The sequence below is a fragment of the Pseudomonas sp. LBUM1663 genome (assembly GCF_059695905.1).
Window position 1 is genome coordinate 916,045 of sequence record NZ_CP166792.1, and the last position, 114,606, is coordinate 1,030,650.

Annotated in this window: 102 protein-coding genes and 1 pseudogene (1 of these 103 only partly in view); 55 read left to right on the forward strand and 48 right to left on the reverse strand. The window is 59.9% G+C overall.

What is annotated here, in order from left to right:
• Positions 1-63 precede the first annotated feature (63 nt).
• The 5 genes and pseudogenes from ampD (at position 64) to ACA075_RS04000 (ending at position 4,366) form a co-directional block, all read left to right on the forward strand.
• Positions 64-624 carry a 1,6-anhydro-N-acetylmuramyl-L-alanine amidase AmpD gene (gene ampD / locus ACA075_RS03980; RefSeq protein ID WP_497297374.1) on the forward strand — a complete coding sequence of 187 codons (561 nt, stop codon included), beginning with the start codon at positions 64-66 and terminating at the stop codon, positions 622-624.
• On the forward strand, positions 621-1,457 hold the full coding sequence (gene ampE, locus ACA075_RS03985) for a regulatory signaling modulator protein AmpE (protein ID WP_403101058.1): 837 nt from the start codon (positions 621-623) through the stop codon (positions 1,455-1,457). Before ampD ends, ampE begins: the two co-directional genes overlap by 4 nt.
• A 1,283-nt stretch (positions 1,458-2,740) precedes the next feature.
• Positions 2,741-2,944, forward strand: a pseudogene (locus ACA075_RS03990) (HAMP domain-containing protein); the annotation flags it as partial.
• A 153-nt stretch (positions 2,945-3,097) separates the two neighbouring features.
• Positions 3,098-3,802, forward strand: a complete 705-nt coding sequence (locus tag ACA075_RS03995; RefSeq protein ID WP_371928437.1) for a methyl-accepting chemotaxis protein — start codon at positions 3,098-3,100, stop codon at positions 3,800-3,802.
• A 174-nt stretch (positions 3,803-3,976) separates the two neighbouring features.
• A complete protein-coding gene (locus ACA075_RS04000; RefSeq protein ID WP_497297375.1) occupies positions 3,977-4,366 on the forward strand; it encodes a hypothetical protein in 390 nt (129 codons plus the stop codon).
• Here the strand turns inward: ACA075_RS04000 and ACA075_RS04005 are convergent, their stop codons facing one another.
• Complete coding sequence (locus ACA075_RS04005) at positions 4,367-5,143, reverse strand: TatD family hydrolase (RefSeq protein WP_497297376.1); 777 nt, start codon at positions 5,141-5,143, stop codon at positions 4,367-4,369. It lies immediately after the preceding gene.
• 3 nt (positions 5,144-5,146) lie between these two features.
• Positions 5,147-6,142: a catabolite repressor/activator gene (gene cra / locus ACA075_RS04010; protein ID WP_497297377.1), complete on the reverse strand. Its 996-nt coding sequence runs from the start codon at positions 6,140-6,142 to the stop codon at positions 5,147-5,149.
• 283 nt (positions 6,143-6,425) lie between these two features.
• Between cra and ptsP the strand changes: the two genes are divergently transcribed.
• The 4 genes from ptsP (at position 6,426) to ACA075_RS04030 (ending at position 13,704) form a co-directional block, all read left to right on the forward strand.
• Positions 6,426-9,287: a phosphoenolpyruvate--protein phosphotransferase gene (gene ptsP / locus ACA075_RS04015; protein ID WP_497297378.1), complete on the forward strand. Its 2,862-nt coding sequence runs from the start codon at positions 6,426-6,428 to the stop codon at positions 9,285-9,287.
• On the forward strand, positions 9,287-10,228 hold the full coding sequence (gene pfkB, locus ACA075_RS04020) for a 1-phosphofructokinase (RefSeq protein ID WP_497297379.1): 942 nt from the start codon (positions 9,287-9,289) through the stop codon (positions 10,226-10,228). Before ptsP ends, pfkB begins: the two co-directional genes overlap by 1 nt.
• Before the next feature lie 11 nt (positions 10,229-10,239).
• Positions 10,240-11,979 (forward strand): PTS fructose-like transporter subunit IIB, encoded by a 1,740-nt coding sequence (locus ACA075_RS04025; RefSeq protein ID WP_497297381.1) that lies wholly within the window; start codon positions 10,240-10,242, stop codon positions 11,977-11,979.
• A gap of 183 nt (positions 11,980-12,162) precedes the next feature.
• Positions 12,163-13,704 (forward strand): alkaline phosphatase D family protein, encoded by a 1,542-nt coding sequence (locus ACA075_RS04030; protein ID WP_497297382.1) that lies wholly within the window; start codon positions 12,163-12,165, stop codon positions 13,702-13,704.
• Between the two features lie 112 nt (positions 13,705-13,816).
• Here ACA075_RS04030 and ACA075_RS04035 read toward each other — a convergent pair whose 3' ends face one another.
• From ACA075_RS04035 to ACA075_RS04045, 3 genes are all read right to left on the reverse strand, one after another.
• A complete protein-coding gene (locus ACA075_RS04035) occupies positions 13,817-14,230 on the reverse strand; it encodes an endonuclease domain-containing protein (protein WP_497297383.1) in 414 nt (137 codons plus the stop codon).
• A 235-nt stretch (positions 14,231-14,465) separates the two neighbouring features.
• Positions 14,466-16,994 (reverse strand): PepSY domain-containing protein, encoded by a 2,529-nt coding sequence (locus ACA075_RS04040; RefSeq protein WP_497297384.1) that lies wholly within the window; start codon positions 16,992-16,994, stop codon positions 14,466-14,468.
• 339 nt (positions 16,995-17,333) lie between these two features.
• Positions 17,334-19,658 (reverse strand): TonB-dependent receptor, encoded by a 2,325-nt coding sequence (locus ACA075_RS04045; RefSeq protein ID WP_497297385.1) that lies wholly within the window; start codon positions 19,656-19,658, stop codon positions 17,334-17,336.
• Positions 19,659-19,864: 206 nt separating this feature from the next.
• Between ACA075_RS04045 and ACA075_RS04050 the strand changes: the two genes are divergently transcribed.
• Both ACA075_RS04050 and ACA075_RS04055 read left to right on the forward strand, forming a co-directional pair.
• Positions 19,865-20,545, forward strand: coding sequence for a Fe2+-dependent dioxygenase (locus ACA075_RS04050; protein ID WP_497297386.1), 681 nt, complete (start codon positions 19,865-19,867; stop codon positions 20,543-20,545).
• Positions 20,542-21,297, forward strand: a complete 756-nt coding sequence (locus tag ACA075_RS04055; protein ID WP_497297387.1) for a tetratricopeptide repeat protein — start codon at positions 20,542-20,544, stop codon at positions 21,295-21,297. The genes ACA075_RS04050 and ACA075_RS04055 overlap by 4 nt, the downstream gene beginning before the upstream one ends.
• A 203-nt stretch (positions 21,298-21,500) precedes the next feature.
• Here the strand turns inward: ACA075_RS04055 and ACA075_RS04060 are convergent, their stop codons facing one another.
• The 5 genes from ACA075_RS04060 to ACA075_RS04080 form a co-directional block, all read right to left on the reverse strand.
• Positions 21,501-22,664 carry a type III PLP-dependent enzyme gene (locus ACA075_RS04060; RefSeq protein ID WP_027924486.1) on the reverse strand — a complete coding sequence of 388 codons (1,164 nt, stop codon included), beginning with the start codon at positions 22,662-22,664 and terminating at the stop codon, positions 21,501-21,503.
• A 516-nt stretch (positions 22,665-23,180) separates the two neighbouring features.
• Complete coding sequence (locus tag ACA075_RS04065; protein WP_121733608.1) at positions 23,181-24,338, reverse strand: osmoprotectant ABC transporter ATP-binding protein OsmV; 1,158 nt, start codon at positions 24,336-24,338, stop codon at positions 23,181-23,183.
• Positions 24,335-24,988 carry an ABC transporter permease gene (locus tag ACA075_RS04070; RefSeq protein WP_010463438.1) on the reverse strand — a complete coding sequence of 218 codons (654 nt, stop codon included), beginning with the start codon at positions 24,986-24,988 and terminating at the stop codon, positions 24,335-24,337. The genes ACA075_RS04065 and ACA075_RS04070 overlap by 4 nt, the downstream gene beginning before the upstream one ends.
• 12 nt (positions 24,989-25,000) lie before the next feature.
• Entirely contained in the window at positions 25,001-25,909 is a 909-nt protein-coding gene (locus tag ACA075_RS04075; RefSeq protein WP_497297388.1) for a glycine betaine ABC transporter substrate-binding protein, read from the reverse strand.
• A gap of 20 nt (positions 25,910-25,929) precedes the next feature.
• The gene (locus ACA075_RS04080) at positions 25,930-26,646 is read right to left on the reverse strand and encodes an ABC transporter permease (protein ID WP_054049992.1); all 717 of its coding nucleotides are present in this window, start codon (positions 26,644-26,646) and stop codon (positions 25,930-25,932) included.
• 490 nt (positions 26,647-27,136) lie between these two features.
• Here ACA075_RS04080 and ACA075_RS04085 point away from each other — a divergent pair, with 490 nt between their 5' ends.
• The 3 genes from ACA075_RS04085 to ACA075_RS04095 all read left to right on the forward strand — a co-directional run bounded on the left by ACA075_RS04085 (position 27,137) and on the right by ACA075_RS04095 (position 30,751).
• Positions 27,137-28,720 carry a peptide chain release factor 3 gene (locus tag ACA075_RS04085; protein WP_007942808.1) on the forward strand — a complete coding sequence of 528 codons (1,584 nt, stop codon included), beginning with the start codon at positions 27,137-27,139 and terminating at the stop codon, positions 28,718-28,720.
• A 384-nt stretch (positions 28,721-29,104) separates the two neighbouring features.
• Entirely contained in the window at positions 29,105-30,340 is a 1,236-nt protein-coding gene (locus ACA075_RS04090) for an MFS transporter (RefSeq protein WP_497297390.1), read from the forward strand.
• Between the two features lie 156 nt (positions 30,341-30,496).
• Entirely contained in the window at positions 30,497-30,751 is a 255-nt protein-coding gene (locus ACA075_RS04095) for a hypothetical protein (RefSeq protein WP_497297391.1), read from the forward strand.
• Between the two features lie 177 nt (positions 30,752-30,928).
• Here the strand turns inward: ACA075_RS04095 and ACA075_RS04100 are convergent, their stop codons facing one another.
• The 8 genes from ACA075_RS04100 to ACA075_RS04135 form a co-directional block, all read right to left on the reverse strand.
• The gene (locus ACA075_RS04100) at positions 30,929-31,909 is read right to left on the reverse strand and encodes a peptide ABC transporter ATP-binding protein (protein ID WP_497297392.1); all 981 of its coding nucleotides are present in this window, start codon (positions 31,907-31,909) and stop codon (positions 30,929-30,931) included.
• Positions 31,909-32,877: an ABC transporter ATP-binding protein gene (locus ACA075_RS04105; RefSeq protein ID WP_219096534.1), complete on the reverse strand. Its 969-nt coding sequence runs from the start codon at positions 32,875-32,877 to the stop codon at positions 31,909-31,911. Before ACA075_RS04105 ends, ACA075_RS04100 begins: the two co-directional genes overlap by 1 nt.
• A 10-nt stretch (positions 32,878-32,887) precedes the next feature.
• Positions 32,888-33,817, reverse strand: a complete 930-nt coding sequence (locus ACA075_RS04110) for an ABC transporter permease subunit (RefSeq protein ID WP_497297393.1) — start codon at positions 33,815-33,817, stop codon at positions 32,888-32,890.
• A 4-nt stretch (positions 33,818-33,821) separates the two neighbouring features.
• Positions 33,822-34,832 carry an ABC transporter permease subunit gene (locus ACA075_RS04115; RefSeq protein WP_131063110.1) on the reverse strand — a complete coding sequence of 337 codons (1,011 nt, stop codon included), beginning with the start codon at positions 34,830-34,832 and terminating at the stop codon, positions 33,822-33,824.
• Between the two features lie 72 nt (positions 34,833-34,904).
• Entirely contained in the window at positions 34,905-36,500 is a 1,596-nt protein-coding gene (locus ACA075_RS04120) for an ABC transporter substrate-binding protein (RefSeq protein WP_497297395.1), read from the reverse strand.
• A gap of 78 nt (positions 36,501-36,578) precedes the next feature.
• Complete coding sequence (locus ACA075_RS04125) at positions 36,579-37,997, reverse strand: OprD family porin (RefSeq protein ID WP_497297396.1); 1,419 nt, start codon at positions 37,995-37,997, stop codon at positions 36,579-36,581.
• Between the two features lie 171 nt (positions 37,998-38,168).
• Positions 38,169-39,770 carry an ABC transporter substrate-binding protein gene (locus ACA075_RS04130; protein WP_497297397.1) on the reverse strand — a complete coding sequence of 534 codons (1,602 nt, stop codon included), beginning with the start codon at positions 39,768-39,770 and terminating at the stop codon, positions 38,169-38,171.
• 307 nt (positions 39,771-40,077) lie between these two features.
• Positions 40,078-41,703 carry an ABC transporter substrate-binding protein gene (locus ACA075_RS04135; protein WP_219095703.1) on the reverse strand — a complete coding sequence of 542 codons (1,626 nt, stop codon included), beginning with the start codon at positions 41,701-41,703 and terminating at the stop codon, positions 40,078-40,080.
• 1,352 nt (positions 41,704-43,055) lie between these two features.
• On the opposite strand from ACA075_RS04135, the gene ACA075_RS04140 reads away from it, so the two are divergent.
• Positions 43,056-43,424 (forward strand): DUF6124 family protein, encoded by a 369-nt coding sequence (locus tag ACA075_RS04140; protein WP_497297398.1) that lies wholly within the window; start codon positions 43,056-43,058, stop codon positions 43,422-43,424.
• A 216-nt stretch (positions 43,425-43,640) separates the two neighbouring features.
• Here the strand turns inward: ACA075_RS04140 and ACA075_RS04145 are convergent, their stop codons facing one another.
• Positions 43,641-44,357: an SIMPL domain-containing protein gene (locus ACA075_RS04145; RefSeq protein ID WP_219095704.1), complete on the reverse strand. Its 717-nt coding sequence runs from the start codon at positions 44,355-44,357 to the stop codon at positions 43,641-43,643.
• 359 nt (positions 44,358-44,716) lie between these two features.
• On the opposite strand from ACA075_RS04145, the gene ACA075_RS04150 reads away from it, so the two are divergent.
• The 4 genes from ACA075_RS04150 to ACA075_RS04165 all read left to right on the forward strand — a co-directional run bounded on the left by ACA075_RS04150 (position 44,717) and on the right by ACA075_RS04165 (position 49,366).
• Complete coding sequence (locus ACA075_RS04150) at positions 44,717-45,979, forward strand: ATP-binding protein (protein ID WP_010463401.1); 1,263 nt, start codon at positions 44,717-44,719, stop codon at positions 45,977-45,979.
• Positions 45,972-46,532, forward strand: a complete 561-nt coding sequence (locus ACA075_RS04155) for a response regulator transcription factor (RefSeq protein ID WP_109627955.1) — start codon at positions 45,972-45,974, stop codon at positions 46,530-46,532. Before ACA075_RS04150 ends, ACA075_RS04155 begins: the two co-directional genes overlap by 8 nt.
• 96 nt (positions 46,533-46,628) lie before the next feature.
• A complete protein-coding gene (locus ACA075_RS04160) occupies positions 46,629-48,356 on the forward strand; it encodes an ABC transporter ATP-binding protein/permease (RefSeq protein WP_497297399.1) in 1,728 nt (575 codons plus the stop codon).
• 260 nt (positions 48,357-48,616) lie between these two features.
• Positions 48,617-49,366, forward strand: a complete 750-nt coding sequence (locus ACA075_RS04165) for a FadR/GntR family transcriptional regulator (RefSeq protein ID WP_031318393.1) — start codon at positions 48,617-48,619, stop codon at positions 49,364-49,366.
• A gap of 13 nt (positions 49,367-49,379) precedes the next feature.
• On the opposite strand, the gene ACA075_RS04170 is transcribed toward ACA075_RS04165, so the two are convergent.
• From ACA075_RS04170 to ACA075_RS04180, 3 genes are all read right to left on the reverse strand, one after another.
• Complete coding sequence (locus ACA075_RS04170) at positions 49,380-49,526, reverse strand: hypothetical protein (protein ID WP_497297400.1); 147 nt, start codon at positions 49,524-49,526, stop codon at positions 49,380-49,382.
• A 314-nt stretch (positions 49,527-49,840) separates the two neighbouring features.
• The gene (locus tag ACA075_RS04175; RefSeq protein ID WP_497299198.1) at positions 49,841-50,032 is read right to left on the reverse strand and encodes a hypothetical protein; all 192 of its coding nucleotides are present in this window, start codon (positions 50,030-50,032) and stop codon (positions 49,841-49,843) included.
• Between the two features lie 14 nt (positions 50,033-50,046).
• Positions 50,047-51,348, reverse strand: coding sequence for a phospholipase (locus ACA075_RS04180; protein ID WP_497297401.1), 1,302 nt, complete (start codon positions 51,346-51,348; stop codon positions 50,047-50,049).
• A 236-nt stretch (positions 51,349-51,584) separates the two neighbouring features.
• Here ACA075_RS04180 and kdgD point away from each other — a divergent pair, with 236 nt between their 5' ends.
• From kdgD to ACA075_RS04205, 5 genes are all read left to right on the forward strand, one after another.
• On the forward strand, positions 51,585-52,496 hold the full coding sequence (kdgD, locus tag ACA075_RS04185) for a 5-dehydro-4-deoxyglucarate dehydratase (protein ID WP_219095707.1): 912 nt from the start codon (positions 51,585-51,587) through the stop codon (positions 52,494-52,496).
• Positions 52,497-52,556: 60 nt separating this feature from the next.
• Positions 52,557-54,002, forward strand: coding sequence for an aldehyde dehydrogenase family protein (locus ACA075_RS04190; protein ID WP_497297402.1), 1,446 nt, complete (start codon positions 52,557-52,559; stop codon positions 54,000-54,002).
• Positions 54,003-54,071: 69 nt separating this feature from the next.
• Complete coding sequence (locus tag ACA075_RS04195; protein ID WP_497297403.1) at positions 54,072-55,523, forward strand: MFS transporter; 1,452 nt, start codon at positions 54,072-54,074, stop codon at positions 55,521-55,523.
• 11 nt (positions 55,524-55,534) lie between these two features.
• Positions 55,535-57,088 (forward strand): galactarate dehydratase, encoded by a 1,554-nt coding sequence (gene garD / locus ACA075_RS04200; RefSeq protein WP_497297404.1) that lies wholly within the window; start codon positions 55,535-55,537, stop codon positions 57,086-57,088.
• A gap of 94 nt (positions 57,089-57,182) precedes the next feature.
• Positions 57,183-58,124 carry an AEC family transporter gene (locus ACA075_RS04205; protein ID WP_497297406.1) on the forward strand — a complete coding sequence of 314 codons (942 nt, stop codon included), beginning with the start codon at positions 57,183-57,185 and terminating at the stop codon, positions 58,122-58,124.
• Here the strand turns inward: ACA075_RS04205 and ACA075_RS04210 are convergent.
• The 6 genes from ACA075_RS04210 to gatC all read right to left on the reverse strand — a co-directional run bounded on the left by ACA075_RS04210 (position 58,121) and on the right by gatC (position 63,383).
• On the reverse strand, positions 58,121-58,456 hold the full coding sequence (locus tag ACA075_RS04210; RefSeq protein WP_497299199.1) for a carboxymuconolactone decarboxylase family protein: 336 nt from the start codon (positions 58,454-58,456) through the stop codon (positions 58,121-58,123). The genes ACA075_RS04205 and ACA075_RS04210 overlap by 4 nt on opposite strands.
• 41 nt (positions 58,457-58,497) lie before the next feature.
• The gene (locus ACA075_RS04215; protein ID WP_497297407.1) at positions 58,498-59,556 is read right to left on the reverse strand and encodes a calcium/sodium antiporter; all 1,059 of its coding nucleotides are present in this window, start codon (positions 59,554-59,556) and stop codon (positions 58,498-58,500) included.
• 50 nt (positions 59,557-59,606) lie between these two features.
• Positions 59,607-59,981 (reverse strand): septal ring lytic transglycosylase RlpA family protein, encoded by a 375-nt coding sequence (locus ACA075_RS04220; protein WP_497297408.1) that lies wholly within the window; start codon positions 59,979-59,981, stop codon positions 59,607-59,609.
• 190 nt (positions 59,982-60,171) lie between these two features.
• Positions 60,172-61,617 (reverse strand): Asp-tRNA(Asn)/Glu-tRNA(Gln) amidotransferase subunit GatB, encoded by a 1,446-nt coding sequence (gene gatB, locus ACA075_RS04225; protein WP_497297410.1) that lies wholly within the window; start codon positions 61,615-61,617, stop codon positions 60,172-60,174.
• 10 nt (positions 61,618-61,627) lie between these two features.
• Positions 61,628-63,079 (reverse strand): Asp-tRNA(Asn)/Glu-tRNA(Gln) amidotransferase subunit GatA, encoded by a 1,452-nt coding sequence (gene gatA / locus ACA075_RS04230; RefSeq protein WP_497297411.1) that lies wholly within the window; start codon positions 63,077-63,079, stop codon positions 61,628-61,630.
• Between the two features lie 16 nt (positions 63,080-63,095).
• Positions 63,096-63,383, reverse strand: a complete 288-nt coding sequence (gene gatC, locus ACA075_RS04235; RefSeq protein ID WP_007901429.1) for an Asp-tRNA(Asn)/Glu-tRNA(Gln) amidotransferase subunit GatC — start codon at positions 63,381-63,383, stop codon at positions 63,096-63,098.
• Between the two features lie 210 nt (positions 63,384-63,593).
• Between gatC and mreB the strand changes: the two genes are divergently transcribed.
• The 8 genes from mreB (at position 63,594) to tldD (ending at position 74,929) form a co-directional block, all read left to right on the forward strand.
• On the forward strand, positions 63,594-64,631 hold the full coding sequence (gene mreB / locus ACA075_RS04240) for a rod shape-determining protein MreB (RefSeq protein WP_002555108.1): 1,038 nt from the start codon (positions 63,594-63,596) through the stop codon (positions 64,629-64,631).
• A gap of 140 nt (positions 64,632-64,771) precedes the next feature.
• A complete protein-coding gene (gene mreC, locus ACA075_RS04245; RefSeq protein ID WP_497299200.1) occupies positions 64,772-65,917 on the forward strand; it encodes a rod shape-determining protein MreC in 1,146 nt (381 codons plus the stop codon).
• Positions 65,917-66,408: a rod shape-determining protein MreD gene (gene mreD / locus ACA075_RS04250; RefSeq protein ID WP_497297412.1), complete on the forward strand. Its 492-nt coding sequence runs from the start codon at positions 65,917-65,919 to the stop codon at positions 66,406-66,408. Before mreC ends, mreD begins: the two co-directional genes overlap by 1 nt.
• A gap of 44 nt (positions 66,409-66,452) precedes the next feature.
• Entirely contained in the window at positions 66,453-67,049 is a 597-nt protein-coding gene (locus tag ACA075_RS04255; RefSeq protein ID WP_497297413.1) for a Maf family protein, read from the forward strand.
• Between the two features lie 57 nt (positions 67,050-67,106).
• A complete protein-coding gene (gene rng / locus ACA075_RS04260; RefSeq protein WP_010463355.1) occupies positions 67,107-68,564 on the forward strand; it encodes a ribonuclease G in 1,458 nt (485 codons plus the stop codon).
• Between the two features lie 75 nt (positions 68,565-68,639).
• Positions 68,640-72,443 (forward strand): YhdP family protein, encoded by a 3,804-nt coding sequence (locus ACA075_RS04265; protein WP_497297414.1) that lies wholly within the window; start codon positions 68,640-68,642, stop codon positions 72,441-72,443.
• 178 nt (positions 72,444-72,621) lie between these two features.
• Positions 72,622-73,482 (forward strand): carbon-nitrogen hydrolase family protein, encoded by an 861-nt coding sequence (locus ACA075_RS04270; protein WP_497297415.1) that lies wholly within the window; start codon positions 72,622-72,624, stop codon positions 73,480-73,482.
• A gap of 4 nt (positions 73,483-73,486) precedes the next feature.
• Complete coding sequence (gene tldD, locus ACA075_RS04275; protein WP_497297416.1) at positions 73,487-74,929, forward strand: metalloprotease TldD; 1,443 nt, start codon at positions 73,487-73,489, stop codon at positions 74,927-74,929.
• A 49-nt stretch (positions 74,930-74,978) separates the two neighbouring features.
• On the opposite strand, the gene yjgA is transcribed toward tldD, so the two are convergent.
• A complete protein-coding gene (gene yjgA, locus ACA075_RS04280) occupies positions 74,979-75,503 on the reverse strand; it encodes a ribosome biogenesis factor YjgA (protein WP_054049927.1) in 525 nt (174 codons plus the stop codon).
• A 108-nt stretch (positions 75,504-75,611) separates the two neighbouring features.
• Between yjgA and pmbA the strand changes: the two genes are divergently transcribed.
• The 6 genes from pmbA to ACA075_RS04310 all read left to right on the forward strand — a co-directional run bounded on the left by pmbA (position 75,612) and on the right by ACA075_RS04310 (position 80,851).
• Positions 75,612-76,958 (forward strand): metalloprotease PmbA, encoded by a 1,347-nt coding sequence (gene pmbA, locus ACA075_RS04285; protein ID WP_010463346.1) that lies wholly within the window; start codon positions 75,612-75,614, stop codon positions 76,956-76,958.
• A gap of 135 nt (positions 76,959-77,093) precedes the next feature.
• The gene (locus ACA075_RS04290; protein WP_497297417.1) at positions 77,094-77,501 is read left to right on the forward strand and encodes a FagA protein; all 408 of its coding nucleotides are present in this window, start codon (positions 77,094-77,096) and stop codon (positions 77,499-77,501) included.
• Positions 77,482-78,858 carry a class II fumarate hydratase gene (locus ACA075_RS04295; protein WP_497297418.1) on the forward strand — a complete coding sequence of 459 codons (1,377 nt, stop codon included), beginning with the start codon at positions 77,482-77,484 and terminating at the stop codon, positions 78,856-78,858. Before ACA075_RS04290 ends, ACA075_RS04295 begins: the two co-directional genes overlap by 20 nt.
• A 27-nt stretch (positions 78,859-78,885) precedes the next feature.
• Positions 78,886-79,314, forward strand: coding sequence for a DUF2753 family protein (locus ACA075_RS04300; protein ID WP_497297419.1), 429 nt, complete (start codon positions 78,886-78,888; stop codon positions 79,312-79,314).
• Position 79,315: 1 nt separating this feature from the next.
• On the forward strand, positions 79,316-79,927 hold the full coding sequence (locus ACA075_RS04305; RefSeq protein WP_497297420.1) for a superoxide dismutase: 612 nt from the start codon (positions 79,316-79,318) through the stop codon (positions 79,925-79,927).
• A 30-nt stretch (positions 79,928-79,957) separates the two neighbouring features.
• Entirely contained in the window at positions 79,958-80,851 is an 894-nt protein-coding gene (locus ACA075_RS04310; protein WP_497297421.1) for a ZIP family metal transporter, read from the forward strand.
• Positions 80,852-80,859: 8 nt separating this feature from the next.
• Here the strand turns inward: ACA075_RS04310 and ACA075_RS04315 are convergent, their stop codons facing one another.
• From ACA075_RS04315 to ACA075_RS04360, 10 genes are all read right to left on the reverse strand, one after another.
• A complete protein-coding gene (locus tag ACA075_RS04315; protein ID WP_219095722.1) occupies positions 80,860-81,135 on the reverse strand; it encodes an HPr family phosphocarrier protein in 276 nt (91 codons plus the stop codon).
• A gap of 15 nt (positions 81,136-81,150) precedes the next feature.
• Positions 81,151-82,008 carry an RNase adapter RapZ gene (gene rapZ, locus ACA075_RS04320; RefSeq protein ID WP_497297422.1) on the reverse strand — a complete coding sequence of 286 codons (858 nt, stop codon included), beginning with the start codon at positions 82,006-82,008 and terminating at the stop codon, positions 81,151-81,153.
• Between the two features lie 2 nt (positions 82,009-82,010).
• Complete coding sequence (ptsN, locus tag ACA075_RS04325) at positions 82,011-82,475, reverse strand: PTS IIA-like nitrogen regulatory protein PtsN (RefSeq protein WP_497297424.1); 465 nt, start codon at positions 82,473-82,475, stop codon at positions 82,011-82,013.
• Positions 82,476-82,487: 12 nt separating this feature from the next.
• Complete coding sequence (hpf, locus tag ACA075_RS04330; protein WP_497297425.1) at positions 82,488-82,796, reverse strand: ribosome hibernation-promoting factor, HPF/YfiA family; 309 nt, start codon at positions 82,794-82,796, stop codon at positions 82,488-82,490.
• 74 nt (positions 82,797-82,870) lie between these two features.
• Positions 82,871-84,364, reverse strand: coding sequence for an RNA polymerase factor sigma-54 (locus ACA075_RS04335; RefSeq protein ID WP_010463324.1), 1,494 nt, complete (start codon positions 84,362-84,364; stop codon positions 82,871-82,873).
• Positions 84,365-84,548: 184 nt separating this feature from the next.
• The gene (gene lptB, locus ACA075_RS04340; RefSeq protein WP_010463322.1) at positions 84,549-85,274 is read right to left on the reverse strand and encodes an LPS export ABC transporter ATP-binding protein; all 726 of its coding nucleotides are present in this window, start codon (positions 85,272-85,274) and stop codon (positions 84,549-84,551) included.
• Positions 85,274-85,822, reverse strand: coding sequence for a lipopolysaccharide transport periplasmic protein LptA (gene lptA / locus ACA075_RS04345; RefSeq protein ID WP_497297426.1), 549 nt, complete (start codon positions 85,820-85,822; stop codon positions 85,274-85,276). The genes lptB and lptA overlap by 1 nt, the downstream gene beginning before the upstream one ends.
• Positions 85,809-86,381, reverse strand: a complete 573-nt coding sequence (gene lptC, locus ACA075_RS04350; RefSeq protein WP_497297427.1) for an LPS export ABC transporter periplasmic protein LptC — start codon at positions 86,379-86,381, stop codon at positions 85,809-85,811. The genes lptA and lptC overlap by 14 nt, the downstream gene beginning before the upstream one ends.
• A 7-nt stretch (positions 86,382-86,388) precedes the next feature.
• Positions 86,389-86,913 (reverse strand): KdsC family phosphatase, encoded by a 525-nt coding sequence (locus tag ACA075_RS04355; RefSeq protein ID WP_109627988.1) that lies wholly within the window; start codon positions 86,911-86,913, stop codon positions 86,389-86,391.
• The gene (locus ACA075_RS04360; protein WP_010463314.1) at positions 86,913-87,887 is read right to left on the reverse strand and encodes a KpsF/GutQ family sugar-phosphate isomerase; all 975 of its coding nucleotides are present in this window, start codon (positions 87,885-87,887) and stop codon (positions 86,913-86,915) included. Before ACA075_RS04360 ends, ACA075_RS04355 begins: the two co-directional genes overlap by 1 nt.
• A 277-nt stretch (positions 87,888-88,164) precedes the next feature.
• Here ACA075_RS04360 and ACA075_RS04365 point away from each other — a divergent pair, with 277 nt between their 5' ends.
• The 10 genes from ACA075_RS04365 to hisC all read left to right on the forward strand — a co-directional run bounded on the left by ACA075_RS04365 (position 88,165) and on the right by hisC (position 96,116).
• A complete protein-coding gene (locus ACA075_RS04365; RefSeq protein WP_131061203.1) occupies positions 88,165-88,974 on the forward strand; it encodes an ATP-binding cassette domain-containing protein in 810 nt (269 codons plus the stop codon).
• Positions 88,974-89,771: a lipid asymmetry maintenance ABC transporter permease subunit MlaE gene (gene mlaE / locus ACA075_RS04370; RefSeq protein WP_219095728.1), complete on the forward strand. Its 798-nt coding sequence runs from the start codon at positions 88,974-88,976 to the stop codon at positions 89,769-89,771. Before ACA075_RS04365 ends, mlaE begins: the two co-directional genes overlap by 1 nt.
• A complete protein-coding gene (gene mlaD, locus ACA075_RS04375) occupies positions 89,771-90,238 on the forward strand; it encodes an outer membrane lipid asymmetry maintenance protein MlaD (RefSeq protein ID WP_497297428.1) in 468 nt (155 codons plus the stop codon). Before mlaE ends, mlaD begins: the two co-directional genes overlap by 1 nt.
• 11 nt (positions 90,239-90,249) lie before the next feature.
• Positions 90,250-90,903 (forward strand): MlaC/ttg2D family ABC transporter substrate-binding protein, encoded by a 654-nt coding sequence (locus tag ACA075_RS04380; protein WP_497297429.1) that lies wholly within the window; start codon positions 90,250-90,252, stop codon positions 90,901-90,903.
• Complete coding sequence (locus ACA075_RS04385; protein WP_010463303.1) at positions 90,900-91,205, forward strand: STAS domain-containing protein; 306 nt, start codon at positions 90,900-90,902, stop codon at positions 91,203-91,205. The genes ACA075_RS04380 and ACA075_RS04385 overlap by 4 nt, the downstream gene beginning before the upstream one ends.
• Before the next feature lie 114 nt (positions 91,206-91,319).
• The gene (locus ACA075_RS04390) at positions 91,320-91,559 is read left to right on the forward strand and encodes a BolA family protein (RefSeq protein ID WP_007912386.1); all 240 of its coding nucleotides are present in this window, start codon (positions 91,320-91,322) and stop codon (positions 91,557-91,559) included.
• 22 nt (positions 91,560-91,581) lie between these two features.
• Entirely contained in the window at positions 91,582-92,847 is a 1,266-nt protein-coding gene (murA, locus tag ACA075_RS04395; protein WP_010463300.1) for a UDP-N-acetylglucosamine 1-carboxyvinyltransferase, read from the forward strand.
• Positions 92,848-92,973: 126 nt separating this feature from the next.
• Positions 92,974-93,609 carry an ATP phosphoribosyltransferase gene (gene hisG, locus ACA075_RS04400; RefSeq protein WP_007901570.1) on the forward strand — a complete coding sequence of 212 codons (636 nt, stop codon included), beginning with the start codon at positions 92,974-92,976 and terminating at the stop codon, positions 93,607-93,609.
• Between the two features lie 126 nt (positions 93,610-93,735).
• The gene (hisD, locus tag ACA075_RS04405) at positions 93,736-95,061 is read left to right on the forward strand and encodes a histidinol dehydrogenase (protein ID WP_497297431.1); all 1,326 of its coding nucleotides are present in this window, start codon (positions 93,736-93,738) and stop codon (positions 95,059-95,061) included.
• Between the two features lie 2 nt (positions 95,062-95,063).
• Complete coding sequence (gene hisC / locus ACA075_RS04410) at positions 95,064-96,116, forward strand: histidinol-phosphate transaminase (RefSeq protein ID WP_497297432.1); 1,053 nt, start codon at positions 95,064-95,066, stop codon at positions 96,114-96,116.
• A 132-nt stretch (positions 96,117-96,248) separates the two neighbouring features.
• Here hisC and ACA075_RS04415 read toward each other — a convergent pair whose 3' ends face one another.
• The 3 genes from ACA075_RS04415 to algW all read right to left on the reverse strand — a co-directional run bounded on the left by ACA075_RS04415 (position 96,249) and on the right by algW (position 100,342).
• Complete coding sequence (locus tag ACA075_RS04415; RefSeq protein ID WP_497297433.1) at positions 96,249-96,977, reverse strand: DUF4198 domain-containing protein; 729 nt, start codon at positions 96,975-96,977, stop codon at positions 96,249-96,251.
• Positions 96,978-96,989: 12 nt separating this feature from the next.
• On the reverse strand, positions 96,990-99,095 hold the full coding sequence (locus ACA075_RS04420) for a TonB-dependent siderophore receptor (protein WP_497297434.1): 2,106 nt from the start codon (positions 99,093-99,095) through the stop codon (positions 96,990-96,992).
• Between the two features lie 86 nt (positions 99,096-99,181).
• On the reverse strand, positions 99,182-100,342 hold the full coding sequence (gene algW / locus ACA075_RS04425) for a Do family serine endopeptidase AlgW (protein ID WP_219095734.1): 1,161 nt from the start codon (positions 100,340-100,342) through the stop codon (positions 99,182-99,184).
• A 102-nt stretch (positions 100,343-100,444) separates the two neighbouring features.
• Here algW and ACA075_RS04430 point away from each other — a divergent pair, with 102 nt between their 5' ends.
• The 3 genes from ACA075_RS04430 to cysN all read left to right on the forward strand — a co-directional run bounded on the left by ACA075_RS04430 (position 100,445) and on the right by cysN (position 104,296).
• Positions 100,445-101,203, forward strand: coding sequence for a Nif3-like dinuclear metal center hexameric protein (locus ACA075_RS04430; protein WP_109628001.1), 759 nt, complete (start codon positions 100,445-100,447; stop codon positions 101,201-101,203).
• 267 nt (positions 101,204-101,470) lie between these two features.
• Positions 101,471-102,388, forward strand: a complete 918-nt coding sequence (gene cysD, locus ACA075_RS04435) for a sulfate adenylyltransferase subunit CysD (protein WP_010463281.1) — start codon at positions 101,471-101,473, stop codon at positions 102,386-102,388.
• Between the two features lie 9 nt (positions 102,389-102,397).
• A complete protein-coding gene (cysN, locus tag ACA075_RS04440; RefSeq protein WP_219095735.1) occupies positions 102,398-104,296 on the forward strand; it encodes a sulfate adenylyltransferase subunit CysN in 1,899 nt (632 codons plus the stop codon).
• Between the two features lie 167 nt (positions 104,297-104,463).
• Here cysN and yihG read toward each other — a convergent pair whose 3' ends face one another.
• From yihG to ACA075_RS04455, 3 genes are read right to left on the reverse strand one after another with little or no spacing between them, the layout of a single operon-like run.
• A complete protein-coding gene (yihG, locus tag ACA075_RS04445; protein ID WP_497297435.1) occupies positions 104,464-105,369 on the reverse strand; it encodes a 1-acylglycerol-3-phosphate O-acyltransferase, YihG family in 906 nt (301 codons plus the stop codon).
• Complete coding sequence (pta, locus tag ACA075_RS04450) at positions 105,370-107,469, reverse strand: phosphate acetyltransferase (RefSeq protein ID WP_109628005.1); 2,100 nt, start codon at positions 107,467-107,469, stop codon at positions 105,370-105,372.
• Positions 107,470-107,529: 60 nt separating this feature from the next.
• A complete protein-coding gene (locus ACA075_RS04455) occupies positions 107,530-107,868 on the reverse strand; it encodes a DUF3565 domain-containing protein (protein ID WP_094469150.1) in 339 nt (112 codons plus the stop codon).
• On the opposite strand from ACA075_RS04455, the gene ACA075_RS04460 reads away from it, so the two are divergent.
• From ACA075_RS04460 to ACA075_RS04470, 3 genes are all read left to right on the forward strand, one after another.
• Entirely contained in the window at positions 107,837-108,322 is a 486-nt protein-coding gene (locus ACA075_RS04460) for an FKBP-type peptidyl-prolyl cis-trans isomerase (protein WP_045061434.1), read from the forward strand. The genes ACA075_RS04455 and ACA075_RS04460 overlap by 32 nt on opposite strands.
• Before the next feature lie 122 nt (positions 108,323-108,444).
• On the forward strand, positions 108,445-108,927 hold the full coding sequence (locus ACA075_RS04465; RefSeq protein WP_219095738.1) for a glutathione peroxidase: 483 nt from the start codon (positions 108,445-108,447) through the stop codon (positions 108,925-108,927).
• A gap of 197 nt (positions 108,928-109,124) precedes the next feature.
• A complete protein-coding gene (locus ACA075_RS04470) occupies positions 109,125-110,228 on the forward strand; it encodes an NADH:flavin oxidoreductase (RefSeq protein ID WP_497297436.1) in 1,104 nt (367 codons plus the stop codon).
• 110 nt (positions 110,229-110,338) lie between these two features.
• Here the strand turns inward: ACA075_RS04470 and ACA075_RS04475 are convergent, their stop codons facing one another.
• On the reverse strand, positions 110,339-111,544 hold the full coding sequence (locus ACA075_RS04475) for a glycosyltransferase family 4 protein (RefSeq protein ID WP_497297437.1): 1,206 nt from the start codon (positions 111,542-111,544) through the stop codon (positions 110,339-110,341).
• A 40-nt stretch (positions 111,545-111,584) separates the two neighbouring features.
• Positions 111,585-112,337, reverse strand: a complete 753-nt coding sequence (cysZ, locus tag ACA075_RS04480; RefSeq protein WP_219095740.1) for a sulfate transporter CysZ — start codon at positions 112,335-112,337, stop codon at positions 111,585-111,587.
• Positions 112,338-112,653: 316 nt separating this feature from the next.
• On the opposite strand from cysZ, the gene trxB reads away from it, so the two are divergent.
• Positions 112,654-113,616, forward strand: a complete 963-nt coding sequence (gene trxB, locus ACA075_RS04485; protein ID WP_497297438.1) for a thioredoxin-disulfide reductase — start codon at positions 112,654-112,656, stop codon at positions 113,614-113,616.
• Positions 113,617-113,716: 100 nt separating this feature from the next.
• Here trxB and ACA075_RS04490 read toward each other — a convergent pair whose 3' ends face one another.
• Positions 113,717-114,606: the 3' portion of a 2-aminoadipate transaminase gene (locus ACA075_RS04490; RefSeq protein ID WP_497297439.1), read on the reverse strand. Its footprint extends 361 nt past the window's final position; only the last 890 of its 1,251 coding nucleotides appear in the window; its start codon lies beyond the right edge, outside the window; the stop codon is at positions 113,717-113,719.

The window sequence follows — 114,606 nt, forward strand, 5'->3', positions numbered from 1 at the left end:
CGCACCCCGAGGGCCTATCGCGGCATACTGGGCGCCAACACAGTCGTCGTTGAAGGAACCTGTATGCAGTTGGACCCCGCGAGCGGTTGGTGTCAGGGCGTGCGTGTATGCCCCTCGCCCAACTTCAATGCGCGCCCCTCGGGCGAAATTTCCCTGCTGGTGATCCACAACATCAGCCTGCCGCCAGCGCAGTTCGCCACCGGCAAGGTGCAGGAATTTTTCCAGAATCGTCTGGATGTCACGGAGCATCCCTATTTTGCAGGGATTGCTGATCTGCGGGTGTCTGCGCACTTTCTGATCGAGCGTGACGGCACCGTCACTCAGTTTGTCTCTTGTCTTGAGCGCGCCTGGCACGCCGGTGTCTCGAGTTTCGAGGGGCGGGACACCTGTAACGATTTTTCCGTGGGTATCGAGCTCGAAGGCACGGATGATCTGCCGTTCGAGGACGCTCAGTATCAAGCATTGACGACGCTGACCCGACAGCTGCAAAGCACGTTTACGGCGATCACCGCGCAGCGCATCTGTGGGCATAGCGACATCGCACCGGGGCGCAAGACGGATCCGGGACCTGCGTTCGACTGGGCGCGCTATCGCGCCGCCCTGGCAAAAGAGGAACAACAATGAGTTTTCTGGTGTTGCTGTTGGCCGTCTGGATCGAGAAGTTCTCGGCCCTGCGCCATCGGGTCCAACGTGACGGCGGTTGGGTGCGTGAACTGAACAAGCTTGAAGTCAGTCCGCGCCTGATCGATCGGCCATGGCTGATATTGGTGGTGCTGGTGTTGTTGCCGGTGGCGCTGCTGGGTTTGTTGTTGGTGGTGCTGGAACCGGTGGCCTACGGGTTGCTGGCGTTGCCGGTGCACCTGCTGGTGGTGATTTACAGTCTGGGTCGCGGCGATTTGCTGGCCGGCCTGGGACCGTTTCGCGATGCCTGGCGCCGGGAAGACCTGCAAGCCGCCGCCCATGTGGCGAAGCGCGACGTGGATATCTGCGCCGATAGCGGCGAGCAACTGCTTGAGCGGGTCGAAGGCCATTTGCTGTGGGAGGCTTACCAGAGCTTTTTTGCGGTGATTTTCTGGTACTTCGTGCTGGGCCCAGTCGCCGCCCTCAGCTACCGGCTGCTGGCGCTGGCCGAAGAGCACGGGCAAAACCCTGCCGTGGTCGAGCGCGCTGCACAGTTGCGTCATGCATTTGATTGGGTGCCGGTGCGTCTGTTGGCGGCCAGTTTCGCGCTGGTCGGAAACTTTGTCGCGGTCAGCCGCGTCATGCTGCATGAACTGTTGAACTGGAACATCAGCGCTGCCCAGCTGATCGAGAAAGTCGGCCTGGTGGCTGGCGAAATTCCTGCACCGGTCGTCGGACCGGATGGCATCAACAGCCTGGACCGGATCTGGGAATTGCTGCTGCGGGCGGCGGTGCTCTGGTATGCAGGTTTTGCGTTGTGGACGGTCCTCCCGTAACCCAACAGCTGTCTGACGTGAACGTCATTGTGGCAAGGGAGCTTGCTCCCGCTGGGCGCGCAGCGCCCTCAAACGGCCACGCGAATATGTCAGGAAAATCCGCTCGTCTGCATTGCGTCTGCTTCGCAGACGAGCGGGAGCAAGCTCCCTCGCCACAAGAAGGATCATCGATCTCAAGACCGGCGATCTGCCGTTAACCTTAAGTTACAAAACCCCCTGCCGATTTAAGCTATACAGAGATAGCGCTGAATAGTGGCTATCTGCCGTCGACCTGCGCCTGCCAATAAAAATAAGAATCAAAAGGGAGACTTCCAGTGAAGAGCTTGCTCTATCCCGCCGTCGCGCTGATGAATCGCCTGAGCTTCGGCATGAAGTTCAGCCTGATCAGTGTGCTGTTCCTCGTGCCGATGCTGGTGACCAACTTCTATCTGGTCCGCGATTCCTATCGTGAATTCCAGGGCACACAAGTCGAGCTGCAAAGCCTCGAGCTGCTCGGCAGCAGCCTGACCCTGCGGCGTGATCTGGAAACCCTTAACAACCTGGTGCAAATCAACGTCACCCTTGGCCAGTCCGGCAAGGCCGGTAATGTCGAGACGAAGATCAGCACCCTGGAGCAAAGTGTTCTGGCCCGCCTGCAAGGGCTGACGGCGATGACCACTGATCCGGAGCAGATCACGGTGTTCGATGGCAAGCGCGATGAAATGATCGCGGCGTTCAAGGCCCAGCAAGCGGAAAACTCCCTGCAAAGCAAAAGTGGGATGATCGGCAAGTTGCTCGGCAGCGCGCAGATTTTAAGCCAGATCATCTCCAGTCAGGCCGGCCTGAGCCGCGACACTCAGAGCGACATGCGTCAGCTCAGCGAACTCATTACCAACGTCACTCCGCCCGTGACGCAGATCCTGGGCGACGGCCGGGCGATGGGTTCCTATTCGCTTGGGCAAGGTTTTCTGAATTCGTCGTCGAGCACCCGATTTGATGAGCTGCTGGCGCAGATCGAAAAGCTCCAAGGCGAATACGGTCTGAAGCTCAATGATGCATTGGGCTCCAGCAAAGCGGCGCGTGACACCCTGACCGCCCAGGCCGAGAGCAGCAAAGCCTCGCTGAAAAAGGCCAGTGAGCTGTTCGAAGAGCAGGTGGTGATGGCCGACACCCTCGATGCGCCGTGGCAGGCTTTTTGCGATCAGGTCACCGGCCTGATGGACCAGACCTACCAACTCAACGAAGCGACCCTGACATTCCTCGGCACCCAGTTGCAGCAGCGATTGGAGCAGAACCGCACCCACATGGTCTTACAGGCCGTGGCGCTGTCGGTGGTGTTTGTGTTGATTTTTTACCTCTACGGCGGCTTCTACGCCTCGACCCGCACTACCCTGAAACGCCTGGGCGCGACGCTGGACAAAGTGGCGGCGGGCGACATGACCGTCACCTTCCGCGCCGAAAGCCGCGATGAGTTGGGCGAGCTGGGCGAGGTGTTCAATGGCACCGTGAAGAAAATCCATGACCTGATCGAACGCGTAGGCCAGACCGTCAATGAGGTCGAGCGCCAGGCCGGGCAGGTTGAAAATGTCTCTGCGCAAAGCAACCAGGCGGTGGCGGGGCAGCGCTCGCAGATCGAGCAGGTCGCTACGGCCATGAATCAGATGTCGGCCACCTCCCTTGAGGTAGCGCGCAGTGCCGCCGCAGCGGTCAGCAGCGCTCACAGCGTTAACGACGAGACCATCAGCGGTCGCGGCCTGGTGGCGTCCCAGCAGGGCAGCATCGCGCAACTGGCGAGTGAGATCGATCAGTCGGTACGGGTGATCAACCAACTGGCCAGCGACAGCCAATCCATCAGCCGCGTGCTGGAAGTGATCAAGAGCATCGCCGAGCAAACCAACCTGCTGGCGCTCAACGCCGCGATCGAAGCCGCCCGGGCCGGTGAGCAAGGGCGTGGTTTTGCGGTGGTGGCCGATGAGGTCCGGACCCTGGCCAAGCGCACCCAGCAATCGACCGAAGAAATCGAGCAGATGATCACCAAGCTCCAAAATGGTGTCGGCGCGGCGGTGAAAGCCATGGGCGTCAGCCATCAGGTGGCCGATGGCACCGTCGGGCAGTCGGAAAAGGTCCAGCAGGCGCTGGAAAACATCCTCGGCGCCGTTGGCATGATCGTCGACCAGAACCAACAGATCGCCGCCGCGGTGGAGCAGCAGACCGCCGTGGCCCACGACATCGACCAGAACATTGTCGAGATCAACCGCGCGGGTGAACGCACCGCTGAAGGTGCGCACCAGACCGAAGATGCCAGCCGAGCGTTGTCGGCCCAGGTGGTGGAGCTCAAACAACTGATCAGCGCGTTCCGGGTCTGATGGCCCCAATGGATCAAATGTGGGGGCTGGCTCGCTCCCACAGGTTTTTGCGCCCAATCTGTAGTACTTATTCCCTCATTCGGTCAGCACTGTCCTGTTTTTCTCTAGGCTCTGGTTTTTGGTCTTCAATGAAGGAAGATCAAACACTCTGACTTGGCCTGAGGACGCACGGTTATGTCTGTCGCAATAAGTGGAATCCAGGGGCATTGCGCACATTGTGGAAGCACTCTGGTGCTTGAACCCTGGCAACTCAACGCCATCGCAATCAAAGAATCGTTCGCCTGTTCCCACTGCCACAAAGCCCTGCAGTTGAATGACCCGAAACAGATCCGGCGCTTGAAGTCCGTTGACTCCCTGGCCATGCTGCGGGCCAGTACGCTGGTGATGGTGTGCACCGCGTTGTTGGTGGCGCTGGTGATGGAGTGGGTCGGCATACTCAGCGTGGTCGAACAGCTGAATTTTTCGCTGATTGCGATCCTGCTCTATTTTGTTGTCGTGCAGTTCGCTCGACACAGACAGCACATGACGCTGATCCTGGAAGCCGCCAAGGCCCACGGCGACTGACTACCAGCGGAACAATTCACAGGCATTGGCCGTGCTCGCTGCCGCCAATTGCTCAGGGCTGATCGACATGATCCCGGCCAATGCCGAGCAAATCGCTGGCAGATGCGCCGGGCTGTTGCGTTGACCGGGAAACATGGCGGGCGCCATGTCCGGTGAGTCGGTTTCCAGCACCACCGACTCCAGGGGCAGATCGGCGAGGACGCGGTGCATGCGCAACGCCTGCGGCCAAGTCGCGGCGCCGCCCAGGCCGAGTTTGAAACCGAGCTTGATGTACTCGCGGGCCTCTTCCTTGCTGCCGGCGAAGGCATGAATGATGCCCGCGCGTTTCAGTCGAAACCGTTTAAGCGTGGCAATCACCGCGGCATGGCTGCGCCGCACATGAATCAGCGCTGGAAGATTGAAGTCCACCGCCAGTTGCAGTTGCGCGTCGAACAAGGCCTGCTGACGCTCGCGGTCGAGGGTTTCGATGAAGTAATCCAAGCCGATCTCACCCACGGCACACAATTGCCGATGACCCGCCAGGCGGGTCAGCCAGTCACCGAGTTCGAGTAAATTGTCAGGGCGATGCTGGTCCAGGTACACCGGATGCAAACCGAGCGCCGCATGCAGGTCGGGATCGCTTTGCACCAGGTCCCAGACCCGCTGCCAATTGCCCTGATAAACCCCCAGCACCACCATCCGCCGCACCCCGAGGGCGCGGCTTTCGGCGAGCAGCGCCGTGCGGTCCTCGTCGAAGTCCGGAAAATCCAGATGAGTGTGGCTGTCGATCAGCTCCACGGTTCAGTCCTGGCGAATACGCTGCTTGAAGGTCCGCGCGATGGCTTGCACGCCGGGTTGATAGTCGGACTGCTCGATGGCGGCCAGTGCCAGTGCCAGTGCCTTGTCAGCAATCAGCTGGTGCTGCTGCGCCATTGCGTTAACCGGCAGTGGCAGGAAGTCCAGCAATTGCGTGTCGCCGAAGGTGCCGAGGCGCAGCGGACGGGTTTTCAGCGGGTAATCGTGTAAGGCATCGAACACGCCTTGAAGCAGCACGTAGGAGGTGGTCACCAGCGCATCTGGCAAATGCCCCAGGCGCTGCAGCAATTCTTCCATCAACTGCTTGCCGCACTCGCGGCTGAACGACTCGCCGTGCTCGATCAGCACGTCGCCTTTGAACCCGCTCAACGCCTCCTTGAACCCGGCGGCACGTTCCTGGCTGATGCTCAGTTCAGGACGGGCGCCGATCAACGCGATTTGTTTGGGCAGCGGGTCGAGCAGGCTGCGGGTCAGTTGCAGGCTGGCCTCGCGATCATCGCTGATCACCGAACAGAAATGCTCAGGCTCCATCACCCGGTCGATGGCGATGATCGGAATGCCTTTGGCCTGCAACTGACGATAACTGTCATCACCAGCCGGCAGGCAACTGGCGACGATCAGCGCATCACAGCGCCGGGCGCGGAACAGTTGCAGCAATTGCCGTTCGCTGTCCGGCGCGTCGTCGGAGCTGGCGATCAGCAATTGATAACCGCGTGCCCGGGCACCTTGCTCGAGCAGTTTGGCAATGCGTGCGTAACTGGGGTTTTCCAGGTCCGGCAGAATGAAGCCCAGGGTGCGGGTGTGCCGACTGCGCAACCCGGCCGCTTGAGGGTTGGGTGTAAAACCATGTTGTTCGACGACTGCACGAACGCGCTCGACGGTGGCACTGCTGATCCGTTGCTGTTCGGCCTTGCCATTAATGACATAACTGGCGGTGGTAACGGACACACCGGCCAATTGTGCGATATCACTGAGTTTCAACGCGGGGCTTTCCTTGTTTTTCGGCCGACATTTTCACCAATCCTAACCGATTCGGGCAGACGACCATGGTCTGAACGCATCCGACAAGTTGGACTTCAAGGATGGGACATTATCGAGTAACGTGCCAATCATTCTAGATTAAACGTTTCAGCAGGCGTATTTTCTACGTTATAAGCGCATTTGGCCGGTTCTGCCGCGAAACCGCCAAAAATGATGACTAAGCGCCTAAGCTGAATCATTCAAAACAATACCTGGCGCCAACAGACGCCAAAAAGGAGAAAGCATGCTCGAGCTCACCATAGAGCAGATATCCATGGGCCAGTCGGCTGTGGATAAGTCCGAAGCCTTGCAATTGCTGGCCCGGCATCTGGTCACCGATGGCCTGGTGGCCGAGGGTTATCTTGCCGGTTTGCAGGCGCGGGAAGCCCAGGGCTCGACCTTTCTCGGTCAAGGTATTGCCATCCCCCACGGTACGCCGGAAACCCGCGATCTGGTGTTTTCCACCGGCGTGCGGCTGATGCAATTCCCTGAAGGCGTGGACTGGGGCGATGGCCAGATCGTTTACCTGGCGATCGGTATCGCCGCCAAATCCGATGAGCACTTGCGATTGCTGCAACTGCTGACCCGCGCCCTCGGTGAAACCGACCTCGGCCAGGCCCTGCGTCGCGCCAGTTCCGCCGAAGCCTTGTTGAAACTGCTGCAAGGCGCGCCGCAAGAACTGGCGCTGGATGCACAAATGATCGGCCTTGGTGTCTCCGCCGATGACTTCGAAGAACTGGTGTGGCGCGGTGCGCGCTTGCTGCGCCAGGCCGATTGCGTGAGCAACGGTTTCTCCGCTGTTTTGCAGCAAGTCGAAGCGCTGCCCTTGGGCGATGGTTTGTGGTGGTTGCACAGCGAGCAAACGGTCAAGCGCCCGGGCCTGGCCTTCGTCACCCCGGACAAACCGATGCGCTACCTCGGCCAGCCGCTCAGCGGTCTGTTCTGCCTGGCCAGCCTCGGCGAGGCGCATCAGGCCTTGCTCGAGCGTCTTTGTGCGTTGCTGATCGAAGGTCGCGGCCATGAACTGGGTCGCGCCACCAGCAGCCGTAAAGTTCTCGAAGTGCTGGGCGGTGAACTGCCGGCGGATTGGCCGAGCGCGCGCATTGCGTTGGCCAACGCCCACGGTTTGCATGCCCGCCCGGCGAAGATCCTCGCGCAGTTGGCGAAAAGTTTTGAAGGCGAAATCCGCGTGCGCATCGTCGATGGCCAAGACAGCGCCGTCTCGGTGAAGAGCTTGAGCAAACTGCTCAGCCTCGGCGCCCGGCGCGGTCAGGTGCTGGAGTTAGTCGCCGAACCGAGCATCGCCGCCGATGCCTTGCCAGCCTTGCTGGCCGCCATCGAAGAAGGCCTGGGCGAAGAAGTCGAGCCGTTGCCCGCCGTGAGCCAGCAGCGCGAGGTGTTTGCCGATGTCGCCGAAGTGCTCCTTGCGCCAGCGTCCGGCAGCCTGGTCCAGGCGATTGCCGCTGCACCGGGCATCGCCATCGGACCGGCACACATTCAAGTGCTGCAAACCATCGATTACCCGTTGCGTGGCGAGTCCGCCGCCATTGAGCGCGAGCGTCTCAAACAGGGGTTGGCGCACGTGCGCCGCGACATCGAAGGTCTGATCGAACGCAGCAAATCCAAAGCCATTCGTGAGATTTTCATCACCCACCAGGAAATGCTCGACGACCCGGAACTGACCGATGAAGTCGACACCCGCCTCAAGCAAGGCGAAAGCGCCGAAGCAGCGTGGATGGCGGTGATCGAAGCGGCGGCCAAGCAACAGGAATCTCTGCAGGACGCCTTGCTCGCCGAACGGGCCGCCGACTTGCGCGACATTGGTCGTCGGGTGCTGGCGCAACTCAGCGGCGTCGAGACCCCGAGTGAACCCGATCAGCCGTACATTCTGGTGATGGACGAAGTCGGCCCGTCCGACGTTGCCCGTCTCGATCCGACCCGTGTGGCCGGCATTCTCACGGCCCGTGGCGGCGCGACCGCTCACAGCGCGATTGTCGCCCGGGCGCTGGGCATTCCGGCCTTGGTCGGTGCCGGTGCGGCGGTGTTGCTGCTGGCGCCGGGCACGCCGTTGCTGATTGATGGCCAACGCGGTCGCCTGCATGTGGACGCCGACGCAGCAACCTTGCAGCGCGCCACCGAGGAGCGCGACACCCGCGAGCAACGCCTCAAAGCCGCCGCCGAACAACGCCATCAACCGGCGCTGACCACCGACGGCCATGCGGTCGAAGTGTTCGCCAACATCGGCGAAAGCGCAGGCGTGACCAGCGCGGTGGAGCAGGGTGCCGAAGGCATTGGTTTGCTGCGCACCGAACTGATTTTCATGGCCCATTCCCAGGCGCCGGACGAGGCCACCCAGGAAGTCGAATACCGCCGCGTCCTCGATGGCCTGGCCGGTCGTCCTCTGGTGGTTCGCACCCTCGATGTCGGTGGCGATAAACCACTGCCGTACTGGCCGATTGCGAAAGAAGAAAACCCGTTCCTCGGCGTGCGTGGCATTCGCCTGACCTTGCAGCGTCCGCAGATCATGGAAGCGCAATTGCGCGCCTTGCTCCGTGCGGCGGACAACCGCCCGCTGCGGATCATGTTCCCCATGGTCGGCAGCGTCGATGAGTGGCGCCAGGCGCGGGACATGACCGAACGTCTGCGTCTGGAAATCCCGGTCGCCGACCTGCAACTGGGGATCATGATCGAAGTGCCATCGGCGGCGTTGCTGGCGCCGGTGCTGGCCAAGGAAGTCGACTTCTTCAGCGTCGGCACCAATGACCTGACCCAATACACCCTGGCCATCGACCGGGGTCACCCAACCTTGTCGGCCCAGGCTGACGGCTTGCACCCGGCGGTGCTGCAACTGATCGACATCACCGTGCGCGCGGCCCATGCCAACGGCAAGTGGGTCGGCGTGTGCGGCGAGCTGGCAGCCGATCCGTTGGCGGTGCCGGTGCTGGTCGGTCTCGGCGTGGACGAGCTCAGCGTGTCCGGTCGCAGCATTGCCGAGGTCAAGGCGCGCATCCGCGAACTCAGCCTGAGCCAAACCAGAATTCTCGCCCAACAGGCCCTGGCCGTGGGCAGCGCCAATGAAGTGCGCGCATTAGTGGAGGCCCTGTAATGGCCAAGATACTGACCCTCACGCTCAACCCGGCGCTGGACCTGACGGTGCAATTGCCGCGTCTTGAGCCCGGCCAAGTCAATCGCAGCGACGAAATGCACACCCACGCCGCCGGTAAAGGCGTGAACGTGGCGCAGGTGCTGGCCGACCTCGGGCATCAGCTGACGGTCAGCGGTTTCCTCGGTGAGGACAACCTTCAAGCGTTCGAAACCCTGTTCGCCAAACGCGGTTTTGTCGATGCGTTCATTCGGGTGCCCGGCGAGACGCGCAGCAACATCAAACTGGCGGAAAACGATGGTCGGATCACCGACATCAACGGGCCGGGGCCGATGGTCAATGCGGCAGCGCAACAAGCCTTGCTGGATCGACTCGACCAGATTGCCCCCGGTCATGACGCGGTCGTCGTGGCCGGCAGCCTGCCGCAAGGGATCAGCCCCCAATGGTTGCAGGCGTTGATTGAACGTCTGAAAAACCTCGGTCTGAATGTCGCCCTCGACAGCAGCGGTGAAGCGTTGCGCGCCGCACTCAAGGCCGGCCCTTGGCTGATCAAACCGAACACCGAAGAGCTGGCCGACGCGCTGGGCTGCGAGGTGGTATCGGTGGCGGCACAAGCCGAAGCGGCGAGCCGTTTGCACGCTCAAGGCATCGAGCATGTGGTGATCTCCCACGGCGCCGACGGCGTGAACTGGTTCAGTGTCGGCTCGGCGATGCACGCCACGCCGCCCAAGGTCAGCGTCGTCAGCACCGTGGGCGCAGGCGATTCGTTGCTGGCCGGCATGCTTCACGGTCTGCTCAGCGCCGACACGCCTGAACAGACCCTGCGCACCGCCACGGCGATTGCCGCAATGGCAGTCACGCAGATCGGTTTCGGTATTGGCGATGTCGCGCAGTTGGCGCGGCTCGAACAGGGCGTGCGCATTCGCACCCTGACAGAACAATAAGAGGGTTTGTCATGAAGTTAGCCATTGTTACGGCCTGCCCGAACGGCATGGTCACCAGTGTGCTGTGCGCCCGTTTGCTTGATGCAGCGGCCCAGCGTCAGGGCTTGAGCACCAGCGTCGAAGTAGTGGACGCCGCGCATCCGGAACGTCAGCTGTCGTCGGCCACGATTGAAGCCGCCGAGTGGGTGTTGCTGGTCACCAGCACGCCGGTGGACATGTCGCGGTTTGTTGGCAAACGCGTGTTCCAGAGTACGCCGGCCCAGGCGTTGCAGGATGTCGAAGCGGTCCTGCGCCGAGGCGCTGAAGAAGCTCAGGTGTATGTCGCGCCCGAAGCTGTCGCGCAACCTGCGGCCACCGTTCAAAACGCGCCACGTCTGGTGGCGATCACCGCGTGCCCGACCGGTGTCGCCCACACGTTCATGGCCGCCGAAGCCTTGCAGCAAGCAGCCAAGCGTCTGGGCTACGACCTGCAGGTGGAAACCCAGGGCTCGGTCGGTGCGCGCAATCCACTCAGCGCCGCAGCGATTGCCGATGCCGATGTGGTGCTGCTGGCGTGCGACATCGAAGTCGCCACCGAGCGTTTTGCCGGCAAGAAAATCTACCGTTGCGGTACTGGCATTGCGTTGAAGCAAGCCGAGGCGACGCTGAACAAAGCGCTGGCCGAAGGCAAGCAGGAAACCGCTTCGCCCGGTGCCAAAGGCCCGGCCAAGCAAGAGAAGACGGGCATCTATAAACACCTGCTGACGGGCGTGTCGTTCATGCTGCCGATGGTGGTGGCGGGCGGTCTGATGATCGCGTTGTCGTTCGTGTTCGGCATCACCGCGTTCAAGGAGGAAGGCACACTCGCCGCCGCACTGATGCAGATCGGTGGCGAGACTGCATTCAAGTTGATGGTGCCGTTGCTGGCGGGTTACATCGCCTACTCGATCGCCGACCGGCCGGGCCTGGCGCCGGGGATGATTGGTGGTCTGCTGGCGAGCACCCTGGGCGCCGGTTTTATCGGCGGGATCATTGCCGGTTTCATCGCCGGTTACGCGGCGCAGGCGATCAATCGATACGCACGCTTGCCGCAAAGTCTTGAGGCGCTGAAACCGATCCTGATCATCCCGTTGCTGGCGAGCCTGTTCACTGGCCTAGTGATGATTTACATCGTCGGCAAACCGGTGGCCGGGATGCTCGAAGGGCTCACGCACTTCCTCGACAGCATGGGCACCACCAACGCGATTCTGCTCGGTGTGCTGCTCGGCGGGATGATGTGCGTCGACCTTGGAGGGCCGATCAACAAAGCCGCGTATGCGTTCTCGGTCGGGCTGCTGGCCTCGCAAAGTTATGCACCGATGGCCGCGACCATGGCCGCCGGCATGGTGCCACCGATTGGCTTGGGCATCGCCACGTTTATCGCACGGCGCAAGTTTGCCCAGACCGAGCGCGAGGCCGGCAAAGCGGCGTTGGTCTTGGGGTTGTGCTTCATCTCTGAAGGCGCGATTCCGTTTGCCGCGAAAGACCCGCTGCGGGTGATCCCGGCGAGCATTGCCGGTGGCGCGCTGACCGGTGCGTTGTCGATGTATTTCGGCTGCAAACTGATGGCGCCGCACGGTGGGTTGTTTGTGCTGGCGATCCCGAATGCGATCAACCATGCGCTGTTGTATCTGCTGGCGATTGTGGCGGGGAGCCTGTTGACGGCGGTGGCGTATGCGCTGCTCAAGCGGCCGGAAGTTGTTGAGATGGCACTGGAACCCGCCAAGGCCTGACACAAAACCCTGTGGGAGCGGGCTTGCTCGCGAAGGCGGTGGATCAGTCAACTTCATCGTTGAATGACACACCGCCTTCGCGAGCAAGCCCGCTCCCACAGGGGATCAATGGTGTTGCAGATTTTGGTGTCACACCGGTTTCATGCGCACGTGCTTTAGTTTTTCCTTTTCAGGGAGAACACCATGAGCGAATTCGACCTCGGCCGCCGCCGTGTCATGCAAGCTGTCGGCGCGGGGCTTTTGCTTCCAGGGCTGGCGCCGGCCGTCATCGCCTCGGTCAAGGACCGTCCGCAACTCACCGATGGCGTGCAGTCCGGCGACCTGATGGGCGACCGGGCGATGATCTGGAGTCGCAGCGACCGTCCGGCGCGGATGGTGGTGGAATGGGACACTCGCAGCCTGTTTGGCAACCCACGCCGATTCGTCTCGCCATTGGCCGATGCGCGCAGCGATTTCACCGCGCGGGTCGAACTCACGGGCCTGCCGGCCGATCAGGCGATTTTCTATCGCGTGTATTTCGAAGACGCCCAGAGCGGCGTTGCCAGTGAGCCCTGGTTCGGCCACTTGCGCAGCGTGCCGCAAACCCGGCGCGACATTCGTTTCGTCTGGAGCGGCGACACCGTTGGCCAGGGTTTCGGCATCAACCCGGACATCGGCGGCATGCGCATCTACGAAGCCATGCGACTGCGCCTGCCGGACTTCTTTATCCACAGCGGTGACACCATCTACGCCGACGGCCCGGTGCCGGCGCAGCTGACCACCGAAAGCGGCCGGGTGTGGCGCAATATCACCAGCGAAGCCAAGAGTAAGGTCGCCGAGACTCTCGACGACTACCGCGGCAATTATCGCTACAACCTGATGGACGAAAACATTCGTCGTTTCAACGCCGAGGTCCCGCAGATCTGGCAGTGGGACGACCACGAAGTGGTGAACAACTGGTCGCCGGGCAAGCAGTTGGATGAGCGCTACAAGAGCAAAGATATCCACAGCCTGGTGGGTCGCGCCCGGCAGGCGTGGCTCGAATATGCGCCCATGCGTTTGCAGAGCGCGGATGGCGGCGGGCGGATTTATCGCCAGCTCGGCTATGGGCCGATGCTGGATGTGTTCGTGCTGGACATGCGCAGCTATCGCGAAGCCAATGACGACAACCTTGGCGCTGCCAAACCCTTTCTGGGTCGTGAGCAACTCGATTGGCTCAAGGCTTCGTTGAAAGCCTCCACCGCCCAATGGAAAGTCATCGCCGCCGACATGCCGATCGGCCTCGGCGTTCCCGACGGAGAGGTCCGCCCGGGTGTGGCGCGTTGGGAAGCAGTGGCCAACGGTGATCCCGGACCGGCTCAGGGACGTGAACTGGAAATCGCAGAACTCTTGGGCTTTTTACGGGCGCAGCAGGTGCGCAATTACGTGTTCCTGACGGCGGATGTGCATTACTGCGCCGCGCATCATTACCACCCGGATCGCGCTGCATTCCAGGACTTCGAACCGTTCTGGGAATTTGTGGCCGGACCGTTGAATGCCGGGAGCTTCGGGCCGAATCCGCTGGACAAGACGTTCGGGCCCGAGGTGGTCTTCGAGAAAGCACCGCCGGCTCAGAACACCTCGCCGTTTGCCGGGTTTCAGTTCTTTGGCGAGGTGAATATCGATGGGCAGACGGGGGAGATGAGTGTGGTGTTGCGGGATCTGGATGGGGTGGCGGTGTTTGAGCAGAAGTTACAGCCTGTCTGATAGATCCACCCCTCACCCCAGCCCTCTCCCCAAAGGGGAGAGGGGGAAAGGGGGCCGATCTCCATTGGATTCGAAACGTGAGTTCGACTCGGAATTTCAGGTCGCAGAATTTCTAAAGAAACTCACGGTCAGTCCCCTCGCCCTCTGGGAGAGGGTTAGGGTGAGGGCTGTGATTCGCAGCAAACCTCAGGATTTGCTCTAACACATCACTCATCCGCTCAATAACCTCCAGATTGCTGAATCGCACAACTTCAATACCTAGCGCCTGAAGGTAACGCGTTCGCCTCCGATCGTGGATTTTTCCCGCCGTCTCATAATGCTGACCACCATCCAGCTCGATGGCCAACTTCAGCTCAATGCAATAAAAATCCAGGACATAAGGTGGACATGGAAACTGCCGTCGAAACTTCAGATTGGCGAGTTGCCGGGATCGGAGTTTTTGCCAGAGCATGAGCTCGCAGTCGGTCTGATTGGCGCGAAGGTGACGAGCGAATTGGCGTAGGTTGGAGGAGGTGCGGGTGGGCATGCTTCACGTCCGTGTGAAGGGGGATGGAGGTTTTACTTTAGCCGGAGTTTTGTACTTCGGTTATAGAACCACCCCTCACCCCAGCCCTCTCCCCACGGGGGAGAGGGGGAAAGGGAGCCGATTTGCGTTGGATTCAAAACCTGAGCTCGACTCGATTTTTCAGGTCGATGTATAACGTGAGACACCTCGGTCAGACCCCTATCCCTCTGGGAGAGGGCTAGGGTGAGGGGCTCTTTCAGTAGACGTCGCGGCGGTAGCGGCCCTGCTCGATCAGGCGATCAACTTCTTCAATCCCGAGCACTTCGTTGAGCGCGTGATCCACCCCAGAAGCCATTCCCTGCAGGCTGCCGCAGATGTAAATCACGGCACCGTCGGCCAACCATTGCTTCAATAGATCGGCAGACTCGCGCAGTCGATCCTGCACATAAACTTTCTCGGCCTGATCTCGCGAGAACGCCAGGTCCAGTCGCTCCAGATCGCCTGACGTTAACCACTCCTCAAGCTCATCGCGGCACAGGTAGTCGTATTCCCGATTACGCTCACCGAACAGCAACCAATGCCGTTGCTGCCCATCGGTAATGCGCGCCTTGAGCAAACTGCGCAGCCCGGCCAGCCCGGTGCCGTTGCCCAGCAAGATCATCGGAACAGACTCGGTCGGCAGATGGAACCCACTGTTACGCCGCACTCGCAGGCTGATGGGGCCGCCCACCGGCGCGTGTTCGGTCAGCCAGCCGGAGCCAATGCCCAGGCTGCCGTCGGGATGCAGTTCCTGACGCACGATCAGTTCGAGCACGCCGTCGGCGGCGATCGAGGCGATGGAGTATTCGCGCAGGGCCAAGGGCACCAGGGCGTCGACCAGCGCTTGCGCGTGCAGGCCGACCAGGTGGGTTCTGTTTTCCGGCAGTTGTCGGCTGGCGAGGGCTTGCTCCAGCGGTTGCGACAGGCCGTCGAAGGTCACCATAGCCCGGCCTTCAATGCCCAGGCCATCAAGGAAATGCTCGATCGCCCACGGGCAATTGCGTGGCAGGACTTCCACCAGATCCCCCGCCAGCCAACTGCTGGTCGTCGGGGCGGTCAGGCCCAGCAAGTACACCGGCGAGCCGCTGCTGTCCGGGTTCATCAGTTCGCGGCGGGTCAGGGTCCAGTAGTCGTAGCTTGGCGCTTGCCAGGTGTCGACCGGCGCTTGCCCGGTCAACAGGCCGAGTTGCTGCTGCCAGTGACGCAAGGCGTAAGGGTCGCCGCTGTCGACTTCCACCGGCGCGAACAACGTCTTGCCGCCATGCTCGCCAAGCCAGGTGTGCAAGCGTCGGGCGAAGCCGCAGAAGTGTTGATATTGGCGATCACCGAGACCCAGTACCGCGTAGTTCAAGCTTTCCAGGTTCGACGCCTGGCCCAGTACCTTGCGCTCGAAAACCCGGGCGCTGTCCGGCGCTTCACCGTCGCCGAAGGTGCTGACCACGAACAGCGCGTTGCTGGATTCACGCAAATCCTGTTCGCTGACATTCGCCAGCGGCTGAACCTTCACCGGCAGGCCGGCCGCCTGCAATTGCCCGGCGGTCTGCCACGCCAGTTGCTCGGCAAAGCCGCTCTGGCTGGCGAAACCGATCAACCAGGCGGGTGCATTGCTGCCCGTTTGCGCGAAGTCTTTGCGGGCGTCCCTGATCTGCTTTTTCTTGCGGCGACGGTCCAGGTACAACAACCAGCCAGTGACGAAGAACAGCGGCATGCTCAGCGCGGTAAGGGTCAGGATGATCCGCCCGACGATGCCGAAGTAGCTGCCGACGTGCAGCGCGTAAATGCTGGTCAGCAGTTGCGCCTTGAGGCTCTTGTCGCTGTAACGGTCATGCCGTTTGACCAGGCCGGTCGCCGGATCGAGGCTGATCTGGTTCAGCGCACGGTCATGGGGCGAGGTGTTCAACAGGTAGAAGACCGTCGCTGGTTGGCCGGCCACGGGCGGCATGCGGATGTTATAGGCGCTGAGTGCCGGGCCTGCGGCGCTGTAGATGCTGCTCCACATGGCGGCGTAATCGGCGGTGGGCGCCGGGCCGCTTGGCGCAGGACCCCGACCGCCGCGAACGCGCTCGTTTTGCGGCGCGTCGGAAAGCAATTGGGTCAGGCCCTTGTTGTACCACTCATAGGACCAGGACAACCCGGTCAGCGCGGACAGGAGGTAAAACACCAGGCACCAGGTGCCGGCCACCGAGTGCAGGTCCCAGTTGAAACTGCGGCCCTTTTTCTTCCAGTCTAGGGTCAGCCAGGCGCGCCAGCTTTTCCATTGGCGCGGCCAGCGCAGGTACAGGCCGGACAGGCAGAAAAACACCAGGATCAGCGTGCAGGCGCCGGTGATCTGCCGCCCGGTATCGCCCATGGCGAGGAAGCGGTGCAGTTGCAGCATCAGGCCGAAGAAATCCTGGCCGGTGGCTTCACCCATGAACTCGGCGGTGTACGGATCGAAGTAGCGCATCTCGCCCCGGCGTTCGCCCGGTGGCGGGGTGAAACTCACCCGCGCGGCGTTGCCGCTGTCGGTGTCGACCCAGAGCATCGCGACTTTCTTGCCGGAGGCGCCTTCGATTTTTTCCACCAGTTCGGCGGGCGGCAGGACACCGGCAACCTGCTTCTCGACCTGCAGCACCGAAGGATTGAGCACGCTGAGGATTTCATCCTCAAACGAGACCATCGCCCCGGTGATGCCCATCAGGGCCAGGACCAGCCCGGCACTGATGCCGAAAAACCAGTGCAACTGGAACAGGGTTTTCTTCAACACGTCGCTCGCCTTGTTCGTTCGAAATAATCATCACAGCGCGCATTATGCCGTGGGTTGCTGAGAAACATTCTTTTTTACGCACAAAAGCCCCGTTCATGTGGATGAACGGGGCCAGGCCTTATTGCCGGCCACTCCATGTGGGAGCGAGCCAGTGTGGCGAGGGGGCTTGTCGGACCGCCGCACCGCCCCGTTGGGTCGCGAAGCGGCCCCAATATCTGAGCTCGGGCCATATTTGACACACCGCGCTTTCAGGTTATGGGACTGCTGCGCAGTCCAACGGGGGCAAGCCCCCTCGCCACAAAGGCTCGCTCCCACAGGAGATTGCGGTGTGGCTGCCAATCAGAAGTGGAAGTTGGTGCTCAGCAATGCCGTGCGGCCCGCCGCCTGGTTGGCGAAGTGGGTCGAGAAGGCTTTGTCGTAGTAAGTTTCGTCGGTCAGGTTCTGCACGTTCAGTTGCAGGTCGACGTTTTTGCTCAGCTTGTAGGCAGCCATTGCGTCGTAGCGAACGTAGGAATCCACCATGGTGGTGTTGGCCACGCTGCCGAATACGTCGTCGACATAGAACGCACCGCCACCGATGGTCAGCTTCGGCGTGACCTGATAGGTCGTCCACAGGCTGGCACTGTTTTTCGGGGTGTTTGGCAGTTCGTTGCCGTTGTTGGCTTTGTTGGCTGGCAGATCACCACCATCGACCTGCTCGCTGTCCATGTAGGCGTAACCGGCGAAGACTTGCCATTTTTCGGTGATCTTGCCGCTGGCCGACAGTTCGATACCTTGAACGCGAGTTTTGCCGGCGTTTTCATAGGAGGTGGTATCGACTTGAACGCGGGCGTTTTCTTTCTCGGTGCGGAAGATATCGGCGGTCAACGACAGGCGATCGTTCAGCAAGTCCCACTTGGTACCGATTTCGTAGTTCCTGGTGGTTTCCGGCTCCATGTCACTGCTCAGCAGGTTGCCGTTGCGATCCGGAGTGCCGCCCAACGGGTTGCCTTCCTGGCCTTCGCCCAGGGTGTTGCCGGGTGGCGTGGCGGAGGTGGCGTAGGACGCGTAGATGCTGCCGTTTTCGGCCGGTTTGTAGACCACGCCGAATTGCCCGGTCACGAACTCGCTAACGTCATCCCCTTTGGACGTGGTCACGCTGGAAGCGTTGTAGGTTTTGTATTTTGTGTCGAAATGGTCGTAACGCAGGCCCATGTTTACCAGCCATTGCTCGGACAATTCCAGGGTGTCGAACACGTACAGCGCGTAGGTGTCGGCTTGGGTGTCGGTGCCGGCGTAGTTACGCGAGATCGCACCGTTCCACGGATCGTTCGGGTTCGGATTGGCCAGCGAGGTGCAGTTGTAACCGCTTGGCGCGCCGATCAATGCCGGGGAGCAGTTGGTGGTCGAAGCCGCGGTTCTCGGGGTGGTGTCGACGTTGACGTTGTACGAGGATTTCTGGCTTTCCTCGCGGCTCAACTCGATGCCGGTGGCAAAGCTGTTCTTGAAGCCCGCAATGTAGACGTCACCAAACAGATCGGTCTGGTTGGTGGTGGTCTCGGTGTTGCTGACGCGGGTGTTGGCCCGGCGCCAGACGCTGCCGTTATTGACGTTGCCCTTGCTGTCGTCTGGCTGGGTCAGGATGTAATCCTGCATGCTGCTGCCGTGGCGCAAGGTGTTCTTGACGGTCAGCGCATCGTTCAGGTCGTGCTCGATGGCGAAGGTCGCCGTGTCGGTGCGGCCCTTGCGGAAATCGCGATCGTCCAGGCCGTAGAAGTTGCTGTGATCGCCACCGGCGAACGGCTTGTCCGGGTTGGACTTGGTGCGGGCGGCGGAACCTGCGGCAGGAATGGTGTACGGAATCCCCGAGTCCGGCGTGTCGTTGCTTTCGAGATGGTAATAATCGAGGTTGACCCGGGTGTCGGTGCCCAGGCCGAACGCCAGCGACGGTGCGATGCCCCAACGGTCGTAATCGACGCTGTCACGGCCGGCGACGTTGCTTTCGTGGCTCATCAGGTTCAGGCGGCCAGCGGCGGTGTCGGTGAACTGATAGTTGCCGTCCAGGGTGTAACGCTGGGTCTGGTCTGAACCCCAGGTAAAACCACCGTCGAACGAGTCGCCCAAGTGAGCCTTTTTGCTCACCAGGTTAATGCTGCCGCCCGCTGCGCCACGTCCGCCAATAGCCGAGTTCGGGCCTTTGCTGACTTCGATGGATTCTACGGCGAAGATCTCGCGGCTCTGCGAACCGGTGTCGCGCACGCCGTCCAGATAGGTATCGCCCTGAGCGTCGAAACCACGAATGAACGGGCGATCGCCTTGTGGGTTGCCACCTTCACCGGCACCGAATGTAATGCCCGGAACGGTGCGCAGCGCATCCTGCATATTGAGGGCGCCGGTGTCCTTGAGCACTTGCTGCGGGATGACGGTGACCGAGCGCGGTGTGTCCACAAGCGGTGCGGTGTACTTGGGCGAGGAGGCTTTTTCGACGTTGTAGGACGTCGCATCCTGGGCTTCGCCAGTGATGGAGGTCGCCCCCAGGGAGATCGCATTGCCCGGCGCTTTTTCGTCGGCCTTTTCGGCTGCAAAAACCATGTGGCCGGCAGAACCGGCCGTGATCGCCACGCCAATTGCAGACGCGAGCAAACGCGGTGAACTGACCGGTAAATGTGAGTGTTGGCGTGACATGTGAATTCCCCTCCCCAAGGATTTGAGGTCGCGGAATATAGGGTAGACGCGTATTTGTATCAATTGCGAAACGTTACTATTCGCGAGGAATTTACATTCTTTACAATTTAACCTTACGGTTTTTGATGATTCGTTCGTCGTAGGGGTTTTACACAGTCAATAAGAATCAATACCATTGCCGCCTCTTTACCTCCAGGTGTCATCCCATGCTGCTTCACATTCCCGGCGTGTTCGCCAAAGAAGAAGTGCAGCGCATCCGCGAGGCTCTGGAGCAGGCGGATTGGGCCGATGGCAAAATCACCGCCGGCTACCAGTCGGCCAAAGCCAAGCACAACCTGCAGCTGCCTGAAGGTCATCCGCTGGCCAAGGAAGTGGGCGCGGCGATGCTGGAGCGGCTGTGGAAAAATCCGCTGTTCATGTCCGCAGCGTTGCCGCACAAGGTTTTTCCTCCGTTGCTGAACTGTTACACGGCGGGCGGCAGTTTCGACTTCCATATCGACAACGCCGTGCGCCAGCCCAAGGGCGGTATCGAGCGGGTCCGCACCGATCTGTCGGCGACCCTGTTCTTCAGCGAACCTGAGGACTATGACGGCGGCGAACTGGAAATCCAGGACACCTTCGGCTCCCAGTGCGTGAAGTTGCCGGCCGGCGATATGGTCCTGTATCCCGGCACCAGCCTGCACAAGGTCAACGCCGTCACTCGCGGCACCCGCTATGCGTCGTTCTTCTGGGCCCAAAGCCTGGTGCGCGAAGACAGTCAGCGTGCGTTGCTGTTCGAGATGGACGGGGCGATCCGGCAATTGACTCAGGACATCCCGGATCACCCGTCGCTGATCCGCCTCACGGGCACGTATCACAATCTGTTGCGTCGTTGGGTCGACGTATGAGTTTTCAATTGCGCCGCGAGGAAGTCCTCGACGGTGATTCGCTCAAAGCCATGCTGGAGGAAAGCCCCGCTCGTGCAGCCCAGGCGATTCTGATTGCTGCCCGAGAAGGCGTGCTCGACGCTCAGGCCTTGCTCGGGCAGATCCTGCTGGACGGCCAGGGCATCGCGATGGATCAGGCGCTGGCGCTGCGCTGGTTCGCGATTGCGGCTCAGGGCGGGCACTTGATGGCGCGCAACATGCTCGGTCGTTGTCATGAACATGGCTGGGGGTGTGCGGCGGATGCTTCGGTTGCCGCGCAGCATTATCGAATCGCCGCCGACGCCGGGCTGGATTGGGCGATGTACAACTACGCCAATCTGCTGGCGACCGGGCGCGGGGTGAGCGAGGATCAGACGCATGCGCTGAGTCTCTATCGCCGCGCCGCAGAACAGGGCCATGCAAAGTCGATGAACCTGCTGGGGCGTTATCTGGAACAAGGACGGGGGTGTCCGGCGGATCCGCAAGCTGCGCGTGAGTGGTATCGACACTCGGCGCTCGGCGGGGACTTTCGCGGGCAGTTCAGTTATGCCGCTGTGCTGGCGGATGACGGCAAGATCGACGAGGCGCTGGGCTGGTTGCGCAAGGCACTGGTCGGGGGCAATCTGAATTTCTTGCGGGTGGCGAGCCAGGCACTTTTAAGCGCAACTGAGCCCAAAATTCACGCCATGGCAGCTGAATATCACCAGAAGATCCTTCAGATAAGCGGGAAGTGAAGCCAAGACTGTACCTGTGGCGAGGGAGCTTGCTCCCGTCGAACTGCGTAGTAGTCGCTTTTTTGGGGGCTGCTTCGCGACCCAACGGGAGAAAGCTCCCTCGCCACAGGTTATTCCTTGCATAGGCCAGCTCGTCACTGAAATCGCCGACACAAAAAAGCCCATGACACGTCATGGGCTTTTTGATTTCTGCGTGCAGCGTTTTACACGTAAAACGACTTCAGCGGCGGGAAGCCATTGAATTCAACCGCGCTGTAACTGGTGGTGTAGGCACCGGTCGACAACCAGTACAAACGATCGCCGATTGCCAGGTTCAGCGGCAGACCGTACTTGTAGTTCTCGTACATGATGTCGGCGCTGTCGCAGGTCGGGCCGGCGATGACCACTTCTTCCATCTCGCCTTTCTTCTCGGTCCAGATCGGGAACTTGATGGCTTCGTCCATGGTTTCGATCAGGCCGGAGAACTTGCCCACATCCGTGTACACCCAGCGCTCGACCGCGGTACGGGATTTGCGCGCAACCAGCACCACTTCGCTGACCAGGATGCCGGCGTTGGCGATCAACGAACGGCCCGGCTCCAGAATGATTTCCGGCAGGTCATCACCGAAGTCTTCCTTGAGGAAACGGATGATTTCTTCGGCGTAGGTTTCCAGGCTGTTGGTGCGGGTGATGTAGTTGGCCGGGAAGCCACCGCCCATGTTGATCAGCTTGAGGTGGATGCCGTCTTCTTCTTTCAGGCGTTCGAAGATCACTTTGACCTTGGCGATCGCCGCGTCCCAGACGCTGATGTCGCGCTGTTGCGAGCCGACGTGGAAGGAGATGCCGTAAGGCACCAGGCCCAGGTCACGGGCGAGGATCAGCAGGTCCATGGCCATGTCGGTCTGGCAGCCGAATTTGCGCGACAAAGGCCAGTCAGCCGTGGTCGAGCCTTCGGTGAGGATGCGCACGTAGACTTTCGAACCCGGGGCAGCCTTGGCGATGTTGCGCAGGTCGGCTTCGGAGTCGGTGGCATACAGACGCACGCCCTTCTCGTAGAAGTAGCGGATGTCCTTGGATTTCTTGATGGTGTTGCCGTAGCTGATGCGATCCGGGCCAACGCCCTGGTTCATCACTTTGTCGAGCTCGTAGATCGACGCGATGTCGAAGTTCGAGCCTTTCTCTTTGAGCAAGTCGATGATTTCGACGGCCGGATTGGCCTTGACCGCGTAGTAGACCTTGGCGAATTCGAAACCGGCGCGCAGGTCGTCATAGGCCTGGCTGATCATCGCGGTGTCGATCACCACGAACGGGGTTTCTTGTTTGTCGGCGAAGGCCTTCATTTTGTTGAAGGTATCGCGCGCGAAATAGTCTTCGACGTTGATCGACATGCTGGGAACTCCTACTGGCAAACTGAAATTATCAATGGGTGCAAATGAACGTCCTCCGTATCCCCACTTTGGTTCGCCTACTTCCCAAGGCATGTCGCCGAAAGCAAAAAGGCCATGGGAAGCGGTGCTTTCCCTTGGCCTTGCTGTCTCGTCGTCAGTACTTGAGCCGGATGGATCGTTTCCAGCATGGACGTTCGGCGCGAACTTTAGGGCGTGAGGGGCTTGAGATCAACAAAAAATGTCGCGTTTTTGCACGCTTCCGTCGTGCGGTCCCCGACAGTTACTGATGTAACCGACCTGCATGACAGTGTGATGTTCCCCGAGTGAGGAGTTCTGAAGGGATTTACACATAGCCTTTGTGGCGAGGGAGCTTGCTCCCGCTGGGCTGCGAAGCGGCCCCAAAATCAGCCAATGCGGTTCTTCAGAAATGACCGCATCGGCTGACTTTACGACTGCTTCGCAGCCGAGCGGGAGCAAGCTCCCTCGCCACAAAAGCACTGGAGTCTCAGAAAGAGATCAGGCGACTGCGGTTTCGGCCGGCGAAACAATGCTGGTCTTGCCGCCACGGGACTTACCGGAACTCAAGTACTCGGCAATCGATTCCTGAGTCACTTCCCCCAGGAACACCCGCTCGGCATCCATTACCGGCAACCACGAGCGGTTGAACTCGTACATCCGCGACAACAGGATGCGTAAATGCTCGTCAAACGCCGCCGTGGCGTTGAACTCGCGCAAGTACTGCGCGCACGTACCGGTCTGACGGTGCAGGTCGCGACGTCGTACATAACCCAGCGCCTTGTTCTCACCGTCAGTGACCACCACATAACGACGGTCCAATTCGTCCATTAACTCCAGGGCTTCGGCCACCGGGGTTTCCGGGCTGACCGACGGCGCGTTGTCCGCTGCGTCTTCGGCTTTCACCAGCAACAGACGCTTGAGCGTGCTGTCCTGGCCGACGAAGTTGCTGACAAAGTCGTCCGCCGGGTGCGCCAGCAGGGTGTCCGGGTGATCGATCTGCAGCAGCTTGCCGGCGCGGAAGATCGCAATCTTGTCGCCCAGCTTGATGGCTTCGTCGATGTCGTGGCTGACCATGATCACGGTCTTGTTCAGCGCCCGTTGCATCTCGAAGAACTCGTTCTGGATCATCTCGCGGTTGATCGGGTCGACCGCGCCAAACGGTTCGTCCATCAACAGCAACGGCGCATCGGCCGCCAGTGCGCGAATCACGCCGATCCGCTGCTGCTGACCACCGGACAATTCACGCGGGTAGCGATTCAGGTACTGCTTGGGTTCGAGCTTGATCATGCTCATCAACTCGCGGGCGCGGTCATGGCATTTCTGTTTGTCCCAGCCCAGCAGGCGCGGAACGATGGTGATGTTTTCCTCGATGGTCATGTTCGGGAACAGACCGATCTGCTGGATCACATAACCGATGTTGCGGCGCAAGGTCACGGCGTCGAGGTCGGTGGTGTCTTCGCCGTTGATCAGGATCTTGCCGGAGGTCGGCTTGATCAGGCGGTTGATCATTTTCAGCGTGGTGCTTTTGCCGCAGCCCGATGGCCCGAGGAACACACAGATTTCGCCTTCATTGACGGTCAGGCTTACCGAGTCCACGGCTTTTACGTCTTTGCCGTTGCTTTGGAAGGTCTTGCTGAGGTTTTGAAGTTCGATCATTTGAGCAGTCCTTTTGGAGTCAGCGTGCGTTGCAGCCATTGCAGAAGCAGGTCGGCGAAGATGGCCAGGAGACTGACCAGCACGGCGCCGACGATCAGCATCGACATATCGCTGCGGCTGATTGAAGCGAGAATAAGTACACCGAGGCCACCGGCGCCGATGGTGGCGGCGATGGTCATCACGCCGATGTTCATGACCACGGCGGTGCGCACACCAGCGAGGATCACCGGCACGGCGATCGGCAGTTCGACCATGCGCAGGCGCTGGCCGAAGGTCATGCCGATGCCGCGGGCGGCTTCGCGAATGCCCGGTTCGACGCCGGTCAGCGCCAGGTAGGTGTTACGCATGATCGGCAGCAGCGAGTACAAAAACACTGCCGTGATCGCCGGCATCGGGCCCAGGCCCTGGCCGAATTTGGAGTAGAACGGCAGCAACAGGCCGAACAGCGCAATCGACGGAACCGTCAGCAGCACCGTGGCGCTGGCTTGCAGCGGGCCGGCGAGGGTCGGGAAGCGCGTCATCAGCACGCCCAACGGCACGCCCACGAGGATCGCCAATGTCACGGCGATGCCGACCAGGGTGATGTGCTGCCAGGTCAGGTGCAGCACCAGCGGCCAGTCGAGATGGGAAAAGGCGTTCAGAAATTCCATGGCTTTTCCTCCTTATTTGATTGGATGCTGGCGCAGGAAATCGGCGGCAACGGATGATGGGCTTTCGTGATCGACATCGACCCGCGCATTGAGCTGGCGCATGGTGGCGTCGTCGAACAGTTCAGCCAGCGGCTTTATTTCTTCTGCCAGTTTTGGATGGGCGTCGAGGTAGTCCTGACGCACCACTGGCGCGGCGGTGTAGTCCGGGAAGTAGTGCTTGTCGTCTTCAAGCAGTTTGAGCTTAAAGGCGTTCAAACGGCCGTCGGTGGTGTAGACCAGACCGGCAAACACCTGGCCATTGCGCAGGGCGGTGTAGACCAAACCAGCATCCATCTGCCGGATGTTCTTGCGGGTCAGGTTCATGCCGTAGAGGTCGACCATGCCGTCCAGACCGTCGGAACGGTTGGCGAACTCGGTGTCCAGCGCCACCAGGTGATTGGTCTTCGCTTCAGCTTGCAGCACCGTGTTCAGCTCGCTGATGGTGTTGATCTGCGGGTAAGCCTTCGCAGTGCTTTCCGGCAGGGCCAGGGCGTAGGTGTTGCTGAATTTCGATGGGGTCAGCCAGATCAGGCCTTTTTTTGCGTCGAGTTCTTTCACCTTGGTGTAAGACTGGGCGCTGTCGAGCTTTTCGGTGACATGGTTGTAAGCCACCAGCGACACGCCGGTGTATTCCCACATCAAATCCAGCTGACCACTTTCGTGAGCGCTACGGGCGAGGTTGCTGCCCAGACCGCCGGTCACTTGGGTGTCGTAACCTTTGGTGCGCAGGTATTGGGAGGTGATTTCCGCGAGCAGTGTTTGCTCGGTGAACACCCGGGCGCCGATGCGGATTACCGGTTTTTCAGCGGCTTGGGCCAATCCTGCGAACAGAAGAACGCAGCCCATGATTAAGGTCATGCCTTTTAGGTGGAAAGCTTTCATAAATATTCCTTTGCCGAGGCTTAAGACGGGCGTAGGCCGCGTTCGAGCCAGAGGCGGCTGGCGAGTGTCACCAGACCGTCGAGCAGCAAGGCCAGCAGGGCGGTGCAGGCCGCGCCGAGCAGCAGTTGCGGCTGATTGTTCAGGGCGATGCCAGGGAAAATCAGGCTGCCCAGGCTGTTGGCGCCGATGAGGAACGCCAGCGGTGCCGTCCCGACGTTGATCGCCAAGGCCACGCGTACGCCGCCGATGATGATCGGCACGGCGTTCGGCAGTTCGACCCGCCACAGCACTTGCGTCGGGGTCATGCCGATGCCGACGGCCGCTTCCTTGAGTGAGCCCTGAACGTTTTTCAGGCCTTCATAGGTGTTGCGCACGATCGGCAACAGCGAGGCGAGGAACAGCGCGAAGATCGCGGGGCCGCTGCCGATGCCGAGGATGCCCAGGGCGATGGCCAGTACGGCAAGAGGCGGCACGGTGTTGCCGATGTTGAAGATCTGCATGAAGCGTTCAGCGCGGCCCACCATGGTCGGGCGGCTGAGGAAAATACCGGCGGGGATGCCCACAACAAGGGCGGCCAGCATGGAGACAAGGACGAGAATCAGGTGAGCTTGCAGGTAAAACAACAAATCGTCGCGGTAATGTTCGATCGTGTTGATGCCAATCCAGTGGACCAGCAGGGCCAGGAGAGCGACGACAACCGCACCTCCTATCAGCCCCTTGCCATAGCGAATAGCCACAGGCGGACTCCTTTTTTCTTTGTCGGCGAACGCAGTCCCGTGTGGCATGCCATTCCTGGCTGCCGGGAAATCAACGTTCGCGAGAAGCAGCTCTTCATGCTGATGAAACCGCATGAGATCGAGCCATAAGCGCAGCCTCGTCAGGCTAACTTGCAGGTTTTTCAAACCCTGCTACGAGAGCTGTAACAGGGGAGTGGACGCCTCCACCTTTTAAAAGGTTCCATAATTAACAGCATTTAGCCACCCTTGATCTCGATTACCCGATGTAGCAGCTGCCGAGCCTGCGAGGCTGCGTTCGGCGGCGAAGCCGTCGTAGAGTCACCCATCGCGGTATGCCTGATACACCGCAGCGTCTGGTTTTACGACGGCTTCGTCGCCGAACGCAGCCTCGCAGGCTCGGCAGCTGCTACACGGGCGAACGGTGGTTTGGAGGTCACGTTTTGGGCTATACTCGCCGCCCTTTTTTGAATCACCTGCCAGGCGATTTCCCATGACCAAACAGGCCGCCGAAGTCGCGAAACGCCGCACTTTCGCCATTATTTCCCACCCCGATGCCGGTAAAACCACCATCACCGAGAAGCTCTTGCTGATGGGCAAGGCGATTGCGATTGCTGGCACGGTGAAGTCTCGCAAGTCCGACCGCCATGCCACCTCCGACTGGATGGAAATGGAAAAGCAGCGTGGTATCTCGATTACCACGTCGGTCATGCAGTTCCCGTACCGCGACCACATGATCAACCTGCTCGACACCCCGGGCCACGAAGACTTCTCCGAAGATACCTACCGCACCCTGACAGCGGTCGACTCGGCATTGATGGTCCTCGACGGCGGTAAGGGTGTAGAGCCTCGGACCATCGCGCTGATGGACGTCTGCCGTCTGCGTGACACGCCGATTGTCAGCTTCATCAACAAACTCGACCGTGACATCCGTGACCCGATCGAACTGCTCGACGAAATCGAAGCGGTCCTGAAGATCAAGGCCGCGCCGATTACCTGGCCGATCGGTTGCTACCGCGATTTCAAAGGCGTTTATCACCTCGCCGACGATTACATCATCGTGTACACCGCCGGTCACGGCCACGAGCGCACCGATGTCAAAATCATCGAGAAGCTCGATTCCGACGAAGCTCGCGCGCACTTGGGCGACGAATACGATCGCTTTGTCGATCAGCTGGAACTGGTGCAGGGCGCCTGTCACGAATTCAATCAACAGGAATTCCTCGACGGCCAACTGACCCCGGTGTTCTTCGGTACTGCCTTGGGCAACTTCGGTGTCGATCACGTGCTCGACGCCGTGGTCAACTGGGCACCGAAACCGCTGGCCCGGGTCGCCAACGAGCGTACCGTTGAGCCAGTCGAAGAGAAATTCGCCGGCTTCGTGTTCAAGATCCAGGCGAACATGGACCCTAAACACCGCGACCGCATCGCCTTCATGCGGATCTGCTCCGGCAAGTACGAAAAAGGCATGAAGATGCGCCACGTGCGCACTGGCAAGGACGTGCGGATCGGCGATGCGCTGACCTTCTTCTCCTCCGAGCGCGAGCAACTGGAAGAAGCGTTTGCCGGCGACATCATCGGCCTGCACAACCACGGCACCATCCAGATCGGCGACACCTTCACCGAAGGCGAAGTCCTGGGCTTCACCGGCATCCCGCACTTCGCCCCGGAACTGTTCCGTCGCGTGCGCCTGCGTGACCCGCTGAAATCCAAGCAACTGCGTCAAGGCTTGCAGCAGCTGGCGGAAGAGGGCGCCACCCAGGTGTTCTTCCCCGAGCGCAGCAACGACATCATCCTCGGCGCCGTCGGTGTGCTGCAGTTCGATGTGGTCGCCAGCCGCTTGAAAGAGGAATACAAGGTCGAGTGCTCTTACGAGCCGATCACTGTGTACTCCGCGCGCTGGATCGATTGCGACGATAAGAAGAAGCTTGAGGAGTTCCGGGTCAAGGCCGTGGAAAACCTTGCAGTCGACGGCGGTGGTCACCTGACCTACCTGGCGCCGACACGGGTCAACCTGGCGTTGATGGAAGAGCGCTGGCCGGATGTGAAATTCAGGGCGACGCGTGAGCATCACTAAACGCTGAGTTGCAAAATCAAAAGCCCCGGTCGCGAAAGCACCGGGGTTTTTTATTGCCTGACACAAATTTCTGTGGGAGCCAGCCTGCCCGCGATGGTCGTCGGGCCCCCGCGGGTTGTCAGGCAGACTGCATTATCGTTGACGTTTTTCGCGATTGCTGGCCGGACGTGAAATTCCGCATGGCGCGCCAACATCATCAAACGATGAGTCTGTACGCGTGCGTCAGGAGTTTCTGTAGGTGTTTTTACGGAGTTGTGTAGCTTGGCTCTGCTTTCAACTTCTCCGGTCCTTTACCCGAGACATGGAAGTCATTGGCGTCTAGCGTTCGATGGACATTTCGCAAGTAGCGACTTTCCACGAGCAAGGGCACAAGAGATCAATGGAATGACCAGTCGGCTCACGCACTTGATTCGGTTAGGCGAATATTTCTGTCCTATGGCCTGGATGCTTGCTGCGTTGATCTTCATCAGTCGGTTGAGCGCCATGGTCAAGCTGTTCATGGCGTTATACCTGCGTCAGGAACTGGGGCTGGCGATTGAAACCGTAGGCTGGTTGTTATCCGGATACGGGGCCGGTTTGCTGATGGGGTCAATGGGGGGCGGGCTGCTCAGTGAGTATTTCTCCACGGCACGCCTCACCGCCGCGTTGTTTTTTGCCTCGGTATGGATATTGGTCTTGTTGGGGCTAGTCGTTGAGGTGCCATTGCTGGCTGGTTTGTTGCTTTTCAGTGGAGCACTCGATGGTGCAATTCGTACTCTTCATCAACGCTTGATTATGGAGTATTGCCGGGTTGCGCAGCGGCCTCGCGCGCAGTCATTGAGTCGTGTTGCCAGTAACTTGGGCATGGCTGTTGCCGGGGTTGTGGGTGGCGTCCTGGCGCAGACTGATTTTCGCTGGGTGTTTTTTATAAGTGCGGCCATGACGCTTTTGGCTTTGATCTGGTTTGTTCGGGCGACATTTCATCGAGAAACTCTGATGCCGGATCAGACTCCTGATTCGGTTTCGGGTGCATGCGTACCTTATCGAGATAAACCATTCCTCTGGTTGTTGGCGGCTTCTGTCTTGCTCGGCCTTGCCTTCGAGCCGGTCTACAGCATGCTGGGCAACTATTTGCTCGACTACTACCGGTTGGGTACTGAAGTCATCGGATGGCAATTTGCACTCAATGCAGTACTGGTGGTGGTGCTGCAAATTCCGTTATCTCATTGGAGTGAGCAATGGGGGGCGCGTCGGCAACTACTGGCAGGCAGCCTGTTGTTAGCCGGTGGACTTGGGATGTTGCCGTTGGGTTCTGGGGTGTTTTACGTCTGCCTCTCGACTGTTGTCTGGACACTTGGCGAAATTCTTTTCATGCCCACTCTGAACGTATTGGTTATGCAGCGTGCGTGCGCAGGAAGGAGTGGGCATTACTTTGGACTTTTTTCCATGTGCTGGAGTGCGAGCGCGCTGCTTTCACCGGTACTCGGCGGTCAGCTCTATGGCCATTTCGGCGGGCACATTGTCTGGTGGGTCAGCGCCGCGCTGGCCTTGTTGTCCACGCCGCTGATTTATCAGGCCACACGTTTGGGCGCCTCGAAAGGACTGGACTCACAAACGTCGCGCGTCACATCGCTTAGCTGATTCGATTATGAGGGTTATTCGAAACCAATCTGGCTCCGGACGGCATTTCCGCCCATTCGTTAGCGTCCTATCTGGAGAACCCGGCTGATCGGAACTAGATTTCACTCAGCGCCAGCCAGGCACTTATGTTTCACCCGCGAAAGGATGGAATCGGCTATGAACAGATTTCTAAGGGTTTTACTGCTGTTGAAGGTGGTGGTGATGTTGTCCCTCGGCAGTTCGGCGGTCTGGGCCGAGTGCGAGGATCACGATACGCAAGCGTCGAGTGGGCAGGGTGGTCAGGGCGAGTTGATGATTGCCAAATCCGAATCAGAGCCGGGCGACCAGGATCAGGGGGGGAGCGCGGGCGATGACGACTCGACCACTGACGAGCCGGACACAGACGAGGATGAAGGCGACAGCCAGACGTAAGCCGCAGGCAAAAGAAAACCCCTTCTCCCCCGACTGATGCGCAGCCGGGGCAGAAGAGGTTAGTGAACAGCTCGCAAATCCCTGTGGGAGCGAGCCTGCTCGCGAAGGCGATATTCCAGTCAACATCTAAGTCGACTGAGAAAACGCTATCGCGAGCAGGCTCGCTCCCACAGTTTGTTACGCGGCGCCGTCGAGGAATTGCTCGGCGTAGTGGCAAGCCACCTGACGGCTGTCGAGCAGGCGCAGGGCCGGCTCTTCGGTGCTGCAGCGCTCGGTCGCATACGGGCAGCGCTTGTGGAAAGCGCAACCCGACGGCGGGTTCAACGGGTTGGGCAGCTCGCCGACGATCTTGATTTTCGGCTTGTTCGGGTCCGGGTGAATGGTCGGGGTGGCCGACAGCAGCGCCTGGGTGTACGGGTGCAGAGGACGCTCGTAGATGTCGTTCTTCGGACCCATTTCCACTGGGCGGCCGAGGTACATCACCATCACGTCATCGGCGACGTGTTGCACCACCGCCAGGTTGTGGGAGATGAACACGTAGGCGGTATTGAACTCTTGCTGCAGGTCCATGAACAGGTTCAGCACCTGTGCCTGGATCGACACGTCCAGCGCCGAGGTCGGTTCGTCCGCGACCAGCACTTTCGGTTGCAGCATCATCGCGCGCGCAAGGGCGATCCGCTGGCGCTGACCGCCGGAGAACATGTGCGGATAACGCTGATAGTGCTCAGGACGCAAGCCTACCTGCTTCATCATCGCCTGCACTTTCTCGCGACGTTCCGCCGCGCTCAGCGTGGTGTTGATCAGCAAGGGTTCGGCCAGTTGATCACCGACTTTCTGCCGTGGGTTCAACGACGCGTACGGGCTCTGGAACACCATCTGCACGTCTTTGCGCAGTTGCTTGCGCTGAGCCTTGTCGGCACCGGCCACTTCCTGCCCGGCGATTTTCAAGGAACCGGAGGATGGCTCTTCGATCAGCGTCAGGGCACGGGCCAGGGTGGATTTGCCGCAACCAGACTCACCTACAACGGCGAGGGTCTTGCCGGCTTCCAGTTCGAACGACACACCGTTCAGGGCGCGCACGGTCGCATGGCCCTTGAACAGGCCACGGGACACTTCGTAGTGACGGGTCAGGTCGCGGGCGGTAAGTACGACGGCCATTACGCCACCTCCTGATTCAGCGGGTAGAAGCAGCGGGCGAGGCTGTTGCTTTTCGGGTCAAGGCCTGGACGTTGTGCGCGGCAGCTTTCTTGCACATACGGGCAGCGCGGCGACAGCAGGCAACCCTGTGGACGGTCATAGCGACCGGGAACGATGCCCGGCAACGTGGCCAGGCGGGTGGCGCCCAGGCTGTGTTCCGGAATCGCCTTGAGCAGGGCTTCGCTGTAAGGGTGTGCCGGAATGTCGAACAACTGAGGAACCTGACCCACTTCGACCGCCTGTCCGGCGTACATGACGCACACACGCTGAGCGGTTTCGGCCACGACCGCGAGGTCGTGCGTGATCAGCACCAGGCCCATGTTCTGCTCTTTCTGCAAGGCCAGTAGCAGGTCCATGATCTGCGCCTGAATCGTCACGTCCAGTGCGGTGGTCGGTTCGTCGGCGATCAGCAGTTTCGGTTCGCCGGCAATCGCCATGGCGATTGCAACACGCTGGCTCATACCGCCGGAAAGCTGGTGCGGGTAAGCGTCCATGCGGCTGGCGGCGCCCGGGATTTCCACTTTTTCCAGCAGTTCGATGGCGCGTGCGCGGGCCTGCTTGCCGGACATTTTCAGGTGCAGGCGCAGCACTTCTTCGATCTGGAAACCGACGGTGTAGCTCGGGTTCAGCGCGGTCATCGGGTCCTGGAAGACCATGGCCAGGTCTTTGCCGACGATTTGCCGACGCTGACGGTTGCTGAGCTTGAGCATGTTCTTGCCGTCGAAATTCAGCGCGTCAGCGGTGACGATCCCCGGATGCTCGATCAGGCCCATCAGCGCCATCATGGTCACGGACTTACCGGAACCCGACTCGCCAACGATGGCCAGGACTTCGCCCTTGTCCACGGTAATGTCGAGGCCATCGACCACCGGGACGGCGTTCTTGTCGCCAAAGCGAACGTTGAGATTCTTGATTTCTAACAGTGACATTTGAATCTCCTCAGGCGGCGTTCTTGAGTTTCGGGTCCAGCGCATCGCGCAGACCGTCGCCCATCAAGTTGATTGCCAGCACGCTGAGCAAAATGGTCAAACCAGGCAGACTTACTACCCACCAGGCACGTTCGATGTAGTCGCGAGCCGAAGCCAGCATGGTGCCCCACTCAGGGGTGGGCGGTTGTACGCCAAGGCCGAGGAAGCCCAGTGCCGCGGCATCGAGAATCGCCGAAGAGAAACTCAGGGTGGCCTGAACGATCAACGGCGCCATGCAGTTGGGCAGCACGGTGACGAACATCAGGCGTGGCAGACCGGCACCGGCCAGACGCGCGGCGGTCACATAGTCGCGGTTCAATTCGCCCATCACCGCGGCGCGGGTCAGACGAACATAGGACGGCAACGAAACCACGGCGATGGCAATAATGGTGTTGATCAGGCCAGGGCCGAGGATGGCGACAATCGCCACAGCCAGCAGCAGGGATGGCAGGGCCAGCATGATGTCCATCAGGCGCATGATGGTCGGGCCGAGCAGTTTCGGGAAGAAACCGGCGAACAGACCCAACAGGATCCCCGGAATCAGCGACATCACCACCGACGACAAACCGATCAGCAGGGACAGGCGCGAACCGTTGATCAGGCGCGACAGCAGGTCGCGACCCAGTTCATCGGTGCCGAGCAAGAACTGGATCTGCCCACCTTCCAGCCAGGACGGCGGGGTCAGCAGGAAGTCGCGGTACTGCTCGCTCGGGTTATGCGGGGCAACCCACGGCGCGAAAATCGCGCAGAAAATCACCAGCAGCATGAACATCAGGCCGGCTACGGCGCCTTTGTTCTTGGAAAACGCTTGCCAGAATTCTTTGTACGGGGACGGGTACAGCAGGCTTTGATCGACTGTTACCGCTTGATTTGAAGTTGAAGCTGGAGTGGTCATGGTCATGATCTCAGCGCTGGTGACGAATGCGTGGGTTGGCAAAGCCGTAGAGGATGTCCACTACGAAGTTGACCAGAATCACCAGGCAGGCGATTAACAGGATGCCGTTCTGCACCACGGGATAGTCCCGTGCGCCAATGGCTTCGATCAGCCATTTGCCGATGCCGGGCCAGGAGAAGATGGTTTCGGTCAGGACCGCACCGGCCAGCAATGTACCGACTTGCAGGCCGACAACGGTCAGTACCGGAATCAGTGCGTTGCGCAGGCCGTGAACAAAGACCACGCGCGACGGCGACAGGCCTTTGGCACGGGCGGTACGGATGTAGTCTTCACGCAGCACTTCGAGCATCGACGAACGGGTCATCCGCGCAATAACCGCCAGCGGGATGGTGCCGAGCACGATGGCAGGCAGGATCAGGTGATGCAGGGCATCGAAGAACGCACCGACGTCATCGGCCAGCAGCGTGTCGATGAGCATGAAGCCGGTCCGCGGCTCGATGTCATAGAGCAGGTCGATCCGCCCGGACACCGGGGTCCAGCCCAGGGACACCGAGAAGAACATGATCAGGATCAGGCCCCACCAGAAGATCGGCATCGAATATCCCGCCAGGGAGATGCCCATCACCCCATGGTCGAACAGGGATCCTCGCTTGAGTGCCGCAATCACCCCGGCCAGGAGGCCCAGGATGCCGGCGAACAACAGCGCGGCCATGGACAGTTCCAGGGTCGCAGGGAATAGAGAACTGAACTCGCTCCAGACACTTTCACGGGTACGCAGGGATTCGCCAAGGTCGCCGTGGGCCAACTTGCCGATGTAGTCCAGGTACTGGGCATACAGCGGTTTGTTCAGGCCAAGGCGTTCCATTGCCTGAGCGTGCATTTCGGGGTCGACCCGACGTTCGCCCATCATCACTTCCACGGGGTCGCCAGGAATCATGCGAATCAACGCGAAAGTCAGCAAGGTGATGCCGAAGAACGTGGGGATCAGTAACCCCAATCGGCGGGCAATAAAACTAAACATCTTGTGTGGTACCTCATCAGCCGGTTAGGCGTGCCCGGCATTCCTGGGTCAGGAATGCCGGTAGTTTCTTATCTACTTCACCTGGGTGGTGGCGAAGTTATTAGTGGTGAGGGGGCTAATGTGATAGCCCTCTACGTTGTTGCGCATTGCAGTGAACATGCGGGTGTGCGCCATACTGATCCATGGCTGGTCCTGATTGAAAACCTCCTGGGCTTGTTCGTAGAGCGCCGCACGTTCCGTCGGGTTCACTTTAGCCCGTGCTTCGTCGATCAGCGTCTGGAATTTCTCGTTGCACCAGCGCGCGTAGTTTTCGCCGTTCTTCGCGGCTTCGCAACTCAGATTAGGCGTCAGGAAGTTATCCGGGTCGCCGTTGTCGCCCGCCCATCCGGCGGAGACCATGTCGTGCTCGCCGTTTTTGGCGCGTTTGAGCATTTCGCCCCATTCCATGACGCGAATGTCGACCGTGATCCCGACCTTGGCCAGGTCAGCCTGCATCATCTGCGCGCCGAGCATCGGGTTCGGGTTGGTCGGCCCGCCGCCGTTACGGGTGAACAGTGTGAAAACAGTGCCATCCGGCACGCCCGCTTCCTTGAGCAGAGCGCGAGCCTTGTCCAGATCGCGTGGCGGGTTTTTCAGGTCGTGGTTGTAACCCAGCAGGGTGTCCGGGTACGGGTTGACCGCCACGGTCGCATTGCCCTTGCCGAACAGCGCGTTGACATATGCAGCCTTGTCGAACGCGATGTCGATGGCTTTACGCACGCGCACATCGCTCATGTATTTGTGCGAGGTGTTCATTGCGATGTAGGAAACGGTCATCGCGTTCATCTCATCAACCTTCAGGTTGGTGTCTTTCTTGATGCTCGGGATGTCATCCGGTTTTGGGTACAGCGCGACCTGGCACTCATTGGCCTTGAGCTTTTGCAGGCGTACGTTGTTATCGGTAGCGATGGCCAGGATCAGCGCATCAGCCGGTGGCTTGCCGCGGAAGTAGTCCGGGTTGGCCTTGAAGCGAACCTGGGCATCTTTGTTGTAGCGCTGGAAAACGAACGGGCCGGTGCCGACCGGCTTGTTGTTCAGGTCGCCGGTCTTGTTGGCCTTGAGCAACTGGTCGGCGTACTCGGCGGAGTAGATCGAGGAGAAGGCCATGGCGACGTCTGCCAGGAATGGCGCTTCGCGACGGGTCAGGGTGAATTTGACGGTGTTGTCGTCAACTTTCTCGACGCTTTTGAGCAGTTCCTTGAAGCCCATGCTTTCAAAGTACGGGAAGCCAACGCTCGACAGTTTGTGCCATGGGTGGTTCGGGTCCAGCTGACGCTGGAAGCTCCAGACCACATCGTCGGCGTTCATGTCGCGGGTCGGCTTGAAGTATTCGGTGGTGTGAAACTTGACGCCTTTGCGCAGGTGGAACGTGTAGGTCAGACCGTCCTCGCTGATCTCCCAGGAGTCGGCCAGTGCCGGAATCACTTCAGTGGTGCCGGGCTTGAAGTCCGCCAGACGATTGAAGATGGTTTCGGCCACCGCATCGGCTGTGACTGCAGTCGTGTACTGGACCATATCGAAGCCTTCCGGGCTGGCTTCGGTGCAGACCACCAGGGGTTTGGCCGAGACGCCAACAGCGACACTCAGCAACGCGGCTGCAATGGCCGCACGTAGGGGAAGCATTTTCATCAAAGAACCCTCTGCAATCGGTTAAGCGAAAAAACCGAAACGGCCGACTCGTCATGAGTCAGCCGTCGGTTGGCGTTTTTACAAAACCTTGAACGGAATGGTGGTCACGAGACGGAACTCGTTGATGTTGCCATCAGCTTGTTCTTCGCTGGCACGGTGTGTGGTGTAAGTCGCGCGAATAGTGGTGGCTTTGAGCGGGCCACTCTGCACGGCGTACGAAGTACCGATGCCGTATTCGTAATGGTGCTCGCCGTCCATCGCCTGCACGCTGGCGTAGGCGCCGCCTTTGTTGTGAGTACCGTCGATGCCCCAGCCGCGAGCCTGATAGATGTTGAACTTCAGGCCTGGCACGCCGTATTCGGCCATGTTCAGACCGTAGGCGACCTGGAAGGACTTCTCGTTCGGTCCGTTGAAGTCCGACAGCAGGGAGTTGGCCAGGTAGATGCCGTTGGTTTCGTGCAGGTAGTCGAAGTATTCGTTACCGTTCACTTCCTGGTAGGAGAAGGTCAGGCTGTGGGCTTGGTGAGTCAGGCCGAACGACAGGGAGTACGTGTCGTTGTCGATTTCGCCCAGCAGCTTTTTGCCTTCGTCGACGGTTTTGTAGTAGTTCAGGCCGGTGGTCAGGCTCAGTACCGAGCTGTCACCCAGTACGTGGCTGGCGCCGAAGTAGTACTGGTTCCACAGGTCTTCGGCCTGGGTGCCCCACAGGCTGGTGGTCAGGCTCGCGAACGGCTGGTAAGTGATACCAGCGGTGTTCACGTGATCGGCTTCGATGACAGTGTCGGCGTATTCGGAGCGGAATTTACGCTGGCTTTCTTCGGTACGCGGTGAGTTGCGATCGAAGGTGCCGAGGTCGAACGACAGGTTCTCCAATTCTTCGCTGTGCAGGCTGACACCCTGGAAGCTCGAAGGCAGAGGACGGTTACCGATGACGTCTACCTGTGGGCTGCTGAAGTTTTGACGGCCGGCGGTCAGGGTGGTGTTGGAGAAACGCGCCTTGACGTTGGCCAGGCCCAGTTTGCTCCACTGACCCTGGGCGTCACCGCCGTCTTTGGTCAGGGTACGGTTGTTGCCAAGACCACGAACGCCGTTCAGTGGCGCGCCACCATTGGCGGAGGCAAGGTCTTTGCGGTCACGGTCCAGGGCGATGGCGTTGTAAGCCGCGACTTCAGTGCTGAAGCCGACAGTACCCTCGGTGAAGCCCGAGTTGTACTTGAGGATGGTGCCCTGGACCCAGTTGATACGACGATCAGTTGGGGTAGCTGAACCGTTTTTGTTGTAGCTGAACTTGCCGCCGCGCTTCAGTTGCTCGTTGGCATACCAGTTACGCGTGCTCCCGGTGACCGATTGGCCTTCAACAAAACCGGTGGCTTCGCTTTGGGCGCTTTTCTCTTTGACGGTAACCGGCGTGAACGCCTGGCTTTGGGTTTCTGCGTAAGCCGTGGCGGTTACGCTGCTGATGGCCAAGGCCAATAACGCGGTGCTGCTCAGTTTCATGGGTGAAGCTCCTTACTTTCTTTTTTTTATGCCGGTCTTTTTTGGTGATCCGGCTATTTGGTTTAGAACTCAAACAAGGCTTCGCAAACGTTTGCTATACGCCGGATTGGCGAATTAAGGCAATACGCTTGCGTGAGGGCGCAATGCGCCCCCAGCGTTCTGGCTAATCGGTTATTGGTCGATACTGACGCCCGAGAACACGTTGCGACCGAATGGACTCACCTTGAATCCTTCGATTTTGGCGCTCAACGGCTGGTTAACCGTCGAATGGGCGATAGGCGTAATCGGCACTTGTTGCTTGAGATAGTGCTGCGCCTGTTTGTAAAGCACGGTGCGCTGGTCGCGGTCGGTGACGACCTTGGCCTGCTTGATGAACTTGTCGTAAGCCGGATCGCACCACATGGAGTAGTTGTTGCCACCAATGGCGTCGCAGCTGTAAAGCGTGCCGAGCCAGTTGTCCGGGTCCCCATTGTCACCGGTCCAGCCAATCAGGCTGACGTCGTGTTCGCCATTCTTGGTGCGCTTGATGTACTCGCCCCATTCATAGCTGACGATCTTCACTTTGAGGCCGATTTTTGCCCAGTCAGCCTGGAGCATTTCGGCCATCAACTTGGCGTTCGGGTTGTAGGGGCGCTGAACGGGCATCGCCCACAAGGTGATTTCGGTGCCTTCTTTCACGCCGGCAGCCTTGAGCAGTTCCTTGGCTTTTTCCGGGTTGTAGGCGACGTCCTTGATCGTGTCGTCGTAGGACCATTGCGTCGGCGGCATGGCGTTGACAGCCAGTTGGCCGGCGCCTTGGTAGACGGCGTTGAGAATGCCCTGCTTGTTCACCGCCATGTCCAGCGCCTGACGCACTTCGAGCTGGTCGAAGGGTTTGTGCCGAACGTTGTAGGCGATGTAACCCAGGTTGAAACCTGGCTTCTCGATGAGCTTGAGTGCCGGGTCGTTCTTCAGCGCGGGTACATCGGCAGGGCGCGGGCTCAGGGTGATCTGGCACTCATTGGCCTTGAGCTTCTGCACCCGCACCGACGCGTCGGTGTTGATGGAGAAGATCAGGTTGTCGAGCTTGACCCGGCTCGGGTCCCAGTACTGCTTGTTGCCGGTGTAGCGGATGTTGGAATCTTTCTGGTAACTCTTGAACGCGAACGGGCCAGTGCCGATCGGCTTCTGGTTGATGTCGCTCGGCTTACCCTCGGTCAGCAATTTGTCGGCGTATTCGGCGGACAGAATGGCGGCGAAGCTCATGGCGATGTTCTGGATGAACGCGGCGTCGACGCTGTTGAGCGTCATGACCACGGTCAGCGGCCCGGTCTTCTCGACCTTGGCGATGTTCTTGTTCAGGCTCATCCCGTTGAAATACGGGAACTCGGTTGGATAAGCCTTACGGAAAGGTTGCTGCGGATCGAGCATGCGATTGAACGTGAACAGCACGTCATCGGCGTTGAAATCACGGGTCGGCGTGAAGTACTTGGTCGTGTGAAATTTCACACCTTCGCGCAGGTGAAAGGTGTACTTGAGGCCGTCCTCGGAAATATCCCAGCTCGTTGCCAGGCCGGGTACGACGTTGGTGGCGCCTTTTTCAAACTCTGCCAATCGGTTGTACAACGGCTCGGCGGCATCGTTGTCCGTCGATGTCGTGTACTGCGCAGTGTCGAAGCCAGCCGGGCTGCCTTCGGAGCAGAACACCAGGCTGTTACTGGCGGCCTGGCTGATGGAAGTGGCGGCCAACAGGCCGGTGCCCAGCAATGCGGATAAAACCAAGGTATGGCGCATGACGCTCCCTTTTCTCGTTCGCTAAGTGTTGTCAATGAGCCGCCGTCCCGTCCGGGGACGTGGAGGCATCACTGAGTTCAAACCATGACGTGCAGCAAAACCGAGAACCCACGCATGCACTGGTCAGATCCCGACGGTATGAGCCGTGGTCCTGGCAGTAAATGCGTAGAGTCCGAAAGACTTGTGGGAAAAGGCAACGCATCCGACGTCACGGCGGTCATTCGCGACGGAATTGGATGTAGGCTGTTTCCTACTTTCTCGGCAGATAAAACAACGGCGACGTTAAAAACGTCGCCGTTGCAAAACCTTACTTGCTGACGCTGACGCCGTAGAAGGAGTTCAAGCCAAACGGGCTGATCTTGAAGTCTTCAACGTTGTTGCGCATGGGTTGGAACACCGTCGAGTGAGCGATAGGTGTCATTGGAACTGCGTCTTTGAGGACGTGTTGCGCCTGTTTGTACAGTTCTGTGCGCTTGCCCTGATCGGTCGTGCGCTTGGCTTCTTTCACGATGCCGTCGAACTTCTTGTCGCACCACTTGGAGAAGTTGTTGCCCTGCAGCGAGTCGCAGCCGAACAGCACGTTCAGCCAGTTGTCCGGGTCACCGTTGTCGCCGCTCCAGCCAATCAGCATCGCGCCGTTTTCGCCGCCTTTGGAACGCTTGATGTACTCGCCCCACTCGTAGGTCACGATCTTGGCCTTGATACCGATCTTGGCCCAGTCGGACTGCAGCATTTCAGCCATCAGCTTGGCGTTCGGGTTGTACGGACGTTGTACCGGCATCGCCCACAGGTTGATCTCGGTGCCTTCCTTGACGCCGGCTTCCTTGAGCAGCTCTTTGGCTTTCTCAGGGTTGTACGGTGCGTCCTTGATGGTGGTGTCGTAAGACCACTGGGTTGGCGGCATGGCGTTGACGGCCAGTTGACCAGCACCTTGGTAGACGGAGTCGATGATCTGCTGCTTGTTGACGGCCATGTCCAGTGCCTGACGCACTTTCAATTGAGCCATCGGGTTCGGCTGATCGCTGCCCTTGATCTTGTCCATCACGTTGTAGGCGATGTAACCCAGGTTGAAACCAGCCTGGTTAGGCACCTTCAAGGTCTTGTCTTCTTGCAGCGCCTTCAGGTCGGCCGGACGAGGGAACAGAGTGATCTGGCACTCGTTCTTCTTCAGCTTCTGAATACGCACCGACGGGTCGGTGGTGATGGCGAAGATCAGGTTGTCGATCTTGACGTCTTCAGGCTTCCAGTAGTCCTTGTTCCCGGTGTAGCGGATGTTGGAGTCTTTCTGGTAGCTCTTGAACACGAACGGGCCAGTGCCGACCGGCTTCTGGTTGATGTCGGCGGCCTTGCCTTCCTTGAGCAGCTGGGCAGCGTACTCGGCGGACTGGAGCGAGGCGAAGCTCATGGCCATGTTCTGGATGAACGCGGCGTCGACTTCTTTCAGGGTGAACTTGACAGTTTTGTCGTCGACTTTATCGATCTTGGTGATGTTGGTGTCCATCCCCATGTCGGTGAAGTACGGGAATTCAGTCGGGTACGCTTTGCGGAACGGGTCGTTCTTGTCAATCATGCGATTGAAGGTGAACAGCACGTCGTCGGCGTTGAACTCACGAGTCGGCTTGAAGTACGGGGTGGTGTGGAACTTGACGCCTTCACGCAGGTGGAAGGTGTAAGTCAGGCCATCATCGGAGATGTCCCACTTGGTCGCCAGACCAGGAATCACGGCGGTGCCGCCGCGCTCGAACTGGGTCAGGCGGTTGAACATGGTTTCTGCAGAGGCGTCGAAGTCGGTTCCGGTGGTGTACTGACCAGGATCAAAACCGGCCGGGCTCCCTTCGGAGCAAAACACCAGGTTAGTCGCCGCTTGGGCGAAAGGTGCGGAGGCTAACAAGCCTGCGCCGACTAAAAACGGAATGACCGCGTGTTTAAGCATGTTGGCCTCATGATTTGTTGTCATTTTTGGAATTAGAGGACGACCTCGTGAGCCGTGCCTGCGGATACTTATGCAGGGGCCATACCCATTGCAAGATCCAGAGCGACCACAGGCGTTAAACGGTGGCACGAACGTACCTTAATGTCGCATATGTATAAATTCATGCGCATTTGACCGTTTGCGCAGGGTTTTTTCGGTGCGTCTGGCGCACCGCGACGGGGCAATCGGCTGGACTTTCGCACCCGGTTGGAGCGAGGTGTTACTTATTTATACCCATCAATGAGGCGCGTGAATGAGGCGTGTGGGCGTGAATGAGATTGAGTTGTAGTTGGGTGGGTAGGTGTTTGTTGTTTAAAGGGTTGTTGTGTCTGTAGGGGCAGATTGTTTCGTTACTGTTTGGCAATGGACATCTGTGGGGATGATTTGGATCCGGGAGGTGATGGAGGCTACATCGGCGTGGTGGGTAGTACCTTGGGTACAACCTTTTTGCTGCTTGCGGTAGCACTATGGCTTTTCCCGCGTGTTGAAGGTCTGATCCCTGAGCCTTTGTTAATAGATAGGCATAGGTCAAATGTTGGCAACGAGCCTGTTTACCGATCCTTACTTCCAGATGACCCCAGTTTCCTGTAGGGGCGAGGCTTGCCCGCGATGGCGGCCTGATAGCCGACCAGTCTCTCGCTGGTGTACATATCCATTCCTGCGGTAACGGCCACTTATGGTTTCGCTCTTACAGCGACTCCCTTTGGCAAACGCCCCAAAGGAAGCAAAGGTCTTCGCCCCAAGCGTCCGGCCCCTCGCTTAGGCTCGGCGTACCCTCGCTCCGGCATTCATCTGGGGGCATCGCCTCCGGTCGGCTTCGCTTCGACCTCCTCTCGATGTGTGCGGCTTCGCCGCACGGCGCTACGCGCCCACCCCCCAGATGAACGCCTCCACTCAGCCTCCCGAAGGGGCGGGTGGATCAAGATCAAAAGCTGCAGGCGAGCTAACGCTCGGCCTGTTGAGTGGTGAGAAGCGGAAGGCGTACGCCGATCCATTGTGGGAGCTGGCCTGCCAGCGATGGCGGCCTGACAGCCGACCAATCTCTTCCTGATGCCTCCCGATTGATCGTTCACATGCTCCGCGTGGGAATGCAGCCCCGGACGCTCCGCGTTCCATTTTTGTGTTGAACGATGTGTAAAAAACACAGCGCTTTCCCACGCATTTTTCAGGTTGCCGGGTAGGACGCAATGACTCTAATCTCGTTCCTGTCGCTGCTAAATCAGCGGCCAGGAGTGGAAACCTGAATCAGTAGGGCGAAGGCCCTCACGACCATAATGGCAAGTGATGGCTCCAATTAAGATTAGGAGCTGCAAATGGACAACGATAATTCCGATTCGAATTTCAATAAAACCAACCCAAACGCCGACGCCTTGCGCGATGAAGAACTACTCAAAGACAGCGAAGCCATAAAACGCGCCCTCGACTACTACCTCGATCCCCCCGACCAATACACCGCCAAACCCCGTCGTCCCAGCACCATGTTCATGATCGTCCCGGACATGGATAGCGAAAGTCTTCTGGCCCAAGCTTGCGAGTCGTTGGCGTCGGCGAGTGTCATGGCCAGTGATTTCGCCGCGAACCTGATCGGTCCGCAGCGCAATACAGTGTTGGCGATTCAGCAGATCATCATGCTGGCGGAGTTGGCGGTGAATCGGGTGTTGGATAACGTCGATCCGGCGTAGACCGCGTTATCGTTCTTCGCGAGCAGGCTCGCTCCCACATTTGATCTTCGTCGTACACAAAATCCGTCTAAACATTCGACCCCTGTGGGAGCCAGCCTGCTGGCTAAGGCGGTGGATCATTCACCACAAGACTGAAGGGTCCACCTGACTTTTGGCAGGCAATAAAAAACGGCGATCACTCGGGTGATCGCCGTTCTTTCTGTACGAGTTACCGAATCAAGGCATCAACACTTCAATTGCCCCGTCCGCCGTCATGCTGACCTGGCTCGTGCCGGCCTCCACCTCAGGCGTCACCGGCGCACCGTCCATGCCCGCCGCTTTCATCATCATCGGCCCACGCATGTATGGTTGTGGATAACCGTTGCTGTTCAGGTTCAGGCTGACGATTTTGTAACCCTTGCCACCCAAGGCATCGGTCGCCAGTTGGGCGCGAGCCTTGAACGCGGTGACGGCTTCTTTAAGCAGCGCATCTTCGCTGGCCTTACGGGTTGGCGTGGCGATGGCGAAGTCCATGCCGCCCATTTTCAGGTCGGTCAGCAGTTCGCCGGTCAGCTTCGACAGCGCGGCGAAGTCGGAGCTTTCCAGGCGCAGTTCGGCGCGTTCACGCCAGCCGGTGATTTTCTGGCCCTTGGTGTCGTAGATCGGGTAGCTGTTACGGCTGCCCTGGCGCAGGGTAACTTCCTTGACCTGTTTGGCCTGGGCCAGCGCTTTGTTCATGGTGGTGCTGACGTCGGCAGCGAGTTTGGCCGGGTCGGTGTTTTGTTCTTCGGTGTAGAGGGTCACGATCATCAGGTCGCGGGCCACTTCCTGACTGACTTCGGCACGCAGGGCGATCTGGTTGTAATGAAGCTCGTCGGCGGCCAGGGCCGGGAGGCTGGCAACGGTGCCAACGCTAAGGGCAAGAAGGGCGGCGCTGCGGCGGAAACTGTGCATGAAAACTCCTTGGAGGTGCGCAGGGGTTAAGGTCCGAGCCTGCGTGAAACCATCAGACTCTAACTTTATTGATCCGGTTCGCACAGTTACAACTTCTATACAGATGTCGGCGAACCCTGTGGCGAGGGAGCTTGCTCCCGCTGGACTGCGCAGCAGTCCCAAAACTGTCGACGCGTCGCTTCAGTAAAACCGAGTCAGCCAAGTTACGGCTGCTGCGCAGCCGAGCGGGAGCAAGCTCCCTCGCCACAGAGGAAATGCCAGATCGATAGACTGTGGCTGTTTGCCGCACTTTTGCCTGCCAGCCCCCGTGCTTGGTTATACTCCGTGCGATCCGCCTGGAGCGCTCATCAGGAGAGCTCATGCTCGCCCCCGTTCAAATCACTTCCGCTACTCGCCAGAACCTCTGGCGGCTGACGTTCATCCGCACGTTGGTGCTCGCCGCTCAAGCCGGTTCCGTGGGCCTGGCCTACTGGTTCGATCTGCTGCCGTTGCCGTGGGTGCAACTGGCGATGACGCTCGGCTGCTCAACGCTGCTGTGCGCGTTCACGGCCGTTCGCCTGCGCACTTCGTGGCCGGTGACCGAGCTGGAATATGCCCTGCAACTGGCCTGCGATCTGTTTATCCACAGTGCCCTGCTGTACTTCTCCGGCGGCTCGACCAACCCGTTTGTCTCCTATTACCTGGTGCCGCTGACCATCGCCGCCGTGACGTTGCCGTGGCGCTATTCGGTGATTCTGTCCGGGATCGCGCTGGCGCTTTATACGTTGTTGCTGGCGCGGTTCTACCCACTGGAAACCTTCCCCATCGCCCGGGAAAACCTGCAGATCTACGGCATGTGGCTGAGTTTTGCCCTCGCCGCAGCGGTCATCACCTTCTTCGCCGCCCGCATGGCCGAAGAGCTGCGCCGCCAGGAAGAACTGCGCGCCATCCGTCGAGAGGAAGGCCTGCGCGACCAGCAATTGCTGGCCGTTGCGACTCAGGCGGCGGGCGCCGCCCACGAGTTGGGCACGCCGCTGGCGACCATGAGCGTGCTGCTCAAGGAAATGCGCCAGGACCATCCCGACCCACTGTTGCAGGACGATTTGAGCGTGCTGCAGGATCAGGTCAAACTCTGCAAAGAAACCTTGCAGCAACTGGTGCGCGCCGCCGAGGCCAATCGCCGCTTGGCCGTGGAGATGCAGGACGTCACCGACTGGCTCGACGAAGCGCTGAACCGCTGGCACTTGATGCGCCCGGAAGCCAGTTACCGCTTCCAGCGCCTGGGCCAAGGCACGGTGCCGCGCATGGCGCCGCCGCCAGATTTGACCCAAGCCTTGCTGAATTTGCTGAACAACGCCGCCGATGCGTGCCCCGAAGGGTTGCAGGTGACGCTGGACTGGAATGCCGAAGACCTGACCATCAGCATTCGCGACCACGGTGCCGGCGTGCCGCTGGCCATTGCCGAACAGATCGGCAAGCCGTTTTTTACCACCAAGGGCAAAGGTTTCGGCCTGGGCCTGTTTTTGAGCAAGGCCAGCGTGACACGCGCCGGCGGCTCAGTGAAACTCTACAGTCATGAGGAAGGCGGCACGCTCACCGAGCTGCGCCTGCCCCGTGTCGCCCGAGGAGACGAACATGAGTGACGAGATCCAAGTTGAAGGCGAAGAACTGCCGCATTTGCTGCTGGTAGACGACGATGCCACCTTTACCCGCGTGATGGCCCGCGCCATGGCCCGCCGTGGTTTTCGCGTCAGCACCGCCGGTTCCGCCGAAGAGGGCCTGGTCATCGCCCAAGCCGACATCCCGGATTACGCCGCGCTGGACCTGAAAATGGACGGCGACTCGGGCCTGGTGTTGCTGCCTAAACTGCTCGAACTCGATCCGGAAATGCGTGTGGTGATCCTCACTGGTTATTCGAGCATCGCCACCGCCGTCGAGGCGATCAAGCGCGGCGCCTGCAACTACCTGTGCAAACCGGCGGACGCCGACGACGTGCTGGCCGCGCTGCTCTCCGAGCACGCCGACCTCGACACCCTGGTGCCGGAAAACCCGATGTCGGTGGACCGCCTGCAGTGGGAACACATCCAGCGCGTGCTCACCGAGCACGAAGGCAATATCTCCGCCACGGCCCGCGCCCTGGGCATGCACCGCCGCACGCTGCAGCGCAAACTGCAGAAGCGCCCGGTCCGCCGCTGAACGGTTGCTGAACGATTATCGCCAGCCCTCGCGATTACCCGAACCGATCATCTATGATCGGTTCGTGTGTGTTCTTTTCTTTATCGAGCCTTTTCCATGAATCAGAACGCTGAGTACTCCGCGGTCAACGATGCTGTGCGCGGGCAGTTTTTTCGAAAAGTCTGGGCGATGATTACGCCTTACTGGCGCAGCGAAGAGAAGGTCAAGGCCTGGACTCTGCTGATTGCGGTGATTGTGTTGTCCCTGGTCAGCGTGGGAATCTCGGTATGGTTCAACACCTGGTACAAGGATTTTTACAACGCGCTGCAGCAAAAAGACGAAGCGGCGTTCTGGCGGCTGATTCTGTATTTCTGCGGGATTGCGGCTGTGGCGATTGTCGGTGCCGTGTACCGGCTCTACCTGACCCAGATGCTGACCATTCGCTGGCGTGCCTGGCTCACGGAAAAGCATTTCGCCCGCTGGCTCGGCAACAAGAATTACTACCAGCTGGAGCAGGGCGGTTACACCGATAACCCGGACCAGCGGATTTCCGAAGACCTCAACAATTTCACCTCCAATACCCTGGAGTTGGGCATCGGTTTGCTTCGCAATATTGTCAGCCTGGTGTCGTTCTCGATCATTCTGTGGGGCGTGTCGGGCAGTATCGAAGTGTTTGGTTTTACCATTCCCGGCTACATGTTCTGGTGTGTGCTGGTGTATGCCGTGGTTGGCAGCTGGCTGACCCATTTGATCGGTCGCCGCTTGATCGGCCTTAACAACCAACAACAACGCTTCGAAGCCGACCTGCGTTTTTCCATGGTGCGGATTCGCGAAAATGCCGAGAGCATTGCGCTGTACAACGGCGAGCCCAATGAAAACCGTCGCTTGAGCAACCGCTTCGGGATGGTCTGGCACAATTTCTGGGACATCATGAAGGTGTCCAAGCGTCTGACGTTCTTTACCGCAGGTTACCAACAGGCAGCCATCATCTTTCCGTTCATCGTCGCGTCGCCGCGTTACTTGTCCGGCAAGATCGAACTCGGCGAGCTGATGCAAATCAGTTCGGCGTTTGGCAATGTGCAGGAGAGTTTCAGCTGGTTTATCAGTGCGTACCAGAACCTCGCGTCGTGGCGCGCCACTTGTGATCGTCTGCTGAGTTTCCGCCAGGCCATGACCGACAACGAAGAGCGGGCGCCGGCGATCGATGTGCAAAATTCCGGTACGGCTCTGAAAGTGCACAACCTGGGCCTCGATCTGGCCGACGGACGTCATTTGCTGACCAACGCCGACATGACCGTGGAGGAGGGCGAGCGCGCGATGCTCAGCGGTCGCTCCGGCAGCGGCAAGTCGACCTTGCTGCGAGCGATGGGGCACCTGTGGCCAGCGGGGCATGGCAGCATTCGTCTGCCAGCGGCGCGTTACTTGTTCCTGCCGCAAAAGCCGTATCTGCCCATTGGCACGTTGCGTGAGGCATTGAGTTATCCACAGGCCGGCGAGACGTATCCGCACGAGCGTTATGTTCACGTGCTGGAGACCTGTCGCTTGCCGCACCTCGTTGCGCGTCTGGACGAAGCCAATCACTGGCAGCGCATGCTGTCGCCGGGTGAACAACAACGGCTGGCCTTCGCCCGTGCGCTGCTTTATGCACCGCAGTGGCTGTACATGGACGAAGCGACGTCGGCGATGGATGAAGAGGATGAAGCGTCGCTGTACCAGGCGTTGATTGATGAAATACCGGGGCTTAGCATTGTCAGCGTCGGGCATCGCAGCAGCCTGAAGCGTTTCCACCCACGGCACATTCGTATCGACAACGGCCAACTGGTGGACCAGACCGTGATCGCCTGACACCGCAATCCGTGTGGGATGAATGGAGCTTTTGTGGCGAGGGGGCTTGTCGGAATGCCGCATCACCCCGTTGGGTCGCGAAGCGGCCCCGGAATCTCGCAGGCTTACAAGATCTTGCCAGTGCTGCGCACTGGAACGGGGGCAAGCCCCCTCGCCACAGAAGCCCGTTCCCAGTGGGACAGTGTTTGCTGACGGTGATCGTACAACCGCGTTGAGCTATGATGCGGTTTCAGCCGCAATTTTCGAGACAGACGTTCCCCATGGAAAACCCGATCGACGCACCACGCCTCCCTCGCAAGCGCCGCAGCCTCGCACAGGAATTGGTGACGGTGCTGTCCGAGCAGATCCGCGACGGTCACCTCAAGCGAGGCGACAAATTGCCCACCGAGTCGGCGATCATGGATGCCCATGGCGTCAGCCGCACCGTGGTGCGCGAGGCGATTTCCCGTCTGCAAGCGGCTGGCCAAGTGGAAACCCGTCACGGCATCGGCACCTTCGTACTCGACACTCCGAGCCCGAGCGGTTTCCGCATCGACCCTGCGACCGTGGTCACCCTGCGTGACGTACTGGCGATCCTGGAGCTGCGTATCAGCCTCGAAGTGGAATCCGCCGGCCTCGCCGCACAACGCCGCAGCCCGGAACAGCTGGCCTTGATGCGCGCCGCGCTGGACGCCTTGAATGAAAGTGCCGCCCACGCCAGTGATGCCGTGGCCTCGGACTTCCAGTTCCACCTGCAAATCGCTCTGTCGACCGGCAACCGCTATTTCACCGACATCATGACCCACCTGGGCACCAGCATCATCCCGCGCACCCGCCTCAACTCCGCGCGCTTGGCCCATGACGACCAGCAGCACTACATGAGTCGCCTGAGCCGTGAGCACGAAGAGATTTACGACGCGATTGCGCGCCAGGATTCAGATGCGGCGCGGGCGGCGATGCGCTTGCATTTGACCAATAGCCGCGAGCGGCTGCGCCATGCGCATGAAGAGGCTGAGGCGCAGCGGGGGTAGGTATTTTCAAATATCACGTCGGGTCCGTTGCGTAATCGACGTACTCGACCGTGTTATCAATCAGCACTTTGAATTTTTTGCGGGTGATTACCCAATCCTTTCCGGGAATCATTTCAAATTCGACAAGATCTCCGACGTTCACATGGAGGTCGAACTCCATGGGAATCTCCAGAGCGGCATGATGGGTTCGGGCCGGAAATGTAAATCGGTGTTTTGTTCTCATGGACGTTCACTCAAGCAGTAATTGAGTGAGCGATGTAGCCCCTTTCAGCGATTGCTCAAACCTGTAAGAAATACCAGTTTCGATGAACGGGCAGCGCTGATTTCCAGCTATTGCTGTGTTCAGCAGAATGCCATCGCGAGCAGGCTCGCTCCCACAGGGGATCTTCAGTGAACACACTATGGGTGTTTACCCCCGATTAAATGTGGGAGCTAGCCTGCTAGCGATGGGCCGGCAGCTTTAATACTAAATTTTCAGCCTGAGCGCAGAATCGAACGATCCACCCTCACAGCCAATTCAGCCGTCCCGGGCTTGGCATCAAACGTCACATCCCCACGCTCACCCACCACCGCCCGTCCAATCACCACACCCTTGGACAACAACTCCAACGGCGCTCCCTTCAGCGATTGCCCCGAAGCCAATTCCAGTTTCAATTTGATAGTCATCATCGATCTCCTTATCAGGCAACGTTGCCAGTGGGGTTGTAGTCCTTGAGCAGCAAATAGGTGCTCCAGCCCCACCAGTCATCGAAGGTGGCGGTGTCGTTCAGGTTGTTGACGTCCTTGCGCCGTAGCACTTTGTTGCCTTCAACCCGGAACAGCGGTGAAAAGTTGTTCGCAGGATTCAATACGGCTTGCAGATCCGGGGTCTTTTTCAGGGCGCCAAAGTTACCGGGGACCGTGGCGGTGCCGCTGAGATACGCCGCAAATACTTCATCCGCCGACACCTGCACCGCCTGATTCACTTGGACGCGATTGGCGCTGGAGAGGGCGTCGAAGTAGCGTTTGTCGCCATACCCACGCCAGTGATCGCCGTTGCCGTTGCGCACATTGAGGCCGAACTTGCTGTCTTCGTCGTGCATGAAGCGGGTAATCAGCGAACCCAGGTCACTGGGGGTCACCACCGCTGCCAACTGTTTACGCGGCACTCGCAAATGGCCGGAAGAAAACAGGTCGGTCAGGTAGTGATCAGCAAACGCGTTCATCGCGTAGGCCAGCTCCAACTGCTTTTCATCGCCGCTGCTGTGAGCCTTCACCGCTTGTTGCAGGGCTGCCGTGTGCCCGGCGATATAGGCGAGCAGCGCCCACTCGGCGAAGTGATCGGCATTGTTGGCGGCCAGTTTCAGATAGCGTCCCAAGGGAAACAGCGCCGAGACGAAACTGCCGCCGCCGGTGATTTTGTTCCACTCTTCGGACAACGTATCTCCGAGGGCGTCGTAAGCCTCATGAGGCTGTTTGCCGTCCTTGATCGCCTGTTTAACGGCGGCGATTTCCTTCTGCATGACGCCGAGGATCAGTTTCGCCTCGGCATTGGAGGCCGGTAGTACCGCCAGCGAATTGAACGCGTTGGCAAAGCGCTGGATTCGATCCGCAGCGCTGGCGCCTTCGCTGACAGGTTGATCGGGAATGCCATAAAAATCACCGCCCAAGGCAACGACCTGACCGTAAGTCAGCGCCAGTCCGTTGGGTAAATGCAGCGCTATCTGCGAGGCAGGGACAGCGGGCGCGTCCTTGATGAAACGCAGCAGCGTGCCGTCACCGATGGCGGTGTGCTCGCCGCCCTCGAACCTCAGCTGCGGCTTGCCTTTCAAGGCTTTTCCGGGCGTAGCTTTGGTTGTTTGAGGTACGTCGTTATGTTCGCCGAGCTGTAGCACCAGCGAACTGTTGTCGGTAACGGCGATGCCCAGCTCGGTAAAAAGATCATCCAGGTTCGCGATGACCTGCTTGGGTTTTTCCTGCGGTTGAGTGTGTAGACCTGACATTTCTGGCTCCTTGATATGTCGTCGGTATAAATCCAAATAAACTGTATGCATATACAGTCATTCAGATCATAGAAGAGAATTTTCCTACGTCAAGAAAATACCTTTCCGACACAAATTCCGGGCACGCCGATGAAATGCAGTTGACGGTTATTATTTAAGTTGTACGATGACCTACAACTCAGCCACAGGCTGAACGCTTTTCTCACACAAACGTCGCTACCCAGGGTGTTCGAATAATGAATCCACAAGAACTGAAGTCCATCCTCTCTTCCGGCCTGCTGTCTTTCCCGGTCACCGATTTCAATGCCCAGGGCGATTTCCATCGCGCTGGCTACATCAAGCGTCTCGAATGGCTGGCCCCATACGGCGCCACGGCTTTGTTCGCCGCGGGCGGCACCGGTGAGTTCTTCTCTCTGGCGGCCAGCGAATATTCGGAAATCATCAAGACCGCCGTCGACACCTGCGAAACCAGCGTGCCGATTCTGGCCGGCGTGGGCGGTTCGACTCGCCAAGCCATTGAATACGCACAGGAAGCCGAGCGTCTGGGCGCCAAAGGCCTGTTGCTGTTGCCGCACTACCTGACCGAAGCCAGCCAGGACGGCGTTGCCGCCCACGTTGAAGCCGTGTGCAAATCGGTGAACATCGGCGTGGTGGTTTACAACCGCAACGTCTGCCGCCTGACCGCGCCATTGCTGGAACGCCTGGCCGAGCGCTGCCCGAACCTGATCGGCTACAAGGATGGCCTGGGCGATATCGAGTTGATGGTGTCGATCCGTCGCCGCCTCGGTGATCGCTTCAGCTACCTGGGTGGTTTGCCGACCGCCGAAGTTTATGCCGCTGCCTACAAGGCACTCGGCGTACCGGTTTACTCCTCGGCGGTGTTCAACTTCATCCCGAAAACCGCGATGGATTTCTACCACGCCATTGCCCGCGAAGATCACGCCACCGTCGGCAAGATCATCGACGACTTCTTCCTGCCGTACCTGGACATCCGTAACCGCAAAGCCGGTTACGCGGTGAGCATCGTCAAGGCCGGGGCAAAAATTGCCGGCTATGACGCAGGTCCTGTGCGTGCACCGCTGACCGATCTGCTGCCAGAAGAATACGAAGCTCTGGCCGCGCTGATCGACAAGCAAGGTGCGCAGTAACACAACCGATTAATAAGGCCGCTGAGCAATCAGCGGCCTTTTGCGTGAGGAGATCTTCTAGTGGCAGATACAAAGCGTTTCGATAACTACATAAACGGTGAATGGGTCGCGGGCAGTGATTACTGCGCCAACATCAACCCGTCCGAACTGACCGATACCATCGGCGACTACGCCAAGGCTGACCTCGCTCAAGTCCACGCCGCCATCGACGCCGCGCGCGCCGCGTTCCCGGCCTGGTCGACTTCGGGCATTCAGGCGCGCCACGATTCACTGGATAAAGTCGGTACTGAAATCCTCGCGCGTCGCGAAGAGCTCGGCACCTTGCTGGCCCGGGAAGAGGGCAAGACCCTGCCCGAAGCCATCGGCGAAGTGACCCGCGCCGGCAACATCTTCAAGTTTTTCGCCGGTGAATGCCTGCGCCTGTCCGGCGACTACCTGCCGTCGGTGCGCCCGGGTGTGAACGTCGAAGTCACTCGCGAAGCATTGGGCGTCGTGGGCCTGATCACCCCGTGGAACTTCCCGATCGCGATCCCTTCGTGGAAAATCGCCCCGGCCCTCGCCTACGGTAACTGCGTCGTGCTGAAGCCGGCCGATCTGGTGCCGGGTTGCGCCTGGGCGCTCGCGGAAATCATTTCCCGCGCAGGCTTCCCGGCCGGCGTCTTCAACCTGGTGATGGGCAGCGGTCGCGTGGTGGGTGATGCGCTGGTACAGAGCCCGAAAGTCGACGGCATCAGCTTCACCGGTTCGGTCGGTGTCGGTCGTCAGATCGCGGTCAGCTGCGTCTCGCGTCAGGCCAAGGTTCAGCTGGAAATGGGTGGCAAGAACCCGCAGATCATTCTCGACGATGCCGACCTGAAACAAGCGGTCGAGCTGTCGGTACAGAGCGCGTTCTACTCCACCGGTCAGCGTTGCACGGCGTCGAGCCGCTTCATCGTCACCGCCGGGATTCACGACAAGTTCGTCGAAGCCATGGCCGAACGCATGAAGTCGATCAAGGTCGGCCACGCGCTTAAAACCGGCACCGACATCGGCCCGGTTGTCTCGCAAGCCCAGCTTGAACAGGACTTGAAGTACATCGACATCGGCCAGTCCGAGGGTGCACGTCTGGTCAGCGGCGGCGGTCTGGTGACTTGTGACACCGAAGGCTACTACCTCGCGCCAACGCTGTTTGCCGACAGCGAAGCCGCGATGCGCATCAGCCGCGAAGAGATTTTCGGCCCGGTGGCCAACATCGTTCGCGTGGCCGATTACGACGCCGCGCTGGCCATGGCCAACGACACCGAATTCGGTCTGTCGGCGGGCATCGCCACCACGTCGCTGAAGTACGCCAACCACTTCAAGCGCCATTCCCAGGCCGGGATGGTGATGGTCAACCTACCGACGGCGGGCGTGGATTACCACGTTCCATTCGGTGGGCGTAAAGGTTCATCCTATGGTTCCCGCGAGCAAGGTCGCTACGCGCAAGAGTTCTACACGGTCGTAAAAACTGCCTACGTCGGTTCCTGATCCACCGCAATACCTGTGGGAGCTGGCCTGCCAGCGATGGCATCACCGCGGTGTGACTGACACACCGAGGTGTCCGCATCGCTGGCAGGCCAGCTCCCACAAAAACAACATCGTTATTACCCGCATAAAAATAATCAGTGGGAGTACATCTACATGCAAGCGACCAAGCCGACCCACGTCCGCTATTTGATTCTGCTCATGCTTTTCCTGGTGACCACGATCAACTACGCCGACCGGGCCACTATCGCCATCGCGGGCTCCAGCCTGCAAAAAGACCTCGGCATCGACGCGGTCACCCTCGGTTACATCTTCTCTGCATTCGGTTGGGCCTACGTGGCCGGGCAAATTCCCGGTGGCTGGCTGCTGGACCGTTTTGGCTCGAAAAAAATCTACGCATTAAGCATCTTCACCTGGTCGCTGTTCACCGTGCTGCAGGGTTATGTCGGTGAGTTCGGCATGTCCACGGCGATTGTTGCGCTGTTCATGTTGCGTTTCCTGGTGGGCCTGGCCGAAGCGCCATCCTTCCCAGGCAACGCACGCATTGTCGCGGCCTGGTTCCCGACCGCTGAACGCGGCACGGCCTCGGCGATCTTCAACTCGGCGCAGTACTTTGCCACCGTGTTGTTTGCACCGCTGATGGGATGGATCGTCTACAGCTTCGGCTGGCAGCACGTGTTCATCGTCATGGGTGTGATTGGCATCATCTTCTCGGGCATCTGGCTCAAGGTTATCCACAGCCCGCGCCAGCACCCGATGATCAATGACGCCGAGTTCAAGCACATCGCTGACAACGGCGGCATGGTCGACATGGACCAGGACAAAGGCAAAGGCAAAAAGGTCGACGGTCCGAAGTGGGACTACATCCGCCAGTTGCTGACCAACCGCATGATGCTCGGTGTTTATCTGGGCCAGTATTGCATCAACGGCATCACCTACTTCTTCCTGACCTGGTTCCCGGTGTATCTGGTGCAGGAACGCGGCATGACCATCCTCAAGGCCGGTTTCATTGCCTCGTTGCCGGCGATCTGCGGGTTTATCGGTGGTGTGCTTGGCGGGGTGATTTCCGATTACCTGCTGCGCAAAGGGCATTCCCTGACCTTCGCCCGCAAGGCGCCGATCATTGCCGGCTTGCTGGTCTCCAGCAGCATCGTGGCGTGCAACTATGTCGATGTTGAATGGATGGTCGTTGGCTTCATGGCCCTCGCATTCTTCGGCAAAGGCGTGGGTGCGCTGGGTTGGGCGGTGGTGTCCGACACCTCGCCGAAACAGATCGCCGGTCTCAGCGGTGGCTTGTTCAACACCTTCGGCAACATCGCTTCGATCACCACTCCAATCGTCATCGGTTACATCATCAGCTCCACCGGTTCGTTCAAATGGGCGCTGGTGTTTGTCGGTTGCAACGCACTGGTCGCAGTGTTCAGCTACCTGGTGATCGTTGGCCCGATCAAGCGTGTGGTGCTCAAAGAGCCGCCCGTTAGCGGTCCTGAAACTAATAACAAATTGTCTCAAGCGCATTCCTGAGGAGCGGCGTCATGCAGTTGATTGAACATTCCGACTCGCCGCGCTACATCCGCCTGCACGAGCGGGACAACGTCGTGATCGTGGTCAATGACCAGGGCGTACCGGCCGGCACCGAGTTTCCTGATGGTCTGGTGACCGTGGACTTCGTGCCACAGAGCCATAAAGTCACCCTCGAAGACATTCCCGAGGGCGGTCAGGTGATTCGTTACGGCCAGACCATTGGCTACGCGTTGCAGCCGATTCCACGCGGCAGCTGGGTCAAGGAAGATCAATTGCGCATGCCCACCGCGCCACCGCTGGACAGCTTGCCGCTGTCCACCGAAGTGCCGGCGGCGCAGGCTCCGCTGGAAGGCTTCACGTTCGAGGGTTTTCGCAACGCCGACGGCACCGTCGGCACGCGCAATATTCTGGGGATTACGACGACCGTTCAGTGCGTGACCGGTGTGCTGGACCACGCGGTCAAGCGCATCAAGGACGAGTTGCTGCCGCTTTATCCGAACGTCGATGACGTGGTGGCGTTGACCCACAGCTACGGCTGCGGCGTGGCCATTACCGCTACCGACGCCTACATCCCGATCCGCACCGTGCGCAACCTGGCGCGCAACCCGAACCTGGGAGGCGAAGCGTTGGTCATCAGCCTCGGTTGCGAGAAATTGCAGGCCGGGCAGGTGATGCACGAGAACGACAGCTCGGTGGATCTGAGCGATCCGTGGTTGTACCGCTTGCAGGATTCGAGTCACGGTTTCACCGAGATGATCGAACAGATCATGGCGCTGGCCGAGACCCGTTTGAAGAAGCTCGACCAGCGTCGCCGGGAAACCGTGCCGGCGTCCGAGCTGATTCTCGGCATGCAGTGCGGCGGCAGTGATGCGTTTTCCGGCATCACCGCCAACCCGGCGCTGGGTTATGCCTCGGACCTGTTGCTGCGCGCAGGCGCAACGGTGATGTTTTCCGAAGTCACCGAAGTGCGCGACGCGATTTATCTGCTGACCTCCCGCGCAGAAACCGAGGAGGTTGCTCAGGAGCTGGTACGGGAAATGGACTGGTACGACCGTTACCTGGCCAAGGGTGAAGCGGACCGCAGCGCCAACACCACGCCGGGCAACAAAAAAGGCGGGTTGTCGAACATTGTCGAGAAGTCCCTTGGCTCAATCGTCAAATCTGGCAGCAGCGCGATCAACGGCGTGCTTGGCCCTGGCGAGCGGTTCAAGCGCAAAGGGCTGATTTTCTGCGCGACCCCGGCCAGTGATTTTGTCTGCGGGACGTTGCAGTTGGCGGCAGGGATGAATCTGCATGTGTTCACCACCGGGCGCGGTACGCCGTATGGTTTGGCGATGGCGCCGGTGGTGAAAGTGTCGACCCGGACTGAGCTGGCGCAGCGCTGGCCGGACCTGATCGACATCGATGCCGGGCGGATTGCGACCGGGCGCGCATCGATCGAAGACCTTGGCTGGGAGTTGTTCCACTACTACCTGGACGTGGCGAGCGGCAAGAAGCAGACCTGGGCCGAGCAGCACAAGCTGCATAACGACATCACCCTGTTCAATCCTGCCCCCATCACCTGATCCTGTGGCGAGGGAGCTTGCTCGACCAGACGCCAACGTCATGGGTGGCTTATCATTAGCCCCCTAACGACGCTCACCCAAGGTTATCCCCGGCATGCTGGCTATCTTCCTCGAAACCCTGAACATCACCGCGCCGGTGTTTGCCATGCTGTTTCTGGGGGTGGTGCTCAAGCGCATCGACTGGATCAACGACAACTTCATCCACACCGCGTCGGCCCTGGTGTTCAACGTCACCATGCCGGCGTTGCTGTTTCTGGGCATCCTGCATGCCGACCTGCGCGCTGCACTGCAACCGGCGCTGCTGATCTATTTCTCGCTCGCCACGCTGGCGTGTTTCGCCATCGCCTGGGGCTGGGCGATCTGGAAGTGCCCGCGTGAAGACCGGGGGATTTACACCCAGGGCGCCTTTCGCGGCAACAACGGCGTCATCGGGCTCGCATTGGCGGCGAGCATGTACGGCGACTACGGGATTTCCCTCGGGGCGATTCTCGCGGCGCTGGTGATCCTGTTTTACAACACGCTCTCGACCATCGTGCTGGCGGTGTACAGCCCGGTGATCAAATCCGATCCGTGGAGCATCTGCAAAAGCGTGATGGTCAACCCGCTGATCATCAGTGTGTTTGCGGCGGCACCGTTTGCCTACTTCAAGATCAGCTTGCCGGGATGGCTGGAAACCTCCGGCCAGTACCTCGCGCAAACCACGTTGCCATTGGCGTTGATCTGTATCGGCGGCACGCTGTCGCTGGCGGCATTGCGCAAAAGCGGCAACATGGCGCTCAGCTCAAGCCTGGTGAAGATGATCGGCCTGCCGGTTCTGGCGACACTGGGTGCATGGCTCTGGGGCTTTCGTGGTGCGGAGTTGGGGATTTTGTTCCTGTACTTCGGTAGCCCGACCGCCGCGGCCAGTTTTGTCATGGCTCGTCAGGCCAATGGCAATCATGAACTGGCGGCAGCGATTATCGTGATCACCACGTTGATGGCGGCGGTGACCACCAATGTCGGGATCTTCTTGTTGCAGTGGGGTGGGTGGATCTAGTCGGCTTTCTGGTAGCTGTCGATCACTTCCTGCGCCGCCCGAAACGCATCAATCGCCGCCGGCACACCGGCATACACTGCGCAATGCAGCAGCGCCTCGCGAATTTCTTCCACGGTGCAGCCGTTGTTCAACGCACCACGCACGTGCCCTTTCAATTCTTGCGGGCACTTCAACGCCGTCAGGGCGGCGAGGGTGATCAGGCTGCGGGTTTTCAGTGGCAGACCTTCGCGGTTCCACACGGCGCCCCAGGCGTGTTCATTGACGAAGTCCTGCAGCGGCTGGGTGAACTCGGTGGCATTGCCCAATGCGCGGTCGACGAATGCATCGCCCATCACTTGGCGGCGGACTTCAACGCCAGGCTTTTTGTTATCGGTCACGGCATTTCCCTCTTGTGGTGTTGGCGACGCCAGGCGCGCAGCGACGTGAACAGCAGAAACGCCACCAGCGCCGGGAGGATGTAAAACAGCATCAGGTGTTCAAGCTTGCCGGCCAGGGGCATGCCGGTGGTGAACGACACCACGTGCAGACCGTAAGCCAGGTACAAACCCAGGAACAGCAGACCTTCGGCGCGGGTCACCCGGTAACCGGTGTAGAACAGCGGCAGGCACAACACCGCGACACCGAGCATCACCGGCAAGTCGAAATCCAGCGCATTGGGCGAGACTGACAGCGGCGAGGGCGCGACGAGCGCGGTCAGGCCGAGCACACCCAAGAGGTTGAACAGGTTGCTGCCTATCACGTTGCCCACGGCAATGTCCCGTTGACCGCGCAACGCAGCGATCAACGAGGTGGCCAGTTCCGGCAGGGACGTGCTGACGGCGACGATGGTCAGGCCGATGACCCGCTCCGACAGCCCTAGATCAGTCGCGACCGCCACGGCGGCCCCCAGCAACAAATGCCCGGCGTAGACCAGCATCGCCAGTCCGGTGACGATCATCAGCACGCTGCTGAACCACGGTGCTCGAAGTGTTCCGTCATGGGAGGGGGGGCGGGCCGAGTGTCGCGACTGGCGCAGCAGCAAGCAAAGATAAAGCGCCAGGGCGGCCAGCAGAATCATGCCGTCCACACGGTTCAGCTCTTCATTCCACGCCAGTAAAAACACCAGCAGGCTGGCGCCGATCATCAGAGGAATATCCAGGCGCACCAGTTGCCGCGAAACCCGCAGCGGAATGATCAGCGCCGAAAGCCCTAGGGTGACGAGGATGTTGAAGATGCTGCTGCCGATCACGCTGCCGACGGCGATGTCGGCGTTTTGCGCCAGGGTGGCTTGCAGGCTGACGGCCATTTGCGGCGCGCTACTGCCCAGGGCGACGATCGTCAGGCCGATGATCAGCGGCCGCACCTGCAAGCGCGCCGCGAGGCGCACGGCGCCACGGACCATCAACTCGGCACCGGCGATCAGCAACAGCAGGCCTCCGAGCAATTCAATCACGCTGATCAGGGGTAAATTGAAAAGTCCGAAAATGGTCGGGGCTCCGTCTGTTAATCGTCGAGGGCTTGCACGCGAACCCGCGCGGTGCCGCTACGGAGCATACCCAGTTGTTCGGCGGCCTCGTGTGAAAGATCGATCAGGCGCCCACGGGTGTGCGGCCCGCGGTCGTTGATACGGACCACGCAGGACTTGTCGTTATTCAGATTGGTGACCATCACCCGCGTGCCGAACGGTAACTGGCGATGGGCGGCGGTCAGGGAATTCTTATTGAAACGCTCGCCGCTGGCGGTGCGTTTGCCTTGGTGTTTTGCGCCGTAATACGAAGCCATGCCGGTTTTGTCGTAGCCGTGTGGATCGATGATGTCGTTGCTGGCGCAACCGGCCAGCAGAGCGAGCAGGGCGCAGGCACCCAGTAGACGCTTCATTTGAAAGCTTCCCAAAATAAATGTGGCGAGGGAGCTTGCTCCCGCACGGCCGCGAAGCGGTCGCAAATCGTTTGATGCATTCTTACTGAAAGAATGCGGTTGCCGATTTGGGTCTGCTTCGCAGACCAGCGGGAGCAAGCTCCCTCGCCACAGGGAATGGAGCCAGGCGTTAGATCTGGCTCCATCCCGGTCAGCCTTCGAGCTTGCTTTTCAGCAGTTCGTTGACCTGTTGCGGGTTGGCCTTGCCTTTGGAGGCTTTCATGGCCTGGCCGACGAAGAAGCCGAACATCTTGCCGCGTTTGGCTTCGTCTGCCGCGCGGTATTGCTCGACCTGCTCGGCGTTGGCCGCGAGCATTTCGTCCAGCACCGCCGAGATCGCGCCGCTGTCGGTCACTTGCTTGAGGCCACGCTTGTCGATGATCTCGTCCGCGCTGCCTTCGCCGTTAGCCATCGCTTCAAACACCACCTTGGCGATCTTGCCGGAGATGGTGTTGTCCTTGATGCGCAGCAGCATGCCGCCCAGTTGCTCGGCCGAAACCGGCGACTGGTCGATTTCCACGCCTTGCTTGTTCAGCAGGCTGCCCAGTTCAACCATCACCCAGTTGGCCGCCAGCTTCGCGTCGCCGCTGATGCTTACGACTTTCTCGAAGTAATCGGCTTGCTCGCGGCTGGTGGCCAGGACGCTGGCGTCATACACCGACAGGCCGAATTGTTCCTGGAAGCGCTCGCGTTTCTGCGGTGGCAATTCCGGCAGCGTGGCGCGCACGTCGTCGAGGAACGAGTTCTCGATGACCACAGGCAACAGGTCCGGATCGGGGAAGTAACGGTAGTCGTTGGCTTCCTCTTTGCTGCGCATCGGACGGGTTTCGTCCTTGTTTGGATCGTACAGGCGGGTCTGCTGGATCACTTTGCCGCCGTCTTCGATCAGTTCGATCTGACGACGCACTTCGCTGTTGATCGCCTTCTCGATGAAGCGGAACGAGTTGACGTTCTTGATCTCACAGCGAGTGCCGAACTCAACCTGGCCTTTCGGGCGGATCGACACGTTGCAGTCGCAACGCAGCGAGCCTTCGGCCATGTTGCCGTCGCAGATGCCCAGGTAGCGTACCAGCGCGTGGATGGTCTTGACGTAGGCCACGGCTTCCTTGGCGCTGCGCATGTCCGGCTCGGAGACGATTTCCAGCAGCGGCGTACCAGCACGGTTCAGGTCGATGCCGGTGGCGCCGTTGAACTCTTCGTGCAGGCTTTTACCGGCGTCTTCTTCCAGGTGCGCACGGGTGACGCCGACACGTTTGATCGTGCCGTCTTCCATGGCGATGTCCAGGTGGCCCTTGCCGACGATCGGCAATTCCATCTGGCTGATCTGGTAGCCCTTCGGCAGGTCCGGGTAGAAATAGTTTTTACGGGCGAACACGTTGTGCTGGCCGATCTCGGCATCAATGGCGAGGCCGAACATCACTGCCATGCGCACGGCTTCCTGGTTCAGCACCGGCAATACGCCAGGCATGCCCAGGTCAACCAGGCTGGCCTGGGTGTTCGGCTCGGAACCGAACGTGGTGGAGCTACCGGAAAAGATTTTCGACCGGGTGGTGAGCTGGGTATGAATCTCCAGCCCGATCACGACTTCCCATTGCATGTGTTTCTCCTCAGAAGCCGGTTGGGGTGCGGGTGTGCCAGTCAGTGTTCAACTGATACTGATGGGCAACGTTCAACAGGCGACCTTCCTGGAAATACGGGGCGAGCAGTTGCACGCCGACCGGCAGACCATCGACAAAACCGGCGGGCATGGACAAGCCCGGCAAGCCCGCGAGGTTGGCGGTGATGGTGTAGACGTCTTCCAGGTACGCAGCCACCGGTTCGCTGTTCTTGGCGCCGAGCTTCCAGGCCGGGTTCGGCGTGGTTGGGCCGAGGATAATGTCGACCTCATTAAAGGCAGCCATGAAGTCGTTCTTCACCAGACGGCGAATCTTCTGCGCCTTCAGGTAGTAAGCGTCGTAGTAACCGGCGGACAACGCGTAGGCGCCGACCATGATCCGGCGCTGCACTTCCGGGCCGAAGCCTTCGCCACGGGAACGCTTGTACAAGTCTTCGAGGTTCTTTGGATCTGCGCAGCGATGGCCGAAGCGCACGCCGTCAAAACGCGACAGGTTGGACGAGGCTTCTGCCGGAGCGATCACGTAGTACGCAGGAATCGCGTGCTGCATGTTCGGCAGGCTGATTTCCTTGATCACGGCACCGAGCTTTTCCAGCTCCTTGATGCTGTTGTGGATCAGCTCGGCAATGCGCGGGTCGAGACCGGCGCTGAAATATTCCTTCGGCACACCGATGCGCAGGCCTTTCAGCGAGTCGTTGAGGCCGGCGCTGTAATCCGGCACGGGCTCGTCGATGCTGGTGGAGTCATTGGTGTCGAAGCCGGCCATACCTTGCAGCAGGATCGCGCAGTCTTCGGCAGTGCGCGCCAATGGGCCGCCCTGATCGAGACTGGAAGCGTAGGCGATCATGCCCCAGCGCGAAACGCGACCGTATGTCGGTTTCAGACCGGTCAGGTTGGTAAACGCAGCTGGCTGGCGGATCGAGCCGCCGGTGTCGGTCGCTGTGGCGGCTGGCAACAGACGAGCGGCAACGGCCGCGGCCGAACCACCGGACGAGCCTCCGGGCACGTGTTCCAGGTTCCACGGGTTTTTCACCGGGCCGTAGTAGCTCGACTCGTTGGCCGAACCCATGGCGAATTCGTCCATGTTGGTCTTGCCCAGGGTCACGGCCCCGGCAGCAGCCAGCTTGGCAACGACGGTGGCGTCGTAAGGTGCTTTAAAGTTGTCGAGCATCTTCGAGCCGCAGCTGGTGCGGATGCCTTGGGTGCAGAACAGGTCTTTGTGCGCGATCGGCGCACCCAGCAGTGCGCCGCTCTCACCGTTGGCGCGGCGTACGTCAGCGGCTTTCGCCTGCTGGAGCGCCAGGTCTTCGGTGAGGCTGATGAAGCTGTTGAGCTGAGGATCGAGCTGGGCGATACGCGCCAGCAGGGTTTTGGTCAGCTCTTCGGAAGAAAACTTTTTATCGGCGAGACCGCGGGCGATCTCGGCCAGAGTCAATTGATGCATTGCAGGCTCTTTCCCTTTAGTCGATGACTTTCGGAACCAGGTACAGGCCGTTTTCGACCGCTGGTGCGATGGACTGATAGGCCTCGCGATGATTGGTCTCGGTCACGACGTCTGCACGCAGGCGCTGGCTGGCTTCCAGTGGGTGGGCGAGCGGCTCGATACCGTCGGTATTGACCGCCTGCATTTCGTCGACCAGCCCGAGAATGCTGTTCAGGGCTGAAGTAATGTGTGGAAGATCGGCATCATTGAGGCCAAGGCAGGCCAGATGAGCGATTTTTTCCACGTCGGAGCGTTCAAGCGCCATGGGAATCTCCAGTGGAAAACAGAACGGACGGCGTCCGTGTGTTAGATTGTCGGAACACTACCGCATTTCTACGGTCATAAGGCCGCGATTGTGGGGGTTGGTGCACAGAAAAGCGGCCAATTTAACATATTGGCGCCTTGCCCAAAATCCCTGTCGTTGTTAGAGTTTGCCGCACTTTTTTACCCACGCGTTGCCTAGGGTCCCTTTCCCATGTTCAAGAAACTGCGTGGCATGTTTTCCAGCGATCTTTCCATTGACCTGGGCACTGCCAACACCCTTATTTACGTGCGCGAGCGCGGTATCGTCCTGAATGAGCCATCGGTTGTGGCTATTCGGACACACGGTAACCAGAAAAGTGTCGTTGCTGTCGGCACCGAGGCGAAGCGCATGCTCGGCCGTACGCCGGGCAACATTGCTGCCATTCGTCCGATGAAGGACGGCGTGATCGCCGACTTCAGCGTCTGCGAAAAGATGCTGCAATACTTTATCAACAAGGTTCACGAAAACAGCTTCCTGCAGCCAAGCCCGCGGGTGCTGATTTGCGTTCCATGCAAATCCACCCAGGTTGAGCGTCGTGCCATCCGTGAATCGGCCCTTGGTGCCGGTGCTCGTGAAGTGTTCCTGATCGAAGAGCCAATGGCTGCTGCGATCGGTGCCGGCCTGCCGGTTGAAGAAGCGCGCGGTTCGATGGTGGTCGATATCGGTGGTGGTACCACTGAAATCGCGCTGATCTCCCTGAACGGTGTGGTTTACGCCGAATCCGTTCGGGTTGGCGGCGACCGCTTCGACGAAGCGATCATCACCTACGTGCGTCGCAACTACGGCAGCCTGATCGGCGAATCGACTGCCGAGCGCATCAAGCAGGAAATCGGTACGGCTTACCCGGGCGGCGAAGTGCGTGAAGTCGACGTTCGTGGCCGTAACCTGGCCGAAGGCGTTCCACGTGCCTTCACCCTGAACTCCAATGAAGTGCTGGAAGCTCTGCAAGAGTCCCTGGCCACCATCGTTCAGGCGGTGAAAAGTGCGCTGGAGCAATCGCCTCCGGAACTGGCTTCCGATATCGCCGAGCGAGGCCTGGTACTGACCGGTGGTGGCGCCTTGCTGCGTGACCTCGACAAGTTGCTGGCCCAGGAAACAGGTCTGCCGGTGATCGTTGCCGAAGACCCGCTGACCTGCGTTGCTCGCGGCGGTGGCCGTGCTCTGGAAATGATGGATAAACACACCATGGACTTGCTGTCGAGCGAGTGATCTCGCCCGATGCATCTATGCTGTTGAGCGCGCAGGCGGCACTTTGCAGTGCTGCCTGTTTGCGTTTACCTTCTGTCAGTCTGTATCCAGGCCGGTCTGCCGTATGAATAAACAAAACATTTGCCCGGGAGGAGCGGCTTATTAAACCGCTTTTCACCAAAGGGCCTTCACTGGGCGTGCGCTTGTTGGTGCTGGTCGTGCTATCGGTCGCGCTGATGGTGGTCGATGCCCGCTTCACACTGCTCAAGCCAGTGCGTAGCCAAATGTCGCTGGTGCTGATGCAGTCTTACTGGATCACCGACCTGCCGCAGCGGCTATGGCAGGGTGTGGCCAGCCAATTCGGCAGCCGTACCGAGCTCGTCGCCGAAAACGAAAAACTCAAGACCGAAAACCTGCTGTTGCAGGGCCGCATGCAAAAGCTTGCCGCCCTCACCGAGCAGAACGTTCGGCTGCGCGAGTTGCTCAATTCCTCTGCGCTGGTCAACGAAAAGGTCGAAGTGGCCGAGTTGATCGGCATGGACCCCAACCCCTTCACCCATCGCATCATCATCAATAAAGGTGAGCGCGACGGTGTGGTCCTCGGTCAGCCGGTGCTCGATGCCCGCGGCCTGATGGGCCAGGTGGTCGAGTTGATGCCTTACACCTCCCGTGTACTGTTGCTGACCGACACCACCCACAGCATTCCGGTGCAGGTGAACCGCAACGGTCTGCGAGCAATTGCCAGCGGCACCGGCAACCCGGAGCGCCTGGAGCTGCGTCACGTCGCGGACACGGCTGATATCAAGGAAGGCGATCTGCTGGTCAGTTCCGGCCTCGGTCAGCGATTCCCGGCCGGTTACCCGGTCGCGACCGTCAAGGAAGTGATTCACGATTCCGGCCAGCCGTTTGCCATCGTGCGTGCCGTGCCGACCGCCGCGTTGAACCGCAGCCGTTACCTGCTGCTGGTGTTCACCGACGGCCGTACCGCCGAAGAGCGCGCCAACGAAGCTGCCCAGGCGCAGGAAGCGCTGGACCAGCACGGTGGTGGGCCGATCATTCCGGCGACCGTGCCTAAACCCGTGCCGGCGACCGTGGTGGTGCCCGCCGCAGCCGCAGCCGCAGCCGCTGCGCCTGCCGCAACACCGGCAGTACCAGCACCGGCGGCAGCCCCGGCCAAACCTGCGGCCGCCAAGCCCCCCGCATCGCAACCTGCCGCAACCAAACCGCCGGCCACTCAACCGGCTGCGGTGAAGCCTGCCGCCAAACCGCCTGTCTCCGCGCCGGCTTCCACTGGGGGACGAGAATAATGGTCGGTGTTACCGCATCCCGAAATGGCTGGATGATCTGGCTGACGTTTGCCATTGGCATGCTGCTCAGCGTTTCACCGCTGCCGCAATTCATGGAAATCCTCCGTCCGCTCTGGCTGGCCTTGCTGCTGGCTTTCTGGGCGTTGTACTTGCCGCAGAAAGTCGGCATGGTCACCGCGTGGTGCCTGGGCCTGGCCGAAGACGTGCTGTACGGCACGTTGCTGGGCCAGAACGCGCTGATCCTGACCCTGATCACCTTCCTGGTGTTGTCGCTGCAACAACGCCTGCGCATGTTCCCGATGTGGCAACAAAGCCTGGTGATCCTGGTCATCTTCGGCCTCGCGCAGCTGGTTCAACTATGGCTGAGCGCCCTGACCGGCAATCGTCAGCCGACGTTGGCGCTGGTACTACCGGCCTTGGTCAGTGCATTGCTCTGGCCATGGGTCAGCTACGGTTTGCGCGGGTTGCGTCGACGCTACAAAATCAATTAATTCGGTCAGGCATTTGCCCATAACCTCGACAGGGAGATGTCTTGATGAAAGCGCTGTACCTCGCCTCAGGCTCGCCGCGTCGGCGTGAACTGCTCACGCAGATCGGCGTGCCGTTCTCCGCCATCAGCGCGGACATCGATGAAACCCCTTTAGCTCAAGAATCCCCGTCGGCCTATGTCGAGCGCCTGGCGCGCGGCAAAGCCGAGGCCGGGCGCGGCACCGTCGTGTCCGACGCCGATTTTTGCGTGCTGGGCGCAGACACCGCCGTGGTGCTCAACGGGAAAATTCTCGGCAAACCGGTGGACGAAGCCGATGCGTGCGCCATGCTTATGATGTTGGCCGGTCAGGAGCACGAAGTCTTGACCGCCATCGCGGTGCTTGACGGTGAGCGTTGTGAGTCCCGGGTAGTGCGCAGTCTGGTGCGCTTTCGCAGCATCGCTTGCGATGAAGCGGCGGCCTACTGGGCCAGTGGCGAACCCCGGGACAAGGCCGGTGGCTATGGGATTCAAGGACTGGGCGCGGTGTTTGTCGCCGGGCTCAATGGCAGTTACTCGGCGGTGGTTGGACTGCCGCTGTGCGAAACCGCTGAGCTGCTCGGCCATTTCGGCATACCCTGTTGGCAAACCCTTAACGCGCGCTAAGCGTCGTACTGACAAGATGCGGCCATTATCGTGAACATGCCTGAACGAGACCCTGCCATGAGTGAAGAGATCCTGATCAACATCACGCCGATGGAATCGCGCGTGGCGGTGGTCGAAAACGGTGTCCTGCAAGAGGTCCACGTCGAGCGCACGCAAAAGCGCGGGATCGTCGGCAACATCTATAAAGGCAAGGTCGTGCGGGTATTACCGGGCATGCAAGCCGCCTTCGTCGATATCGGCCTGGACCGCGCCGCGTTCATTCACGCCTCGGAAATATCCCTGCGCGAAGGCCCGGCGGTGGAGAGCATCAGCGCACTGGTTCACGAAGGCCAGAGTCTGGTCGTCCAGGTCACCAAGGACCCGATCGGTTCCAAAGGCGCACGCCTGACCACTCAGCTGTCGATTCCGTCGCGCTATCTGGTGTACATGCCGCGCACGGCCCACGTCGGCATTTCACTGAAGATTGAAGACGAAGCCGAGCGCGAGCGCCTCAAGCAAGTCGTCACCGATTGCGTGGCCAAAGAAGGCATCAAGGAGGCGGGCGGTTTCATCCTGCGTACCGCCGCCGAAGGGGCCGGCGCCGATGAAATCCTCATGGACATCCGTTACCTGCGCCGTCTCTGGGATCAGATCAACGAGCAGATCAAAACCATCGGTGCGCCGAGTGTGATCTACGAAGACCTCGGCCTGGCGTTGCGTACCCTGCGTGACCTGGTCAGCCCGAAGATCGAGAAGATCCGCATCGACTCTCGGGAAACCTTTCAGAAAACCACGCAGTTCGTCGCCGAACTGATGCCGGAAATCGCCGATCGTCTTGAGCATTATCCGGGCGAGCGGCCGATTTTCGACCTGTACGGCGTCGAAGACGAAATCCAGAAAGCCCTTGAGCGCAAAGTGCCGCTCAAATCCGGCGGTTATCTGGTGGTCGATCCGGCCGAAGCCATGAGCACCATCGACGTCAATACCGGGGCGTTCGTCGGCCATCGCAACCTCGAAGAAACCATCTTCAAGACCAACCTCGAAGCCGCGACCGCCATCGCCCGCCAGCTGCGTCTGCGCAATCTGGGCGGGATCATCATCATCGACTTCATCGACATGGAAGACGAAGAGCACCAGCGCCAGGTGCTTCGTACCCTCGAGAAGCAGCTGGAACGCGATCACGCCAAGACCAACATCATCGGCATTACCGAGTTGGGCCTGGTGCAGATGACGCGCAAGCGCACCCGCGAAAGCCTCGAACAAGTGTTATGCGAACCGTGCAGCAGCTGTCAGGGCCGCGGCAAGCTGAAGACGCCGGAAACGGTCTGCTACGAAATTTTCCGCGAAATCCTCCGCGAGGCGCGTGCCTATCAAGCGGAAGGCTATCGTGTATTGGCGAACCAGAAAGTCGTCGACCGTTTGCTCGACGAGGAGTCGGGTAATGTCGCCGAGCTTGAAGGATTTATCGGACGCACCATTCGGTTCCAGGTGGAAACCATGTATTCCCAGGAACAATACGACGTGGTGCTGCTCTGAATCGCTGTGTTTCACCCTTACTAGAACGGCTGGCCTCAGCTTTTTGCAGTATTTTTGCCATGGGAGCCAACTGACATGGAACGTCTGACACGCATTTTGGCCGCACTGACCCGCTGGGGTCTTGGCCTGTGCGCGTTGGTCCTGGTGTTGATGGCGTTGTACGTCAGCCTCGGCCGGGAGCTGACGCCTCTGGTAGCCGAATACCGTGCCGACGTCGAAACCAAAGCCAGCGCCGCGTTGGGCATGCCGCTGCAGATCGGCAAGCTGGAAGGCAACTGGAGCGGTTTCGCGCCGATTTTGCTGGCGCACGATGTGACGGTCGGCGAGGGCGCCAACGCCCTGCACCTGGATCAGGTGCGAGCGGTGCCGGATCTTTGGGAAAGCCTGCTGGCTCGCGAAGTGCGCATTGCCCACCTGGAACTCAACGGCCTGAAGATCAGCCTCAAGGAAGGCGCGGACGGTCATTGGGCGTTGGAAGGGTTGCCGGTGCAGCAGGACCAGCCGCTTGATCCGGAGCAATTGCTCAACCGCATGCAAATGGTCCAGCAGCTGTCGGTGATCGACAGTCAGGTGACTTTGCAACCGCTGGACCACCCGCCGCTGACCCTGACCTACGTTGGCCTGAACCTGAAAACCGGCGTCTCCCGCCAGCGCCTCGATGTCCGTCTTAATCTGCCCGACGGCCAACCGGTGGCCATGAGTGTGCACACGCGTATTCGCGCCAGCCAGTGGAAGGACGGCGAAGCCGAGGCCTACCTGAGCCTGCCGCAAAGCGACTGGTCGAAATGGTTGCCCGAACGGCTGACCAGGCAATGGAACTTCTCCGAGCTCAAGGCCGGTGGCGAGCTCTGGGTGAACTGGGGCAAAGGCGCGCTGCAAAGCGGCGCCATTCGCTTGAACGCGCCGCAACTCAAGGGTGCCTACGCCGAACGCAAGCCGATCCAGATCAACAATCTGGCGCTCAACGGTTATTTCCAGCGCAGCACCGAAGGCATGCTGGTGACCCTGGACTCTCTGGCCATGAACTTCGGCGAGACCCGCTGGGAATCGCACCTGCAACTTCGACAGACCGCCGCCACCGACAAGGCTGAAGAGCTTTGGCATCTGCAAGCCGACCGCCTCGATCTCACCCCGCTCACCCCGCTGATAAACGCCTTGGGGCCGCTGCCGGAAGGCGTTGCCACCGCGGTCGAACGACTCAAGGTGACCGGTGGGCTGCGTAATGTGCTGATCGATCTGCGCCCCAATGCCACCGATGACAGCAAGTTCAGCTTTGCTGCCAACCTCGATCAGGTCGGCTTCGACGCGTATCACGGCGCTCCGGCAGCGAGAAATGTCAGCGGCAGCATCAGCGGTGACCTCGGTCAGGGCGAATTGCGGATGGACAGCAAAGACTTTGTCCTGCACCTGGACCCGATTTTCGCCAAGCCATGGCCATACATTCAGGCCAACGCCCGGCTGACCTGGAAGCTCGACAAGGAAGGCTTCACCCTGATCGCGCCGTACCTGAAGGTGCTGGGGGAGGAGGGCAAAATTGCCGGTGACTTCCTGATCCGCCTGCATTTCGACCACACCCAGGAAGACTACATGGACCTGCGGGTCGGCCTGGTGGACGGAGACGGTCGCTACACCGCCAAATACCTGCCGACCATGCTCAGCCCGGCGCTGGACGAATGGTTGCGCACGGCGATTCTCAAAGGCGCGGTGGACCAGGGCTTTTTCCAGTATCAGGGCTCGCTGAACCATGGTGCTGCCGAGACGGCGCGCAGCATCAGCCTGTTTTTCAAGGTGCACGATGCCGAACTGGCCTTCCAGCCGGGTTGGCCACATGTCAGCAAGGTAACGGGTGATGTGTTTGTTGAAGACAGTGGCGTGCGGATCCTGGCCAGCAAAGGCCAGTTGCTCGACACTCAGGTTCGCGACATTTACGTCAATATTCCCCACGCACCGGAAGGTCAAAGCGTTCACCTGTTCCTCGACGGTGGGTTTTCCGGCGGATTGGGCGACGGCCTGAAGATTCTTCAGGAAGCGCCGATCGGCACCGCAGACACCTTCGCCGGTTGGGAAGGTGAGGGCGATCTGCAAGGCAAACTGAAGCTGGATATTCCGTTGGTCAAAGGCGAGCAGCCGAAGATTCTCGTCGACTTCAAGACCGCCAAGGCGCGGTTGAAGCTGGCCGAGCCTTCCCTGGAGCTGACGCAACTCAAGGGTGATTTCCGCTTCGACAGTGCCAAGGGCTTGAGCGGACAAAACATCACCGCGCGCGCCTTCGATAAACCGGTCACCGCACAGATTTTTGCCGATGGCAGCGCGGGCAACCTCAAGACCCGCGTCACCGCCTCCGGTCAGGTCGAGGTCAAGAAACTCACTGACTGGTTGAGCGTCACCCAGCCGTTGCCGGTATCCGGCCTGGTCCCGTATCAATTGCAACTGAACTTGGATGGCGCCGACAGCCAGTTGATGGTCAATTCCAGTCTCAAGGGCGTGGCGATCGACTTGCCGGCGCCGTTCGGCATGACCGCCGATGCCGGCCGCGACACCACGTTCCGCATGACTCTGCAAGGGCCGGAGCGGCGCTACTGGGTCAAATATGGTGAGCTGGCAGACTTCACGTTTGCGGCGCCGCCCGGCAATTTTTCCGACGGTCGTGGCGAGTTGTTTCTGGGCGGCGGCAGTGCCGTGCTGCCCGGCGCCAAAGGACTGCGAGTGCGCGGCGTGTTGTCGGAACTGGATGTAGGGCCGTGGAAGGGTCTGGCGGACAAGTACGCTGGCCAGGATCCGGGCGGCAGTGCCAAGCAGTTGCTCAGCAGTGCGGACTTCAAGGTTGGCAAGCTCAGCGGTGTCGGCACGACGCTCGATCAGGCGTCGGTGCAGTTAAACCGCAAACCGGCCGCGTGGGCTTTGCAACTCGACAGTCAACAGGTCAAGGGCAGCGCGAACATCCCCGATGCGAAAGGCGCGCCGATTGCGATCAATCTGCAAACCGTGCGGTTGCCGGCACCCGACCCGACGGTCCTCGCCGACGAAAACTCACCGGATCCACTGGCCTCGGTGGACCCGACCAAGATCCCGGCGCTGGATATCACCATCAATCAGCTGTTCCAGGGGCAGGACCTCGTCGGCGCCTGGTATCTGAAAGTCCGTCCGACTGCCAAGGGTATTGCGCTCAATACGCTGGACTTGGGCCTCAAGGGTATTTTGTTGCAGGGCAGTGGCGGCTGGGAGGGCATACCCGGCAGCTCCAGCAGTTGGTACAAAGGGCGGATCAGCGGCAAGAATCTTGCTGACGTGCTGAAAGGCTGGGGCTTTGCGCCGAGCGTCACCAGTGAAGAATTTCACATGGATGTCGACGGTCGCTGGCCCGGTTCACCGGCGTGGCTGGCCACCAAACGTTTCTCCGGCACCCTTGATGCCTCGTTGAATAAAGGCCAGTTCGTTGAGGTCGAAGGCGGCGCCCAGGCCCTGCGTGTGTTCGGCCTCCTCAACTTCAATTCCATCGGTCGTCGTCTGCGCCTGGACTTCTCCGACCTGTTTGGCAAAGGCTTGAGTTATGACCGGGTCAAAGGTCTGTTGGTCGCGACCAACGGTGTTTATGTGACGAAGGAACCGATCCTGCTGACCGGCCCGTCGAGCAACATCGAACTGAACGGTACCCTGAACCTGGTGGCCGACCAGGTTGACGCGAAACTGCTGGTGACTTTGCCGGTGACCAACAACCTGCCGATTGCCGCATTGATTGTCGGCGCACCGGCCATCGGCGGCGCGCTGTTCCTGATCGACAAGCTGATCGGTGACCGCGTGGCACGTTTCGCCAGCGTCAAATACACCGTCAAAGGCCCATGGAAAGAGCCGAAAATCACCTTCGACAAGCCTTTTTGAAAAGCCACTCTCCAGATCTATGGAGTAGCATGGTCCTCGGTTCTGATGCTTCGCCCCTGATCTTTGTAGGAGCGAGGCTTGCCCGCGAATCGACGCACCGCGGTGTGTCAGGCAAGATGCCTTCGCGGGCAAGCCTCGCTCCTACAGGGTTGTGTTGATTCCCGATAAGGAAAAGGCCATGTCTTTTGCGGTGATTCAAATGGTCAGCCAGAGCGATGTGCTGGCCAACCTGACTCGGGCTCGCCATCTGCTCGAAGGGGCAGCGGCCGGTGGCGCGCAGCTGGCGGTGTTGCCGGAAAACTTCGCCGCCATGGGCCGTCGCGACATTGCCGACATCGGCCGCGCCGAGGCGTTGGGTGAAGGTCCGATCCTGCCGTGGTTGAAACAGACCGCCCGCGACCTCAAGTTATGGATAGTGGCTGGCACGTTGCCGTTGCCGCCGGTGGACCATCCGACGTCCAAGGCGCATGCCTGCTCGTTGCTGGTCAATGATCAGGGCGAAACGGTGGCGCGCTACGACAAGCTGCACCTGTTCGACGTGGACGTGGCGGACACCCGCGGGCGTTATCGCGAATCCGATGACTATGCTTACGGCAGTGGTGTTGTGGTGGCGGACACGCCCGTCGGCCGGGTTGGCCTGACAGTGTGTTACGACCTGCGTTTCCCGGAGTTGTACAGCGAATTGCGGGCTGCGGGCGCGCAATTGATTACCGCGCCGTCGGCATTTACCGCGGTGACCGGCGCGGCGCATTGGGATGTGCTGATTCGCGCACGGGCCATCGAGACTCAATGTTATGTGCTCGCGGCCGCCCAGGGTGGGACGCATCCGGGACCAAGGGAAACCTGGGGTCACGCGGCGATCGTCGACCCTTGGGGGCGCGTGTTGGCACAACAGGATCAAGGCGAGGCCGTGCTGCTGGCCGAACGCGATAGCAACGAACAGGCGTCCATCAGGGCGCGAATGCCGGTGTCCAGTCACCGGCGCTTTTTCTCGCAGGGCGCACAGCGACCTGCCCGGAACGACGAATTTAAGGCGTAAACATATGAGCGAGTTGTTGTCCTCCGTCAGTGAACACCTCCTGGCGCCCGGTGGCGTAACGATTGAGAGCCTGCAAGGTGTGCTCGGCGATCTGGCCGGTCCGGGCATCGATGCCGCGGATCTGTATTTTCAGGGGCAGATTTCCGAGTCCTGGGCGCTGGAAGACGGGATCGTCAAGGAAGGCAGCTTCAACCTCGACCAAGGCGTCGGCGTGCGTGCGCAATCGGGTGAAAAAACTGGTTTCGCCTACAGCAATGCCATCACCCTCGAAGCCCTCGGCGCTGCAGCCCGCGCCGCGCGTTCGATCTCCCGAGCCGGGCAGAATGGCACGGTGCAGGCGTTCACCACGGCGGACGTCGCCCAGTTGTACGGGCCGGACAACCCGCTGGAAGTGATGAGCCGCGCGGAAAAAGTCGAACTGCTCAAACGTATTGACGTCGCGACTCGCGCCCTCGATCCGCGTATCCAGCAAGTCACCGTGAGCATGGCCGGCGTCTGGGAGCGCATTCTTGTCGCTTCGACCGACGGCAGCCTGGCCGCCGATGTGCGGCCGCTGGTGCGCTTCAACGTCAGCGTGATCGTCGAGCAAAACGGTCGCCGCGAGCGCGGTGGTCATGGCGGTGGCGGTCGTACCGATTACCGCTATTTCCTCAGCGATGACCGCGCCATGGGCTACGCCCGTGAAGCGCTGCGTCAGGCGCTGGTCAACCTGGAAGCCATTCCTGCGCCGGCCGGTACGTTGCCAGTGGTGTTGGGTTCGGGCTGGTCCGGCGTGCTGCTGCACGAAGCAGTCGGCCACGGTCTGGAAGGTGATTTCAACCGCAAGGGCAGTTCGGCCTACAGTGGGCGCATGGGCGAGATGGTTGCGTCCAAGCTCTGCACCATCGTCGATGACGGCACGCTGGCCGGTCGTCGCGGTTCCCTGAGCGTCGACGACGAAGGCACCCCGACCGAGTGCACCACGCTGATCGAAAACGGCGTGCTCAAGGGGTACATGCAGGACAAGCTCAACGCACGCCTGATGGGCGTGGCCCGCACCGGCAACGGTCGCCGTGAATCCTATGCGCATTTGCCGATGCCGCGCATGACCAACACCTACATGCTGGCGGGCGAAAGCGACCCGGAAGAAATCATCAAGTCGGTCAAGCGCGGCATCTATTGCGCCAACCTCGGCGGCGGGCAGGTGGACATCACCAGCGGCAAGTTTGTGTTCTCCACCAGCGAGGCGTACCTGATCGAAGACGGCAAAATCACCGCCCCGGTCAAAGGCGCGACGTTGATCGGCAACGGCCCGGAAGCCATGAGCAAGGTGTCGATGGTCGGTAACGATCTGGCGCTGGACAGTGGCGTGGGGACGTGTGGCAAGGATGGGCAGTCGGTGCCGGTGGGTGTCGGCCAGCCAACGCTGAAAATCGATGCGATCACTGTGGGTGGCACAGGATCGTAAAAAGATGGAGCTTCGGGTGAGCCGCTTGGCGACTCACCCGATTCGAGATTTAACGCAGACCGCGTTGAGTCTCGTCCAGCTCACGGATGTACTTGAAGATTTTACGGCTCGATGCCGGTGGCTTGTTGGTCGCCAGTTCGTGCTGGGCCTGACGGATCAGGGAGCGCAACTGCTGACGATCAGCCTCCGGGTAGTCGAGCACGAACTTCTCCAGGACCGCATCGTCGCCCGCGATCAAGCGATCGCGCCAGCGTTCCAGGCCATGGAAACGTTCGTTGTACTGCCGGGTGGAGGCATCGAGTTGATCGAGCAGCATCAAAATGGCGTCAGTGTCCTGATCGCGCATCAGTTTGCCGATGAACATAAGGTGCCGTTTACGCGCGATGTTCGCGGTGTGCTTGGGCGCATCAGCCAGTGCCCGGCGCATAGCGTCGGTCAACGGCAGTTTTGCCAGCAAGTCAGGCTTGAGCGTTGTAAGGCGCTCGCCGAGGTCAACCAGAGCATGAAGCTCACGTTTAACCTGGGATTTGCTTTTTTCTCCCGTATCGAGGGAGTCGTCGTAAGAATCAACCATGGTGGCCGTCCGCAAAGAAACGCCGCCATGATAACCAGTCGGGGGCCGCTTGTCCGGCCCGGTCGCTCGAAGGCCCCAGCCGAAAGCAGAATTTGAGTGGAGAACAGCATGAGTGCAGTTGAAAGCGTCGGCCCACAAGCGTTGCCGGCACTGCAAGAACAAGTCGAGCAGATCATCGCTGAAGCCAAGCGTCAGGGGGCCAGTGCCTGTGAGGTCGCTGTATCCCTGGAGCAGGGCCTGTCCACCTCGGTGCGCCAGCGTGAAGTCGAAACCGTCGAATTCAATCGTGACCAAGGCTTTGGCATCACCTTGTACGTCGGTCAGCGCAAAGGCTCGGCCAGCACCTCGGCCAGTGGTCCTGAAGCGATTCGTGAAACCGTCGCGGCGGCGTTGGCCATCGCCAAGCACACTTCCGAAGACGAAGCTTCCGGCCTGGCAGATGCCGCGCTGATGGCCAGGGATCTGCAAGATTTCGACCTGTTCCATGAATGGGACATCACCCCAGAGCAAGCCATTGAGCAGGCGCTGACCTGTGAAGCCGCGGCATTTGCTGCCGACAGCCGGATCAAGAACGCCGACGGCACCACCCTCAGCACCCATCAAGGCTGCCGCGTTTACGGCAACAGTCACGGTTTTATCGGCGGCTATGCGTCGACCCGTCACAGCCTGAGTTGCGTGATGATCGCCGAGGCCGATGGCCAGATGCAGCGCGATTACTGGTACGACGTGAACCGTCAGGGCAACTTGTTGGCCGACCCGGTGAGCATCGGTCAACGTGCCGCGCAACGTGCCGCGAGCCGGTTGGGCGCGCGTCCGGTACCGACCTGCGAAGTGCCGGTGCTGTTTTCTGCGGAATTGGCAGGTGGCTTGTTCGGCAGCTTCCTCTCGGCGATTTCCGGCGGCAGCCTCTATCGCAAATCGTCTTTCCTTGAAGGCACGCTGGGTCAGAAATTGTTCCCGGAATGGCTGACCATCGATGAGCGTCCGCACTTGATGCGCGCCATGGGCAGTTCGGCGTTCGACGGTGATGGCTTGGCAACTTACGCCAAACCGTTCGTCGAGAAAGGCGAGTTGGTGTCCTACATCCTTGGCACTTACTCCGGCCGCAAGTTGGGCATGCCGAGCACCGCCAACGCGGGTGGCGTGCACAACCTGTTCGTCACCCATGGTGATGAAGATCAGGCCGCCTTGCTGCGCCGTATGGGGCGTGGCTTGCTGGTTACCGAGCTGATGGGCCAGGGGCTGAATATGGTCACCGGTGATTATTCCCGGGGCGCGGCGGGTTACTGGGTCGAGAATGGCGAAATCCAGTTCGCGGTCCAGGAAGTGACCATCGCCGGCAACATGCGCGACATGTTCAAGCAGATCGTTGCCGTCGGTAATGACCTGGAATTGCGCAGTAACATTCGCACCGGTTCGGTGTTGATTGAGCGGATGACGGTAGCCGGCAGCTAACGCTTAGCCGTTACACAAAAAGGCGCACCACCCATCGTTGGGTGGCGCGCCTTTTTTGTGCGTTGGTTTTCTCGGGGTTGTTTTGGTTCTCATTATCATCTAATAATAAATCTCATTACCGAATGAGCCCGGATCATGAGTTCTGCCTTGCACGAGCAGCCTTACCTCGAAAGCTGGCGCTGGATGAGTCGCCAGATCCGTTGCGCGATGGACCCTGACGAGCCTCGCCTGATCGAACATTACCTGGCCGAAGGTCGGTATCTCGCCTGTTGCACGGCAACGTCTCCCTGGACCATCGCCGAAACATCTTTCCGCCTGTTACTCGACACCGCCGCCGAAGTCGCGCTGCCCTGGCACTGGCGCACCTTATGTCTGGACCAGGCCTGGCGGCCGTTGCGCGATCTGGAACGCCTCTCATTGTGCAAATGCCGCCTCAAGCGCTGGCAAAGCTACACCTGGCAACTGGCGACCTGCGAGTTGCAGCCCTCGATTCCTCTCATAGAACTGGCGCAAGGATTTTCTGATGAACAAGACTCGTATTGAGCGCGACAGCATGGGCGAGCTTCAAGTCCCGGTGGATGCGCTCTATGGCGCGCAGACCCAGCGTGCGGTGGATAACTTCCCGATCAGCGGCAAACCGATGCCCGTGCAGTTCATCCGTGCGTTGATCCTGGCCAAGGCCGCCGCCGCCCAGGCCAACGTCGAGCTCAAGCAAATCAGTGAATCCCAGGGCAAAGCCATCGTCGATGCGGCACTGGGGCTGCTTCAGGGCGACTTCATGCAGCACTTCCCGGTGGACATCTTCCAGACCGGCTCCGGCACCAGTTCCAACATGAATGCCAACGAAGTGATTGCCACCCTGGCCAGCCGCCTGCTCGGCGAGCCGGTGAATCCTAACGACCACGTGAATTGCGGTCAAAGCAGCAACGACATCATTCCAACCACCATCCATGTCAGCGCTGCACTTGCCTTGCATGAACAACTGCTGCCGGCGCTGGTGCGGCTGGTGCAGGTGATCGAACGTAAGGCTGAAGAGGTTCACCACCACGTCAAAACCGGTCGCACACACCTGATGGATGCCATGCCGGTGCGCATGAGCCAGGTGCTCAATGGGTGGGCGCAACAGCTCAAGGCCAACATCGGTCATTTGCAGGACCTGCTGCCGAGCCTGCAATCCCTGGCCCAGGGCGGCACGGCGGTCGGCACCGGGGTCAATGCACATCCGCAATTCGCAGCGCGTTTCAGCCAACAGCTGAGCGAGCTGACCCACGTTCAGTTCACGCCGGGCAAGGATCTGTTTGCGCTGATCGGCTCACAGGACACTGCGGTGGCGGTCTCCGGGCAGCTAAAAGCGACAGCGGTTTCGTTGATGAAAATCGCCAACGACCTGCGCTGGATGAACTCCGGTCCGCTGGCCGGCCTCGGCGAAATCGAACTCGAAGCCTTGCAGCCGGGCTCTTCGATCATGCCCGGCAAGGTCAACCCGGTGATCCCGGAAGCCACCGCCATGGTCGCCGCCCAGGTGATCGGCAATGACACGGTCATCACCATCGCCGGTCAGTCGGGCAATTTCGAGCTGAACGTGATGCTGCCGATCATCGCCCAGAACCTGCTGAGCAGCATCGAATTGCTGGCCAACGCCAGCCATCTGCTGGGTGAGAAGGCCATCGCCAGCTTCAAGGTCAACGAATCGCGAATCAAAGAGGCGCTGTCGCGCATCCCGATTCTGGTGACCGCACTCAACCCGATCATTGGGTACCAAAAAGCCGCTGAAATCGCCAAGAAGGCCTATCAGCAAGGGCGGCCGGTGATCGATGTCGCCCTGGAACACACCGACCTCACGCGCAGCCAACTGGAAGAATTACTCAACCCAGAGAAGCTCACCGCAGGCGGCGTGTAATCACCGCTACCGCTTTGGAGGCTCACCATGGAGCACTGGAAACGCACGATCGAAAGGGCCAATCGCCATTTCATGCTGGGTGAATTGGTCGATGCCCGCGAGGTTTACTTGCAGGCCCTGGCCCTGGCCCAGGTGTTGTTCGAGCGCTGGGCGGATGCCGACGAAGCGGTGGCGGCCTGCGTGATTTCCCACCACAACCTGGCGGACCTGCATTTGCGTCTGAACCAGCCGGAGGAGAGCGCCGAATACTTGTGCGCGATCCATCAGCGGTTGTTGCAAACCATGCAGGACCCGCGCCTGGCCCCGGCACTGCGTGAAGCCGCGCTGCGCCAAAGCAGCAAAACCTATGTCGAACTGCTGAATTTCATCAGCGAACACGGCGAATATCCGCGCACCCACCGTTTGCTGCGCACCGATACCGCATCGCCTGCGCCTATACATCATGGAGTCCATTGAAATGGCTTTTACCTTGCCTGCCCTGCCTTACGCTTACGATGCCCTGGAACCGCATATCGATGGGCAGACCATGGAGATTCACTACACCAAGCACCACCAGACCTACATCAATAACCTCAACGCCGCGGTCGAAGGCACCGAATTTGCCGAGTGGTCGGTGGAAAAACTGGTAGCCAGTGTCCAGCAGCTGCCGGAAAAACTCCGCGCGGCGGTGATCAATCAGGGTGGCGGCCACGCCAACCATTCGCTGTTCTGGGAAGTGATGGCGCCTCACGGTGGCGGCAAACCCGAAGGTGCGCTGGCCAAGGCGATTGATGAGCAACTGGGTGGCCTGAACAGTTTCATGGAAGCCTTCACCAAGGCCGCGCTGACCCGCTTCGGCAGTGGCTGGGCCTGGCTCAGCGTTACGCCGCAAAAGACTCTGATTGTGGAAAGTAGCGGCAACCAGGACAGCCCGTTGATGAACGGCAATACGCCGATCCTCGGCCTGGATGTCTGGGAGCACGCTTACTACCTGCAATATCAGAATCGTCGTCCGGAATACATCAATGCGTTCTACAACGTTATCAATTGGCCTGAAGTCGCTGCGCGTTATCAGGCTGCGCTGGTTTAAGTCCTCTATAAAAACAATTCAAGGCTGACTATGGGCACTGAAACACTGGCGATTGGCAGCGGACGAATGTTTCGTTACGCGTTGGGATCGCTGTTGCTGCTGGCGGGCATGTCGTTGTTGGTCGCCCATGGACTGGCGTGGCTGGATCTCGAACCCAAACTCTTGCGCGCACTGCAGGGCGGGGCGATTTGTGCTCTGGGCACTGCGTTGGGCGCGGTTCCGGTGCTGGTGATTCGCCGCATGCCGCAGGCGGTCAGCGATACGTTTCTGGGTTTCGGTGCCGGGGTGATGCTCGCGGCGACGGCGTTTTCGCTGATCGTTCCGGGGATTTCCGCTGCTGAAAGCCTGGGGCTGACACCCTGGGCGGCCAGCGGCTTGATCAGCTTCGGCATCATGCTCGGCGCGTTCGGGCTGTTTCTGGTGGACCGTAAGGTGTCGGGCGCCTCGCCGGAAATGCTCGTCGGAACCCTGGAGCGGCCGGTCATCCCGCCACGGATCTGGTTGTTTGTGTTTGCCATCATTGCCCACAACATTCCTGAAGGCATGGCGGTCGGTGTTTCGGCCGGTGGTGGAATGCCCGATGCTGACAGCTTGGCCATGGGCATCGCGTTGCAGGATGTGCCGGAAGGGCTAGTGATCGCGCTGGTATTGGCAGGGGCGGGGATGTCGCGGGTCAAGGCATTCCTGATCGGTGCAGCATCAGGTCTTGTGGAGCCGGTCTTCGCGTTGTTGTGCGCCTGGCTGGTGAGCCTGGCCGAATTGCTGTTGCCGTTAGGGTTGGCGTTGGCGGCGGGTGCGATGTTGCTGGTGGTCACCCATGAAGTCATCCCAGAGTCGCGGCGCAATGGTCACGACAAGCTTGCGAGTCTAGGCTTGTTGATCGGGTTTTGCTTGATGATGGTGATGGATACGGCGCTCGCCTAGGCGAGTGCTTAACCGCCTTCGCCAAAGTAGTCGTTGATCAGATCCACCAACGCCTTCAAGGCCTCGTCAGCCTGTTCACCTTCGGTACTCAGGTGGATTTTTGTTCCCTTACCGGCAGCGAGCATCATCATGGCCATGATGCTTTTGCCGTCTACCATGGACTCGGGAGTACGTCCGACCCGGATCGTGCAATCCTTGAACTCACCGGCAACGCCAACGAATTTTGCCGAAGCGCGGGCATGCAGGCCCAGCTTGTTGATGATTTCGATTTCCAGAGCAGGCATCGCGATGTGAATCCTTTAGCTGAGGTCGCGGTGGCGAACCTGGACGTTCTTCAGGGATTGTTGCAGGACCTGGCCCAGACGTTCGGTCAGGTAGACGGAGCGGTGATGCCCGCCGGTGCAGCCAATGGCAATGGTGACATAAGCCCGGTTGCTGGCGGCAAAGCGCGGCAACCACTTGAGCAGGTACGTGGAGATGTCCTGGAACATCTCTTCGACGTCCGGTTGTGCCGCCAGGTATTCGGCCACCGGTTGATCAAGACCGGATTGGTCGCGCAATTCCGGCTTCCAGTAAGGGTTGGGCAGGCAGCGCACGTCGAACACCAGGTCCGCATCTACCGGCATGCCCCGCTTGAATCCGAAAGATTCCACCAGGAACGCAGTGCCGGCTTCCGGCTGGTTCAGCAGGCGCAGCTTGATGGTATCGCGCAGCTGATAAAGGTTCAGGTTGGTGGTGTTCACCTTGAGGTCTGCCAGATCGGCGATCGGGCCCAGCAGATTACTTTCGTCCTGAATCGCCTCGGCCAGCGAGCGATTGGCGTTGCTCAGTGGGTGGCGGCGGCGGGTTTCCGAAAAGCGTTTGAGCAACGTTTCTTCGTCGGCGTCCAGATACAGCACGTCACACTTGATATGCCGACTGCGGACTTCTTCGAGCAATTCCGGAAACCGCGACAGGTGACTCGGCAGGTTGCGCGCATCGATGGATACAGCAACCAGCGGTTGAGCGAGCTCGGTATGAATTAGCGCGCGCTCGGCCAGTTCCGGCAGCAATCCGGCCGGGAGGTTATCGATGCAGTAGTAGCCGTTGTCCTCGAGAACATCGAGTGCGGTACTTTTACCTGAGCCGGAACGGCCACTGACGATGATCAGGCGCATGATTAATGACCGTTTTGCTCGTCCAGGACAACCTGATACAAGGCTTCATTGCTCGAGGCGCTGCGCAGTTTTTCGCGGACTTCCTTTCGATCGAGCATGCTGGCGATCTGGCGAAGTAGTTCCAGGTGGGCATCGGTAGCGGCTTCCGGGACCAGCAGAACGAACAGCAGGTCAACCGGGGCGCCGTCGATGGCGTCGAAATCGATGGGGGCGTCGAGGTGCATCAGTGCGCTGACAGGCGACGTACAACCTTTCAGACGGCAGTGGGGAATGGCGATGCCGTTACCAAAACCGGTCGAGCCGAGTTTTTCACGGGCAATCAGAGCCTCGAAGACATCTTGCATCTCCAGATCCGGGACTTCTTTATGGATAAGGTTGGCAATTTGCTCGAGGGCTTTCTTTTTGCTGCCGCCCGGCACGTTCACGAGGGAACGGCCGGGGGTCAGGATGCTTTCAAGTCGGATCATGGGTAGGGAGTGTTAACGACCGGTCGCGCCCTGAAGGAGGCTTTGGGTCTTTTCCTTATGCTTTTTGAGTTGTTTATCCAGCTTGTCGGTCAGTAAGTCGATCGCCGCGTACATATCTGTATGTTCCGCGTTTGCGACGACCTCACTGCCGGGAATATGCAGCGTGGCTTCGATTTTCTGCTTCAGCTTTTCGACGCACATCGTGACTTGCACGTTGGTGATCTTGTCGAAATGCCTCTCTAATCGTTGGAGTTTTTCGCCGATGTAGGTGCGAAGAGGTTCGGTCACTTCCAGTTGGTGTCCACTGATGTTGACTTGCATACAGCTTCTCCTTCGTTGCCAGTGCATAAAGCGGTAGATCAGATGATCTACCACTGGAACGCTGTGGCGTGGCTCTACATCAACCGCTTGCGTTCGCTCGAAGGCGCGATCCCGAGGGATTCGCGGTACTTGGCGACGGTGCGGCGAGCCACCTGAATGCCTTGTGCCTCCAGTAAACCAGCGATCTTGCTGTCACTCAACGGCTTTTTCTGATTTTCCGCAGCAACCAGTTTTTTGATGATCGCGCGGATCGCTGTGGACGAGCATTCGCCGCCTTCGGAGGTGCTGACGTGGCTGGAGAAAAAGTATTTCAGTTCATATATGCCCCGAGGGGTATGCATGAACTTCTGCGTGGTCACCCTTGAAATCGTCGACTCGTGCATCCCCACCGCTTCGGCGATGTCATGCAGCACCAGCGGTTTCATCGCTTCGTCGCCATACTCCAGGAAGCCGCGCTGATGCTCGACGATCTGGGTGGCCACTTTCATCAGGGTTTCGTTGCGACTTTGTAGGCTTTTGATGAACCAGCGGGCTTCTTGCAGCTGGTTGCGCATGAAGGTGTTATCGGCGCTGGTGTCGGCGCGGCGGACAAAACCGGCGTATTGGGCGTTGACCCGCAGCCGTGGCACTGATTCCTGGTTCAGCTCGACCAGCCAGCGCTCATTGTCCTTGCGCACGATCACGTCAGGGACAACATACTCGGCTTCACTGGACTCGATCTGTGAGCCCGGGCGCGGGTTGAGGCTCTGCACCAGCTCGATGACCTGGCGCAGTTCATCTTCCTTGAGCTTCATGCGACGCATCAGCTGGCTGTAATCACGGCTGCCGAGCAGGTCGATGTAGTCGGTGACCAGGCGTTTCGCTTCGGCCAGCCAAGGCGTCTTGGCAGGCAGTTGGCGCAATTGCAGCAGCAGGCATTCGCCCAGGTTGCGGGCGCCAATGCCGGCCGGTTCGAATTGCTGGATGCGGTGCAGGACGGCTTCGATTTCGTCCAGTTCGATGTCTAGTTCCGGATCGAAGGCCTCGAGAATTTCCTCGAGGGTTTCGTCCAGGTAGCCCTGATTGTTGATGCAGTCGATCAGGGTCACGGCGATCAGGCGATCGGTGTCGGACATCGGTGCCAGGTTCAGTTGCCACAACAAATGGCTTTGCAGGCTTTCACCGGCGGATGTGCGGGTGGTGAAATCCCACTCGTCGTCATCGTTGCTCGGCAGGCTGCTGGCGCTGGTCTGGTAGACGTCTTCCCACGCGGTATCGACGGGAAGCTCGTTGGGAATGCGCTCGTTCCAGTCGCCTTCCTCGAGGTTATCCACCGTCGGGGCGGTTTCCTGGTAGGAGGGTTCCGAAATGTCGGCGTTGGGGAGCTGCTCGGCTTTGTCGGCCAAGGGGTCGGCGTTATCGAAGTCGTCGCCTTCTTCCTGGCGTTCGAGCATCGGATTGGACTCCAGGGCCTCCTGGATTTCCTGTTGCAGGTCCAGGGTCGACAATTGGAGCAGGCGGATGGCCTGTTGCAGCTGCGGTGTCATCGTCAGCTGCTGGCCCATTCTCAAGACTAGCGATGGTTTCATGGCAGGGGCTTAACACCTTATTCGCCGGCGCACATGCGCCATCCACTACAGGGCGCCGGAGCGCCAAACATAAGCAAATTATATGCCCGAAACTGCAGCGTTTGCCTAGAGCGCTGTAACAATAAAAAAGTATTGATTTTTTATCGAGGCAAGCGCCCGGACAACCAGCCAGACACCTCAACGCTTACAGGCGGAACTCATGGCCCAGATACACTTCCTTGACCAGTTCGTTGGCCAGGATGGTGGCGGAGTCACCTTCGGCGATCAGTTGGCCATCGTTGACGATGTAGGCGGTTTCGCAGATATCCAGTGTTTCACGGACGTTGTGGTCAGTGATCAGCACGCCAATGCCTTTGGCCTTGAGGTGGTAGATGATCTGTTTGATGTCGCCCACCGAAATCGGGTCCACACCGGCGAATGGTTCGTCGAGGAGGATGAATTTCGGGTTGGTGGCCAGTGCCCGGGCGATTTCCACCCGGCGACGTTCACCGCCGGACAAGCTCATGCCGAGGTTGTCGCGGATGTGGCTGATGTGGAATTCCTGCAGCAGGCTTTCCAGCTCTTTGCGACGCTCGGCCTTGTCGAGTTCCTTGCGGGTCTCGAGGATGGCCATGATGTTATCGGCCACCGATAGTTTGCGGAAGATCGACGCTTCTTGCGGAAGATAGCCGATACCAGCCTTTGCGCGACCGTGCATCGGCTGGTGGCTGACGTCCAGATCGTCGATCAGTACGCGACCCTGATCGGCCTGCACCAGGCCAACGATCATGTAGAAACAGGTGGTCTTGCCGGCGCCGTTGGGACCCAACAGGCCGACGATCTGACCGCTGTCGATGGACAGGCTGACGTCACGCACGACCTGGCGGCTCTTGTAGCTCTTGGCCAGATGCTGAGCTTTCAGAGTTGCCATTACGGGGCCTTTTTCGCGTCGTTTTTCGGCTTGGGCTGGATCACCATATCAATACGAGGACGCGCCTCGGTGACCTTGCTGCCCGTCGCACGCCCGGCGCTCGCCAGCTTTTTCTCGGTGTCGTAGACGATTTTCTCGCCTTGGGTGACGTTGTTGTCCTTGTCGACAACTTTTGCCTTGTCGATCAGCACGACGCGGTTTTGCGAGGCGTGGTACTGGATAGTTACACCCCAACCCTGAACAGGCTTGGTGTCGCCCGCCGTTTGCAGTTGCTCGAAGTAGGCGAGGTTGCCCACCGAGGTCACCACATCGATGTCGCCAGCCGGGGTACGGGTGATGGTCACTGTATTGCCGGTGACCTTCATCGTGCCCTGAGTAATGATCACGTCACCTTTATAGGTGGCAACGCCATTCTTGTCGTCCAGTTGGGCGTCGTCGGCCTGAATGCGGATAGGCTGCTCTTGATCGTTCGGCAGAGCCCAGGCGCTCACGCTTCCCAGTGCTGCGCCCAGACTGAGCAAAATAGGGAGAGTTTTAACGAGCCTCATACTGTCCTCTTACGTTCGATAGCAGGTGTATCCTGCTTTCTTTCAAATACGCTTTCATTCCGTTGCCTGTCGATACACCGCCAGCGCCGTCGATTCTAACGGGTTGATCGGTCTGCGCATATTGCTGCTGCGGGAACACCGTCATTCGGGTGGTGGTAATCAGGGTTTTGCGGTTTTTCTCGTCGAAACGGGTGATGCGCACCGAGTCGATCAGCTCAACCTGAGTACCGTCCGGGTTGACTTCGCCGTGCTCACTCTGGATGTGCCACGGGAACTGCGTACCGCGAAACATGTTCAGGTCAGGGTTGGTCAGCAACGTCACCTCGCTCGCTTTCAGGTGTTCGACCTTGTCGGACGTCATTTCGTACTGCAATTTGCCGTCCGGCAGGTACTGCACGCTGTGGGCGTTGAAGGCGTAATAGTCGATCGCGCTTTCATCGACCGTGACCACCGGTTTGTCGAGGAAGCGTTCCGGGCTGATGTTCCAGTAGCCGACCGCGGCGAACAGCGCCGCGATGCAACCGAACAACAGGATGTTACGAATCTTTTTGCTCAGCATAGTGGGCTCACAGGTACGCGGCGTTGGCCGCATCGAGGCGGCCCTGGGCGCGCAGGATCAATTCACAGAATTCGCGAGCGGCACCTTCGCCACCACGGGCCAGGGTGATGCCATGGGCGTGTTCACGCACGAAGCTGGCAGCGTTTGCTACCGCCATGCCCAGGCCCACGCGACGAATCACCGGCAGGTCCGGCAAATCGTCGCCCAGATAGGCGACCTGTTCATAGCTTAGGTTGAGTTGAGCCAGAAGCTCGTCGAGCACCACCAGTTTGTCTTCGCGCCCCTGGTAAACGTGTGGAATGCCGAGGTTTTTCGCTCGACGTTCGACCACCGGGGTCTTGCGGCCGCTGATGATAGCGGTCTGCACGCCGGCTGCCATCAACATCTTGATGCCTTGGCCGTCGAGGGTGTTGAACGTCTTGAATTCACTGCCGTCTTCAAGGAAGTACAGGCGCCCGTCGGTCAGCACGCCATCGACGTCGAACACCGCGAGTTTGATCTGTTTGCCGCGTTGCAGCAGGTCCGTGCTCATTACATTACTCCCGCACGCAGCAAGTCGTGCATGTTCAAGGCGCCGACCGGGCGGTCTTCGCTGTCGACCACGACCAGCGCGTTGATCTTGTGGTCTTCCATGATTTTCAGGGCTTCGGCGGCGAGCATCTCGGCGCGAGCGGTCTTGCCGTGCGCGGTCATGACCTGATCGATGGTGGCGCTGTGGATGTCGATGCTGCGGTCCAGTGTGCGGCGCAAATCACCGTCGGTGAAGATCCCGGCCAGTTTGCCATCGGCTTCCAGGATCACGGTCATGCCCAGGCCCTTGCGGGTCATTTCCATCAGCGCATCCTTGAGCAGCGTGCCGCGCTGAACCTGCGGCAGCTCCTGGCCGGCGTGCATGACGTTTTCGACTTTCAGCAACAGGCGTCGGCCCAGCGCGCCGCCGGGATGGGAAAAGGCGAAGTCTTCAGCGGTAAAGCCCCGGGCTTCCAGCAGCGCAACGGCCAGGGCATCGCCCATGACCAGCGCGGCGGTGGTCGACGAGGTCGGCGCCAGGTTCAGCGGGCAGGCTTCGTGCTCGACGTGAACGTTGAGGTTGACCTCGGCAGCCTTGGCCAGCGGCGAGTCCGGGTTGCCGGTCACGCTGATCAATTTGATCCCCAGACGTTTGATCAGGGGCAGCAGGGTGACGATTTCATTGGTGGAACCGGAGTTCGACAGCGCCAGGATGATGTCGTCGCGGGTGATCATGCCCATGTCGCCGTGGCTGGCTTCGGCCGGGTGCACGAAAAAGGCCGTGGTGCCGGTGCTGGCCAGGGTGGCGGCGATCTTGTTGCCGATGTGCCCCGATTTGCCCATGCCGACCACGACCACGCGGCCTTTGCTGTCCAGAATCATCTCGCAAGCGCGTACAAAATCTGCGTCGATATGGGGCAGCAAGCCTTGTACGGCTTCCAGTTCGAGGCGGATGGTGCGTTGTGCAGATTGAATCAGGTCGCTGGATTGGCTCATGTCAGAAATCGTATAGCCTGATGAAAAGGCGGCGATTATAGCGGTAATGATCAAAACCCTCACGCAAGTTCGTCACGCTTTGTCATTCCCGGTTACCGAATCCCCTCTGAACAAGGCTTTTTGCCTGTCAAGTTGCTGAACATGGGCCGGCGTGGGCCTTGGGCGCTTGGCCTTTGCAGTGATATAGTTCGCCGCCAGTTCGGCCTGCCCGGGGAGGTATGTGCTTTCGTCAGAGAGCCAGGCGTCCGAGTGTGAGGCTGCATCGCAAGGAGTTTAGATGAGTGCCGATAACGCCTACGCGGTCGAGCTGAAGGGACTGTCCTTCAAGCGCGGTGCGCGCAGCATTTTCAATAACGTCGATATCCGTATCCCGCGCGGCAAGGTCACCGGCATCATGGGGCCTTCCGGGTGTGGCAAGACCACGCTGTTGCGGTTGATGGGCGCACAGTTGCGGCCCACCAAGGGCGAAGTCTGGGTCAATGGCCAGAACCTGCCAAAGCTGTCGCGCAGCGATCTGTTCGATGCGCGCAAGCACATGGGCGTGCTGTTCCAGAGCGGCGCGCTGTTTACCGACCTCGACGTGTTCGAGAACGTCGCCTTCCCGCTGCGCGTTCATACCGAGCTGCCGGAAGAAATGATCCGTGACATCGTCCTGCTCAAATTGCAGGCCGTGGGGTTGCGTGGGGCCATCGACCTGATGCCCGACGAACTGTCCGGCGGCATGAAGCGCCGTGTCGCGCTGGCGCGGGCGATTGCCCTCGATCCGCAGATCCTCATGTATGACGAACCCTTTGTCGGCCAGGACCCTATCGCCATGGGCGTGTTGGTGCGCCTGATCCGCTTGCTCAACGATGCGCTGGGCATCACCAGTATCGTGGTCTCCCACGATCTGGCCGAGACCGCCAGCATCGCCGACTACATCTATGTGGTGGGCGACGGCCAGGTCTTGGGGCAGGGCACTCCCGAGGAGCTGATGAACTCGCAGGAACCGCGTATTCGTCAATTCATGACCGGCGATCCCGACGGTCCGGTCGCCTACCACTTTCCAGCGACGGATTACCGCGCAGATCTTCTGGGGAAGCGTTGATGCGCAAGATTTCACTGTTGGAACGCGTGCGTCGATTCGGCCACGGCGGCATCGATGTGCTGGCGGTGTTCGGTCGTTCGGCGATTTTCCTGTTTCATGCCTTGCTCGGTCGCGGTGGTATCGGCGGCGGCTTTGGCCTGCTGATCAAGCAACTGCATTCGGTGGGCGTGATGTCCCTGGTGATCATTGTGGTCTCCGGGGTGTTCATCGGCATGGTGCTGGCGCTGCAAGGCTTCAACATCCTGTCCAGCTACGGTTCGGAGCAGGCGGTCGGGCAGATGGTTGCGCTGACGCTGTTGCGTGAACTTGGCCCCGTGGTCACGGCATTGCTGTTCGCCGGGCGTGCAGGTTCGGCGCTGACCGCCGAGATCGGCAACATGAAGTCCACCGAACAGTTGTCCAGCCTGGAAATGATTGGGGTCGACCCGCTCAAGTACATCATTGCCCCGCGCCTGTGGGCCGGCTTCATTTCCCTGCCAGTGCTGGCGATGATTTTCAGCGTGGTGGGTATCTGGGGCGGTTCGTGGGTGGCCGTCGACTGGCTGGGTGTCTATGAAGGTTCCTACTGGTCCAACATGCAGAACAGCGTGACGTTCACGGATGATGTCCTCAACGGCATCATCAAGAGCATCGTCTTCGCCTTTGTCGTGACCTGGATCGCCGTATTCCAAGGCTATGACTGCGAGCCCACTTCCGAGGGGATCAGTCGTGCCACTACCAAAACCGTGGTGTACGCCTCTTTGGCTGTGCTCGGCCTGGACTTTATTTTGACCGCCTTGATGTTTGGAGATTTCTGATGCAAAACCGCACCCTGGAAATCGGTGTCGGCCTTTTCTTGCTGGCTGGCATCCTGGCTTTGCTGTTGCTAGCGTTGCGGGTCAGTGGCCTGTCCCCAAGTGCCACCACCGATACTTATAAACTTTATGCGTATTTCGACAATATCGCCGGTTTGACGGTCAGAGCTAAAGTGACCATGGCCGGTGTGACCATCGGCAAGGTCACGGCGATCGATCTGGACCGCGACAGTTTCACCGGTCGAGTGACGATGCAGCTGGAAAAGCGCGTAGATAACCTGCCGACTGACTCCACTGCATCTATCCTGACTGCTGGCCTGTTGGGCGAGAAGTACATTGGTATCAGCGTGGGCGGCGAAGAAAGCTTGCTCAAGGATGGTGGAACCATTCACGACACTCAGTCGTCGCTGGTGCTCGAGGACCTGATCGGTAAATTCCTGCTCAATACCGTTAGCAAAGACGCCAAATGAGGAGCTTTTGAATGATCTCTACCTTGCGACGTGGCCTGTTGGTATTACTCGCGGCCCTGCCGTTGATGGCTAACGCCGTGGCGGCGCCTTCCGCGCATGATCTTGTACAGGACACCACCACTCGGATGCTGGCCGATCTTTCGGCCAACAAAGAGAAGTACAAGCAGGATCCGCAAGACTTTTACACGGCGCTGAACACCATCGTCGGACCTGTTGTGGATGCCGAAGGCATCTCCAAAAGCATCATGACGGTCAAATACTCGCGCAAAGCCACGCCGGCGCAGATGAAGACTTTTGAAGAAAACTTCAAAAGGGGCCTGTTCCAGTTCTATGGCAACGCCTTGCTCGAGTACAACAATCAGGGCATCACCGTCGATCCAGCCAAGGATGAGTCGGGCGACCGCACCAGCGTTGGCATGACGGTCAAAGGCTCCAACGGCGCGATCTATCCCGTGTCGTACACGCTCGAGAAGATCAGTGGCGAGTGGAAACTGCGCAACGTGATCATCAACGGCATCAACATCGGCAAGCTGTTCCGCGATCAGTTCGCCGATGCGATGCAGCGCAATGGCAATGACCTGGACAAGACCATCAACGGTTGGGCCGGGGAAGTCGCCAAGGCCAAGGAAAAAACCGCCGACGCCACCGAGAAGTCTGCCCAATGAGTGTGTCGGCCATTCGCATGAGCGAAACCGGCGAGCTGCGACTGAGCGGCATGCTGGATTACCGCACCGGCCCTGGCCTGCGCAAGCAGGGGCAGGCGTTGATCAAGTCCAGCAAGGCCGCCGAACTGGTGGTTGATTGTTCGGCAGTGTTGAAGTCCAGCAGCGTAGGCTTGTCCCTGCTGCTGTGCTTCATGCGTGATGCAGAGGCGGCCGGCAAGGCGCTGAGCATCCGCGGGATGCCAGAAGACATGCGTGAAATCGCTCAGGTCAGCGAATTGACCGAGCTGTTGGCGCATCCCTAACCAGCATCTATAAAGAAGCCCCCCGTCAGAGTCCTGCTTCGCGGGGTTCGCAGGCGCGGGGCTTTTTTGTATGATGTCCGACCCGCGCGCACAGGGCGCCGATTGAGGTTGAGCATGCAGGCCGTAGAAGTGAAGAGCTTCCTTGAAGGAAAGCTGCCCGGAACGTTGGTAGAAGTTGAGGGCGAAGGCTGCAATTTCCAGCTGAACGTGATTAGCGATGAACTGGCGGCGTTGAGCCCGGTGAAGCGTCAGCAGCAGATCTATGCCCATTTGAACCCATGGATCACCGATGGCAGCATCCATGCGGTCACTATGAAATTTTTCAGCAGCGCGGCCTGGGCCGAGCGCACCTGAGCCCAAGGGCGTCGAGATTCTTATGGATAAATTGATTATTACTGGCGGCGTTCGTCTTGATGGCGAAATCCGCATCTCCGGGGCGAAGAACTCTGCCCTGCCGATTCTGGCTGCAACCCTGCTGTGCGATGGCCCGGTAACGGTTGCCAACCTGCCGCACCTGCACGACATCACCACCATGATCGAGCTGTTCGGCCGCATGGGCATTGAGCCGGTGATCGACGAGAAGCTCAGCGTCGAAATCGACCCGCGCACCATCAAGACCCTGATCGCACCGTATGAGCTGGTGAAAACCATGCGTGCATCGATCCTGGTGCTGGGCCCGATGGTTGCTCGTTTCGGTGAGGCCGAAGTCGCCCTGCCTGGCGGTTGCGCCATTGGCTCGCGTCCGGTTGACCTGCACATCCGTGGTCTCGAAGCCATGGGCGCGGTCATCGACGTCGAAGGCGGCTACATCAAGGCCAAGGCGCCAGAAGGCGGCTTGCGCGGTGCGCACTTCTTCTTCGACACCGTCAGCGTGACCGGTACCGAAAACATCATGATGGCCGCCGCTCTGGCCAAGGGCCGCAGCGTGTTGCAGAACGCCGCTCGCGAACCTGAAGTCATCGACCTGGCGAACTTCCTGATCGCCATGGGTGCCAAGATCACTGGCGCTGGCACCGACACTATCACCATCGATGGCGTTGAGCGTCTGCACCCGACCACCTACAAAGTGATGCCTGACCGTATCGAAACCGGCACCTACCTGGTGGCGGCAGCCGTGACCGGCGGTCGTGTGAAGGTCAAGGACACTGATCCGACCATCCTCGAAGCCGTTCTTGAGAAACTCAAGGAGTCGGGCGCGGAAATCACCTGCGGCGAAGACTGGATCGAGCTGAACATGCACGGCAAGCGGCCAAAAGCCGTCAATGTGCGCACTGCTCCGTATCCGGCGTTCCCGACCGACATGCAGGCGCAGTTCATCTCCCTCAACGCCATTGCCGAAGGCACCGGTGCCGTGATCGAGACGATCTTCGAAAACCGCTTCATGCACGTGTACGAACTGCACCGCATGGGCGCCAAGATCCAGGTCGAAGGCAACACCGCCATCGTCACCGGCACCGAGAAGCTCAAGGGCGCGCCAGTCATGGCCACCGACCTGCGTGCTTCGGCCAGCTTGGTGATCTCGGCACTGATTGCCGAAGGCGACACCCTGATCGATCGCATCTACCACATCGACCGTGGTTACGAGTGCATCGAAGAGAAACTGCAGATGCTCGGCGCCAAGATCCGCCGCGTACCGGGCTAGTTTCTGCTGCATGGGCATAAGGACATGCCCGTTGAATTGTTGAAGTCGAGCCGGTTTCCGGCTCGATGTGTGTCCGGCGCCGTTTGCGACCGGGCATGAGTACCTTGATAAGGACTGACGTTTCCCATGTTGACCATCGCACTGTCCAAGGGCCGCATCCTTGACGACACCCTGCCGCTTCTGGCTGAAGCGGGCATCGTGCCGACCGAGAATCCGGACAAGAGCCGCAAGCTGATCATTCCCACGACCCAGGCCGACGTGCGTCTGCTGATCGTGCGCGCCACCGATGTGCCGACCTACGTCGAGCATGGTGCCGCGGACCTGGGCGTCGCCGGTAAAGATGTGTTGATGGAATACGGTGGCCAGGGTCTGTACGAGCCTTTGGACCTGCGAATTGCCCTCTGCAAGCTGATGACCGCCGGTCGTGTCGGCGACGTCGAGCCCAAGGGCCGCCTGCGAGTGGCGACCAAGTTCGTCAACGTTGCCAAGCGTTACTACGCCGAGCAGGGCCGTCAGGTCGACATCATCAAGCTCTACGGCTCGATGGAACTGGCGCCGCTGATCGGTCTGGCGGACAAGATCATCGACGTGGTCGACACCGGCAACACCCTGCGCGCCAATGGCCTGGAACCCCAGGATTTCATTGCCGACATCAGCTCCCGGCTGATCGTCAACAAAGCTTCGATGAAAATGCAGCACGCCCGTATCCAGGCGTTGATCGACACCCTGCGCAAGGCAGTGGAGTCTCGACACCGCGGCTGATTCACCAGCGCGACGTTAAGTCGCGCCCGTCTATCCGCCTCATAGCCAGAATTCTCAGGTGCCCAAGCGGATCGGCTGCTAGCTTACGGCACCTGAGTTTTTTGCCAATCCTATGAGGCTCTCGCTATGACCGCACCGACTGCAATTCGCCGACTCAACGCTGCTGACCCGGATTTCGCGCATCATCTGGATCATCTGCTGAGCTGGGAAAGTGTGTCTGACGACTCGGTCAATCAGCGAGTGCTGGACATCATCAAAGCCGTGCGCGAGCGTGGCGATGCGGCGCTGGTGGAATTCACCCAGAAGTTCGACGGCCTGCAGGTCGCGTCCATGGCGGACCTGATCTTGCCTCGTGAGCGCCTGGAACTGGCCCTGACCCGAATCACCGTGGCGCAGCGTGAAGCGCTGGAAAAAGCCGCGTCCCGGGTACGCAGCTACCACGAGAAACAGAAACAGGATTCCTGGAGCTACACCGAAGCCGACGGCACCGTGCTGGGCCAGAAAGTTACGCCGCTGGATCGCGCCGGCCTGTATGTACCGGGCGGCAAAGCGTCTTATCCGTCCTCGGTACTGATGAACGCGATTCCGGCCAAGGTCGCCGGCGTGACCGAAGTGGTCATGGTGGTGCCGACCCCACGCGGTGAAATCAACGAGCTGGTGCTGGCCGCGGCGTGCATCGCCGGAGTTGACCGCGTTTTCACCATTGGCGGCGCGCAAGCGGTTGCCGCATTGGCTTACGGTACCGAAAGCGTGCCGAAGGTCGACAAGGTGGTTGGCCCGGGCAATATCTATGTCGCCACCGCCAAGCGCCACGTGTTCGGCCAGGTCGGCATCGACATGATCGCCGGCCCGTCGGAAATCCTCGTGGTGTGCGACGGCCAGACCGATCCGGACTGGATTGCCATGGACCTGTTCTCCCAGGCCGAGCACGACGAAGACGCCCAGGCGATTCTGGTCAGCCCGGACGCCGAGTTCCTCGACAAGGTCGCGGCTAGCATCGCCAAACTGCTGCCGACCATGGAACGTGCCGAGATCATCGAAACCTCGATCAATGGCCGTGGTGCGTTGATTAAGGTTCGCGACATGGAACAAGCCATCGAAGTGGCCAACCGTATTGCGCCGGAGCACCTGGAGTTGTCGGTCGCCGATCCGCAAGCCTGGCTGCCGCTGATCCGTCACGCCGGCGCGATCTTCATGGGCCGGCACACTTCCGAAGCCCTGGGTGATTACTGCGCAGGTCCCAACCACGTGTTGCCGACCTCCGGCACCGCGCGGTTTTCTTCGCCGCTGGGTGTGTACGACTTCCAGAAACGCTCGTCGATCATCTTCTGCTCCGAGCAGGGTGCGTCCGAACTGGGCAAGACCGCTTCCGTGCTGGCCCGTGGCGAGTCGCTGACTGCCCACGCCCGCAGCGCCGAATACCGCATCGCTGACGAGCAAAAGGGGAACTGAACATGAGTAAATTCTGGAGCCCGTTCGTCAAGGATCTGGTGCCTTACGTGCCGGGCGAGCAGCCGAAACTGGCGAAACTGGTGAAGCTCAACACCAACGAAAACCCTTACGGCCCATCGCCAAAAGCCCTGGCGGCGATGCAGACCGAACTGAACGACAATCTGCGCCTGTACCCAGACCCGAACAGCGATCTGCTGAAAAACGCCGTGGCTACGTATTACGGCGTGCGGGCCAATCAGGTGTTCCTCGGCAACGGTTCCGATGAAGTCCTGGCGCACATCTTCCACGGCTTGCTGCAACACGACAAAGCGGTGCTGTTCCCGGACATCAGCTACAGCTTCTATCCGGTGTACTGCGGTTTGTATGGCATCAAGTTCGACGCGGTGCCGCTGGACGAGCAGTTCCAGATCAGCCCGGCGGACTACGCCAGGCCGAACGGCGGGGTCATTTTCCCGAACCCGAATGCCCCGACCGGTTGCCTGCTGGCGCTGGACGCGGTGGAGCAAATCCTCAAGGCCAGCCCGGATTCGGTGGTCGTAGTGGATGAGGCTTACATCGACTTTGGCGGCGAGACGGCGATCACTTTGGTGGACCGCTATCCGAACCTGCTGGTGACTCAGACCTTGTCCAAGTCTCGCTCGCTGGCAGGTCTGCGGGTGGGCCTGGCGGTGGGGCACCCGGATTTGATCGAGGCGCTGGAGCGGATCAAGAACAGCTTCAACTCCTATCCGCTGGATCGCCTGGCGAATGTCGGGGCAGCGGCGGCGTTCGAGGATCGCGAGTACTTCGACAAGACCTGCCAGTTGGTCATCGAGCATCGTGAGTGGGTGGTTGCGCAACTCGAAGCGAAGGGCTTTGAGGTGTTGCCATCGGCGGCGAATTTCATTTTTGCGCGTCATCCAAAGCACGATGCGGCCGGGCTGGCAGCGAAGTTGCGCGAGCAAGGCGTGATCGTCCGGCACTTCAAGCAGGAGCGGATTGCGCAGTTCTTGCGGATATCGATTGGTACGCCGGAACAGAATCAGGCACTGATCGACGGCCTCGGCGACCTCTGATCCAGCGCTGATCCCGTCGGAGCGAGGCTTGCCCGCGAAGAGTGATGACACGGTTTACCTGTTACACCGAGTTATCGTTCTTCGCGGGCAAGTCGGACCGCCGCACCGCACGCTCCTACAAGGTTTTCTGGGTTACTCGTGATGCGGTTCACCGAGGAACGTCAGCGAACTGAACACCCCGCGCGTCGCGACATCCGGATTGTCCTTCAACACAATCTCCATCTGCGCCGAAATCACATTCAACCCTTCATTGCGCACCACCACCTGCGCGCGTCCATCCTTATCCGTCTCGGTGCTCAACGTATTCGGCGCACTGCGATAGTCACCCGTCAACTTCACCCCCGCCGCCGGTTTCCCATCCAGTAGCACCCGCACTGGCAGCGACTTGCCCGGTCCGACCGTCAGCGGATCAACCTCCGGCAGAATCAGCAGTTTCATCTGATCAAGCTTCGGCAACTTCGCTCCTGGTTGATAAATCGCCAGGCTGTATTTGAAGGTCTGCGTCGACTCGATGGCCCCTGGCACTTTGCTGCGTCCTTCGTTGATCCATTTTTTATCCGCCGTCTGCGACCACATGCCGTTGTCCAGCGCCACCGCCATCACGGCGGGCGGCTTCAACGGTTGCAGACGTGCGTGATCGGCCAGGCGCTGTACGGTCACCGGGATCAGTTTGCCGTTGACGTCATAGGCCCAGGCGCCGCTGATTTTTTGTGCCTTGAAGGCATTGTCTTCGGCGCCGTGGCCGTAAATCACTTCGATGTTGCCGCGACGTTGTTCGGTCCAGAGACCATGGGCCGACACCTGGCCGGTAAACAACAGGCCGAGCAGCAGGCTGAGCAGTGCGGGTTTGAGGTGTTGCATGGGAACTTCCTTTTACAGATTGAGTGTGAGGCTGACGGTGAAATTGCGCGGCTCGCCGGGGTTGACCCAGTAATTGCTGTACGAGCGCTCGTAGTATTTCTCGTCGAAAAGGTTGTTCAGGTTCAGGCCGACAGTGACGTTTTCGCTGGCCTTGTAATGGGCCAGCAGGTCGACGGTGTGGTAAGCCGGCAGCTCGAAATCGCTGCCGGATTCGCCTGAGCGATCGCCGACGTAAGTGAACGCCGCGCCGACGTCGGAACCGCGCAAACGGCCATCCTGAAACTCATAAACGCCCAGCAGACTGCCACTGCGCTTGGCGACGCCGAGGATTCGGCTGCCGGTGGGAATTACCTTGTCGCCCTCGGTGACCTCGGCGTCGATGTAGGCGAAGGCACCGATCACCCGCACGGCGTCGGTCACTTGCCCGGTGACTTGCAGGTCAAATCCCTGGCTGCGGGCCTTGCCCATGGAGCGGCTGGTGTCTGTGCCCGGGTCGAGCGCCAGGACGTTTTCTTTTTCGATATGGAAGGCGGCAAGGGTGGTGCTCAAACGGTCGTCGAACAGCTCGCTCTTGATCCCGACTTCGTAACCGACGCCTTCTTCCGGATCGAAGGATTGGCCGCCAGCGTCCAGGCCGTTGTTCGGTTTGAACGAGGTGGAGGCGTTGGCGAACAGCCCGACTTCGGGTGTCAGCTGATAAAGCAGACCCGCCCGTTGGGTGAAGGCGTCGTGACTCTGGCGGCTGGTGGCGCCGCGGCTGTGATCGTCGATGCTTTGCTCGAAGTGTTCGAAGCGTACACCGAGCATGCCGCGCAGTTTGTCGGTGAAGACAATCTGGTCCTGCAGGTTCAGCGCCCGGCTTTCGACGTGTTCAAAAAGGTCGGTGCCGGAGCGCTTGCCGTTGGGTTTTGGCTGACCGTAGACGGGGTGATAAATGTCGATGGCGTAAGGACCGCCGGCAATGGTCGTGACCCGTTCGTTCTTGCGGAAGTTTTCATACTCGCTGCCAATCAGCAGTTCGTGCTGCCAACTACCGAGGTCGAACAGACCGCGCAATTCGAGTTGGGTGATGCTGTCGTGCCAGTTTGTGTCGCGCTCGCGATAACGCCGATTCACTGTGTGGCCGTCGGCATTCAGCGGGCGACTTTCGGAAGCGTAGCCCCAGAGTTTGCCTTCCTTGTAATGGCTGGCCAGGCGCAGCTTCCAGCTGTCATTGAGATGATGTTCGAGCGAGGCTTGCAGCAGATTGTTGTGGTTGTCGATGTTGCCGTCATTGGGTTCGCCAAGGAACGTCGAACGGGAAACGCCACTCCATTTGTTGTTCGGCGCGACGATGCCGCGATCGAACGTGGAGCTGTGACGGACGAATTCGCTTTCCACCAAGAGGCTGGTGTCCGGGTTCAGTTGCCAACTGAAGGAGGGGGCGACAAACACTCGTTGGCTGTCGACGTGATCGCGGAAGCTGTGATTGTCCTCGACGGCCAGGTTGATTCGCGACAGCACGTTGGCGTCGTTATCCAGCGGCGTGTTGACGTCGAGCGCCGTGCGATAGCGATCCCAACTGCCGGCGCTGGTTTGCAGGGTGGTGAGCGCTTCGGGCTGGGGTTTCTTGGTGACGATGTTTACCGTGCCGCCTGGATCGCCGCGCCCGTAGAGACTGGCGGCGGGTCCTTTGAGCACTTCGATGCGCTCGATGTTGGCGACGTCCGGGGTGCTCGGATAGCCCCGGTTGGCGCTGAAACCGTCCTTGTAGAATTCTGATGTGGTGAAGCCACGCACGCTGTATTCGTAAAGCGTCAGGCCGCCGAAGTTGTTTTGCTTCGACACGCCGCCGGCAAAATCCAGGGCGCGCTCGACACTGGTGCTGCCCAGGTCATTGAGCACACTGACGGGAATCACGCTGATGGATTGCGGGATGTCGCGGATCGCGGTATCGGTTTTGGTCGCGCTGGAAGACCGCGTGGCGCGGTAGCCCCGGACCGGGCCGGTGGGCGATTCGTAGTCGGAGGTGACGCTGATGGCGTCCAGTTCGAGGGTGCCGGGCTCTTCGGCGAAGACCGGCTCCCCCAGCAGGCCGAGGGCAAGACTTGCCACAGAAGCCATTGTTCGAGACGACATGTTATGTTGTTCCAATTGAGATACTGAAACAATATAACATGCCTAATGAGAATGTCTGCTGTTAGCCCGAGATCCTCGGGCTGGCGTCAGTTTTCTTCTTTCTCTTTAACCGGCGCCGGTGGCGGACGCAGGCCGATCTCAGCCGTGAGCTTCAGCTCTTTGCCGTTGCGCATCACCTGAATGGTGACCTTGTCAGTCGGTTTGATCCGCGCCACCTGGTTCATCGAACGACGTCCATCGCCAGCCGGTTCGCCGTCGATGCTGAGGATCACGTCCCCCAGTTGCAGGCCGGCCTTCTGCGCCGGACCGTCACGGAAAATCCCTGCGACCACAATGCCCGGGCGGCCCGACAGACCAAACGACTCCGCCAGTTCCTGGGTCAACGGCTGCACTTCAATCCCCAGCCAACCGCGAATCACCTGCCCGTGTTCGATGATCGACTTCATCACTTCCATGGCCAGTTTGACCGGGATCGCAAAACCGATGCCTTGCGAGCCGCCGGACTTGGAAAAGATCGCCGTGTTGATGCCGGTCAGGTTGCCGTTGGCATCCACCAGCGCACCGCCGGAGTTGCCGGGGTTGATCGCGGCGTCGGTCTGGATGAAATCTTCGTAGTTGTTCAGGCCCAACTGGTTACGACCGGTGGCGCTGATGATGCCCATGGTCACGGTCTGGCCGACGCCGAACGGGTTGCCGATGGCCAGCGCGACGTCACCGATGCGGATGTTGTCGGAGCGACCGACGGTGATCGACGGCAGGTTTTTCAGGTCGATTTTCAGCACCGCGAGGTCGGTTTCCGGGTCGCTGCCGATGACGCGGGCCAGGGTTTCGCGACCGTCCTTGAGCGCGACCACAATCTGGTCGGCACCGCTGGTGACGTGGTTGTTGGTCAGCAAATAACCTTCCGGGCTCATGATCACGCCCGAACCCAGGCTCGACTCCATGCGCTTCTGCTTGGGCGAGTTGTCGCCGAAGAAGCGGCGGAACTGCGGGTCTTCGAACAAGGGATGGTTCGGTTTGTTGATGACTTTGGTGGTGTAAAGGTTCACCACCGACGGCGCGGCGGTGGTGACCGCGTCGGCATAGGACACCGGACCTTGCTGCATCGTGGTGGTTTGCGGGGCTTGCTGCAGGTTGACGTCGAGGCTCGGAAGCCCGACCCACTGCGGGTAACGCTGGATGATCAACAGAGCGATAAGCACGCCGGCCAACAGCGGCCAGCCGGAAAAACGCAGCGCCTTGAGCATTAAGCACGTCCTGAGAGGTTGCAGGCGGTATGAGACCGCCCATAATGTCGCGCATTATACGAGGCGCAGCTCGCCTCTGAACGGGATATTTAGGAGTCTTTTATGGCCGTCGCCTTGAGCACCCTGGTCGAAGAAGCCGACCGTTACCTGAACAGTGCCAGGATTGCCGATTACTGCCCCAACGGCTTGCAGGTCGAAGGTCGGCCGCAGGTGATGCGCATCGTCAGCGGCGTCACGGCAAGCCAGGCGTTGCTGGACGCCGCGGTCGAAGCCCAGGCTGATCTGGTACTGGTGCATCACGGCTATTTCTGGAAAGGCGAGAATCCGTGCATCACCGGTATGAAGCAGCGTAGGTTGAAAACCCTGCTCAAGCACGACATCAGCTTGCTGTCCTATCACTTGCCGCTGGATCTGCACCCGGACGTCGGCAACAACGTGCAGCTGGCGCGTCAGCTCGACATCACGGTCGAAGGCCCGCTGGATCCGGACAACCTCAAAGTGGTCGGGCTGGTCGGCTCGTTGAGCGAACCGATGACGCCCCGTGATTTCGCCCGTCGCGTGCAGGAAGTCATGGGCCGCGAGCCGTTACTGATCGAAGGCAGCGAGATGATCCGCCGCGTTGGCTGGTGCACCGGTGGCGGCCAGGGTTATATCGATCAGGCCGTGTTGGCCGGGGTCGATCTGTACCTCAGCGGCGAGGCCTCGGAGCAGACCTTCCACAGCGCCCGGGAAAACGACATCAGCTTCATCGCCGCCGGCCACCACGCCACCGAGCGCTATGGCGTGCAGGCATTGGGTGATTACCTGGCCCGCCGGTTTGCCCTTGAGCACATCTTTATCGATTGCCCGAATCCGATCTGATTAACACTGCAAACCAAATGTGGGGGCGGCGGTGCGACGATTCGACTTGCTCGCGAAGGCGTACTGACATTCAACATTGATGTCGACTGATCCACCGCTTTCGCGAGCAAGCCCGCTCCCACAGGGTCTTCGGTGCCCAAACGCGGGGGTATATTCATATGCCCTTTCGATCTAGCTGGCGTCCTGATTAGAAGAGGTCGCTGTGCTAGGATTCCCCGCTCGAACACGGCCCGCTGGCCGTCCATAAGATCGTTTTCGTGAGTAGCCATGGTCGACAAACTGACGCATCTGAAACAGCTGGAGGCCGAAAGCATCCACATCATCCGCGAGGTCGCCGCCGAGTTCGATAACCCGGTGATGCTGTACTCCGTCGGTAAAGACTCCGCCGTGATGCTGCACCTTGCGCGCAAGGCATTCTTCCCGGGCAAACTGCCGTTCCCGGTGATGCACGTCGACACCCGGTGGAAGTTCAAGGAGATGTACGCGTTCCGCGACCGCATGGTCGAAGAACTCGGCCTGGACCTGCTGGTGCACGTGAACCCCGATGGCGTCGCGCAGGGCATCAACCCGCTGACCCACGGCAGTGCCAAGCACACCGACATCATGAAAACCGAAGGTTTGAAACAAGCCCTCGACAAGTACGGCTTCGACGCCGCTTTCGGTGGCGCTCGCCGCGACGAAGAGAAGTCCCGCGCCAAAGAGCGCGTGTATTCCTTCCGCGACACCAAGCACCGCTGGGACCCGAAAAACCAGCGCCCGGAACTGTGGAACGTCTACAACGGCAACGTCAACAAGGGCGAATCCATTCGTGTGTTCCCGTTGTCGAACTGGACCGAACTGGACATCTGGCAGTACATCTACCTCGAAGGCATCCCGATTGTGCCGCTGTATTTCGCCGCCGAACGCGACGTCATCGAGATGAATGGCACCTGGATCATGATCGACGACGAACGCCTGCTCAATCACCTGAGCGACGAAGACAAGGCGCGCATCGTCAAGAAGAAAGTCCGTTTCCGCACACTGGGTGACTACCCGCTGACCGGTGCGGTCGAGTCCGAGGCCACCAGCCTGACCGACATCATTCAGGAAATGCTCCTGACGCGAACTTCCGAACGCCAGGGCCGGGTCATCGACCACGATGGCGCAGGCTCGATGGAAGAAAAGAAACGTCAGGGTTATTTCTAAGGGGTTGTCATGTCGCACGCATCTGATTTGATCAGCGAGGACATCCTCGCCTATTTGGGCCAGCACGAACGCAAGGAAATGCTGCGCTTTCTGACCTGTGGCAACGTCGACGACGGCAAGAGCACCCTGATCGGGCGCCTGCTGCACGACTCCAAGATGATCTACGAAGATCACCTGGAAGCCATCACCCGCGACTCGAAAAAAGTCGGCACCACCGGCGACGATATCGACCTGGCATTGCTGGTCGACGGCCTGCAGGCCGAACGGGAGCAGGGCATCACCATTGATGTCGCGTACCGTTATTTCTCCACCGCCAAACGCAAATTCATCATCGCCGACACCCCGGGCCATGAGCAGTACACCCGCAACATGGCCACCGGTGCGTCCACCTGTGACCTGGCGATTATCCTGATCGACGCCCGCTACGGCGTGCAGACCCAGACCCGTCGTCACAGCTTCATTGCCTCGTTGCTGGGCATCAAGCACATCGTGGTGGCCGTCAACAAGATGGACATCAATGGCTTTGACCAAAGCGTGTTCGAGTCGATCAAGGCCGATTACCTGAAGTTCGCCGAAGGCATCGCGTTCAAACCGACCACCATGGCCTTCGTGCCGATGTCGGCCTTGAAAGGCGACAACGTGGTGAACAAGTCCGAGCGCTCGCCGTGGTACACCGGCCAGTCGCTGATGGAGATTCTCGAGACCGTCGAGATCGCCAACGACCGCAACTACACCGACCTGCGTTTCCCGGTTCAGTACGTCAATCGTCCGAACCTGAACTTCCGTGGTTTCGCCGGCACCCTGGCCAGCGGCGTCGTGCACAAGGGCGACGAAGTCGTTGTGCTGCCGTCGGGCAAGAGCAGCCGCGTAAAATCCATCGTCACTTTCGAAGGCGAGCTGGAGCATGCCGGTCCGGGTCAGGCTGTCACGCTGACCATGGAAGACGAGATCGACATCTCCCGCGGCGACTTGCTGGTGCACGCCGACAACCTGCCGCAAGTGACCGACGCCTTCGACGCCATGCTGGTGTGGATGGCCGAAGAGCCGATGCTGCCGGGCAAGAAGTACGACATCAAGCGCGCCACGAGTTACGTGCCGGGTTCGATCACCAGCATCGTCAATCGTGTTGACGTGAACACCCTGGAAGAAGGTCCGGCCAGCTCGTTGAACCTGAACGAGATCGGCCGGGTCAAGGTCAGCCTCGACGCCGCGATCGCGCTGGACGGTTACGCCAGCAACCGCACCACCGGCTCGTTCATCGTCATCGATCGGTTGACCAACGGCACCGTTGCCGCCGGCATGATCATCGCTCAGCCGTTGGCGCATGGCAGCAGCACGCACCACGGCAAACTGGCGCACGTGGCCACCGAAGAACGCGCCCAGCGTTTTGGTCAGCAACCGGCCACCGTGTTGTTCAGCGGTTTGTCGGGCGCGGGCAAAAGCACCCTGGCTTATGCGGTTGAACGCAAACTGTTCGACTTGGGTCGTGCGGTGTTTGTCCTCGATGGCCAGAACCTGCGTCACGACCTGAACAAAGGTCTGCCGCAGGATCGCGCCGGGCGTACCGAGAACTGGCGTCGTGCCGCGCACGTTGCGCGTCAGTTCAACGAAGCCGGTCTGTTGACCCTGGCGGCCTTCGTGGCGCCGAGTGCCGAAGGTCGCGAGCAGGCCCGGGAACTGATCGGCAAGGAACGTCTGCTGACGGTCTACGTCCAGGCCTCGCCGACAGTCTGTGCCGAGCGTGATCCGCAAGGCCTGTACGCGGCGGCCGGGGACAACATCCCGGGCGATTCCTTCCCGTATGACGTGCCGCTGGACGCCGACCTCGTGGTCGACACCCAGTCGCTGTCGCTGGAAGAAAGCGTCAAGCAAGTGCTGGATCTGCTGCGCAAGCGTGGCGCGATCTAAGCGTTAGCCGTTAACAAAAAACCCGCCGATGAGTGATCATCGGCGGGTTTTTTTTTGCTCAACTCGGTCAACTGTGGGAGCTAGCCTGCTAGCGATTGCGGTGAATCAGGCAATAAATCTGCTGAATGTCAACCCGCTATCGCCAGCAGGCTGGCTCCCACAGTAGGTCAGCGTTTGTCTGGGAATTCCCGATGCATCTGCGCAAGCAACGCATCCTTGTCTTCCCACAGCTGATTGATCCAGCCCTGAAATTGCAGTCGATACTCGCCATCCTGGTCGTAATTCTTGCCAATGAACTGCGGCGGAATCTTCAGCTCCTGAAAATGCACCACTACATCCTTCACATTCCCGCACAGCAGATCCCAGTAGCCGGGACGCCCCGCCGGGTAGTGAATGGTCACGTTGACGATCGACTCAAGTTGTTCGCCCATCGCATCCAGCACAAACGCAATGCCGCCAGCTTTGGGCTTGAGCAGATACTTGAACGGTGATTTCTGCTGCGCATGCTTGCCTTCAGTAAAGCGCGTGCCTTCGACGAAATTGAAAATCCCCACCGGGTTATTGCGGAACTTGTCGCAGGTCTTACGGGTGGTTTCCAGGTCCTTGCCTTTCTTCTCCGGGTACTTTTCCAGATAGGCCTTGGAGTAGCGTTTCATGAAAGGAAAGCCAAGCGTCCACCAGGCCAGGCCAATCACCGGCACCCAGATCAGTTCCTGTTTGAGGAAGAACTTCAGCGGCTGGATGCGACGGTTGAGCACGTACTGCAACACCATGATGTCGACCCAGCTCTGGTGGTTGCTGGTGATCAGGTACGAGTGCTTATAATCCAGCCCTTGCAGGCCGCTGAGGTGCCAGCGGGTGCGGCAGACCAGGTTCATCCAGGCCTTGTTGTTGCTGATCCAGGCTTCATGGGTATGGCTCATCAACCAGAGCGTGAAACGCTGGGTGAGGGCAAAGGGCAACACCTTGAAGATCGCCACGCAGAACAGAAACGAGCACAGCAAAATGGTATTCAACGCCAGCAACAACGATGCAATCACGCCGCGCACGGCGGCAGGTAGAAAGGCCAGCATTTAAAGATCCATAGGTCGGTTGGCAGCTTGAATCGCGGTCAGCGCGATGGTGTACACGATGTCATCGACTTGCGCGCCGCGCGGCAGGTCGTTTACCGGTTTGCGCAGGCCTTGCAGCATCGGTCCGAGGCTGACGCAATCGGCACTGCGCTGCACGGCTTTGTGCGTGGTGTTGCCGGTGTTCAGGTCGGGGAACACGAAGACCGTGGCGCGACCGGCGACCTGGCTGTTTGGCGCCAGTTGCCGGGCGACGGTTTCGTTGGCAGCGGCGTCGTACTGCAACGGGCCGTCGATCAGCAGCGAGTTCTGCTGTTCGTGGGCGAGCAGCGTCGCTTCGCGAACCTTCTCGACTTCTTCGCCGCTGGCCGATTCACCGCTGGAGTAGCTGATCATCGCCACACGCGGGGTGATGCCGAATGCGGCTGCCGAGTCGGCACTTTGCAGAGCGATCTCGGCCAGTTCGCTGGCGCTTGGGTGCGGGTTCATCACGCAGTCGCCGTAGACCAGCACTTCTTCGGGAAACAACATGAAGAACACCGACGACACCAGCGTGCAGCCCGGCGCCGTTTTGATCAGCTGCAGGGCCGGGCGGATGGTGTTGGCGGTGGAGTGAATGACCCCGGAGACGAGGCCGTCGACTTCATCCAGCGCCAGCATCATGGTGCCGATCACCACGGTGTCTTCCAGTTGTTGCTCGGCCATCGGGGCGTTGAGGCTTTTGCTTTTTCGCAGCGCAACCATCGGCTCGACGTAGCGCTCGCGAATCAGGTCCGGGTCAAGGATCTCCAGCCCCGGCGGCAGCTCGATGCCTTGGGCGCGGGCGACGGCCTCGACGTCTTCCGGTTTCGCCAGCAACACGCAGCGAGCGATGCCGCGCGCCTGACAGATCGCCGCCGCTTGCACGGTCAGCGGCTCGCTGCCTTCAGGCAGGACGATGCGCTTGTTGGCGGCCTGGGCGCGCTGGATCAATTGATAGCGGAACACCGCGGGCGACAGGCGCATTTCACGGGGTGTGCCGCAACGCTGGTGCAGCCAGTTGGCATCCAGATGACTGGCGACGAAGTCGGTGATGATCTCCGCGCGCTCGCGGTCGTCGATCGGGATTTCCTTGTTCAGACCGTTCAACTGGTTAGCGGTGTCGTAGGAGCCGGTGCTCACCGACAACACCGGCAACCCCGCCTGCAACGCGCCTCGGCACAGGTCCATGATGCGCGGGTCGGGCAGGGTGTCGCTGGTCAGCAACAGGCCGGCCAGGGGCACGCCGTTCATGGCCGCGAGGCTGACGGCGAGGATGATGTCGTCGCGATCGCCGGGGGTCACCACCAGCACGCCGGGCTTGAGCAGCTCCACGGTGTTGCGCATGGTGCGGGCGCAGATGATGATTTTGGTCATGCGCCGGGTTTCGTAATCGCCGGCATTGAGAATCTGCGCGCCCATCAGATCAGCGACGTCGCGGGTGCGCGGCGCGTTCAATTCCGGCTGGAATGGAATGCAGCCGAGCAAGCGGAAGTCACCGCTGCGCAGCAACGGCGAATGCTCCTTCAAGCGCGAAGCGAAGGCCTCCATGCTTTCATCGGTCTTGACCTTATTGAGGATCACGCCGAGGACTTTCGGGTCTTTCGGACCACCGAACAATTGCGCCTGCAATTCCACCCGGCCAGACAGTTCGGTCAGCACTTCGTTTTCCGGCGCCGAGACCAGGATCACTTCGGCGTCGAGGCTTTTCGCCAAATGCAGATTGACCCGCGCGGCGTAACTGGCGCTGCGGGTCGGGACCATGCCTTCGACGATCAGCACATCTTTGCCGACGGCCGCTTGCTGATAAAGAGTGATGATTTCTTCGAGCAGCTCATCCAGCTGACCGTCGCCGAGCATGCGCTCGACGTGTGCCAGACCGAGCGGCTGCGGCGGTTTCAAACCGTGAGTGCGGGCCACCAGTTCAGTGGACCGTTCAGGCCCGGTGTCACCCGGATGCGGCTGGGCAATCGGTTTGAAAAAGCCGACTTTAAGGCCGGCGCGCTCAAGGGTGCGCACCAGCCCGAGGCTGATGGAGGTCAGACCCACACCAAAATCGGTGGGCGCGATAAAAAAAGTTTGCATGCGGATTCTCTAAGGGTGCATGGCAATGGCGATCATCTATGTCTGACGATCTACCGAAATTCAGTCGCCAAGGTTATCGCTAACCGAGCCTTGTGCGCACCAACCGCAATCAAAGGGCTGGCCTATTTTTTCAATACGTTGCGCGGGGTCCAGGACCCAGGCGCGCGATTGCCACGGTGGCTGGTGGCGCAGGTGCTGGGTGTGGCCGCAGGAAAGCTCGGCCACCCAATGCCCGTCCTCATCCTGATGGAAACCGGTGACCGTCGAGTCTTTCGCCGCGATCCGTCTGTCCGGGTTGTGTTCGCTTTCGGACGATTGCTTCGCTAAACTTGGCCTTTCTTCATTCTTATGCAAAAGGTCTCGCCCCATGCTGATCGCCGCCAATAAGGCTGTCTCCATCGACTATACCCTGACCAACGACGCTGGTGAGGTCATCGACAGCTCCGCCGGCGGCGCGCCGCTGGTCTACCTGCAAGGCGCAGGTAACATCATCCCGGGCCTGGAAAAGGCGCTGGAAGGCAAAGCAGTCGGCGACGAGCTGACCGTAGCCGTTGAACCTGAAGATGCCTACGGCGAATACGCTGCCGAACTGGTCAGCACCCTGAGCCGCAGCATGTTCGAAGGCGTCGACGAACTGGAAGTGGGCATGCAGTTCCACGCTTCCGCGCCGGACGGCCAGATGCAGATCGTCACCATCCGCGATCTGGACGGCGACGACGTTACTGTCGACGGCAACCACCCGTTGGCCGGTCAGCGCCTGAATTTCCAGGTCAAGATCATCGACATCCGTGACGCCAGCCAGGAAGAAGTCGCTCATGGTCACGTCCATGGCGAAGGTGGCCATCACCACTGATTTTCTGCGCTAAGCTCAGAGAACTGGAGAGGCGCCCGAGGGCGCCTTTTTAGTCCGCGGCTGTCCCTGGCGACAACGCCAAGTGGCTGTTTCGAGTAGAACACGGGAATCTGGAGTTCGTCATGAGTGCTTTTCACGACCTTAAATTGACAGCCCTGGATGGACAGGAGCTACCGCTGGCGCCCTTTAAAGGGAACGTCGTGCTGGTGGTCAACGTCGCCTCCAAATGTGGCTTGACCCCACAGTACGCGGCACTGGAAAACCTTTACCAGAAATACAAAGGCCAGGGTTTCAGTGTGCTGGGCTTGCCGTGCAACCAGTTTGCCGGGCAGGAACCGGGCACCGAGCAAGAGATCCAGGAATTCTGCAGCCTCAACTATGGCGTGACATTTCCGTTGTCCAGCAAGCTGGAAGTCAACGGTCATGATCGTCATCAGCTGTACCGTCTGTTGGCGGGCGAGGGCGCGGAGTTTCCGGGGGACATCACCTGGAACTTCGAAAAATTCCTGCTGGGCAAGGACGGCCGTGTGTTGGCGCGGTTCTCGCCGCGCACAGCGCCGGATGATCCGACGGTCATCCATGCGATTGAAAAAGCGCTGAGCTAACCCCCTCTGTAGGAGCGAGGCTTGCCCGCGAAGGCGTCATGTCATTCAACATTGATATCGACTGACCTGACACCTTCGCGAGCAAGCTACGCTCCTGCTGTCTTTTGACCCTTAATCACCCAAATCAATAGTGCTGTTCAAAGCTTGCGGCTCTCCATATTATCGCCGTCATAAAGTCTTTTCACGTGGAGCGTCCCATGCCAGTCAAAGCCCTGTTTAAACCGTTCCACCTCGGCACCCTCGAACTGCCGACCCGCGTCGTCATGGCGCCGATGACCCGCTCGTTTTCGCCGGGCGGCGTGCCTAACTCCAAAGTGATCGAGTACTACCGTCGCCGCGCCGCCGCAGGCGTTGGCCTGATTATCACTGAAGGCACCACCGTCGGGCACAAGGCTTCCAACGGCTACCCGAACGTGCCGCATTTCTACGGTGAAGCCGCGCTGGCGGGCTGGAAGAAAGTGGTCGACGCGGTCCACGCCGAGGGCGGCAAGATCGTTCCGCAGTTGTGGCATGTGGGCAGCGTGCGCCGCATCGGCACCGAGCCGGATGCCAGCGTTCCGGGTTACGGTCCGTCGGAGAAATTGAAGGACGGTCAGGTCGTGGTTCACGGCATGACTCAACAAGATATCCAGGATGTGATCGCCGCGTTCGCCCAGGCGGCTAAAGACGCCCAAAGCATCGGCATGGACGGTGTGGAAATCCACGGCGCCCACGGCTACCTCGTGGACCAATTCTTCTGGGAAGGCAGCAACCAGCGCACCGATGAATACGGCGGCAGCCTGGCCAACCGTTCGCGTTTCGCCATCGAATTGATTCAGGCTGTGCGTGCAGCCGTCGGCGAAGGCTTCCCGATCATCTTCCGTTTCTCGCAGTGGAAGCAGCAGGATTACACCGCGCGCCTGGTGCAAACACCGGAGGCGCTGGGGGAGTTCCTCAAGCCGCTGTCCGACGCCGGCGTGGACATTTTCCACTGTTCGACGCGCCGTTTCTGGGAGCCGGAGTTCGACGGTTCCGAGCTGAACCTGGCCGGCTGGGCGCGCAAGCTGACGGGCAAGCCGACCATCACCGTGGGCAGCGTTGGCCTGGATGGCGAGTTCCTGCAGTTCATGGTCAACACCGACAAGATCGCGCAGCCGGCCAGCCTGGAGAAACTGCTGGAGCGCTTGAACAACGATGAGTTCGATCTGGTGGCGGTAGGGCGTGCGCTGCTGGTCGACCCGGACTGGGCGCAGAAAGTGCGTGATGGTCGTGAGGAAGACATCCTGCCGTTCAGCCGTGAGGCGTTGATGACGCTGGTTTAAGCGGCGACTGGCAAGGCTCATCGCCAGCAGGCTGACTCCCACACGGGTTCTGCGGTATACACGGAACCTGTGGGAGCCAGCCTGCTGGCGATGACTGACTCAATGTCACCCTAGGCTCGGGGCAAGGTTGGTGCATTCGGCACCACCTGTTCCCTGACACAAGCCCCCCGCAATTGCCCCTCAAACTGCTCGATAATCGCCGCCCATCCCTGACGACTTGCATGTTGGCGCGCATTGAGCCGCACACAACGCAAGGTTTCGCGCTCCTCCAACAACCACGTCGCGGCATCGCAGAACGCCTCTTCGTCCCCCGGCATCGCCAACACGCCGTTGTAGCCATGGCGAATGTGCTGAGCCGCGGCAGCCTGATCGTAAGCCACCACGCCCAACCCCGAGGCCAGCGCTTCAAGCACCACATTGCCGAAGGTTTCGGTCAGGCTCGGAAATAGAAATACATCCGCTGACGCATAGTGACTGGCCAACGCTTCGCCTCGTTGTGAGCCGCAGAAAATCGCTTCAGGCAGTTCCTTCTCCAAAAAACCTCGCTGCGGCCCGTCGCCGACCACGATCAATTTCAGTTTGCGCTGTGGATAAGTGGTTTTCAGCGCGTCGAAGCAGCGCTTGAGCAAGCCTAGATTTTTCTCCTGCGCCAGGCGTCCTACGTGGATGACCGCAATGTCCTTCTCGGCGAGCCCCCACTGTTCGCGTAAGGATTGCAGGCGTTTCACCGGATGAAACAATTGGCTGTCGACCCCTCGGGACAACAGCACAAGACGTTCGAAATGACGCCGCTCCAGTTCCAGTCGCTGGCTGGTGCTCGGCACCAGAGTCAACGTAGAACGATTGTGAAACCAGCGCAGGTAATGAGTCAGCAAGCGCGACAGCAAGCCGAGCCCGTACTGATTGGAATACTGCTGGAAATTGGTGTGAAAGCCGCTGACCACTGAAATCCCCAAACGCCGCGCCGCCCGCAACGCCGACAATCCCAGTGGCCCTTCCGTGGCGATGTAGAGCACGTCCGGGCGATGGCGTTTCCAGCGCCGCAGCAGCTTGTGCATCGACGACTGACCCCATTGCAAACCCGGATAGCCCGGCAACGGCCAGCCGCGACACAGCAACAACTCATCGCTACTGGCCGCTAACTGATCGCAGCTTTGACGTGGCCGCACCAGTTCGACCTGATGCCCGCGCGCGCGCAAGCCATCGCACAAGCGGCCGAGGGTATTGGCCACGCCGTTGATTTCCGGTGGGAAGGTTTCGGTGATCAGGGTGATATGCAGAGCTGTCGTCATGACCCCAGTGTCGGCTGGGGGCATGTCGTCATTGTGGCGTTTCGATGATGGATTTGTGACGGTGTCAGCGTTGGGTGACCAGATTCTCTGCGCCGCGCTCACGCACCCAGAACAGGGTCGCTCCGGCCACGGCTGCCGGCATCATCAGGATGTTGACCACCGGAATCAGCAACACCAGATACACGATCCCGCCAAAACTCATGCTCTGCCAGCGCTTCTGGCGCAGCCAGGCGAGCATTTCGTTCCAGCCGAGTTTGTGGTTGTCCGCCGGGTAGTCGATGTACTGGATCGCCATCATCCACACCCCGAACAGCAGCCACAGCGGCGCGGCGATAATGTTCACCACGGGAATGAACGAGAGAATGAACAACCCGATTGCCCGCGGCAGGAAGTAGCCGAGTTTGCGCATTTCACGGGACAGGGTGCGCGGGATCATGGCGATCAGTTCGCCCCAACTGAACGCCGGGAAGTCATCGGTGCCCCTTACCACCACTTCGACCTTCTCCGCCAGGAAGCCGTTGAACGGCGCGGCGATGACGTTGGCGAGCATGGTGAAGGTGAAAAACACCATCAGAACCACCAGCACGACAAAAATCGGCCAGAGGACGTAATTGAGAAAACTCAGCCAGTCGGGCAGGGATGGCATCAGCGTATCGACCCACAGGCTGAATTGATGGCTGGCCAGGTAGATCAATCCGACGAACAGCACGAGGTTGATCGCCAGGGGCAACAACACGAACAAACGCAGGCTGGGGCTCAAGACCAGCTTGAGGCCTTCGCGCAGGTATTGCGGGCCGGACAGAACAGGGGCGGGCATAACGTGCTCCGAGCAGAGGGGGAAACGCGCCGACCTTACCGGCTTTGCCTGACAGGCGAAAGCGCGGTCGAAGCATCGACATCAACTGTAACAAAGGCGTCTCTATATTCAGTGTGACGGGATAGAGACCACCTATGAGCTGGATTGTTAAACCGTATTTCCTTAATCTTCGCCCCCTCGATACGCTGCACCCATTCTTTTTACAGGACTGTCGAGTTCAAGCCTTCCCCAAGTGCTTTCAACGGTCCTTTTTTATTCCCGCCGGCAACCCGGCGTTCCGCGCCAGGTGTTCCAGGCCGGTCAACAGGAGCAGGTCATGTCTGAAGTCCGTCATTCGCGAGTGATTATTCTCGGTTCCGGCCCTGCCGGTTACAGCGCCGCGGTCTATGCCGCCCGTGCCAACCTCAAGCCACTGCTGATCACCGGCATGCAAGCCGGCGGTCAACTGACCACCACCACCGAAGTCGACAACTGGCCGGGCGATGTCCACGGCCTGACCGGCCCGGCGCTGATGGACCGCATGAAAGAGCACGCCGAGCGCTTTGAAACCGAGATCGTTTTCGATCACATCAATGCCGTGGACTTCGCTGCCAAGCCGTACACCCTGATCGGCGACAGCGCGACTTACACTTGCGACGCCTTGATCATCGCTACCGGCGCCAGCGCGCGTTACCTCGGTCTGCCGTCGGAAGAAGCGTTCATGGGCAAAGGCGTATCGGCCTGCGCAACCTGCGACGGTTTCTTCTACCGCAACAAGCCAGTGGCTGTAGTGGGTGGCGGCAACACCGCTGTTGAAGAAGCACTGTACCTGGCCAACATTGCCAGCACCGTGATCCTGATCCACCGCCGCGAAACCTTCCGCGCCGAGAAGATACTGATCGACAAGCTCAACGCCCGCGTGGCCGAAGGCAAGATCATCCTGAAGCTGAACTCGAACCTGGACGAAGTCCTGGGCGACAACATGGGTGTGACCGGTGCCCGCCTGAAGAACAACGACGGCAGCTTTGACGAGCTGACAGTTGATGGCGTGTTCATCGCCATCGGCCACACCCCGAACACTTCGTTGTTCGAAGGCCAGCTGACGTTGAAAGACGGTTACCTGGTTGTGCAGGGCGGCCGCGACGGCAACGCAACGGCCACCAGCGTCGAAGGCATCTTCGCTGCCGGTGACGTGGCTGACCACGTTTACCGTCAGGCCATCACCTCGGCCGGCGCCGGTTGCATGGCGGCACTGGATGCGGAGCGTTACCTCGATGACCTGCAGAACGCCAAGTTCTGAAATCGTTGAAATGAAAAAACCGGCTTCGGCCGGTTTTTTGTGCCCACGATTTAATGTCTCATCACATAGCACTGTGGGAGCGGGCTGCATGAGCTTGGGATCAGGCCAGTTTCTTCAGGCACGCCTCAAGAATATCCAGCCCTTCCTCCAGCACTGTCGCCTCAGTCGTCAACGGTGCCAGTAGCCGAATGATGTGGCGCGATTTACCGCTGGGCATCAGCAGTAAACCCGCGTCTCGTGCCAGGCTCAGAAGTTGCGTCAACTGCGCCGAGGCCGGGGAGCCGTCGGCATGGGTCAGTTCGATGCCGCGCATCGCTCCGACGCCGGTCAAACGACCCAGATACGGTGAAAGTTTGCTTGCGTGCCAGGACTCGTAACGGCTGACAATCGCTTCTTCCTGTTGCGACCCCCAGGCGTGCAGGTTGGCATCCGTCATTTCATCCAGCGTCGCCAATGCCGCGGCGCAGGCGATGGGGTTGCCCGAATAGGTGCCGCCCAGTCCACCTTTGGGCAAGGTGTCGAGCAGCGACTTGCGCCCGACCACCGCGCCCAGTGGCACGCCGCCGGCGATGCTTTTGCCCAGCAGGATCAGGTCCGGCTCGATGCCCAGGCGCGAAAACGCAAAACGTTCGCCGGTGCGGCCGAAGCCAGACTGGATTTCATCGGCGATCAGCAGAATATTTTTTTCATCGCAGAACGTGCGCAGCGCCTGGGCGAACGCCACGTCCATCGCCAGGAACCCCGCTTCGCCTTGCACCGGCTCGACGATAAAACAGGCCACATCTTCAACGTCGATCTCGACACTAAACAGTCGATCCATGGCTTTCAAGGCATCGTCACAGGTCACGCCGTTGTCCTTGCTTGGGTACGGCAAATGGAACACCGGCCCCGGCAGCACACCGACTTTCTGTTTGTAAGGCGCGACTTTGCCATTGAGATTGAGTGTGGCGAGGGTACGGCCGTGGAAGGCGCCGTCGAACGCGATGACCG

Coding starts and splice junctions, on each gene's coding strand:
- ACA075_RS04060 (WP_027924486.1), bottom strand. CDS start 22,664: ATGTCGATCAACGTCGAAGACTATTTCGCGCGCGATACCTTCAACAAA.
- ACA075_RS03995 (WP_371928437.1), top strand. CDS start 3,098: ATGTCGGCCACCTCCCTTGAGGTAGCGCGCAGTGCCGCCGCAGCGGTC.
- ACA075_RS04255 (WP_497297413.1), top strand. CDS start 66,453: ATGAAAGCGCTGTACCTCGCCTCAGGCTCGCCGCGTCGGCGTGAACTG.
- ACA075_RS04430 (WP_109628001.1), top strand. CDS start 100,445: ATGGCCGTCGCCTTGAGCACCCTGGTCGAAGAAGCCGACCGTTACCTG.
- cysD (WP_010463281.1), top strand. CDS start 101,471: ATGGTCGACAAACTGACGCATCTGAAACAGCTGGAGGCCGAAAGCATC.
- ACA075_RS04420 (WP_497297434.1), bottom strand. CDS start 99,095: ATGTCGTCTCGAACAATGGCTTCTGTGGCAAGTCTTGCCCTCGGCCTG.
- ACA075_RS04460 (WP_045061434.1), top strand. CDS start 107,837: ATGCTGATCGCCGCCAATAAGGCTGTCTCCATCGACTATACCCTGACC.
- ACA075_RS04125 (WP_497297396.1), bottom strand. CDS start 37,997: ATGAAACTGAGCAGCACCGCGTTATTGGCCTTGGCCATCAGCAGCGTA.
- ACA075_RS04165 (WP_031318393.1), top strand. CDS start 48,617: ATGGAAAACCCGATCGACGCACCACGCCTCCCTCGCAAGCGCCGCAGC.
- ACA075_RS04095 (WP_497297391.1), top strand. CDS start 30,497: ATGAACAGATTTCTAAGGGTTTTACTGCTGTTGAAGGTGGTGGTGATG.
- ACA075_RS04310 (WP_497297421.1), top strand. CDS start 79,958: ATGGGCACTGAAACACTGGCGATTGGCAGCGGACGAATGTTTCGTTAC.
- garD (WP_497297404.1), top strand. CDS start 55,535: ATGCAGTTGATTGAACATTCCGACTCGCCGCGCTACATCCGCCTGCAC.
- ACA075_RS04115 (WP_131063110.1), bottom strand. CDS start 34,832: ATGTTTAGTTTTATTGCCCGCCGATTGGGGTTACTGATCCCCACGTTC.
- ACA075_RS04085 (WP_007942808.1), top strand. CDS start 27,137: ATGACCAAACAGGCCGCCGAAGTCGCGAAACGCCGCACTTTCGCCATT.
- gatC (WP_007901429.1), bottom strand. CDS start 63,383: ATGGCGCTTGAACGCTCCGACGTGGAAAAAATCGCTCATCTGGCCTGC.
- trxB (WP_497297438.1), top strand. CDS start 112,654: ATGTCTGAAGTCCGTCATTCGCGAGTGATTATTCTCGGTTCCGGCCCT.
- ACA075_RS04455 (WP_094469150.1), bottom strand. CDS start 107,868: ATGGAGACAGCCTTATTGGCGGCGATCAGCATGGGGCGAGACCTTTTG.
- ACA075_RS04365 (WP_131061203.1), top strand. CDS start 88,165: ATGAGTGCCGATAACGCCTACGCGGTCGAGCTGAAGGGACTGTCCTTC.
- ACA075_RS04120 (WP_497297395.1), bottom strand. CDS start 36,500: ATGAAAATGCTTCCCCTACGTGCGGCCATTGCAGCCGCGTTGCTGAGT.
- ACA075_RS04150 (WP_010463401.1), top strand. CDS start 44,717: ATGCTCGCCCCCGTTCAAATCACTTCCGCTACTCGCCAGAACCTCTGG.
- ACA075_RS04265 (WP_497297414.1), top strand. CDS start 68,640: ATGGAACGTCTGACACGCATTTTGGCCGCACTGACCCGCTGGGGTCTT.
- ACA075_RS04360 (WP_010463314.1), bottom strand. CDS start 87,887: ATGAGCCAATCCAGCGACCTGATTCAATCTGCACAACGCACCATCCGC.
- ACA075_RS04130 (WP_497297397.1), bottom strand. CDS start 39,770: ATGCGCCATACCTTGGTTTTATCCGCATTGCTGGGCACCGGCCTGTTG.
- ACA075_RS04305 (WP_497297420.1), top strand. CDS start 79,316: ATGGCTTTTACCTTGCCTGCCCTGCCTTACGCTTACGATGCCCTGGAA.
- yihG (WP_497297435.1), bottom strand. CDS start 105,369: ATGCTGGCCTTTCTACCTGCCGCCGTGCGCGGCGTGATTGCATCGTTG.
- ACA075_RS04220 (WP_497297408.1), bottom strand. CDS start 59,981: ATGAAGCGTCTACTGGGTGCCTGCGCCCTGCTCGCTCTGCTGGCCGGT.
- kdgD (WP_219095707.1), top strand. CDS start 51,585: ATGAATCCACAAGAACTGAAGTCCATCCTCTCTTCCGGCCTGCTGTCT.
- ptsN (WP_497297424.1), bottom strand. CDS start 82,475: ATGATCCGACTTGAAAGCATCCTGACCCCCGGCCGTTCCCTCGTGAAC.
- ACA075_RS04300 (WP_497297419.1), top strand. CDS start 78,886: ATGGAGCACTGGAAACGCACGATCGAAAGGGCCAATCGCCATTTCATG.
- ACA075_RS04475 (WP_497297437.1), bottom strand. CDS start 111,544: ATGCCCCCAGCCGACACTGGGGTCATGACGACAGCTCTGCATATCACC.
- ACA075_RS04050 (WP_497297386.1), top strand. CDS start 19,865: ATGCTGCTTCACATTCCCGGCGTGTTCGCCAAAGAAGAAGTGCAGCGC.
- ampD (WP_497297374.1), top strand. CDS start 64: ATGCAGTTGGACCCCGCGAGCGGTTGGTGTCAGGGCGTGCGTGTATGC.
- ACA075_RS04170 (WP_497297400.1), bottom strand. CDS start 49,526: ATGGAGTTCGACCTCCATGTGAACGTCGGAGATCTTGTCGAATTTGAA.
- pfkB (WP_497297379.1), top strand. CDS start 9,287: ATGGCCAAGATACTGACCCTCACGCTCAACCCGGCGCTGGACCTGACG.
- ACA075_RS04045 (WP_497297385.1), bottom strand. CDS start 19,658: ATGTCACGCCAACACTCACATTTACCGGTCAGTTCACCGCGTTTGCTC.
- ACA075_RS04110 (WP_497297393.1), bottom strand. CDS start 33,817: ATGACCATGACCACTCCAGCTTCAACTTCAAATCAAGCGGTAACAGTC.
- mreB (WP_002555108.1), top strand. CDS start 63,594: ATGTTCAAGAAACTGCGTGGCATGTTTTCCAGCGATCTTTCCATTGAC.
- algW (WP_219095734.1), bottom strand. CDS start 100,342: ATGCTCAAGGCGCTGCGTTTTTCCGGCTGGCCGCTGTTGGCCGGCGTG.
- ACA075_RS04210 (WP_497299199.1), bottom strand. CDS start 58,456: ATGGGCGATGCATTCGTCGACCGCGCATTGGGCAATGCCACCGAGTTC.
- ACA075_RS04465 (WP_219095738.1), top strand. CDS start 108,445: ATGAGTGCTTTTCACGACCTTAAATTGACAGCCCTGGATGGACAGGAG.
- ACA075_RS04100 (WP_497297392.1), bottom strand. CDS start 31,909: ATGGCCGTCGTACTTACCGCCCGCGACCTGACCCGTCACTACGAAGTG.
- ACA075_RS04470 (WP_497297436.1), top strand. CDS start 109,125: ATGCCAGTCAAAGCCCTGTTTAAACCGTTCCACCTCGGCACCCTCGAA.
- ACA075_RS04000 (WP_497297375.1), top strand. CDS start 3,977: ATGTCTGTCGCAATAAGTGGAATCCAGGGGCATTGCGCACATTGTGGA.
- ACA075_RS04390 (WP_007912386.1), top strand. CDS start 91,320: ATGCAGGCCGTAGAAGTGAAGAGCTTCCTTGAAGGAAAGCTGCCCGGA.
- ACA075_RS04135 (WP_219095703.1), bottom strand. CDS start 41,703: ATGCTTAAACACGCGGTCATTCCGTTTTTAGTCGGCGCAGGCTTGTTA.
- ACA075_RS04180 (WP_497297401.1), bottom strand. CDS start 51,348: ATGTCAGGTCTACACACTCAACCGCAGGAAAAACCCAAGCAGGTCATC.
- ACA075_RS04315 (WP_219095722.1), bottom strand. CDS start 81,135: ATGCCTGCTCTGGAAATCGAAATCATCAACAAGCTGGGCCTGCATGCC.
- ACA075_RS04355 (WP_109627988.1), bottom strand. CDS start 86,913: ATGAGCACGGACCTGCTGCAACGCGGCAAACAGATCAAACTCGCGGTG.
- lptC (WP_497297427.1), bottom strand. CDS start 86,381: ATGCTGAGCAAAAAGATTCGTAACATCCTGTTGTTCGGTTGCATCGCG.
- ACA075_RS04090 (WP_497297390.1), top strand. CDS start 29,105: ATGACCAGTCGGCTCACGCACTTGATTCGGTTAGGCGAATATTTCTGT.
- murA (WP_010463300.1), top strand. CDS start 91,582: ATGGATAAATTGATTATTACTGGCGGCGTTCGTCTTGATGGCGAAATC.
- yjgA (WP_054049927.1), bottom strand. CDS start 75,503: ATGGTTGATTCTTACGACGACTCCCTCGATACGGGAGAAAAAAGCAAA.
- ACA075_RS04335 (WP_010463324.1), bottom strand. CDS start 84,364: ATGAAACCATCGCTAGTCTTGAGAATGGGCCAGCAGCTGACGATGACA.
- ACA075_RS04415 (WP_497297433.1), bottom strand. CDS start 96,977: ATGCAACACCTCAAACCCGCACTGCTCAGCCTGCTGCTCGGCCTGTTG.
- hpf (WP_497297425.1), bottom strand. CDS start 82,796: ATGCAAGTCAACATCAGTGGACACCAACTGGAAGTGACCGAACCTCTT.
- ACA075_RS04145 (WP_219095704.1), bottom strand. CDS start 44,357: ATGCACAGTTTCCGCCGCAGCGCCGCCCTTCTTGCCCTTAGCGTTGGC.
- ACA075_RS04270 (WP_497297415.1), top strand. CDS start 72,622: ATGTCTTTTGCGGTGATTCAAATGGTCAGCCAGAGCGATGTGCTGGCC.
- ampE (WP_403101058.1), top strand. CDS start 621: ATGAGTTTTCTGGTGTTGCTGTTGGCCGTCTGGATCGAGAAGTTCTCG.
- hisD (WP_497297431.1), top strand. CDS start 93,736: ATGACCGCACCGACTGCAATTCGCCGACTCAACGCTGCTGACCCGGAT.
- ACA075_RS04290 (WP_497297417.1), top strand. CDS start 77,094: ATGAGTTCTGCCTTGCACGAGCAGCCTTACCTCGAAAGCTGGCGCTGG.
- ACA075_RS04065 (WP_121733608.1), bottom strand. CDS start 24,338: ATGATCGAACTTCAAAACCTCAGCAAGACCTTCCAAAGCAACGGCAAA.
- gatB (WP_497297410.1), bottom strand. CDS start 61,617: ATGCAATGGGAAGTCGTGATCGGGCTGGAGATTCATACCCAGCTCACC.
- ACA075_RS04075 (WP_497297388.1), bottom strand. CDS start 25,909: ATGAAAGCTTTCCACCTAAAAGGCATGACCTTAATCATGGGCTGCGTT.
- ACA075_RS04055 (WP_497297387.1), top strand. CDS start 20,542: ATGAGTTTTCAATTGCGCCGCGAGGAAGTCCTCGACGGTGATTCGCTC.
- ACA075_RS04295 (WP_497297418.1), top strand. CDS start 77,482: ATGAACAAGACTCGTATTGAGCGCGACAGCATGGGCGAGCTTCAAGTC.
- ACA075_RS04380 (WP_497297429.1), top strand. CDS start 90,250: ATGATCTCTACCTTGCGACGTGGCCTGTTGGTATTACTCGCGGCCCTG.
- ACA075_RS04030 (WP_497297382.1), top strand. CDS start 12,163: ATGAGCGAATTCGACCTCGGCCGCCGCCGTGTCATGCAAGCTGTCGGC.
- mlaD (WP_497297428.1), top strand. CDS start 89,771: ATGCAAAACCGCACCCTGGAAATCGGTGTCGGCCTTTTCTTGCTGGCT.
- rng (WP_010463355.1), top strand. CDS start 67,107: ATGAGTGAAGAGATCCTGATCAACATCACGCCGATGGAATCGCGCGTG.
- ACA075_RS04205 (WP_497297406.1), top strand. CDS start 57,183: ATGCTGGCTATCTTCCTCGAAACCCTGAACATCACCGCGCCGGTGTTT.
- rapZ (WP_497297422.1), bottom strand. CDS start 82,008: ATGCGCCTGATCATCGTCAGTGGCCGTTCCGGCTCAGGTAAAAGTACC.
- lptA (WP_497297426.1), bottom strand. CDS start 85,822: ATGAGGCTCGTTAAAACTCTCCCTATTTTGCTCAGTCTGGGCGCAGCA.
- ACA075_RS04035 (WP_497297383.1), bottom strand. CDS start 14,230: ATGCCCACCCGCACCTCCTCCAACCTACGCCAATTCGCTCGTCACCTT.
- ptsP (WP_497297378.1), top strand. CDS start 6,426: ATGCTCGAGCTCACCATAGAGCAGATATCCATGGGCCAGTCGGCTGTG.
- pta (WP_109628005.1), bottom strand. CDS start 107,469: ATGCAAACTTTTTTTATCGCGCCCACCGATTTTGGTGTGGGTCTGACC.
- cysN (WP_219095735.1), top strand. CDS start 102,398: ATGTCGCACGCATCTGATTTGATCAGCGAGGACATCCTCGCCTATTTG.
- ACA075_RS04105 (WP_219096534.1), bottom strand. CDS start 32,877: ATGTCACTGTTAGAAATCAAGAATCTCAACGTTCGCTTTGGCGACAAG.
- tldD (WP_497297416.1), top strand. CDS start 73,487: ATGAGCGAGTTGTTGTCCTCCGTCAGTGAACACCTCCTGGCGCCCGGT.
- ACA075_RS04070 (WP_010463438.1), bottom strand. CDS start 24,988: ATGGAATTTCTGAACGCCTTTTCCCATCTCGACTGGCCGCTGGTGCTG.
- ACA075_RS04160 (WP_497297399.1), top strand. CDS start 46,629: ATGAATCAGAACGCTGAGTACTCCGCGGTCAACGATGCTGTGCGCGGG.
- hisG (WP_007901570.1), top strand. CDS start 92,974: ATGTTGACCATCGCACTGTCCAAGGGCCGCATCCTTGACGACACCCTG.
- ACA075_RS04175 (WP_497299198.1), bottom strand. CDS start 50,032: ATGACTATCAAATTGAAACTGGAATTGGCTTCGGGGCAATCGCTGAAG.
- cysZ (WP_219095740.1), bottom strand. CDS start 112,337: ATGCCCGCCCCTGTTCTGTCCGGCCCGCAATACCTGCGCGAAGGCCTC.
- ACA075_RS04025 (WP_497297381.1), top strand. CDS start 10,240: ATGAAGTTAGCCATTGTTACGGCCTGCCCGAACGGCATGGTCACCAGT.
- pmbA (WP_010463346.1), top strand. CDS start 75,612: ATGAGTGCAGTTGAAAGCGTCGGCCCACAAGCGTTGCCGGCACTGCAA.
- mlaE (WP_219095728.1), top strand. CDS start 88,974: ATGCGCAAGATTTCACTGTTGGAACGCGTGCGTCGATTCGGCCACGGC.
- ACA075_RS04140 (WP_497297398.1), top strand. CDS start 43,056: ATGGACAACGATAATTCCGATTCGAATTTCAATAAAACCAACCCAAAC.
- mreD (WP_497297412.1), top strand. CDS start 65,917: ATGGTCGGTGTTACCGCATCCCGAAATGGCTGGATGATCTGGCTGACG.
- ACA075_RS04385 (WP_010463303.1), top strand. CDS start 90,900: ATGAGTGTGTCGGCCATTCGCATGAGCGAAACCGGCGAGCTGCGACTG.
- hisC (WP_497297432.1), top strand. CDS start 95,064: ATGAGTAAATTCTGGAGCCCGTTCGTCAAGGATCTGGTGCCTTACGTG.
- lptB (WP_010463322.1), bottom strand. CDS start 85,274: ATGGCAACTCTGAAAGCTCAGCATCTGGCCAAGAGCTACAAGAGCCGC.
- ACA075_RS04155 (WP_109627955.1), top strand. CDS start 45,972: ATGAGTGACGAGATCCAAGTTGAAGGCGAAGAACTGCCGCATTTGCTG.
- gatA (WP_497297411.1), bottom strand. CDS start 63,079: ATGCATCAATTGACTCTGGCCGAGATCGCCCGCGGTCTCGCCGATAAA.